97 protein-coding genes and 4 tRNA genes are annotated in these 92,996 nt (G+C 63.8%); 67 read left to right on the top strand and 34 right to left on the bottom strand.

Annotation, left to right across the window (positions count from 1 at the left end):
- Window position 1: 1 nt before the first annotated feature.
- A tRNA-Phe gene (locus VIM95_RS17585) sits at window positions 2-77 on the bottom strand.
- 33 nt (window positions 78-110) lie between these two features.
- On the opposite strand from VIM95_RS17585, the gene VIM95_RS17580 reads away from it, so the two are divergent.
- From VIM95_RS17580 to tatC, 25 genes are all read left to right on the top strand, one after another.
- Window positions 111-353 (top strand): hypothetical protein, encoded by a 243-nt coding sequence (locus VIM95_RS17580; protein ID WP_331988318.1) that lies wholly within the window; start codon window positions 111-113, stop codon window positions 351-353.
- A gap of 193 nt (window positions 354-546) precedes the next feature.
- Entirely contained in the window at window positions 547-1,356 is an 810-nt protein-coding gene (locus VIM95_RS17575; RefSeq protein WP_331988313.1) for an ABC transporter ATP-binding protein, read from the top strand.
- 4 nt (window positions 1,357-1,360) lie between these two features.
- Window positions 1,361-2,143, top strand: coding sequence for a lipid asymmetry maintenance ABC transporter permease subunit MlaE (mlaE, locus tag VIM95_RS17570; RefSeq protein WP_331988320.1), 783 nt, complete (start codon window positions 1,361-1,363; stop codon window positions 2,141-2,143).
- On the top strand, window positions 2,143-2,625 hold the full coding sequence (gene mlaD, locus VIM95_RS17565; RefSeq protein ID WP_331988311.1) for an outer membrane lipid asymmetry maintenance protein MlaD: 483 nt from the start codon (window positions 2,143-2,145) through the stop codon (window positions 2,623-2,625). Before mlaE ends, mlaD begins: the two co-directional genes overlap by 1 nt.
- Before the next feature lie 12 nt (window positions 2,626-2,637).
- Window positions 2,638-3,249 carry an ABC transporter substrate-binding protein gene (locus tag VIM95_RS17560; protein WP_331988309.1) on the top strand — a complete coding sequence of 204 codons (612 nt, stop codon included), beginning with the start codon at window positions 2,638-2,640 and terminating at the stop codon, window positions 3,247-3,249.
- A 3-nt stretch (window positions 3,250-3,252) separates the two neighbouring features.
- Window positions 3,253-3,528 (top strand): STAS domain-containing protein, encoded by a 276-nt coding sequence (locus VIM95_RS17555; RefSeq protein WP_331988307.1) that lies wholly within the window; start codon window positions 3,253-3,255, stop codon window positions 3,526-3,528.
- Window positions 3,529-3,576: 48 nt separating this feature from the next.
- Window positions 3,577-4,482, top strand: coding sequence for a VacJ family lipoprotein (locus VIM95_RS17550; protein ID WP_331988305.1), 906 nt, complete (start codon window positions 3,577-3,579; stop codon window positions 4,480-4,482).
- Window positions 4,483-4,583: 101 nt separating this feature from the next.
- Entirely contained in the window at window positions 4,584-5,492 is a 909-nt protein-coding gene (locus VIM95_RS17545) for an ABC transporter ATP-binding protein (RefSeq protein WP_331988303.1), read from the top strand.
- Between the two features lie 50 nt (window positions 5,493-5,542).
- Complete coding sequence (locus tag VIM95_RS17540) at window positions 5,543-6,298, top strand: ABC transporter permease (RefSeq protein ID WP_331988301.1); 756 nt, start codon at window positions 5,543-5,545, stop codon at window positions 6,296-6,298.
- A 53-nt stretch (window positions 6,299-6,351) separates the two neighbouring features.
- Window positions 6,352-6,591, top strand: a complete 240-nt coding sequence (locus VIM95_RS17535; protein ID WP_331988299.1) for a BolA family protein — start codon at window positions 6,352-6,354, stop codon at window positions 6,589-6,591.
- Between the two features lie 164 nt (window positions 6,592-6,755).
- Complete coding sequence (gene murA / locus VIM95_RS17530; RefSeq protein WP_331988297.1) at window positions 6,756-8,009, top strand: UDP-N-acetylglucosamine 1-carboxyvinyltransferase; 1,254 nt, start codon at window positions 6,756-6,758, stop codon at window positions 8,007-8,009.
- Window positions 8,010-8,164: 155 nt separating this feature from the next.
- Complete coding sequence (locus tag VIM95_RS17525) at window positions 8,165-8,650, top strand: nuclear transport factor 2 family protein (RefSeq protein ID WP_331988295.1); 486 nt, start codon at window positions 8,165-8,167, stop codon at window positions 8,648-8,650.
- A 158-nt stretch (window positions 8,651-8,808) separates the two neighbouring features.
- On the top strand, window positions 8,809-9,456 hold the full coding sequence (hisG, locus tag VIM95_RS17520) for an ATP phosphoribosyltransferase (protein ID WP_331988293.1): 648 nt from the start codon (window positions 8,809-8,811) through the stop codon (window positions 9,454-9,456).
- A gap of 74 nt (window positions 9,457-9,530) precedes the next feature.
- Window positions 9,531-10,832: a histidinol dehydrogenase gene (gene hisD, locus VIM95_RS17515; RefSeq protein WP_331988291.1), complete on the top strand. Its 1,302-nt coding sequence runs from the start codon at window positions 9,531-9,533 to the stop codon at window positions 10,830-10,832.
- Window positions 10,829-11,893: a histidinol-phosphate transaminase gene (gene hisC, locus VIM95_RS17510; RefSeq protein ID WP_331988289.1), complete on the top strand. Its 1,065-nt coding sequence runs from the start codon at window positions 10,829-10,831 to the stop codon at window positions 11,891-11,893. Before hisD ends, hisC begins: the two co-directional genes overlap by 4 nt.
- Window positions 11,894-11,902: 9 nt before the next feature.
- Complete coding sequence (hisB, locus tag VIM95_RS17505) at window positions 11,903-12,496, top strand: imidazoleglycerol-phosphate dehydratase HisB (protein ID WP_331988287.1); 594 nt, start codon at window positions 11,903-11,905, stop codon at window positions 12,494-12,496.
- Between the two features lie 26 nt (window positions 12,497-12,522).
- Window positions 12,523-13,167, top strand: a complete 645-nt coding sequence (gene hisH, locus VIM95_RS17500; protein ID WP_331988285.1) for an imidazole glycerol phosphate synthase subunit HisH — start codon at window positions 12,523-12,525, stop codon at window positions 13,165-13,167.
- Window positions 13,168-13,193: 26 nt separating this feature from the next.
- Complete coding sequence (gene hisA / locus VIM95_RS17495; protein WP_331988283.1) at window positions 13,194-13,931, top strand: 1-(5-phosphoribosyl)-5-[(5-phosphoribosylamino)methylideneamino]imidazole-4-carboxamide isomerase; 738 nt, start codon at window positions 13,194-13,196, stop codon at window positions 13,929-13,931.
- Between the two features lie 84 nt (window positions 13,932-14,015).
- Window positions 14,016-14,789: an imidazole glycerol phosphate synthase subunit HisF gene (gene hisF / locus VIM95_RS17490; RefSeq protein ID WP_331988281.1), complete on the top strand. Its 774-nt coding sequence runs from the start codon at window positions 14,016-14,018 to the stop codon at window positions 14,787-14,789.
- Window positions 14,786-15,184: a phosphoribosyl-AMP cyclohydrolase gene (gene hisI, locus VIM95_RS17485; protein WP_331988279.1), complete on the top strand. Its 399-nt coding sequence runs from the start codon at window positions 14,786-14,788 to the stop codon at window positions 15,182-15,184. The genes hisF and hisI overlap by 4 nt, the downstream gene beginning before the upstream one ends.
- Window positions 15,185-15,251: 67 nt before the next feature.
- Entirely contained in the window at window positions 15,252-15,581 is a 330-nt protein-coding gene (locus VIM95_RS17480; RefSeq protein WP_331988277.1) for a phosphoribosyl-ATP diphosphatase, read from the top strand.
- A complete protein-coding gene (locus VIM95_RS17475; RefSeq protein WP_331988275.1) occupies window positions 15,578-15,937 on the top strand; it encodes a histidine triad nucleotide-binding protein in 360 nt (119 codons plus the stop codon). The genes VIM95_RS17480 and VIM95_RS17475 overlap by 4 nt, the downstream gene beginning before the upstream one ends.
- Window positions 15,938-16,031: 94 nt before the next feature.
- Window positions 16,032-16,250 carry a Sec-independent protein translocase subunit TatA gene (tatA, locus tag VIM95_RS17470; protein WP_331988273.1) on the top strand — a complete coding sequence of 73 codons (219 nt, stop codon included), beginning with the start codon at window positions 16,032-16,034 and terminating at the stop codon, window positions 16,248-16,250.
- Between the two features lie 3 nt (window positions 16,251-16,253).
- Window positions 16,254-16,664 (top strand): Sec-independent protein translocase protein TatB, encoded by a 411-nt coding sequence (tatB, locus tag VIM95_RS17465; RefSeq protein ID WP_331988271.1) that lies wholly within the window; start codon window positions 16,254-16,256, stop codon window positions 16,662-16,664.
- A gap of 17 nt (window positions 16,665-16,681) precedes the next feature.
- Window positions 16,682-17,437, top strand: a complete 756-nt coding sequence (tatC, locus tag VIM95_RS17460; RefSeq protein WP_331988269.1) for a twin-arginine translocase subunit TatC — start codon at window positions 16,682-16,684, stop codon at window positions 17,435-17,437.
- Window positions 17,438-17,521: 84 nt separating this feature from the next.
- Here the strand turns inward: tatC and VIM95_RS17455 are convergent, their stop codons facing one another.
- Window positions 17,522-18,697 (bottom strand): Do family serine endopeptidase, encoded by a 1,176-nt coding sequence (locus tag VIM95_RS17455; protein ID WP_331988267.1) that lies wholly within the window; start codon window positions 18,695-18,697, stop codon window positions 17,522-17,524.
- Window positions 18,698-18,788: 91 nt separating this feature from the next.
- On the opposite strand from VIM95_RS17455, the gene VIM95_RS17450 reads away from it, so the two are divergent.
- The 7 genes from VIM95_RS17450 (at window position 18,789) to VIM95_RS17420 (ending at window position 24,366) form a co-directional block, all read left to right on the top strand.
- Window positions 18,789-19,535, top strand: a complete 747-nt coding sequence (locus VIM95_RS17450) for a Nif3-like dinuclear metal center hexameric protein (RefSeq protein WP_414648540.1) — start codon at window positions 18,789-18,791, stop codon at window positions 19,533-19,535.
- 209 nt (window positions 19,536-19,744) lie between these two features.
- Window positions 19,745-20,332, top strand: coding sequence for a ubiquinol-cytochrome c reductase iron-sulfur subunit (petA, locus tag VIM95_RS17445; protein WP_331988263.1), 588 nt, complete (start codon window positions 19,745-19,747; stop codon window positions 20,330-20,332).
- A 14-nt stretch (window positions 20,333-20,346) separates the two neighbouring features.
- Window positions 20,347-21,702 carry a cytochrome bc complex cytochrome b subunit gene (locus tag VIM95_RS17440; RefSeq protein WP_331988261.1) on the top strand — a complete coding sequence of 452 codons (1,356 nt, stop codon included), beginning with the start codon at window positions 20,347-20,349 and terminating at the stop codon, window positions 21,700-21,702.
- An 18-nt stretch (window positions 21,703-21,720) separates the two neighbouring features.
- Window positions 21,721-22,536, top strand: a complete 816-nt coding sequence (locus VIM95_RS17435; protein ID WP_331988259.1) for a cytochrome c1 — start codon at window positions 21,721-21,723, stop codon at window positions 22,534-22,536.
- A gap of 334 nt (window positions 22,537-22,870) precedes the next feature.
- Window positions 22,871-23,476 (top strand): glutathione S-transferase N-terminal domain-containing protein, encoded by a 606-nt coding sequence (locus VIM95_RS17430; RefSeq protein WP_331988257.1) that lies wholly within the window; start codon window positions 22,871-22,873, stop codon window positions 23,474-23,476.
- 58 nt (window positions 23,477-23,534) lie between these two features.
- Window positions 23,535-24,029 (top strand): ClpXP protease specificity-enhancing factor, encoded by a 495-nt coding sequence (locus VIM95_RS17425; protein ID WP_331988255.1) that lies wholly within the window; start codon window positions 23,535-23,537, stop codon window positions 24,027-24,029.
- 7 nt (window positions 24,030-24,036) lie between these two features.
- The gene (locus VIM95_RS17420) at window positions 24,037-24,366 is read left to right on the top strand and encodes a multidrug efflux SMR transporter (protein ID WP_331988253.1); all 330 of its coding nucleotides are present in this window, start codon (window positions 24,037-24,039) and stop codon (window positions 24,364-24,366) included.
- A 265-nt stretch (window positions 24,367-24,631) separates the two neighbouring features.
- Here VIM95_RS17420 and VIM95_RS17415 read toward each other — a convergent pair whose 3' ends face one another.
- The 5 genes from VIM95_RS17415 to purM form a co-directional block, all read right to left on the bottom strand.
- Window positions 24,632-25,888, bottom strand: coding sequence for an RsmB/NOP family class I SAM-dependent RNA methyltransferase (locus tag VIM95_RS17415; RefSeq protein WP_414648541.1), 1,257 nt, complete (start codon window positions 25,886-25,888; stop codon window positions 24,632-24,634).
- A 19-nt stretch (window positions 25,889-25,907) separates the two neighbouring features.
- Window positions 25,908-26,591 carry a DUF3108 domain-containing protein gene (locus VIM95_RS17410; RefSeq protein WP_331988249.1) on the bottom strand — a complete coding sequence of 228 codons (684 nt, stop codon included), beginning with the start codon at window positions 26,589-26,591 and terminating at the stop codon, window positions 25,908-25,910.
- Between the two features lie 65 nt (window positions 26,592-26,656).
- Window positions 26,657-27,856: a DUF3108 domain-containing protein gene (locus tag VIM95_RS17405; protein ID WP_331988247.1), complete on the bottom strand. Its 1,200-nt coding sequence runs from the start codon at window positions 27,854-27,856 to the stop codon at window positions 26,657-26,659.
- A gap of 4 nt (window positions 27,857-27,860) precedes the next feature.
- A complete protein-coding gene (gene purN / locus VIM95_RS17400) occupies window positions 27,861-28,457 on the bottom strand; it encodes a phosphoribosylglycinamide formyltransferase (RefSeq protein ID WP_331988245.1) in 597 nt (198 codons plus the stop codon).
- Between the two features lie 81 nt (window positions 28,458-28,538).
- Window positions 28,539-29,573 carry a phosphoribosylformylglycinamidine cyclo-ligase gene (gene purM / locus VIM95_RS17395; protein ID WP_331988243.1) on the bottom strand — a complete coding sequence of 345 codons (1,035 nt, stop codon included), beginning with the start codon at window positions 29,571-29,573 and terminating at the stop codon, window positions 28,539-28,541.
- Window positions 29,574-29,696: 123 nt separating this feature from the next.
- Here purM and VIM95_RS17390 point away from each other — a divergent pair, with 123 nt between their 5' ends.
- Complete coding sequence (locus VIM95_RS17390) at window positions 29,697-30,767, top strand: AI-2E family transporter (protein WP_331988241.1); 1,071 nt, start codon at window positions 29,697-29,699, stop codon at window positions 30,765-30,767.
- Window positions 30,764-31,453: a DnaA regulatory inactivator Hda gene (hda, locus tag VIM95_RS17385; RefSeq protein ID WP_331988239.1), complete on the top strand. Its 690-nt coding sequence runs from the start codon at window positions 30,764-30,766 to the stop codon at window positions 31,451-31,453. Before VIM95_RS17390 ends, hda begins: the two co-directional genes overlap by 4 nt.
- A 265-nt stretch (window positions 31,454-31,718) precedes the next feature.
- Here the strand turns inward: hda and VIM95_RS17380 are convergent, their stop codons facing one another.
- From VIM95_RS17380 to VIM95_RS17355, 6 genes are all read right to left on the bottom strand, one after another.
- Window positions 31,719-33,353, bottom strand: a complete 1,635-nt coding sequence (locus VIM95_RS17380) for a hypothetical protein (RefSeq protein ID WP_331988237.1) — start codon at window positions 33,351-33,353, stop codon at window positions 31,719-31,721.
- Window positions 33,354-33,362: 9 nt separating this feature from the next.
- The gene (locus VIM95_RS17375; protein ID WP_331988235.1) at window positions 33,363-33,791 is read right to left on the bottom strand and encodes an HIT family protein; all 429 of its coding nucleotides are present in this window, start codon (window positions 33,789-33,791) and stop codon (window positions 33,363-33,365) included.
- Window positions 33,792-33,924: 133 nt separating this feature from the next.
- Window positions 33,925-34,512, bottom strand: coding sequence for a ubiquinone biosynthesis accessory factor UbiJ (locus VIM95_RS17370; protein WP_331988233.1), 588 nt, complete (start codon window positions 34,510-34,512; stop codon window positions 33,925-33,927).
- A gap of 8 nt (window positions 34,513-34,520) precedes the next feature.
- The gene (locus tag VIM95_RS17365; protein WP_331988231.1) at window positions 34,521-35,141 is read right to left on the bottom strand and encodes an NYN domain-containing protein; all 621 of its coding nucleotides are present in this window, start codon (window positions 35,139-35,141) and stop codon (window positions 34,521-34,523) included.
- A gap of 172 nt (window positions 35,142-35,313) precedes the next feature.
- Window positions 35,314-36,051 carry a bifunctional demethylmenaquinone methyltransferase/2-methoxy-6-polyprenyl-1,4-benzoquinol methylase UbiE gene (gene ubiE / locus VIM95_RS17360; RefSeq protein WP_331988229.1) on the bottom strand — a complete coding sequence of 246 codons (738 nt, stop codon included), beginning with the start codon at window positions 36,049-36,051 and terminating at the stop codon, window positions 35,314-35,316.
- Window positions 36,048-36,419 carry a DUF971 domain-containing protein gene (locus tag VIM95_RS17355; RefSeq protein ID WP_331988227.1) on the bottom strand — a complete coding sequence of 124 codons (372 nt, stop codon included), beginning with the start codon at window positions 36,417-36,419 and terminating at the stop codon, window positions 36,048-36,050. The genes ubiE and VIM95_RS17355 overlap by 4 nt, the downstream gene beginning before the upstream one ends.
- 169 nt (window positions 36,420-36,588) lie before the next feature.
- Between VIM95_RS17355 and phoB the strand changes: the two genes are divergently transcribed.
- The 3 genes from phoB to tal all read left to right on the top strand — a co-directional run bounded on the left by phoB (window position 36,589) and on the right by tal (window position 40,074).
- Window positions 36,589-37,275 (top strand): phosphate regulon transcriptional regulator PhoB, encoded by a 687-nt coding sequence (phoB, locus tag VIM95_RS17350; RefSeq protein ID WP_331988225.1) that lies wholly within the window; start codon window positions 36,589-36,591, stop codon window positions 37,273-37,275.
- Window positions 37,276-37,343: 68 nt separating this feature from the next.
- Complete coding sequence (gene phoR, locus VIM95_RS17345) at window positions 37,344-38,657, top strand: phosphate regulon sensor histidine kinase PhoR (RefSeq protein ID WP_331988223.1); 1,314 nt, start codon at window positions 37,344-37,346, stop codon at window positions 38,655-38,657.
- 343 nt (window positions 38,658-39,000) lie between these two features.
- Complete coding sequence (tal, locus tag VIM95_RS17340; protein ID WP_331988221.1) at window positions 39,001-40,074, top strand: transaldolase; 1,074 nt, start codon at window positions 39,001-39,003, stop codon at window positions 40,072-40,074.
- Window positions 40,075-40,135: 61 nt separating this feature from the next.
- Here tal and VIM95_RS17335 read toward each other — a convergent pair whose 3' ends face one another.
- The 11 genes from VIM95_RS17335 to folD form a co-directional block, all read right to left on the bottom strand.
- On the bottom strand, window positions 40,136-41,449 hold the full coding sequence (locus tag VIM95_RS17335; RefSeq protein ID WP_331988219.1) for a nitrate/sulfonate/bicarbonate ABC transporter ATP-binding protein: 1,314 nt from the start codon (window positions 41,447-41,449) through the stop codon (window positions 40,136-40,138).
- A gap of 3 nt (window positions 41,450-41,452) precedes the next feature.
- Complete coding sequence (locus VIM95_RS17330; protein WP_331988217.1) at window positions 41,453-43,189, bottom strand: ABC transporter permease; 1,737 nt, start codon at window positions 43,187-43,189, stop codon at window positions 41,453-41,455.
- 126 nt (window positions 43,190-43,315) lie between these two features.
- On the bottom strand, window positions 43,316-45,220 hold the full coding sequence (locus VIM95_RS17325; RefSeq protein ID WP_331988215.1) for a potassium transporter Kup: 1,905 nt from the start codon (window positions 45,218-45,220) through the stop codon (window positions 43,316-43,318).
- A gap of 140 nt (window positions 45,221-45,360) precedes the next feature.
- Window positions 45,361-45,906, bottom strand: a complete 546-nt coding sequence (ampD, locus tag VIM95_RS17320; RefSeq protein ID WP_331988213.1) for a 1,6-anhydro-N-acetylmuramyl-L-alanine amidase AmpD — start codon at window positions 45,904-45,906, stop codon at window positions 45,361-45,363.
- Complete coding sequence (nth, locus tag VIM95_RS17315; protein WP_331988211.1) at window positions 45,903-46,535, bottom strand: endonuclease III; 633 nt, start codon at window positions 46,533-46,535, stop codon at window positions 45,903-45,905. The genes ampD and nth overlap by 4 nt, the downstream gene beginning before the upstream one ends.
- A gap of 25 nt (window positions 46,536-46,560) precedes the next feature.
- Entirely contained in the window at window positions 46,561-46,911 is a 351-nt protein-coding gene (locus VIM95_RS17310; protein WP_331988209.1) for a PilZ domain-containing protein, read from the bottom strand.
- Entirely contained in the window at window positions 46,908-47,132 is a 225-nt protein-coding gene (locus tag VIM95_RS17305; RefSeq protein ID WP_331988207.1) for a hypothetical protein, read from the bottom strand. The genes VIM95_RS17310 and VIM95_RS17305 overlap by 4 nt, the downstream gene beginning before the upstream one ends.
- A gap of 10 nt (window positions 47,133-47,142) precedes the next feature.
- On the bottom strand, window positions 47,143-47,859 hold the full coding sequence (rsxB, locus tag VIM95_RS17300) for an electron transport complex subunit RsxB (protein ID WP_331988205.1): 717 nt from the start codon (window positions 47,857-47,859) through the stop codon (window positions 47,143-47,145).
- Window positions 47,856-48,428 carry a GNAT family protein gene (locus VIM95_RS17295; RefSeq protein WP_331988203.1) on the bottom strand — a complete coding sequence of 191 codons (573 nt, stop codon included), beginning with the start codon at window positions 48,426-48,428 and terminating at the stop codon, window positions 47,856-47,858. Before VIM95_RS17295 ends, rsxB begins: the two co-directional genes overlap by 4 nt.
- A gap of 3 nt (window positions 48,429-48,431) precedes the next feature.
- The gene (locus VIM95_RS17290; RefSeq protein ID WP_331988201.1) at window positions 48,432-49,457 is read right to left on the bottom strand and encodes a quinone-dependent dihydroorotate dehydrogenase; all 1,026 of its coding nucleotides are present in this window, start codon (window positions 49,455-49,457) and stop codon (window positions 48,432-48,434) included.
- Window positions 49,458-49,469: 12 nt separating this feature from the next.
- The gene (gene folD, locus VIM95_RS17285) at window positions 49,470-50,324 is read right to left on the bottom strand and encodes a bifunctional methylenetetrahydrofolate dehydrogenase/methenyltetrahydrofolate cyclohydrolase FolD (RefSeq protein WP_331988199.1); all 855 of its coding nucleotides are present in this window, start codon (window positions 50,322-50,324) and stop codon (window positions 49,470-49,472) included.
- Between the two features lie 108 nt (window positions 50,325-50,432).
- On the opposite strand from folD, the gene VIM95_RS17280 reads away from it, so the two are divergent.
- The 6 genes from VIM95_RS17280 (at window position 50,433) to VIM95_RS17255 (ending at window position 53,559) form a co-directional block, all read left to right on the top strand.
- Window positions 50,433-50,509, top strand: a tRNA-Pro gene (locus VIM95_RS17280).
- Window positions 50,510-50,571: 62 nt separating this feature from the next.
- Window positions 50,572-50,648, top strand: a tRNA-Arg gene (locus VIM95_RS17275).
- Window positions 50,649-50,684: 36 nt separating this feature from the next.
- Window positions 50,685-50,760: transfer RNA gene (locus VIM95_RS17270), tRNA-His, on the top strand.
- A gap of 96 nt (window positions 50,761-50,856) precedes the next feature.
- Entirely contained in the window at window positions 50,857-51,234 is a 378-nt protein-coding gene (locus tag VIM95_RS17265; protein ID WP_331988197.1) for a DUF2237 domain-containing protein, read from the top strand.
- A 59-nt stretch (window positions 51,235-51,293) separates the two neighbouring features.
- The gene (can, locus tag VIM95_RS17260) at window positions 51,294-51,941 is read left to right on the top strand and encodes a carbonate dehydratase (protein WP_331988195.1); all 648 of its coding nucleotides are present in this window, start codon (window positions 51,294-51,296) and stop codon (window positions 51,939-51,941) included.
- Between the two features lie 343 nt (window positions 51,942-52,284).
- Window positions 52,285-53,559, top strand: a complete 1,275-nt coding sequence (locus VIM95_RS17255) for an Hsp70 family protein (RefSeq protein WP_331988193.1) — start codon at window positions 52,285-52,287, stop codon at window positions 53,557-53,559.
- Window positions 53,560-53,628: 69 nt separating this feature from the next.
- Here VIM95_RS17255 and VIM95_RS17250 read toward each other — a convergent pair whose 3' ends face one another.
- Complete coding sequence (locus tag VIM95_RS17250; RefSeq protein ID WP_331988191.1) at window positions 53,629-54,984, bottom strand: sigma-54 dependent transcriptional regulator; 1,356 nt, start codon at window positions 54,982-54,984, stop codon at window positions 53,629-53,631.
- Between the two features lie 87 nt (window positions 54,985-55,071).
- Complete coding sequence (locus VIM95_RS17245; RefSeq protein WP_331988189.1) at window positions 55,072-56,658, bottom strand: two-component system sensor histidine kinase NtrB; 1,587 nt, start codon at window positions 56,656-56,658, stop codon at window positions 55,072-55,074.
- 78 nt (window positions 56,659-56,736) lie between these two features.
- On the opposite strand from VIM95_RS17245, the gene yedA reads away from it, so the two are divergent.
- The 10 genes from yedA to VIM95_RS17195 all read left to right on the top strand — a co-directional run bounded on the left by yedA (window position 56,737) and on the right by VIM95_RS17195 (window position 71,563).
- Window positions 56,737-57,618, top strand: coding sequence for a drug/metabolite exporter YedA (gene yedA, locus VIM95_RS17240; protein WP_331988187.1), 882 nt, complete (start codon window positions 56,737-56,739; stop codon window positions 57,616-57,618).
- Between the two features lie 76 nt (window positions 57,619-57,694).
- On the top strand, window positions 57,695-59,209 hold the full coding sequence (ilvA, locus tag VIM95_RS17235) for a threonine ammonia-lyase, biosynthetic (protein ID WP_331988185.1): 1,515 nt from the start codon (window positions 57,695-57,697) through the stop codon (window positions 59,207-59,209).
- Window positions 59,210-59,331: 122 nt separating this feature from the next.
- Window positions 59,332-59,835 (top strand): hypothetical protein, encoded by a 504-nt coding sequence (locus VIM95_RS17230; RefSeq protein WP_331988183.1) that lies wholly within the window; start codon window positions 59,332-59,334, stop codon window positions 59,833-59,835.
- Between the two features lie 152 nt (window positions 59,836-59,987).
- Window positions 59,988-63,821: an FAD/FMN-binding oxidoreductase gene (locus VIM95_RS17225; RefSeq protein WP_331988181.1), complete on the top strand. Its 3,834-nt coding sequence runs from the start codon at window positions 59,988-59,990 to the stop codon at window positions 63,819-63,821.
- A gap of 52 nt (window positions 63,822-63,873) precedes the next feature.
- Window positions 63,874-64,851 (top strand): alanyl-tRNA editing protein, encoded by a 978-nt coding sequence (locus VIM95_RS17220; protein ID WP_331988179.1) that lies wholly within the window; start codon window positions 63,874-63,876, stop codon window positions 64,849-64,851.
- A gap of 30 nt (window positions 64,852-64,881) precedes the next feature.
- On the top strand, window positions 64,882-66,402 hold the full coding sequence (gene ubiB, locus VIM95_RS17215) for a ubiquinone biosynthesis regulatory protein kinase UbiB (RefSeq protein ID WP_331988177.1): 1,521 nt from the start codon (window positions 64,882-64,884) through the stop codon (window positions 66,400-66,402).
- Window positions 66,403-66,496: 94 nt separating this feature from the next.
- The gene (locus VIM95_RS17210; RefSeq protein ID WP_331988175.1) at window positions 66,497-67,699 is read left to right on the top strand and encodes a porin; all 1,203 of its coding nucleotides are present in this window, start codon (window positions 66,497-66,499) and stop codon (window positions 67,697-67,699) included.
- Between the two features lie 10 nt (window positions 67,700-67,709).
- Complete coding sequence (locus VIM95_RS17205; RefSeq protein ID WP_331988173.1) at window positions 67,710-68,120, top strand: hypothetical protein; 411 nt, start codon at window positions 67,710-67,712, stop codon at window positions 68,118-68,120.
- A 175-nt stretch (window positions 68,121-68,295) separates the two neighbouring features.
- The gene (ppc, locus tag VIM95_RS17200) at window positions 68,296-71,055 is read left to right on the top strand and encodes a phosphoenolpyruvate carboxylase (RefSeq protein WP_331988171.1); all 2,760 of its coding nucleotides are present in this window, start codon (window positions 68,296-68,298) and stop codon (window positions 71,053-71,055) included.
- 28 nt (window positions 71,056-71,083) lie between these two features.
- On the top strand, window positions 71,084-71,563 hold the full coding sequence (locus VIM95_RS17195; protein ID WP_331988169.1) for a hypothetical protein: 480 nt from the start codon (window positions 71,084-71,086) through the stop codon (window positions 71,561-71,563).
- Between the two features lie 41 nt (window positions 71,564-71,604).
- Here the strand turns inward: VIM95_RS17195 and VIM95_RS17190 are convergent, their stop codons facing one another.
- From VIM95_RS17190 to VIM95_RS17175, 4 genes are read right to left on the bottom strand one after another with little or no spacing between them, the layout of a single operon-like run.
- On the bottom strand, window positions 71,605-72,078 hold the full coding sequence (locus VIM95_RS17190; RefSeq protein ID WP_331988168.1) for a DoxX family protein: 474 nt from the start codon (window positions 72,076-72,078) through the stop codon (window positions 71,605-71,607).
- On the bottom strand, window positions 72,075-72,845 hold the full coding sequence (locus VIM95_RS17185; RefSeq protein WP_331988166.1) for a DNA-binding domain-containing protein: 771 nt from the start codon (window positions 72,843-72,845) through the stop codon (window positions 72,075-72,077). The genes VIM95_RS17190 and VIM95_RS17185 overlap by 4 nt, the downstream gene beginning before the upstream one ends.
- On the bottom strand, window positions 72,842-73,672 hold the full coding sequence (locus VIM95_RS17180) for a DUF692 domain-containing protein (RefSeq protein WP_331988164.1): 831 nt from the start codon (window positions 73,670-73,672) through the stop codon (window positions 72,842-72,844). The genes VIM95_RS17185 and VIM95_RS17180 overlap by 4 nt, the downstream gene beginning before the upstream one ends.
- Before the next feature lie 59 nt (window positions 73,673-73,731).
- Window positions 73,732-74,001, bottom strand: a complete 270-nt coding sequence (locus tag VIM95_RS17175; RefSeq protein ID WP_331988162.1) for a DUF2282 domain-containing protein — start codon at window positions 73,999-74,001, stop codon at window positions 73,732-73,734.
- Between the two features lie 229 nt (window positions 74,002-74,230).
- On the opposite strand from VIM95_RS17175, the gene murB reads away from it, so the two are divergent.
- From murB to VIM95_RS17150, 5 genes are all read left to right on the top strand, one after another.
- Complete coding sequence (gene murB, locus VIM95_RS17170; protein ID WP_331988160.1) at window positions 74,231-75,244, top strand: UDP-N-acetylmuramate dehydrogenase; 1,014 nt, start codon at window positions 74,231-74,233, stop codon at window positions 75,242-75,244.
- Window positions 75,245-75,417: 173 nt separating this feature from the next.
- On the top strand, window positions 75,418-76,428 hold the full coding sequence (locus VIM95_RS17165) for an ABC transporter permease subunit (RefSeq protein ID WP_331988158.1): 1,011 nt from the start codon (window positions 75,418-75,420) through the stop codon (window positions 76,426-76,428).
- 7 nt (window positions 76,429-76,435) lie between these two features.
- The gene (locus VIM95_RS17160; RefSeq protein ID WP_331988156.1) at window positions 76,436-77,341 is read left to right on the top strand and encodes an ABC transporter permease subunit; all 906 of its coding nucleotides are present in this window, start codon (window positions 76,436-76,438) and stop codon (window positions 77,339-77,341) included.
- A 9-nt stretch (window positions 77,342-77,350) separates the two neighbouring features.
- Window positions 77,351-78,322, top strand: coding sequence for an oligopeptide/dipeptide ABC transporter ATP-binding protein (locus VIM95_RS17155; RefSeq protein WP_331988154.1), 972 nt, complete (start codon window positions 77,351-77,353; stop codon window positions 78,320-78,322).
- Complete coding sequence (locus tag VIM95_RS17150; protein WP_331988152.1) at window positions 78,315-79,289, top strand: peptide ABC transporter ATP-binding protein; 975 nt, start codon at window positions 78,315-78,317, stop codon at window positions 79,287-79,289. Before VIM95_RS17155 ends, VIM95_RS17150 begins: the two co-directional genes overlap by 8 nt.
- Window positions 79,290-79,361: 72 nt before the next feature.
- Here the strand turns inward: VIM95_RS17150 and VIM95_RS17145 are convergent, their stop codons facing one another.
- Complete coding sequence (locus tag VIM95_RS17145) at window positions 79,362-80,486, bottom strand: ABC transporter substrate-binding protein (RefSeq protein ID WP_331988150.1); 1,125 nt, start codon at window positions 80,484-80,486, stop codon at window positions 79,362-79,364.
- Between the two features lie 264 nt (window positions 80,487-80,750).
- On the opposite strand from VIM95_RS17145, the gene coaD reads away from it, so the two are divergent.
- The 9 genes from coaD to VIM95_RS17100 all read left to right on the top strand — a co-directional run bounded on the left by coaD (window position 80,751) and on the right by VIM95_RS17100 (window position 88,742).
- Window positions 80,751-81,245, top strand: a complete 495-nt coding sequence (gene coaD / locus VIM95_RS17140; RefSeq protein ID WP_331988148.1) for a pantetheine-phosphate adenylyltransferase — start codon at window positions 80,751-80,753, stop codon at window positions 81,243-81,245.
- Between the two features lie 6 nt (window positions 81,246-81,251).
- On the top strand, window positions 81,252-82,187 hold the full coding sequence (locus VIM95_RS17135; protein ID WP_331988146.1) for a class I SAM-dependent methyltransferase: 936 nt from the start codon (window positions 81,252-81,254) through the stop codon (window positions 82,185-82,187).
- 128 nt (window positions 82,188-82,315) lie between these two features.
- On the top strand, window positions 82,316-83,644 hold the full coding sequence (locus VIM95_RS17130; protein ID WP_331988144.1) for an aminopeptidase P N-terminal domain-containing protein: 1,329 nt from the start codon (window positions 82,316-82,318) through the stop codon (window positions 83,642-83,644).
- 26 nt (window positions 83,645-83,670) lie between these two features.
- Complete coding sequence (gene nudK, locus VIM95_RS17125; RefSeq protein WP_331988142.1) at window positions 83,671-84,261, top strand: GDP-mannose pyrophosphatase NudK; 591 nt, start codon at window positions 83,671-83,673, stop codon at window positions 84,259-84,261.
- On the top strand, window positions 84,254-85,426 hold the full coding sequence (locus VIM95_RS17120) for an FAD-dependent monooxygenase (RefSeq protein ID WP_331988140.1): 1,173 nt from the start codon (window positions 84,254-84,256) through the stop codon (window positions 85,424-85,426). The genes nudK and VIM95_RS17120 overlap by 8 nt, the downstream gene beginning before the upstream one ends.
- The gene (locus VIM95_RS17115) at window positions 85,426-86,589 is read left to right on the top strand and encodes a UbiH/UbiF family hydroxylase (protein WP_331988137.1); all 1,164 of its coding nucleotides are present in this window, start codon (window positions 85,426-85,428) and stop codon (window positions 86,587-86,589) included. The genes VIM95_RS17120 and VIM95_RS17115 overlap by 1 nt, the downstream gene beginning before the upstream one ends.
- 35 nt (window positions 86,590-86,624) lie before the next feature.
- A complete protein-coding gene (locus tag VIM95_RS17110) occupies window positions 86,625-87,362 on the top strand; it encodes a DsbC family protein (protein WP_331988135.1) in 738 nt (245 codons plus the stop codon).
- 16 nt (window positions 87,363-87,378) lie between these two features.
- Window positions 87,379-88,017, top strand: a complete 639-nt coding sequence (locus VIM95_RS17105; protein ID WP_331988133.1) for a hypothetical protein — start codon at window positions 87,379-87,381, stop codon at window positions 88,015-88,017.
- Complete coding sequence (locus tag VIM95_RS17100; protein WP_331988131.1) at window positions 88,014-88,742, top strand: substrate-binding periplasmic protein; 729 nt, start codon at window positions 88,014-88,016, stop codon at window positions 88,740-88,742. The genes VIM95_RS17105 and VIM95_RS17100 overlap by 4 nt, the downstream gene beginning before the upstream one ends.
- Window positions 88,743-89,055: 313 nt before the next feature.
- On the opposite strand, the gene VIM95_RS17095 is transcribed toward VIM95_RS17100, so the two are convergent.
- The 3 genes from VIM95_RS17095 to ppa all read right to left on the bottom strand — a co-directional run bounded on the left by VIM95_RS17095 (window position 89,056) and on the right by ppa (window position 92,936).
- Window positions 89,056-90,090: an NADP(H)-dependent aldo-keto reductase gene (locus tag VIM95_RS17095; RefSeq protein ID WP_331988129.1), complete on the bottom strand. Its 1,035-nt coding sequence runs from the start codon at window positions 90,088-90,090 to the stop codon at window positions 89,056-89,058.
- 102 nt (window positions 90,091-90,192) lie between these two features.
- Entirely contained in the window at window positions 90,193-92,202 is a 2,010-nt protein-coding gene (locus VIM95_RS17090) for a M13 family metallopeptidase (RefSeq protein ID WP_331988127.1), read from the bottom strand.
- A gap of 209 nt (window positions 92,203-92,411) precedes the next feature.
- Window positions 92,412-92,936, bottom strand: coding sequence for an inorganic diphosphatase (gene ppa, locus VIM95_RS17085; RefSeq protein ID WP_331988319.1), 525 nt, complete (start codon window positions 92,934-92,936; stop codon window positions 92,412-92,414).
- Window positions 92,937-92,996 lie beyond the last annotated feature (60 nt).

Here is a 92,996-nt window from a genome sequence, read left to right as displayed (position 1 = left end):
CTGGTGGCCAGTCGCGGAATCGAACCACGGACACGCGGATTTTCAATCCGCTGCTCTACCAACTGAGCTAACTGGCCTCGTGAGGAGGGCGCATTAAACAGGAATCCCGAGTGAGCGTCAAGCGCCCTTGCGGCAAGTTTTTCGAGATTATCGGCGAGCTGGGTCTAACTGATTGTTTGCTATGGGATGTGGGGGCGAAAATTTTTTCGCGGCGCTATGCAAACTGCCTGGCGTTCATGAGTGACGACGGTCATGAAAGCCCGGTGGGGTGTTGCGTTATCGGCAAGGGCAAGGGGATTTGTCGCCTTTCTGCAGGCAAGGACTTTAACTATCTTGGGGCTGGCCCTATATAGGAGGGACGGGAGGCTGCCTTGGTGTGACTCCCGTCAGCATTTCTTCATGACATAAACATATTCTTGCGCGCAGAATCAGGCGTAGTGCGGCTTTTGACGTTGTTGCACTGCAACCTGAACTTGGCACGAAAATTGTTGTCAGACCCCGCTTACATTAGAATTACGACCCCACATGCACTCGAGTGCCCCACCTGTGTCTGCCGAACCGCTTGTCGCCATCGACAACGTCTCCTTTTCCTATGATCGTCGTCCCATCCTCAAGGGGATCAGCCTGACCATTCCCAAGGGCAAGGTTGTTGCCATCATGGGCGGCTCGGGTTGCGGCAAGACCACCCTGATGCGCCTGATCAATGGCCAGATCAAACCCAGCAAGGGGACGGTCAAGGTGGCAGGGCAGATAGTGCCCGAGCTCGATTCGGAAGGGCTCTACCTCCTGCGCCGCAAGATGGGCATGTTGTTCCAGTTCGGCGCGTTGTTTACCGATATGTCGGTGTACGACAATGTTGCCTTCCAGATGCGTGAACATACCGAGTTGCCGGAATCCATGATCCGCGACCTGGTGCTCATGAAGCTTAATGCAGTTGGCCTGCGTGGCGCCGCCAAGCTCATGCCGTCCGAGCTGTCCGGCGGCATGGCCCGCCGCGTGGCGCTGGCCCGCGCCATCGCGCTCGACCCGACCCTGATCATGTACGACGAGCCCTTTGCCGGCCTCGATCCGATCTCGCTGGGCGTGATCGGCAAGCTGATCCGTGAGCTCAACGATGCCTTGGGCGCGACCTCTATCATGGTGACCCATTCGGTGTCGGAATCGCTGGCCATCGTCGACTATGTCTACTTCGTATCCGAGGGCAAGGTAGTGGCCGAGGGAACCCCGGACGAGATACGGGCTTCAGAGGAGCCTTTCGTACACCAGTTCGTCGGCGGCCTGCCTGACGGCCCGGTGCCATTCCAATACCCGGCCAAGTCGTATGCCGAAGAGCTGATGGGAGTGCGTAGTGCTTGATTGGATGGATAGACGGGTGCGCGCGATCGGCGCTCCGGTCGTCGATGCGCTGGAGAAGTTGGGCTTCGGCTTTCGCTTCTTCATGGCGGTGTTGTGGCATTCGTTGGGGGTATTCCGCCGCTTCAGCCTGATCACCCGCGAGATCTATTTCACCGGCGTGCTGTCGCTGGTGATCATCATGGTGTCCGGCCTCTTCGTCGGCATGGTGTTGGGTCTGCAGGGCTACGACACGCTGCAGCGCTTTGGTGCCTCCGAGGCGCTGGGCGTGCTGGTGTCGCTGAGCCTCTTGCGCGAGCTGGGCCCGGTCGTGGCCGGCCTCTTGTTCGCCAGCCGTGCCGGTTCCGCCATCACAGCCGAGATCGGGCTGATGAAGGCCACCGAACAACTGTCCGCCATGGAGGTCATGGCGGTCAACCCGGTCGCTCGGGTGATCGCGCCGCGCTTCTGGGGCGGTGTCATCTCCATGCCGCTCTTGGCCACCTTGTTCTCGGCCGCCGGCATCATCGGCGGCTACCTAGTCGGCGTGGTGCTGATCGGGGTGGATTCCGGTTCCTTCTGGGCGCAGATGCAGGCCCAGGTCGATCTGTACAACGATGTGGCCAACGGCATCATCAAGAGCGTGGTGTTCGGCATCGCTGTGTCGATCATCGCGGTATTCGAGGGCTTCGACGCCCCCGAGACGGCCGAAGGCGTGTCGGGTGCCACTACCCGCACCGTGGTGACGTCGTCTCTGGTTATTCTGGGTCTGGACGTGGTCCTGACCGCCTTCATGTTTAGAGGTGTTTGATGAATCGGCGCTTATACGACTTCTGGGTCGGCTTGTTCGTGGTACTGGGCCTGGCGGCCCTGGTCTTTCTGGCGCTGCGCGTCAGCAATGTATCGAGCGGCGGTGCCAAGCCGACCTACCGCGTGACTGCGGCCTTCGACAATATCGGCGGTCTCAAAGTGCGCGCACCGATCAAGAGCGCAGGCGTGCTGGTTGGTCGTGTGTCCAACATCCACCTCGACCCGCAGACCTACCGTGCCCTGGTGACCCTGGATATCGAGCAGGACTATCACTTCAGCCGTGATTCCTCGGCCGAGATCCTGACCTCGGGCGTGCTGGGTGACCAATATGTGGGTATCGACCCGGGCGCGGATGAAACCATGCTCAAGGGTGGCGATCGTATCAACCTGACCTCCTCGGCCATCGTGCTGGAGAAGTTGATCAGTCAGTTCATGTTCAGTAAGGCCGCGGAGAATGCTCCGCAGGCGAAACCCGCCCAATAACAGGAAGACATCATGCGTAAATTCTTTGCCTTTATCATGCTGGTGGCTGGCCTTGCCGTATCGGCTGCCGATGCACCGGCCCCCGAAACGCTGGTCCGCAACACCAGCAAGGAAGTGCTGGACGCGATCAAGAAGGACAATCTGCAGCCGTCCGACAAGCGCTTCCTGGCGCTGGTCGAGAGCAAGGTGATCCCCAGCTTCGACTTCAACCGCTTGACCGCATCGGCCGTGGGCAAGTCCTGGCGCGAGGCGACGCCTGACCAGAAGACTGCGCTGATCCGCGAGTTCAAGACCCTCTTGATCCGTACCTACTCCAACGCCGTGGGTGCCAACAAGCTGCAAGGTATTGAAGTCAAGCCGGTTCGCATGGGCGAAGCCGATACCGACGTCACCGTCCGTACCGAGGTTTCCATCACTGGCGGCCAGCCCTTTCCGATCGACTACCGCCTGGCCAAGACCGGCGCAGACTGGAAGGTCTACGATGTGGCCGTGGAGGGCGTGAGCCTGGTGACCAACTACCGCACCAACTTCACCCAGACGGTGCAGAAGGATGGCATCGATGGCCTGATCAAGGCGCTGGCTGACCGCAATGCCACCCAGCCCACCAAGGCCCCGGCCAAGTAAGCCATGAGCGAAGTCGTCAAACTCAGCGGCGCGCTGACGCTCGATTCGATCTGCCGGGTGGCTGGCGAGGTATCGCCGCGCCTGGCGCAGCAGGAGCTGGTGCTCGATCTCTCCGAGGTCAGCGAGATTGATTCGACCGCGCTCAGCATGCTGCTGCACTGGCAACGGGATGCGGTGGCCGCGGGTCGCCGCATCAGCCTGGTCCGCCCGCCGGCCAACCTCACCAGCCTCGCTGCCCTCTATGGGGTTGAGGATTTCCTGCCCAAGGCTGAGGCCTGAACCCTTTTCCGACCCTGCCGGCAGGATGGCCTGCCCCGGAGCCACGCTATGCGTCCCTCGTATTCCCTGTTGCTGAGTCCACTGCTGTTGGCTGCGTGTGCTACGCCTGCCAACCACTATGACCCGGCCGAATCGGTCAACCGCAAGATCTACGCCTTCAACCGGGTGATCGACAAGGCGGTCTTGAAGCCGGTGGCCAAGGGGTACGAAACCGTTACGCCACCGCCGATACGCAAGGGTGTGTCGAACTTCTTCGCCAACCTGGAAGACGTCTACATCGGTGTCTCCAACCTCTTGCAGGGCAAGGTCAAGGACGCGGCCAGCGATACCGGCCGGGTGCTGGCCAACTCCACCTTCGGCCTCCTCGGCCTCGTTGATGTGGCGACCCCCATGGGGCTGCAGAAGCATGACGAGGACTTCGGCCAGGTGCTGGGTGCCTGGGGCGTCTCCTCTGGCCCCTACCTGGTGCTGCCTTTCATGGGGCCCAAGACGCTGCGCGACACGGCCGACACGGTAGGCAGCTATTACCTTGATCCGCTCAATGCCATCCAGGACCAGGGCGCCGAAAATGCGCTGCGCATCCTCAAGCTGGTCGATACCCGCACCAAGTTGTTCGCTGCCGAGTCGCTGATCGAATCGGCCAGCTTTGGTGACGAGTACGCCTTTGTCCGCGACAGCTATCTGCAGCGCCGCTACAACCTGGTCTGGGACGGTGCGCCGCCCAAGCCATTGCCGCTGGGCGATGAGAGCGACGATTTCGATCCGGCCGCACCCGATCCGGCACCGGCAAGCGGCGAGCCGGCCAGCAAGCCGGCGCCGACGAGCGAGGCACCCGCTGCGCCCACGCCAGCCTCCGGCGCTACGTCCCAGGCAGAGACGGCTGCCCCGCTGGCCACGCTGGCAGCCGTGGAAGTCAAGCCAGAGGCCGATCCACAGCCGCAGGCCGGCCAGTAGGCATCCCAGCAAAGCGGCCTTTGGGCCGCTTTTCCTTTTTCCACCCATGCCTTGGCCTGGGCCAAGTCAGGTAGAATCGGCGTTTTCCGCCGCCCGCCACCATGTCTGTAGCCATCCGTTTCTCTGCCGTCAAAAAGCGCTTCGGCGAGCTCGAGGCCCTCAAGGGTGTCGACCTCGAGGTGCGCGAGGGCGAATTCTTTGCCCTGCTCGGCCCCAATGGCGCCGGCAAGACCACCTTGATCTCCGTGCTGGGCGGCCTGACCCGCGCCGACAGTGGCAGTGCCGAGGTGCTGGGCAGCGACGTACTGCGCGACTACCGCGCGGCGCGCCGCAAGGTCGGCATCGTGCCGCAGGAGCTGACCTTCGATCCCTTCTTCACGGTGCGTGAGACCTTGCAGTTCCAGTCCGGTTACTTCGGCCTGCGCAAGAACGACGCCTGGATCGACGAACTGCTGGAGCACCTGGGGCTGACCGGCAAGGCCAATGCCAATATGCGTGCCCTCTCGGGTGGTATGAAGCGACGGGTGATGGTGGCGCAGGCGCTGGTGCACAAGCCGCCGGTCATCGTGCTGGACGAGCCCACCGCCGGCGTAGACGTGGAGCTGCGGCAGACGCTGTGGGAATTCATCCAGCGCCTGAACCGTGACGGCCACACCATCGTGCTGACCACGCACTATCTGGAAGAAGCGGAAACGCTGTGCAACCGCATCGCCATGCTCAAGCAAGGTGAGCTGGTGGCGCTGGACGACAAGTCGGCGCTGATGGCCAGCCACTCTGCCCGTACCCTGGCGCTCAAGCTGTTCCCGGACGTGCTGCCGGCGGCCTTGCAGCCGCTACTGGTGGCCGAGCGTGACGGTTACTACCATCTGCGGCTGGATGACGGCGCCACGCTGGAGGCCATCTTGGCCGGCCTGCGCGAGGCCGGCATCACGGTCCGCGATATTGAAATCCTCAAGCCCGATCTCGAATCGGTCTTCCTCGACGTGATGGGAAGGAAGCGCAGCACCTGAGGCAGGGGAGGCGGCCAGCCGCTACCCCGCCAAGGTGACGCCGAACAACGATGCAAGGCTTCATTACCCTCTTCTACAAAGAGATCCTGCGCTTCTGGAAGGTAAGCTTCCAGACCGTGGCCGCGCCGGTATTGACGGCGGTGCTCTATCTGATGATCTTCTCGCACGTGCTGGAGTCGCACGTCGAGGCCTACCCGGGGGTGCGCTACACCGCCTTCCTGATCCCGGGTCTTGCCATGATGTCCATGCTGCAGAATGCCTTTGCCAACAGCTCCAGCAGCCTGATCCAGTCCAAGATCACCGGCAATATCGTCTTTATCCTGCTGCCGCCCCTGTCGCACCTCGAGTTCTTCTCCGCCTACGTGCTGGCGGCCGTGGTGCGGGGCGTGGTGGTTGGGGCCGGGGTCATGCTGGTGACCCTGCTGTTTGCACTGCCCGACTTCAAATACCCGCTATGGGTGCTGCTGTTTGCGCTGCTGGGCTCCGGCCTGATGGCCGTACTGGGCCTGATCGCCGGTATCTGGGCCGAGAAATTCGACCAACTGGCCGCCTTCCAGAACTTCATCATCGTGCCGCTCACCTTCCTGAGCGGCGTGTTCTATTCCATCCACTCCCTGCCGTCGTTCTGGCTGGGGGTCTCCCACCTCAATCCGGTCTTTTACGCGATCGACGGTTTCCGCTATGGTTTCTTTGGCGCCAGCGATGTTTCGCCCTGGCTCAGCCTGACCGTGGTGGGCGGGACTTTCCTCTTGCTGGCCAGCTTTACGCTGCACTTGCTGCGTACCGGTTACCGGCTCAAACACTGACGCTGGGCGGCGATCCCGCCTGGCTATGCGCAACGAAACAGAATCGACACGCCATGGTCACTCCTGAACAAGTCAAACAGTACATTGCCGCCGGGCTCGCTTGCGAGGTCCTGGAAGTCAGCGGCGACGGCCACCATTTCGAGGCGGTGATCGTCGCCCGCGCCTTTGACGGCCTGCCGCGCGTGCGCCAGCACCAACTGGTCTACCAGGCGCTGGGCGAGCGCATGCGCGAGGAGATCCACGCGCTGTCGATGAAGACCTATAGCCCGCACGAATGGAAGAACCGCGCCTGAAGCCGGCGCCGGGCAAGCGCAGCGGCGACCGCATCGGTCTCTTGCTGATCAACTTGCCCTGGCTCTTCGTGCTGCTGGTGCTGTGGTGGTTGGCGTCCTGAACGCCGCCCCCAGTACCTCCCTCTATCCTCGGCCCGCCGCCGACCCATACAGATCGATACGACATGGACAAACTCAAGATCACCGGCAACGGCCCGCTCAGTGGCGAGATCGTCATCTCCGGCGCCAAGAATGCCGCACTGCCCATCCTCTGTGCCTCGTTGCTCACGCCCGATACCCTGCGGCTGACCAATGTGCCGCAGCTGCGTGACGTGATGACCACCCAGAAGCTGCTGCAAGGCATGGGCATGCGGGTGATGACCGACAATGTGCACGAGTTCGAACTGACCGGCGCCAGTATCGACAAGCTGGAAGCCCCCTACGAGCTGGTCAAGACCATGCGTGCCTCCATCCTGGTGCTGGGCCCCATGCTGGCCCGCTTTGGTGAGGCGCGTGTCTCCCTGCCTGGCGGCTGCGCCATCGGTAGCCGGCCGGTCGACCAACACATCAAGGGCCTGCAGGCCATGGGTGCCGAGATCAATATCGAACACGGCTATATCCATGCCCGCGCCAAGCGCCTCAAGGGTGCCCGCTTCGGTTCCGACATGGTGACCGTGACCGGTACCGAGAACCTGCTGATGGCCGCCACCCTGGCCGAAGGCGTGACCGTGCTGGAAAACGCCGCCCGCGAACCCGAGGTGGTGGACCTGGCCGAATGCCTGATCAAGATGGGCGCCAAGATCAGCGGCCATGGCACCGATACCATCACGATCGAGGGTGTGGACCGCCTGCACGGCGCCGACCATGCCGTGATGCCGGACCGGATCGAGACCGGTACCTTCCTCTGCGCCGTCATGCTGGCGCGTGGCAAGGTGCTGCTGCGCAATACACGCGCCAATATCCTGGAAAGCGTGCTCGACAAGCTGCGTGAGGCGGGTGCCTATATCGAAGCCGGTGACGGCTGGATCGCCATCGAGATGCGCGAGCGCCCCAAGGCCGTGGACATTCGTACCTTGCCCTACCCGGCCTTCCCGACCGATATGCAGGCTCAGTTCATGGCAGTGAATGCGCTGGCCAGCGGTGCCGGCGTGATCACCGAGACCATCTTCGAGAACCGCTTCATGCATGTCTCCGAGCTGGCCCGCATGGGCGCCGACATCCATGTCGACGGCCACACCGCCGTGGTGCGCGGGGTGCAGAAGCTCTCCGGTGCCACCGTGATGGCCACCGACCTCCGCGCCTCTGCCTCGCTGGTGATCGCCGGCCTCGCGGCCGAGGGGGAGACCATCGTCGACCGTATCTACCATCTGGATCGTGGTTACGAGCATATCGAGGCCAAACTGGGTGGCGTAGGCGCGCATATCGAACGTATTCAATAACCACTGCGCTACCAGCAGAAGCCAGCACGGCGTTTCTGTTGGCGGCAGTGCGTAATAGCAACGGGCCGGGTCAGTAAGCTGACTGCGGCCCGTTTTCTTTGCGGCGTTGGGGCGCTTTATGGTTTATGCAGGTATTGCTTAGTGGATACCGCACCATGTCGACCGAAACCGCGCTGATCGAACGCTTCTACACCGCCTTTCAGCAAAAGGACTGGGCCACCATGGCCGCCTGCTACCACCCGGAGGCGCAGTTCAGCGACCCGGCCTTCCCGGACCTGCGCGGGCCGGAGCCGGGCGCCATGTGGCGCATGCTGCTGGAGACTGCCACCTCGCTGGAGATCAGCTACCGCGACGTGGTAGGCGAGGGTGGTCGAGGCCGCTGCCACTGGGAGGCGCGCTACCCCTTCTCGCAGACCGGCCGGCAGGTGCTCAACCGCATCGACGCGAGTTTCGAGTTTAAGGACGGCCTGATCTACCGCCACCGCGACGTCTTCGACTTCTGGGCCTGGAGCCGCATGGCGCTTGGCCTGCCCGGCCTCTTGCTGGGTTGGAGCCCCTTTCTGCGTGGCAAGGTACAGAAGACGGCGGGCGGCAAGCTGCAGCGCTTTATCGACAAGCACCCGGAATATCGACGCGCTTGAGTGATTTTCTATCTTGTTTGCCTAGACAAGTTGTGGATGAGCTTGTCTAAGCAACTGATGAGTAAATAACATTTGCTTCTTTATTCGGTAGACAACTAAAGCTCGCCAGCCCGTCTGAGGCTGGGCATAATCCGCCTTCTGCCGTTCGTCGTCTTGCCATGATCACCATTGCCCTGTCCAAGGGACGCATCTTCGAAGAGACCGTCCCCTTGCTCGCCGCCGCGGGCATCATCCCGCTGGAGGACCCGGAGTCCTCGCGCAAGCTCATCCTCGCCACCAATCGCGAGGATGTGCGGCTGGTGATCGTGCGCGCCACCGATGTCCCCACCTATGTGCAATACGGCGCGGCCGACCTCGGCATTGCCGGCTATGACGTGTTGCTGGAACACGGCGGCGCGGGTCTCTACCAGCCCCTGGACCTGGGCATTGCCGCCTGCCGCCTGATGGTGGCGGTGCGTGAGGGCTACGACTACGCCGCCGCGGTACAGCAGGGCGCCCGCCTGCGCGTGGCTACCAAGTATGTTGAATCCGCCCGAGAGCACTTTGCCCGCAAGGGTGTCCATGTGGACCTGATCAAGCTGTACGGCTCCATGGAGTTGGCGCCCTTGGTGGGCCTGGCCGACGCCATCGTCGACCTGGTCAGCACCGGCGGTACGCTCAAGGCCAACCAGCTGGTGGCGGTCGAGCATGTGCAGGAGATCAGCTCCCGCCTGGTGGTCAACCAGGCCTCGCTCAAGCTCAAGCGCAACCGGGTCCAGCCGATTATCGATGCGTTCGCCTCGGCGAGCGCCCACCACCACGCCTGAACGGGTCCGCTTTCGCCGACCCGCCCGTGTTCCATGACACGTCGGGGCAGCCCCGACGAACAGTGAGCCCCGCGATGAAACGTCTCAATACCCGCTCTGAAGACTTCCTGCCGCAGCTGGATGCGTTGCTGGCCTTCGAGACCGCCCAGAACCCAGCGATCGATGCCGCCGTGGCCGGCATCCTGGCCGAGGTGCGGCTGCGCGGCGATGCCGCGGTGCTGGAATACACCCGCCGTTTCGACGGCATAGACGCGCCCGATATGGCGGCGCTGACGCTGACGCCGGCCGAGCTGGAAGCAGCCTACCGGCGCCTACCCGATGTCCAGCGCGAGGCGCTGGAAGCGGCTGCCGAGCGGGTACGCCGCTACCACCAGAAGCAGTTGCAGCCCAGTTGGCAGTATGAAGAGGCGGACGGCACCATCCTGGGCCAGGCGGTCACACCTTTGGACAGGGTCGGCCTCTACGTGCCCGGTGGCAAGGCCAGCTACCCGAGCTCGGTGCTGATGAATGCCATCCCGGCCAAGGTGGCCGGCGTAGGCGAGATCATCATGGTAGTGCCCACACCGCGGGGCGAGCGCAACGACCTGGTGCTGGCCGCCGCCCATATCGCCGGCGTGGACCGCGTCTACACCATAGGCGGCGCGCAGGCCGTCGCAGCATTGGCCTATGGCACCGCCACCCTGCCGCAGGTGGACAAGATCACCGGCCCGGGCAACCAGTATGTGGCCGCCGCCAAGCGGGCGGTGTTCGGCGTGGTCGGCATTGATATGGTGGCCGGCCCCTCCGAGATCCTGGTGATCGCCGATGGCGGCACCGATCCGGACTGGATCGCGATGGACCTGTTCAGCCAGGCCGAGCACGACGAGATTGCCCAGTCCATCCTGCTCTGCCCGGATGAGGCCTATATCGCACGGGTTGCCGCCAGCATAGAAAAACTGCTGCCCGGCATGCCGCGCCGCGACATCATCGCCGCCAGCCTGGCCAACCGCGGGGCCTTGATCACGGTGCGTGACCTCGAGGAGGCCGCCGAGATTGCCAATCGCATCGCGCCCGAGCACCTGGAATTGTCGGTGGCCGACCCCTGGGCGCTGCAGGCGCGCATCCGCCACGCCGGCGCCATCTTCCTAGGCCGCTTTGCTTCCGAGGCGCTGGGTGACTACTGTGCTGGCCCCAACCATGTGCTGCCCACCTCGCGTACCGCGCGTTACGCCAGCCCGCTGGGGGTCTACGACTTCCAGAAACGTTCCAGCCTGATCTATGTCTCGGCCGAAGGCGCCCAGAGCCTGGGCCGTATCGCCAGCACCCTGGCCCATGGCGAGGGCCTGCCTGCCCATGCCCGCTCGGCCGAGTACCGGCTGGGGGAGGGCGACGCATGAGTCTGGCACAGCAATACGTCCGTCCCGAGATCAGCGCGTTGTCGGCCTATCATGTGGCCGACGCGAGCGGCCTGCTCAAGCTCGATGCGATGGAGAACCCCTTTCCCTTGCCACCCGAGCTGCAGCAGGCGCTGGCTGAGCGGCTGGCGCACGTTGCGCTCAATCGCTACCCGGACCCGCACGGCGGAGGCCTCAAGGAGCGGCTGCGTGAGGCCTTCGATATCCCGGCCGAGGCGGCGCTGATACTCGGTAATGGCTCGGACGAACTGATCACCCTGGTCTGCCAGGCGCTCGCGCGGCAGGGGGCGGTGCTGCTGGCGGCCGAGCCCTCCTTTGTGATGTATCGCATGAACGCGGTGTTCAGCCAGCTGCGCTATGTGGGCGTGTCGCTGCGCGAGGACTTCTCGCTTGATCTTGAGGCTATGCTGGCGGCCATTGCCGAGCATGCGCCGGCAGTGGTCTTCCTGGCCTACCCCAACAACCCCACCGGGCCGCGCTACGCCCGCGCCGAGGTTGAGGCCATCCTGGCGGCGGCACCGGGCCTGGTGGTGGTGGACGAGGCCTATGCCGCCTTTGCCGACGACAGCTTCATGAATCTGGCTGGCCAGCACCCCAAGCTGCTGGTCATGCGTACCGTCTCCAAGCTCGGCTTGGCGGGCATACGGCTGGGCTATGCAGCCGGCCCTGCTGATTGGATTGCCGAGCTCGACAAGGTGCGGCCACCCTACAACATCAATGTGCTGAGCCAGGCGGCCTGCCATGTGGCGCTGGAACACCTGGCGGTGTTCGAGACCCAGGCTGCCATACTGCGCCAGGAGCGAGGCCGCCTGGCGGCTGCGCTGGCGACCATGCCGGGCGTGACGGTATTTCCGTCCGAGGCCAACTTCGTGCTGGCGCGGGTGCCGGATGCGCCGCGCAGCTTTGCCGCGCTCAAGGCGGGCGGCATCCTGATCAAGAGCTTGCACGGTGGCCACCCGCTGCTGAATCATTGTTTACGCTTTACCGTAGGCACGCCGGCCGAGAACGACCGTGTGCTGGCTGCGCTTCCCAACTGTCTCTGAGCCGAGCCCATGCGCCAAGTCACCGTCACCCGCAACACGCTGGAAACCCAGATCACCGTCACGCTCAACCTCGACGGCAGCGGCCAGGGCCGCTTCGATACCGGCGTGCCCTTTCTGGAACACATGCTGGACCAGGTGGCCCGCCATGGCCTGGTGGACCTCGACATCGTCGCGAAGGGCGATCTGCATATCGACGCCCACCACACCGTAGAGGATATCGGCATCACCCTGGGCCAGGCGCTGGCCAAGGCCCTGGGCGACAAGAAGGGCATACGCCGCTACGGGCACGCCTACGTCCCGCTCGACGAGGCGCTCAGCCGGGTGGTGATCGACCTCTCCGGCCGGCCCGGTCTGAGCTATGGTGTGAGCTATACCCGCGCCAGCATCGGCCAGTTCGATGTGGACCTGTTCAGCGAGTTCTTCCATGGTTTTGTGAACCACGGCATGGTCACCTTGCATATCGACAACCTCAAGGGCGTGAACGCCCACCACCAGGCCGAGACCATCTTCAAGGCCTTTGGCCGTGCCTTGCGCATGGCGGTGGAGCTCGATGAGCGCGCCGCCGGCAGCATGCCCTCCACCAAGGGCACGCTGACTGCCTGAGCCGAACGGGAAGCGAGAACCAAACCATGAAAATCGCCGTCATCGACTACGGCATGGGCAATCTGCGCTCGGTCACGCATGCGCTGGAACACGTGGCCGAGGGCCATGAGGTCGTGCTCAGCAGCGACCCGGCGGTGATCGCCGCCGCCGACAAGGTGGTCTTCCCCGGCCAGGGGGCCATGCGCGATTGCATGCGCGAGGTGGATGAGCGTGGCCTGCGCCCGGTAGTGGAAGCCTGCGCGGCCGAGAAGCCCTTTCTGGGCATCTGCGTCGGAGCCCAGCTCTTGTTCGAGCGCAGCGAAGAGGGCGGCAACACGCCGGCCATCGGTGTGTTCGGCGGGGAGGTTCGCCGCTTTCCGGCCAGCGAGATGCACGATGCTGCCGGCAACAAGCTCAAGGTGCCACATATGGGTTGGAACGAGGTCTGGCAAAGCCGGCCCCATCCGCTCTGGCAGGGCATCGCCGATGGCGAGCGCTTCTACTTCGTGCACAGCTACTACTTGAACCCGGCCGACGCCACGCTGGAGGTGGGGCGCAGCGACTATCCCTTCCCCTTCACCGTGGCGGTGGCCCGCGCTAATATCTTCGCCACCCAGTTCCATCCAGAGAAAAGCCACGCCGCCGGCCTGCAATTGCTCAGGAATTTCGTCACCTGGGACGGCACGGTCTAACCCGTAACGCTAAGCAAACATCCATCATGCTCATCATTCCTGCCATCGACCTCAAGGATGGTCAGTGCGTACGCCTCCGTCAGGGCGAAATGGACTCCGCCGACGTGTTCGGCGACCCGGCCGAAATGGCCCGGCGCTGGCTCGACGCCGGTGCTCGCCGACTACACCTGGTGGACCTCAACGGTGCCTTTGCCGGCAAGCCGCGCAACCTCGATGCCGTTCGCGCCATCCTCGAGGTGGTGGGTAGCGAGATCCCCGTCCAGCTCGGCGGCGGCATACGCGACCTCGAAACCATAGAACAGTACCTCGAGGCCGGCCTGCGCTACGTCATCATCGGTACCGCCGCGGTCAAGACGCCAGGCTTTCTGCACGAGGCCTGCGACGCCTTCCCTGGCTCGGTCATCGTCGGCCTCGATGCCAAGGATGGCAAGGTGGCCATCGACGGCTGGAGCAAGATCACCGGCCACGATGTGGTCGATCTGGCCAAGCGCTTCGAGGACTACGGCGTGGAGTCGGTCATCTACACCGACATCGGCCGTGACGGCATGCTGAGCGGCGTAAATATCGAGGCCACCGTCAAACTGGCCCAGCAACTCACCGTGCCGGTGATTGCCTCCGGCGGTCTGACCAACCTTGATGACGTACAGCGCCTGTGTGCAGTCGAAAGCGAGGGCGTGGCGGGCGTGATTGCCGGGCGTTCGATCTACGAAGGCACGCTGGATTTTGCCCGCGCCCAGGCACTGGCGGACGAGCTCAACGGTTAAGCCGTCCGTTTCGCTTGGGACTTGAGAGGCCGGCGAAGGTGTTCCGCCGGCTGTTTGTACGATTTCTTGGATTGCCCTCTCGCCATGCCGCTCGCCAAACGCATCATCCCCTGTCTCGACGTGACCGACGGCCGCGTGGTCAAGGGCGTCAACTTTGTCGGCCTGCGCGATGCCGGTGATCCGGTGGAGATCGCCCGCCGCTATGACCAGCAGGGCGCCGATGAGCTGACCTTTCTGGACATTACCGCCAGTTCGGATAACCGCGACCTGATCCTGCACATCATCGAAGCCGTGGCTGAGCAGGTATTTATCCCGCTCACCGTCGGCGGTGGCGTGCGCAAGGTCGAGGATGTGCGGCGTCTGCTCAACGCCGGCGCAGACAAGGTAGGGATCAATACCACCGCCGTGACCAACCCGCAGGTGGTCGAGGACGCTGCCGGCTACTTTGGCTCGCAGGCCATCGTGGTGGCGATCGATGCCAAACGTGTGAGCGCCGCCGGTGAGCCCGCCCGCTGGGAGGTCTATACCCACGGCGGCCGCAATGCGACCGGGCTTGATGCCGTGCAATGGGCTTGCGAGATGCAGCGCCGCGGCGCCGGCGAGATCCTGCTGACCAGCATGGACCGTGACGGCACCCGTTCGGGCTTTGACCTTGCCTTGACCCGTGCGGTCAGTGACGCGGTGGATATTCCGGTGATTGCCTCGGGCGGCGTGGGCAAGCTGCAGGACCTGGCTGATGGCATACGCGAAGGCCATGCCGATGCGGTGTTGGCGGCCAGTATCTTCCACTTTGGGGACCATACCGTCGGGGAGGCCAAGGCATTGATGCGGGCGCAAGGCATAGAGGTGCGGCTATGAGCGGCTGGCTGGATGAAGTGCACTGGGATGCGCAGGGTCTGGTGACGGCCATCGCGCAGGATGCCGTGAGCCAGCGTGTGCTGATGGTGGCCTATATGAATCGCGAATCGCTGACCTTGACTGCCGAGACCGGCATCGCCCACTACTGGTCGCGCTCGCGCCAGAAGCTATGGAAGAAGGGCGAGGAGTCCGGTCACCTGCAGACAGTGCGTGAACTGCGGCTCGATTGCGATGGCGACGTGATCGTCATGCAGATCGAGCAGGCCGGCGGCATTGCCTGCCATACCGGCCGTGAGAGCTGCCTCTATCGGCGGCTGGAGGCCGGTCAGTGGGTGGTGACCGACCCGGTGCTGAAGGACCCGGCCCATATCTATACCCCGGGTGCTGGCGGCTAGGCCGCCAGACTTGTCACCCAACTGTCTTTTTCCGCGCCTATAATCGCCCGTCCTTTCGAGGCCCATCATGGTCAACCCCGACATCCTCTACCGTCTGGCCCAAACACTGGAAGCCCGCAAGGGCGCCGATCCGGAGAGCTCCTATACCGCCCGGCTGATGCACAAAGGTCGTGACGCCATCCTCAAGAAGGTGGGGGAGGAGGCGGTCGAGACCATCATGGCAGCCAAGGATGGCGACAGGCGGCACCTGGTCTATGAGGTGGCAGACCTGTGGTTTCACACCCTGGTGCTCTTGGCGCATGAGGGCCTGGGGCCGGACGACGTGCTGGCGGAACTGGCCAGGCGTGAAGGCATCTCAGGTATAGACGAGAAAAACGCACGCGGAGCAGCGACATGAGTGACAACTGCATCTTTTGCAAGATTGCGGCCGGACAGATTCCCTCGAACAAGGTCTACGAGGACGAGGAAGTGATTGCCTTTCACGACATCAACCCGATCGCCAACGTGCACTTCCTGATCGTGCCCAAGCTGCATGTTGAATCGCTGCTGAGTGCCGAGCCGCAACACCTGCCCATGCTGGGCAAGTTGCTGGCGCTGGCGCCCAAGCTCGCGCGCGAGCAGGGCTTGGGCGAGGGTTTCCGTACCATGATCAATACCGGCGCCAAGGGCGGCCAGTCGGTCTTCCACCTGCACCTGCACGTGTTTGGCGGCGGCGGCAAGGCCGAGAGCATGATGGCGCAGTTGATTCACTAACCGTTTTGGGGGATGCAGCCACCAGCGCTTGGTGGTACCGTCGCTCCCGTTTTTGCCTGACCGGCAAGCTATATCGCAGATTTGAGAGGGTTACATGGGTTCGTTCAGCATTTGGCACTGGCTGATTGTGTTGGTCATCGTGGTGCTGGTCTTCGGCACCAAGAAGCTGGGTAACGTCGGCAAGGACCTGGGTTCGGCCGTGAAGGGTTTCAAGGACGGCATGAAGGGCGAGGAAGAGCAGCCCAAGGCCGCCGAGAAGCAGGTCGAAGGCACCCGTGTTTTCGACAACGACGCGTCCAAGGACAAGCACTAAGCCGTGTTTGACTTCAGTTTCGGCGAATTGGCGGTCATCGGCGCCGTCGCGCTGGTAGTCATCGGCCCGGAGCGCCTGCCCGCGGTCGCGCGGACGGCTGGCGCCATGGTGGCGCGTCTCAAGCGTTACGTGGCCGGTGTGAAGGCAGATATCCAGCGCGAAGTGGAGCTGGAGAACCTGCGCCAGATCGAGGCTGAGATGAACGAAGCCGGGCGCTCGCTCAAACAGGACATTGTCGAGGGTATGGCACCGGTGGAAGAAAGCCTGCACGCGGCAGTCAGCGATACCCAGGCGGCCTTGAGCGAACCACCTACGCACAGCGTCTCGGTGGCCCAGCCCGCCAGCGACCAGCAGTTCGACCTGTTCGCGCCGCCGCCCGCACCGCAACCGCGGCCTGAACGAGACCGGCGCTAGCGCGCCGATAGGCTGACATGCAAGAAGACCTGCAACCCCTGATCGAACATTTGATCGAGCTGCGGTCCCGCCTGGTGCGGGCTTCGGCCGTTCTGCTGGTGGTGTTCCTGGCGCTGTTTCCCTGGTCCAAGGACCTCTATCACATCCTCGCGCTGCCCATGCTGCAGGCCATGAAGGCCGGCAGCCAGATGATCGCGACCGATGTGACCGCCACTTTCTTCGTGCCGCTCAAGGTCACGGCCATGGCGGCCTTTCTGATCACCTTGCCGCACACGCTCTACCAGGCCTGGGCCTTTGTGGCGCCGGGCTTGTACCAGCATGAAAAGCGGCTGGTGCTGCCCCTGATCGCGTCCAGCTTTTGCTTGTTCGCCATCGGCATGGCCTTCGCTTACTTCCTGGTCTTTCCGGTGGTATTCGGCTTTATGAATGCCGCGACCCCGGAGGGTGTGGCCATGATGACCGATATCGAGAAATACCTGGGCTTTGTGCTCGGCATGTTCCTCGCCTTTGGCGTGACCTTCGAGACGCCGGTGGTGGTGGTAGTGCTGGTGCGTATGGGCATCGTCTCGGTCGCCAAGCTGCGCGAGGCGCGTCCCTATGTGATCGTTGGCGCTTTCGTGATCGCCGCCATCGTCACGCCGCCCGACGTGCTGTCGCAGACCATGCTGGCCGTGCCCCTGTGGCTCTTGTATGAGCTGGGTGTGCTGGTCGCTGCCTGGATGACGTCGGGCAAGGCTGCGGCCGATGCCGAACCGAGCAGCACCGAGCAGTAAGCCTGGCCGGTCTGACCTGTAGATGTAAAAACGCCACCTCCTGGGTGGCGTTTTTTATCGCAGCCCCGACGGGTCGCGGTTGCGTCATTCCTCTTCCTGCTGCGGGATCTCGAAGCGCGGGCGCTTGCCGATCTTGACCTTGAACTCGATCGCCTTGCCATTGCGCAGCACCTTGATACGGGCCTCCTGGCCGGGCGGCTGGGCGGCGATCAGGTTGAGCATGCCGCTGAAGTCGGCCACCGGCTGGTCGTTCACTCCGACCAGTACATCTCCGGGCTTGACCCCGCCCTTTTCGGCCGGGCCACCGCGCACCACGCCGCTGATCAGCACGCCGTCGGCATTGCGCAGGTTGAAACTGGCGGCAAGCTCGGGGGTGAGATCCTGGGTATCCACGCCTATCCAGCCGCGGGTGACGGCGCCGTCCTTGATGATCTGCTCCATCACGTTCTTGACCATGCTGGCCGGGATGGCGAAGCCGATGCCGACGCTGCCGCTGGTTTGCGAATAGATGGCGCTGTTGATGCCGACCAGGTTGCCGGCGGTATCGACCAGCGCGCCGCCCGAGTTGCCGGGGTTGATGGCGGCGTCGGTCTGGATGAAGTTCTCGAAGGCCGGGTTGTTGATACCCAGGTTGCTGCGCCCCAGGGCCGAGACGATGCCCATGGTGACGGTCTGGCCGACGCCGAAGGGGTTGCCGATGGCGAGCACCACGTCACCCACGTTGAGCTTCTCGACCTGGCCGAAGGTGGCGGCCGGCAGCTTGTCGAGGCCGATCTTGATGACGGCGAGGTCGGTCTCCGGGTCGGTGCCGACCACCGTGGCCTCGGCGCTGCGGCCGTCCGAGAGGGCGACCTGGATCTCGTCGGCCGAGGCGACCACGTGGTTGTTGGTGACGATATAGCCCTGCGCCGAGACGATCACGCCCGAACCCAGGCTGGCGGTGCGCTGGCCTTCGCCATTGTCGATGCGATCACCGAAGAAGCGACGGAACAGGGGGTCATTGAGCAGCGGATGCGCCTTACGCTTGATCTGCTTGCTGGTGTAGATATTGACCACGCTGGGCATGGCGTGGCGCACCGCCTCTCGATAGCTGGTGCTGGCACCGCCTGCTGGGGCGGTGGCGGCGGGAGGTGCCTGGGTCAGCGTGACCACCTCGGCCACCTGCTTGGGTAGCCAGGCTGGTTTGAGCAAGGTCAAGAGGAACCACAGTGCCAGTCCGGCGGTGGTGGTTTGTGCGAAAATCAGCCAGAGTTTTTTCATGTTCCGCCGAAGGGCTATCCGTCGCCCTGGCGTCGTCCGAGCCTTGCCTGGCGGCGGTCCGGCGCATGACAAACGAATCAGGGCTGCTGCTATGTTATTGCGTGAATTGGAAAAGTATACCGGACAACTGCTACAGGTTGACCGCTACAAGGACTACGCCCCCAACGGTGTGCAGGTCGAAGGGCGGGCCGAAGTGGGCAGACTGTTGTGCGGCGTTACCGCCAGCGAGGCCTTGATCGACGTCGCCATCGCCTGGCGGGCCGATGCCATCGTGGTGCACCACGGCTACTTCTGGCGTAACGAGGATGTCCGCGTGGTGGGCGCCAAGCGGCAGCGCCTGGCCAAGCTGCTGGCGCACGATATCAGCCTGCTGGCCTATCACCTGCCGCTGGATGCCCACCCGGAACTGGGTAACAACGCTCAGCTGGCGCAGAGGCTGGAGCTGGTACTGGAGGAGCGGCTGGGCGAACAGCAGTTGCTGTCGGTCGGTCGCCCTGCCACGCCGTGTACCGTCGCCGAGCTCGCCGAGCGGGTAGCGCTGCAGCTGGGGCGGCGGCCGCTGGTGATCGGTGCGCCGGACCAGATCGTGGCGCGGGTAGGCTGGTGTACCGGCGGTGCGCAGGGCTATTTCCAACAGGCACTCGATGCCGGCTGCCAGCTCTATATCACTGGCGAGGCGTCGGAATCCAACTGCCATATGGCAGTGGAGTACGGCGCCGCCTTCATGGCGGCGGGTCACCATGCCACCGAGCGCTATGGCGTGCAGGCTCTGGGCCGGCATCTGGCCGAGCAGTTTGAGCTGGCGTGGCATTACGTTGAGCTGGATAACCCGATCTGATCCGGGCCGGCGCCAAAGCGCGTCAGCCGGTGCCTCGATTGGATTTGGTAACAGGCGCTATCTCCTATTCCGGCAAAGGCTTATCCAAGCTGGGGGAATGCGTTAAAATCGACTAGTTTAGGTTTTGCACGGCATCGGTATCGGCGACGCCGGGCTGAGCCGATGGTAATCACCACAATCTTAAAAAGTCAGAAAGTCAGGGACTGGGTATGACGAATCAAGTGGACAACAGCAAGCGGCGCTTCCTGACGCTCGCGACTGGCGCGGTGGGTGGCGTGGCCGTGGTCGGGGTTGCAACCCCCCTCATCGCCAGCTTCTTCCCCTCCGAGCGCGCCAAGGCTGCGGGCGCACCGGTCGAGGTGGACATCAGCAAGCTCGAGCCCGGTCAGAAGATCGACGTCGAATGGCGCGGCAAGCCGGTATGGCTGGTCAACCGTACCAAGGAGATGGTCGACAATATGGCCAAGATCGAGGGCAAGCTGGTCGATCCGACCTCGGACGCCAGCGATCAGCCCGACTACGCGCACAACAAGCTGCGTTCGCGCGCCGAGCACGCCAATCTGTGGATCGCCCTGGGCGTTTGTACCCACCTGGGTTGTTCGCCGACCTACCGTCCTGACCTCGCCCCGGCCGACCTGGGCCCGGAATGGGTGGGTGGCTTCTACTGCCCCTGCCACGGTTCCAAGTTCGACCTGGCCGGCCGCGTCTACTCGGGCGTACCTGCGCCCAAGAACCTGGTCATCCCGCCCTATAAATACCTCAGCGCCACCTCGGTGCTGATCGGCGAAGACAAATAAGAGGGAAGACAGACATGAGCAAGCTGCAAGCCCTGACGAAGTCGGTATTGGGTTGGGTCGATGACCGCTTCCCGGTCACTTCGACCTACAAAGAGCATTTGTCCGAGTACTACGCACCGAAGAACTTCAACTTCTGGTACTACTTCGGCTCGCTGGCCCTCTTGGTGCTGGTGATACAGATCGTCACCGGCATCTTCCTGACGATGAACTACAAGCCGGACGGTTCGCTGATCCCCGGCACCAACGTCTCGGTCGCCTTCACCTCGGTCGAATACATCATGCGTGATGTGGCCGGTGGCTGGATCATCCGCTACATGCACTCGACCGGCGCCTCGATGTTCTTCGTGGTGGTCTATCTGCACATGTTCCGCGGTCTCGTCTACGGCTCCTACAAGCAGCCGCGCGAGCTGATCTGGATCTTCGGCATGCTGATCTTCCTGTGCCTGATGGCCGAAGCCTTCCTGGGCTATCTGCTGCCTTGGGGCCAGATGTCCTTCTGGGGCGCACAGGTGATCGTGAACCTGTTCAGCTCGATCCCGGTGATCGGTCCTGACCTGTCGGTATGGATCCGTGGTGACTTCGTGGTGTCCGACGCGACCCTGAACCGCTTCTTTGCCCTGCACGTGATCGCCGTGCCGCTGGTGCTGCTGGCCCTGGTGGTCGCTCACCTGGTGGCGCTGCACGAAGTCGGTTCCAACAACCCCGACGGCGTCGAGATCAAGAAGCACAAGGATCCGAAGACCGGCTTCCCGATCGATGGCATCCCCTTCCACCCCTACTACACCGTCAAGGATATCTTCGGTGTGGCCGTGTTCCTGGCCGTGTTCAGCTATGTGCTGTTCTTCGTGCCGGAAATGGGCGGCTTCTTCCTGGAGCACCCGAACTTTGACCCGGCTGATCCGCTGAAGACCCCGCCGCACATTGCACCGGTCTGGTACTTCACCCCCTTCTACGCCATCCTGCGCGCGATCCCGTCCTTCTTGGGTACCCAGGTCTGGGGTGTGATCGGCATGGGTGCCGCAGTGGTGATCATCGCCTTCCTGCCTTGGCTCGACCGTAGCCCGATCAAGTCGATCCGCTACCGCGGCACCAAGTTCAAGGTTGCGCTGGTGCTGTTCCTGATCGCCTTCATCGGTCTGGGTATCCTGGGCGCCAAGCCCTCGACCAACACCCGTACCGTGTTTGCGCAGATCTTCAGCTTCATCTACTTCGGCTTCTTCATCGCCATGCCGTTCTATACCAAGAACGATGCCGGTAGCGTGCCGGTTCCGGAGCGCACCACCGAGACCAACACCCAGCGTCAGCTGGCCTTCCTGGCCTACGTCGGCATTGCGGTTGTAGGTGCCTTCGTGTTTGGCAAGCTGGTCTGATCAAGGGAGAAGAACAAGATGAAAAACAAGATCGCTCAGATTCTCGCTGCCTGCTCCTTGCTGCTGCCGCTGGCAGCCCAGGCCAATACCGAGGTTGCACTCGACAAGGCGCCGCTGGACGTGCGCAATGCCGAGTCGGTACAGCGTGGCGCCAAGCTGTTCGTGAACTACTGTCTGTCCTGCCACGGCGCGAGCTCCTTGCGCTTTAACCGGCTGCAGGACCTCGGTCTGTCCGAGCAGCAGATCAAAGATAACCTGATGTTCACCACCGAGAAGATCGGCGAACCGATGCGCGTGGCCATGCAGGCCAAGGACGGCAAGGTGTGGTTTGGCGCTACCCCGCCCGACCTGACCCTGGTGGCCCGCTCGCGCGGTGCGGATTGGCTCTACACCTATCTGCGTAGCTTCTACCGTGACCCGAGCCGTCCGACCGGCTGGAACAATGCCGTGTTCGACAAGGTTGGCATGCCGCACGTGCTGTGGCAGCTGCAGGGTGACCAGGAGCTGCAAGTGGTCGAAGGCAAGGTCGAAGCCAAGGGCGCCGTGACCCGCTCCTGGGAAACCGAAGAGCATGTGGATGGCAAGACCAAGGTCGAGACCCATCAGCTGGTGCTGGCCAAGCCAGGTCAGCTGACCCGTCTGGCCGATGGCAAGGCCAACACCTTCGACTACGACAACAAGGTGGCCGACCTGACCAACTTCCTGGTCTGGATGGGCGAACCGGCCCAGGTCACCCGCGAGCGTATCGGCTACGGTGTGATGCTGTTCCTGTTGTTCCTGCTGGTGCCCATGACCTACTTCCTGAAGAAGGAATACTGGAGCGATGTGCATTAACAGGCCCAGCGCGTGAGGAGGGCCGGGGCGTCTGCGCTCCGCCCGGCAGAGCCGGGCGCTTGGGTGCGGTGGCGAATCAACGATTGTTTCGCTGATTTATTCCTGCTCCCCCCGCCCTCGCCGCCGCGAGGGAGCCTCGCTGGAGCTCGTCAGCGTGGTTTGTGACGGCGGTGAATTGCGCTGAATTTGCTTGGTTTGTAAGAAAAACGGAAGGCGTTGCCTTCCGTTTTTCTTTTCATAATCATGCACTTATGCTGCTTTTCTGGCTTTTGTCCTAGTCAAAATGCTAAAATTGCGCATTTAGACGATAGTCGTTGATGGAGATCCCCGCCTTATGATGACCCTGTACTCCGGCACTTCCTGCCCCTTCAGCCACCGCTGCCGTATTGTTCTGTTCGAAAAGGGCATGGACTTCCAGATCGTTGACGTGGATATCCACAACAAGCCGGAAGACCTGGCCGTGATGAACCCGTACAACGAAGTGCCGGTGCTGGTTGAGCGTGACCTGTGCCTGTACGAATCGAACATCATCAATGAGTACATCGATGAGCGCTTCCCGCATCCGCAGCTGATGCCGGCTGACCCCATCATGCGCGGCCGTGCCCGCCTGATGCTGTTCAACTTCGAGCGCGAGCTGTTCGTGCACGTGCGTACCCTGGAGAACAGCGCCTCCAGCAAGAAGGATCTGGAAAAGGCCCGTACCACCATCCGTGACAATCTGGGCCAGATCGCCCCGCTGTTCGCCAAGCAGAAGTACATGCTGGGTGAAGAATTCTCCATGCTGGACGTGGCCATCGCACCGCTGCTGTGGCGCCTCGAGCACTACGGCGTGGAAGTCTCCAAGCCCATGGCGCCTATCCTGAAGTACGCCGAACGTCTGTTCGGTCGTCAGGCTTTCATCGATTCGATGACGCCGAACGAAAAGGCCATGCGCAAGTAAGCAGCAAGCAAGTGGGGCGGCCTGTGCCGCCCCTGGTTCCCCTGTCAGCCCGAGCCCGATGAAACCTGTCCCGATCAAGCCCTACCTGATGCGCGCCATCCACGAATGGTGTTCCGACCACGGCTATACCCCTTATCTGGTGGTCGCGGTACGCGACAAGATGCAGGTGCCGATGGAGTTCGTGAAGAATGGCGAGATCACGCTCAATGTGAGCTACAACGCCACCCGCAACCTGCAGCTGCGGGACGACTATGTGCACTTCTCGGCCCGCTTCAACGGCGTTTCGCGCGATATTGTGGTGCCGGTCGGCGCCGTGGTGTCACTGTTCGCTCGCGAGACTGGCGAAGGCATGGCCTGGGAGCCGGACTTCACTGAACCGGAACAGGGCGAGGACGAGTCGGTCGTGTCGCTACGTCCTGTCTCGGCGCCGGCCGAGCTGGTCGAGGTCAAGCCGCTGGAATCGACCGAAAGTCCGGCCAGCGAGCCGGGCGACGATGAGAAGCCGCCCACTCCACCGGCCGGCGGTCGCAGCCATTTGCGGGTGGTGAAGTAAGCGCGGCATGCCGTGGCTCTATCTGCTCATTGCCATCCTGGCCGAGGTCGCCGCTACCTCGGCGCTCAAGCTGTCTGAAGGCTTTTCCCGCCCTTGGCCGTCACTGGTGGTGGTCGCGGGCTACGGCGTGGCCTTCTACTTCCTGTCGCTGACCCTGCGCAGCATTCCGGTAGGTATTGCCTACGCGGTCTGGTCTGGTGTGGGGGTGGTGCTGATCGCCAGCATCGGTTGGCTTTGGTTTGGTCAGAAGCTGGATCTGCCAGCCATCCTGGGTATGGGGTTGATTGTGGCCGGGGTACTGGTACTCAATCTTTGCTCGCGGACATCCGGGCACTGAGTCTTTTCGCATGAGCAACAAAAAAGCGCGTCAACGACGCGCTTTTTTGTTGCCCGAGCCCCGGTGGTGTAAAGAGCGCAACCTGGTGAGCGTGGCGAGGTTCGCCGCCGGCGAAGTGGCTGCCAGAGTTCTTGGCGCCTGGGCGAGCGAAGTCGTTGCCACCTTCTGGTGGCTTACTACTTCGGCCTCCCCTTTGCGGGGATAGTCCCGGGCGCCTGCGCCAAGGTTGCCTCCCGCTACTGTTTGGAAAGCAAGGTAGGCTCGCTCACGCGTTGCGGGTCAGGACCGCAGCGAAGAAGCCATCGGTGCCATGGATCTGCGGCTGCAACTGCAGATAGGCGCCGGTATCGAGCTCCACCTTCTGCTCAGCCAACACTTCATTGGCCGGTACCAGGCTGAAGTTGGGGTGGCTGGCCAGGAAGGCTTCGACGATGCCCTGGTTCTCGCGTGGCAGGATGCTGCAGGTGGCGTAGACCAGCCGGCCGCCGACCTTCACCAGCCGGGCGGCAGAGGCGAGGATGGCGGTCTGCTTGGCATTAAGCTCGTCCACGCTGGCCGTGCTCTGGCGGAATTTGAGGTCGGGGTTGCGGCGCAGGGTGCCCATGCCGGAGCAGGGGGCATCCACCAGCACCCGGTCCAGCTTGCCGGCCAGGCGTTTGACGCGCGCGTCGTTCTCGCTCTCGATGCGCTGCGGCTGAACGTTGGAAAGACCGGAGCGGGCCAGCCGTGGCTTGAGGTTGGCCAAGCGCTTCTCGGATACATCAAAGGCATAGAGACGGCCGCTGGAGGCCATCAGCATGCCCAGCAGCAGGGTCTTGCCACCGGCGCCGGCACAGAAGTCGGCCACCATCTCGCCGCGACGTGGCGCGACCAAGAGGCCCAGCAACTGGCTGCCCTCGTCCTGTACCTCGACCACGCCCTCGGTGAACAGGGTGTGGCGGTTGATGGCGGGCTTGCCGGCGAGGCGGATGCCGAAGGGCGAGTAGGGCGTGGGGGTGTATTCATAGCCCAGCGCCGCGAGTTCGGTCTGTACGGCGTCGCGCTTCATCTTCTGCAGGTTCACCCGCAGGTCCAGCGGTGCCGGCTGCGAAAGGCCGCGGCCCAGTGCCAGGATGGCTTCGTCGGCCATGCCGCTGGCGGACAGCTCGGCAGCCACCCATTCTGGCAGCTCGGCGCGCTCGGCCAGGGTCAGGGTGTCGAGCTTGAAGGCCTTCACGGTCGAGAGGAACTGGCGCTCATCTTCGCGCGAGACGATGGGCTCGAACTCGCGCAGATTGCGGCCGCCACGGGCCAGCCAGGCCAGCAGCATGCGGCGCGGATTGGTGTCCGGCGCGCAGATACGGTCCAGCATGAACTTCTGCCGCAGCACACCAAACACCGCCTCGGCGATGAAGTGTCGGTTCTGGCTGCCGAGTTTGGGATTCTCGCGGAAATAGCGCGACAACACGGCGTCGGCCGGGGCGCTGAAGGACAGCGCGGCGCGCAGGGCCTCCAAGGCGGCGTGGAATTGTTCCTGGTTCAGTGGCGGCATGGTGTGAATCTTATTCCTGTTGATATTCGATGCTCTTGGCGACCAGCAGCTGCTCGCCCTTGTCGTCGTGGCGCACGATCTTGACCGGCAGGCCACCGTATTCGGGGGCCAGCCAGATCTCAGAGCCTTCCTCCACATCCTGGGTGCGCCAGATGCGGGTCGGCGTGTTCTTACCCATCAGGCTGATGCTACCGGCCTCAGCCTGCACCAGCTTGTCCTGCCTGAGCTTGCGACCGGTGACGATCTGCAGGCTGGCATTGGGCTTCTTGCCCAACCAGGCAAGCTGGAAGGGCAGGGTGTTGTAGTCCTGGGCACCGGCTTCGAGCTTGCCGCTCTGCGGGCTCTCCGGCGCGCCATAGCTGACCTGGTGGCTGCCCCAGTCAAAGCGGGCCTGCTGGCGCGGGCTGTCGCCCTTGCCGCGGAACTCGGCGTAGTCGGCAGGCTTGAGGCCGCCATCGGTGACTTCGCCGTTGCTGAGGTAGCGGATCTTGGGGCCGAAGATAGGGGTGACCTCGGTCTCCAGGCGGTAGTGTTGCTTGTCGAGTACCCACTGTTGTACCGCCTCGCCCACCGGCAGGCCGCTCAGGCTGGCCTGGTAGACGATACGGGCGCGGACGGGCAGGCCGGCGGCTTCCGCGGCAGGCAGGGTGGCGGCCAGCAAGGTGGCAGCGGCAAGAAAGGGTTTGAGGCTCATGGTGTAGGCTCCCGGCTTGATCATAGCTCTCAGGCTAGCGCGTGTTCACTGAAGCGGCCCTGAACTCAGCGGTCGCGGTTGACGCGCTCGGCGCGTTTGAGTGTGGTCTTGCCGTCCAGCGCCACCTGCACGGCCACCAGGTCTATGGTCTGCTCGCCATCCTGGTAGCGGATGCGTACCGGCAGGTTGTGCCAATCCGGCGCCAGGTAGAACTCGAAGCGACGCTTGTCATGCGCACCGGCCAGGACCAGGGTGTTGACCTTCTGGCCGGACAGTACCAATTCCGCCTCGCCCTTGAGCTCGAAGCCGACCTGGTAGCTGTTGCGGCCGGTCACCACCTGCATATTGAAGGTTGGCAGCCGGTTGCCCTGCAGGGCGAACTGGTAGGCGGCCGAGAACAGGTCCTGCGCGCCTTCCTCCAGGGCAAACTCCTTCTGTTGGCCGGGTTCGCCTGCCAGCACCTTGTGCGCATCCCAGTTGAAATCCACCTCGTACTTGGGCTGTAGCTTCTGGTCGCGGTACTCGACAAAGCGGTGCGGCCTGAGCCCGCTGCTGCTGACCTCGCCTTCGGTCTGCATGTCGAAGGCCTTGCCGAACAGGCTGCCCTGGGTGCGGATACGGTACTGCTTGCCCTCCAGCCGCCAGCGGTGCTCGGCCAGAACCAGGCCCTTCACGATGTAGCTGATGTCGATGCTGCGCGGAAAGCTGTTGTCCACCGTGACCTTGGCCGGCCTGGATGTGCTGGGGGCGGGCTCTGCAGCTGTTGCCGTCGTGACGGCTGACGGAGGCTGCACGGGGGCGGCGGGTTCGACCGTCGGCGCTGCCGGCTTGCTACTGTCGGCACTGGCTGGCAATTCGCCGGCTTGTTGCTTGGGGTCCGGTTTGGGCGGAGTGGCCGCTGCTGCTGCCTGGGTCAGGGCGCTAACGTCGGGCGTCGCGCCTGGCTTGGGCTGCGGTGCTGCCGTCGGCTTGATGGTGGGGTGGCTTGCTTGTGCTGGCCGCGAACCGCCAGCGCTGGCAGGTCGACCCAGTCGTACGGTCAGGTGGTCAGCCGGCGTCACCCCTGCCAGACGGCCGGGGCCTTCGGGCTCGGTATCCAGCGCCTGTCCTAGCAGCTTGCGTTTGGCCGGCTGGATCAGCGGGGTCTCATCCATGCCATCGCTTTCCAGCCATAGCAGCAGCGGCTCGCCCAGGGTGGCTGCGAGGTGCAGCAAGAGGGAGAGCAGCAGGGCGAACAGAAGGCGCGGTGAGGCCCAGGCCCGCATGGGGTCAGTCGGCTCCGCGCACGCGCAGGCCGTCTATCTGCAGCCGGTCCTCGACAAAGGCGCGCACGGCAGCGGGATAGAGCTGATGTTCGGCCGCCAGCACCCGCTCGGCGAGCGTGGCCTCGGTATCGTCATCCAGCACCGGTACGGCGGCCTGGGCAACGATAGGACCGTGATCCAGCTCGGCGGTGACGAAGTGGACGGTGCAGCCCGCCAGTTTGCAGCCGGCCTCGATGGCCCGCCGATGGGTGTGCATGCCGGTGAAGGCAGGCAGCAGGGACGGATGGATATTGAACATCCGACCGGCGTAGTGCTCGGTGAAGCCGGCGCTGAGAATGCGCATAAAACCAGCCAGGACCAGCAGGTCGGGGGCGTAGGCATCAATGCGGGCGGCAAGCGCAGCATCGAAGGCTTCGCGACTGTCATAGGCCTTGTGGTCCAACGCCTCGGTGGCAATGCCGCGTTCGGCTGCCCAGGCAAGGCCGGCGGCGTCGGGCCGGTTGGATAATACGGCGGCGATGCGTGCGCCCGGTATGGCGGCCTCTACGATGGCCTGCATATTGGAGCCACGGCCGGAGATCAGGATGACGATATTCTTCATGGTTCTACCAAAGACAAAGGGGGCGGGCCGAGGTTCGGACCCGCAGGCCCGCTCCCCAACCCTCCCCCTGTCGGGCCTTTATCAGGCTACCTGGGTCTGGTGCTCGTCGCCCTGGCGCTCGCGGATGGCGCCGATGCGGTAGACGGTCTCGCCCTCGCCCTTGAGCGAGGCGATGGCCTGCTCGGCGTGCTCGGCGGCAACGATGACCACCATGCCGATACCGCAGTTGAAGGTACGGTACATCTCCTGGGTCTCGACATTGCCCTGGGCCTGCAGCCACTGGAACAGCTTGGGCAGCGCCCAGCTCTTGGCATCGATCTGGGCCACGGTATTGGCCGGCAGTACGCGCGGCACGTTCTCGGTGATGCCGCCGCCAGTGATATGGGCCATGCCCTTGACCGGCAGCTCGGCCATCAGCTTGAGCAGTGGCTTCACATAGAGGCGGGTCGGTGCCATCACCACGTCGGCCAGCGAGCGGCCACCGTCGAACGGCGCGGTGTAGTCGGCTTCGGTGAGATGCAGGATCTTGCGGATCAGCGAGTAACCATTGGAGTGGGCGCCGTTGGAGGCCAGGCCCAGTACCACGTCTCCGGCCTTGATGGTCTCGCCGGTGATGATCTTGCTCTTTTCCACCACGCCGACAGCAAAGCCGGCCAGATCGTATTCACCGACCGGGTACATGCCCGGCATCTCGGCGGTCTCGCCACCGATCAGGGCGCAGCCGGACTGCTCGCAACCGGCGGCGATGCCCTTGATCACTTCGGTGGCGCTGGTCACGTCCAGCTTGCCGCAGGCGAAGTAGTCGAGGAAGAACAGCGGCTCGGCGCCCTGTACCAGAATATCGTTGACGCTCATGGCCACGAGGTCGATGCCGACGGTATCGTGGCGGTTCAGCTCGAAGGCCAGCTTGAGCTTGGTACCCACGCCGTCTGTGCCGGATACCAGTACCGGCTCCTTGTACTTCTTGCTGATCTCGACCAGGCCGCCGAAACCGCCGATGCCACTCAGGACTTCCGGACGCATGGTGCGCTTGGCAAAAGGCTTGATGTTCTCGACCAACTGGTCGCCGGCGTCGATATCGACACCCGCATCGCGGTAGGAAAGGCTCTGGCTCATGATGGCTCGCTAACGAAAACCGGCGCGGTGGCGCCGGCGGTACGGTTACAATGCGGCGCTGTAATGCCCGCAATGTTTGCGGGTACAACGTAAGCACCGGAATTCGTACACATTTTACCCGAAATGAGACGCTCCCGCCCGATCAAACCGCTCTGGCAGCGATATTGGCCCCTGGCTCTGGGCCTGCTGGCCCTGGCCGTGCTCTATCTGCTGACGCCGGTGCTGGCACCGTTCGCGACCGCGGCGGTGCTGGCCTATATCCTGCAACCGCTGGTCGAGTACCTGGTGGTCCGGCGCTGGCCGCGTGCCGCGGCGGTCAGCGTGGTGCTGCTGAGCCTGGTCTTGCTGCTGGGGACTCTGGTGCTGGTGATCGTGCCCCTGTTCGTGCAGCAGTTGCGAGGCCTCCTCGGCTACCTGCCCGAGCTGCTGGGCTGGCTGCGCGACCATGCCGCACCCTGGTTGTCGCAGCGCCTGGGGGTGGACCTGACGCTGGATATGGATCATCTCAAGACCTGGCTGGCCGACCATGGCGACGAGGCAGGGCAGGCGCTCAAGGCGCTGCTGCCCTCGCTGACCTCGGGCGGTCTGGCCATACTCGGCTTTTTGACCAATCTGGTGCTGCTGCCCCTGGTGTTGTTCTATTTCCTGCGTGACTGGCCGCAATTCCTGGCCCGCCTCGACGAGCTGGTGCCGCGCGGCTGGCAGGCCACTACCCGGCAATTGGCTGGCGAGGTCGACGAGGTGCTGGGGCAATTCCTGCGTGGCCAGCTTTCAGTCATCCTGATCATGGCCCTCTTCTACAGCCTCGGCTTGTGGCTGACCGGTCTGAAGTCGGCGCTACCCATCGGCATCGTTGCCGGCATGCTGGTGTTCGTACCCTATCTGGGTGTGATTGTCGGCGTGTTGCTGGCCACCCTGACCGCTGCGCTGCAGTTCCAGAGCCTGGGCGGCATCGTGCCGGTCTGGGGGGTGTTCCTGCTGGGCCAACTGGTGGAAGGCTTCTACGTCACGCCGCGGCTCGTCGGTGAGCGCATCGGCCTGCATCCGGTCGCCGTGGTGTTTGCCCTGCTCGCATTTGGCCAACTATTCGGTTTTGTCGGCGTGCTGCTGGCCTTGCCGCTGTCTGCCGCCCTCCTGGTCGGCCTGCGGCATATGCGCAGTCGTTACTTCGCCAGCAGCCTGTACCGCCGATGAAGCAGCTTGCGCTAGACCTGCAGCTGCCCGAACCGTGCAGCTTCGATGACTATCTGATCGGCCCCAATATGGAGGCCTATCTGGCCTTGCAGGCACTGGCCGATGGCGGCGGCAGCGAGGGCTGCGTCTACCTCTGGGGGGGCGCCGGTGCCGGCAAGACCCATCTGCTCAAGGCCACGGTGCAACGTGCCATGGTCAATGGCCTGTATGCCCATTACTGGGACGCGGCGACCACCCCGCTGGATGAGCTGGCGCACGGTTATGAGCTCTTGGCAGTGGACCATGTGGACGGCCTCGACGAGGAGGGTCAGATACGCCTCTTTGGCCTGATCAATGCCCAACGCGAGGCGGGCAGGATGATACTCACTGCCGGCCGGCTCCCGCCGGCCCGCCAGTTGTTGCGCGAGGACCTCACGACCCGGCTGGGTTGGGGCCTGGTATTCGAGATCGGCGAGGCCGATGACGAGGACAAGGCCGCCCTGCTGCAGCACCGTGCCAGGGCGCGCGGCTGCGTGGTGGACGAGACTGTCTGCCGCTGGCTGGTCACCCACCACAGCCGTGATCTTGGCGCCCTGACGCGCCTCCTGGACCAGCTGGACCACGCCGCCCTCGCCGCCGGCCGCCCCCTGACCCTCCCCTTTGTACGCGAAACCCTGCGCGAACAGACACCACCCTCCGTCGCGTAGTGTTTCGGGCGGAAGCAGGTGTCTTTGCCCATTACCCCAATTCATCGCATGTCTCCCGTTGGCCATGGCGCTATGCCATGACACAAACGGTCATCTGAGAAACTGACGAGCGTCAGCGAGGTTCCCCGCCGACGGGCGGGGCGGAGGGGTAGGGACTAAATCAAGGGTAGGCCCAGCCGTTCGGCTGCCACAAAAGACAAGCGCCCGGGTCTCCCGGGCGCCTGTGCTGATGCATAAGGTGCTGCGACGCAAATTGCCACGGGGCCTACAAATCCCCCTGAAACGCCACCCGCTCATAGTCCTGCCCGCGCTCGAGCAGCTGATCCAGCCTGACCTTCTTGACCTGACCGTCGACATGCACCTCGATGATGCGGCCTGCCTTGTACCAGGTCAGCGGCAGCAAGAGGCTCTGCAACGCCTGCAGCGCCGGCATATTGGGCAGCAGCAGGGCCTGGGTGAAACGGTTGGAAAAGGTATTGAGCCCAGTGGCGCGGACCGAGATCGCACGTGGCATGCCCGGCAGGATGCGGACCCCCATGGCGATCTCGCCCTGGCTGCCCTCCAGCAGCCAGCGCACCATGCCAGCCACATAGGCCTGGCCCTTGCGGGGTTGTACCGCCACTAGTTGGCCATGCATAAAACGGCTGCCCGGTTGGCTGCGTTCCAGGCGGAAGCCCAGCGCGCTTTCATTCTCTACCCGCCACTCTTCCAGCTCTGGCGTCTCGCCACCGGCGTCCTTGCCGGGTGTATTGCCGGCCAAATGGGTGGCCTGACCGCCGAACAGCTGGAAGTCGGCGATGGCACGGCCGCGTACCTCGGTCGGCTCCGCAGGCTGGGCAAAGCGTTCGCCGCCGACGGCATAGTGCACCGCCACCAGCCCTAGGCCCACCTGCACCATATTGTCCGGATCCTTGGCCACGCGTCGCGGCATGCCGCGTTCCACCGGGGTGTCACACCATTCCTGGTAGAGCGCTATCAGGTGGTTCTCTACGCTGGCCGCGGCGTACTCCTCTCCCAGGCCCAGTTGGGCGGGCGATTCGCCGGCGCGCAGGTATTTGATGCGTTTCTTGATGCTCTTGGCGATCGGGTCGATATCCAGGTAGCGCCAGCTGTCGTCTCCGCTGCCGGGCTCATGGCGGCGCAGCTCGCCAGGGGCGGACAGATCCAGCGCCAACAGGCTGCGATCATTCTCCTGCGGCACGTCACCGAGGATATTGGCTTGGTTGGACCAGCGATCCAGCAGTCGGTCGGTCCACAGGATCTGCCGTACCGGCATGGCGCTCGGGTTGGCGGCGGACAGCAGCAGCGCCTGCAGGAAGGCCGCCTGGCAGGAGGACAGCTCGGTCTGCTTGTTGAGGCTGTCCTTGACGATCTTGGTGCCGACGTCCTGTTGCTGGGCGATCTCGTACAAGGCGTACAGGTCAGCCCAGCGTGCATCCGGCACGGCGCGGTAGGCCAGGTGATGCTCGCGGATGGCCAGTGCGGCATAGCGCAGGGCGCGTTGACCGGCCAAGGCCTTATGGTCGGCGACGGTGACGTCGCCGCGGATGGCGGCCTGCCAGCAGTGCCGGTAGCCGACGCTCATGGCCAGCCAGAGCTGCAGGTCGGCCTGCCAGACATTGTCTTCGCTGAGTGCCAGCGGGAAAGGCTTGCCGAAGTAGCGCTTGGCATTCTCCTCCTGCAGCATGGCCACCGGCTCGCGCAGGAGTTCCAACATCTTCAGCCGTTCGATCGGCAACACTGGGCTGACGTTGAGGCGTGCCAGGCTGTCGAGGATCTCGCCGTGCGCCTGGCGCACGTTGATCATCGGCACCAGCTTGAGCCAGTCCTTGAAACCTCGCGCGTCGGCGAATTCCATCGGCAGCGAGGGGTCCATCGGCGGTAGTTCGAGAGCGTGCATGCTGTGGGCCTATTTCAGGGATTCCAGCATCAACAGGCGGGATGCCAGCAGAGCCTTTAGCCGGTTGAGGTCCAGTTCGCGGCGGATCTGCTCGCGCTGCGGCACTGCCCAGATCGGCGCCGGGAAGTGGGGGTCATCGCGCCAGCGCGGAATGACGTGCCAATGTAGGTGCGGCACCACGTTGCCCAGGCTGGCGAGGTTGATCTTGTCTGGCTGCACGGTCTCGCGCAGCACTTCTTCGATTGCCCAGACGGCGTTCATCAGCGCGTTGCGCTCCTCTGGCGGCAGTTCGGTCATTTCAGCCGCATGGCGATTGAGGATGACCCGGCAGAAGCCCGGGTAGCCGGGTTCATCCACCATGACCACGCGGTAGAGGGCGGACTGCCAGAGCAGTTCGCCGCCAGGGCCGGCACACAGGGGGCAGGAAGCAGTCGTCATGTCAGGTGCAAAGCCGATCGGTAAGCATTTTCACGTTCGGCAGCCTCGCCTGCTCCGAGCTAGGGTACGGGTGCGGGGTATGCCAAGTGTATTACGTTGGCATTGTGCGGCCGGGGCGATTTGCTGACAAGGGTCAGGGCGCGCCCGCGCTGCTGCCGTTGCCGGTGGCGAGCTGACGGGCGAGGCGTTTTTCCAGCCGGGCGACGTCGTCGCGCAGCCGGTCCACTTCGTTGACGAACTGGTTCAGCGAGGGGCGTGCTACCAGGAGGTGCGCTTCATCCTGGGCATATTCGGTGGCGGTTTCGGCCAGATTGCGCAAGAACTGGCGTGGGTCGCCCAGCCAGCGACGGGCGGTTCCGGCCAAACGATGGGCGGGGATGTCGCCCAGGAGGCGGGCAAGGTCGGCCTCGACGTCCCAGTCCAGCGCCTGCAGGACCCGGCCCAAGGTGGCGGCCAGTTGGCTGTCGCCGTCTATCTGTAATTCCCGCTCGGCGGTCGGATCGCGCAGCAGCAGCCTGGGCAGCAGCGCGACGGGGATGTGGAGAGTGACGTCCGGTACTTTGCTGCTGGCTGGCTGCAGCAGGCCGTTCTCGCCGATGCTGAACTGCAGGCTGCGTGGCGGCAACTGCAGCTTGGCAGTGCGGCCTGCATGGCGGCGCAGCTCGGCCCGTAGGTCCGAGCGCTGTGCCAGCAGGTGGTTGATGACAGCCCGTCGCAACATGGCGTGGTTCAGACTGCCGGCTCTTCGCCGTAGCGGTCGTTGCCCTCGCGCCAGCGGTCCACAAAGCGCAGCTTGCTCTTCACCGGATCGGTATCGACCTCAATGATGCGCCGCGCATAGGGGCGCAGCACGTCGGCGATGCTGTTGAGCGAGCCGATCAGGTAGAGGTCGACATTCTCATACTCGACCAGGTTTTGCACCGGCTCGTGGAAGTCCCCGTCGCCAGCGAACAGGGCGAGCTTGGTCCACTTGCGCTTATGGAAGGAGCGGGTCATGTGATAGACCAGGCCCACGTCCACTGCCTTCTGGGTGGTGATCTCGTAGTTGATGTGCGGCTGCTCGGGGTGCACTACCGGGCCGCCGCCCAGGTGGTTGGGCCAGAACAGCTGCTTTTTCTGCAGCCAGTAGTTCTTGACCCGCAGGCCCGGGCCCTTGGGATAGGGGAAGGAGAGTGCGTTGTGCAGCTTGGAGGACATGGCCTGGTTGTCGTCGGCATTGAAGAAGTAGCCTTCGTCCACCGTATCGCCCAGTTCTTCCTCGATCAGCTTGCGCAGTTCCAGATAATTGATTTTTTCACGGCCGAACGCCTTGTAGGCGTAGGCACCATCGATGAACAAGCCAATGCTCATTGGAGAACATCCTTAAACCACTGCAATAAACCAGGTTATGTTGATCGGCCTGTATTCCACCTCCGGCCGTTTACCGCCCGCGGATTCAGGTCCGCTTCATTGCTCAGTCTAGGCACAGGCCAGCCCCAGCGCCGCAGCAACCGCCACGCGGCAAGGCCGGGCTGCTGTGCCGCTACAGCTTGTAACCCTTGTGCAGGGCAACTACCCCCGCGGTCAGGTTGAAATAGTCCACCTTGCCAAAGCCGACCTCGCGCATCATCTGCGCCAGCTCTTCCTGGCCGGGGTGCATACGGATCGATTCGGCCAGGTACTGGTAGCTTGCGGCGTCGCCGGCGACCAGTTCGCCCATCTTCGGTAGCAGCTTGAAGGAGTAGAGGTCGTAGAGCGGTGCCAGCGGCTTGGCCACTTTGGAGAATTCCAGTACCAGCAGGCGGCCACCGGGCTTGAGCACGCGGCGCATCTCGGCCAGGGCTCCGTCCTTGTGGGTCATGTTGCGCAGGCCGAAGGCCACGGTCACGCAATCGAAGTAGTTGTCCGGGAAGGGCAGCTTTTCGGCATCGCACTGCGCCACCGGGTTGAGAAAGCCCTTGTCCAGCAGCCGGTCGCGGCCGACGGTCAGCATGGAGCTGTTGATGTCGGTCAGCCAGACCTGGCCGCTCTTGCCCACCCGCTTGAGGAAGGCCAGCGACAAGTCACCGGTACCGCCGGCGATGTCCAGCACGCGGCTACCCTCGCGCACGCCGCTCTGCGCAATGGTGAAGGCCTTCCAGATCCGGTGCAGGCCGCCCGACATCAGGTCGTTCATCACGTCGTACTTCTTGGCGACCGAATGGAAGACCTCGGCGACCTTCTGGGCCTTTTGCGATTCGGCGACGTTCTGGTAGCCAAAGTGGGTGGTGTTTTCGCTCATGAGTCTCTCGACAAGCCGAGTGCGGCCAGCCTTTGCAGGTAGTCGTTCCAGTTGGCCGCCTGGTTGCGGCCCAGTTCATACAGCGTATCCCAGCCATACAGCCCGCTGTTGTGCCCGTCATCAAACACCAGCTTGACCGCGTAGTGCCCCACGGGTTCGATCGCCGTGATGTTCACCGCCTGCTTGCCGGGTACGGTCTGCATGGGTCCGCCGTGGCCCCTGACCTCGGCCGAGGGGCTGTAGACGCGCAGGTATTCGCACGGCAGCTTGAAGCGCGCGCCATCGTCGAAGGCCACTTCGAGCAGGCGGCTGGCCGCGTGCAGGGTCAATTCGGTGGGAATGGGGGAGTCGGGTTGCAGACCAGCCATGGAGGGTGGGGATAGCGTGAATAGCCAATGATACCGCGACCTGACGGCTTGCGGCGAACGTCGACCGGGCGCGCCGCGCCGAGGGATGCATAAACTTGTAATATTTCGGTCATGCTGATTACTTAAGCTCGCAACAAATTTTTAAGCGAAAGCCAGCTGAGTCCCCACCATGCCCGCCAATATCCTGCTTGTAGAAGACGAACCCGCCATCCAGGAGCTGATTGCCTTCAACCTGCAACAGGCAGGCCACCACGTGCTGCGTGCCGACTCGGCCGAGGCCGGTCTCTCGTTGGTCAAGAACGCCCTGCCGGACCTGATCCTGCTCGACTGGATGCTGCCCGGCATGAGCGGCATCGAGTTTGCCAAGAAGATACGCAGCGATGAGCGAACCCGCGCGGTGCCGGTGATCATGCTGACCGCGCGCTCAGAGGAAACCGACAAGATCATGGGTCTGGAGACCGGGGCCGATGACTACATCACCAAGCCCTTCAGCCCGCGTGAGTTGCAGGCTCGCATCAAGGCGGTGCTGCGCCGCCGCGCACCGCAGATGACCGACGACCTGGTCGAGGTCAAGGGGCTGTCGCTGGACCCCTCGACCCACCGGGTGGCGGGTAACGGTTCCGGCATAGACCTCGGGCCGACCGAGTTCCGTCTGCTACATTTCTTCATGACGCACCCCGAGCGGGTCCACTCGCGGGCCCAACTGCTCGATCACGTCTGGGGTGACCATGTGTTCGTCGAAGAGCGGACAGTGGACGTACATATCCGCCGTCTGCGCTCGGCGCTGGAACCGACCGGCCATGACGCGCTGATCCAGACTGTGCGCGGCACCGGCTACCGGCTTTCGGCGCTGTAACAGCGGCGCAATCGGGCTGGGCGAGCATCAGGCGTCGCCTCGCTGGCTAAACCAACTTGGATTTCCACATGTTCTGGTGGCGGACTATCGCGCTGCTTCTCGGCTTCGCCCTGCTTGCTCTGGTGCTGCAACCCTTTCTTGGCTGGTCCGCTACCCTGCTCGCCTTCCTCGCGGCGGTGGTATGGCTGCTAGCCTTCCATCTGCGTAATCTGGACCGGCTGGGCCGCTGGCTGGCTGACCCCGCTCCGGGCACCGTGCCGCACAGCTTTGGCAGTTGGGAGGTCATCTACGACCGGCTGTACCGCATGGTGCGCGCCCAGGGTAAGAGCCAGCGTAAGTTGTCGGCTGCGCTGGACCGCTTCGTGGCGGCGGGCGAGGCCATGCCTGAAGGCGTGGTGGTGCTCGATACCAATGACCGCATCGAGTGGTGCAATCCCAAGTCCATGCAACACCTGGGGTTGGACCGCAAGAAGGACCTGGGCCAGCACATCGCTTACCTGGTGCGCCTGCCGGCCTTTCAGCACTATCTGACCACCCAGGATTACAGTCAGCCGGTGGTGTTGCGCAACCTCGCGGGTGGCGACACCATCTTGAGCGTGCAACTGGTACCGTTCGACAGCACTCGCAAGCTCCTCCTGACCCGCGATATCACCCAGCTGGAGCGGGTGCAGACGGTGCATCGCGACTTTGTCGCCAACGTCTCGCACGAATTGCGGACTCCGCTGACCGTGGTGGGCGGCTTTCTCGAGACACTGATCGACCTGCCGGAGATGGATGCCGCCACTCGTGAGTCGCAGCTCAGGATGATGTACGAGCAGACCGGGCGCATGCAGCGCCTGGTGGAAGACCTGCTGACCCTGTCGCGGCTGGAAAATGGCGTGGAAGCACGCGAAGACCGGGTTGACGCCACCGCCCTGGCCAGCCTTTTGGCCGGCGAGGCCGAGGGACTGTCCAAGGGGCGACACCGGGTCGAGGTGGAAGTAGCCAGCGAGGCCGGCCTGCGTGGCAACTACGATGAGCTGCACAGCGCCTTTGGCAATCTGGTCAGCAACGCGGTGCGCTACACCCCGGAAGGTGGCGAGATCCGCCTCAAGTGGCGGGTGGAGGATGGCTGCGGCGTATTCTCGGTGCAGGACACCGGCCTCGGCATCGAAGCCCAGCACATCCCGCGCCTGACCGAACGCTTCTACCGCGTGGATCGCGGCCGCTCCCGCTCCACCGGCGGCACCGGACTGGGCCTCGCCATCGTCAAACACATCGCCCAACGCCACCAGGCCCGCCTGGAAGTCACCAGCGAACTCGGCCGCGGCAGCTGCTTCTCCATCCGTTTTCCCGCCAACCGCATGCTGGAACCACAGGAACTGATTACCCAGGGCAAATAATTGCGCACCCATCAGTAAGCCGTGGGCCGAATGCTGAAGGTGGTTCCAGGGCGATGGCGATGGCAGTTGGTGCGTATTCCGTGCTCCCTCGAGCGTAGCGAGGTTCCCCCGCCGACGGGCGGGGGCGGAGGGGGTAGGGACTAAAACAGGGAAGAGCCTCTGCCTCAGTCCTCGCGAATCGTAAGCGCACGGGTTCCCCGGGCGCCTGCGCTGATGGCTCAGCCTGCGCCGCTGGCCTACCCAGAATAGGCTCTTAGGGTTTACCACTAGGTTATGTAGTTGATTCACCCAACTACCTCACCTAACATGGTTTTCCCCTCTCTTTAGCCGTGTGAAGCCTGCCATGAATCCCCTGCTGCAAGCCAAATCCCTGGGCCAGCGCCTGTGGCTCGACAATCTGTCGCGTGAGCTGCTGGCCGGCCCGCTGCAAAAACTGATCAACGAAGACGGCCTGGCAGGGGTGACTTCCAACCCGGCTATCTTCCAGAAATCCATCTCCGCCGGTGCCGGCTATGCCGACGATCTGGCCAAGCTCAAGCAACAGTCGCTGACGACCGAGCAACGCTTCGAAGCGTTGGCCGTACCGGACGTGCAAGCTGCTTGCGACCTGTTCGCCGAGGTCTACCGGCGCTCGGAAGGCCTGGACGGTTACGTCAGCCTCGAGGTTTCGCCCTATCTGGCGCGCGATACCGCCGGTACCGAAGCGGCCGCCAAGCGGCTGTGGGCTGCGATCCAGCGCCCCAACGCCATGATCAAGATCCCGGCCACGCCCGAGAGCCTGCCGGCCTTCACGGCCGCCATTGCCGCCGGCATCAACGTCAACGTGACCCTGATGTTCGGTGCCCGCCATTGCGACGCGGTGTTCGACGCCTATGTGGCCGGTCTGCGCCAGCGTCTGGCGCAGGGCGGCGATGTACGTAGCATCCGCTCGGTTGCCAGTCTCTTCCTGTCGCGGGTCGATACCCTGATCGACGGCAAGCTCGACGCCCGTGGCGGTGAAGCCATTGCCTTCAAGGGCAAGGCCGCCATTGCCATGGTGCGTACATCCTACGCGCGCTGGATGGCCCGTTGGGCCAGCGAGGAATGCGCCGACCTGCGCGCTGCCGGCGCCAATATCCAGCGCCTGCTGTGGGCCAGTACCGGCACCAAGAACCCGGCCTATCCGGATACCCTGTACGTGGACGAGCTGATCGGCCCGGATACCGTCAACACCCTGCCGGACGCTACCCTGGCCGCCTTCCGCGACCATGGTAGCGCTACGCCACGCCTGACCCAGGGCGTGGACGAGGCGGCGGTCACGCTGCAGCGCCTGGCCGCAGTTGGAGTCGATATGGATGCCGTGGCCGAGCAACTGCAGGTTGATGGTCTCAAGCTGTTTGACGAGGCCTTCGACAAGCTGCTGGCGCTGTTGGCTTAAGGTCAGGCTTCGCCAAACAAAACGGCCTCCCTAGGGAGGCCGTTTTGCATTGAGGCTCGGTTCAATCCTGCGTGGGCTCGTCCGGCCCTTCCGGCAGGTGCAGCCGACCGGTGTGGTAGTCGTACTCGTAGACTTCGCCATAGCGGCCCCATTCCACCGCCACCTTGAGTACCTGCTCGGCCACTTCGGCCTCGACGAACTCATGCAGCAGTTCGATAAAGCGCTTTTCCGGCAGCCCACCGCTGGGTTCCTGCTCCAGGCTGTGGCGGATATGGGCCGCCAAAGGTACGTGGGTGAGCAGCTGCTGGCCAAAGATTTCCTGCTTGAGCGTCTGCTCGGCGGCTACATAGCGCTGCCCAAGCGGGGTCAGGGCGATATCGCCTTTGTCCACCTGGGCAAGGCCGAGCTGGCCGAGCGCCTCGTAGGCCGGGAACAGCTCCTCGTCGGGCAGCTCGGACTCCTCGGCCAGCTGCGGCAGGTCGGCGCGGCCATGGAAGGGGGCGTCCGCCAGCAGGTCGAGAATGGCCTCCATTCGGCCGATATCGGTCAGCGGCAGGCGGTAATCCAGCGGCGTGCTGACCACGGCGCCAGCGGCAGCCTGCTGGACCGGACGCATGGTCATCAAGGCGTAGACCTCATCGATCAGGGTGCGGACCTCTTGCGAATCGACATTGCGCGGGCGCGGCAGGTCGATCTTGATCTGGCAGCGCACCTGGCCGGGGTCGCTGGCCATGATCAGGATGCGGTCGGCCATCATCACCGCCTCCTCGATATTGTGCGACACGATCACGATGCCCTTGGTGGGGATGCGGCTTTCGTCCCACAGCTCCAGCATATCGTTGCGCAGGGTCTCGCCGGTCAGCACGTCCAGGGCTGAGAAGGCCTCGTCCATCAGGAGCACGTCCGGGTTGGTGACCAGGGCGCGGGCAATGCCGACGCGTTGGCGCATGCCGCCGGAGAGTTCGCGCGGCAGGGCACCGCCAAAGCCGGACAGGCCAATCAGCTCCAGCACCTCGTCGGCACGGCGTTCGCGTTCATCCTTGGGCACGCCTTGCGCCTCCAGGCCCAGCTCGACGTTCTGTTGTACCGTCAGCCAGGGGAAGAGGGCAAAGGACTGGAACACCATGGCGATACCGGCGGCCGGCCCATAGATGGGCTGGCTGCGGTAGGTCACCCGGCCGCCATCGGCCGGGATCAGCCCGGCGATGATGCGCAGCAGGGTGGACTTGCCCGAACCGGACTTGCCCAGGAGGGCGACGATCTCGCCCTCATGCAGGGTGAAGTCGACCCCGGCCAGCACATTGCGGGCCACGCCGTCGGTACTGCGGAAGGACTTGCCGACCTCGGACAGCGAGATCAGGACGTTCTGGTCCATGCCTTACTCCTCGTTGCTGCGGTCTTCGGCCAGCACATAGAGCCGGCGCCAGAAGAAGCGGTTCAAACACATCACGAATATGCACATCACGCCGATACCGAGCCCGATGCGCGGGAAATCACCGGCATCGGTCATCTGCTTGATGTAGCTGCCCAGGCCGCTGGCAACCAATTTGGTATCACCCCAGCTGACGTACTCGCAGACGATGCTGGCGTTCCAGGAGCCGCCGCTGGCGGTTACCGCGCCGGTCACAAAGCTCGGAAAGACCGCCGGCAGATAGAAGCGCTTCCACTTGAGCCAGCCCTTGAGGCCGAGGTTGTTGGCGGCCAGGCGCAGCTCGGTGGGGATGGTGGAGGCGCCGGCCACCACGTTGAAGAGGATGTACCACTGGGTGCCGAACACCATCAGCGGGCTCAGCCACCAGTTGGGGTTGAGCTGCAGGGCCACCATGACGAAGACCACCAGCGGGAACAACAGATTGACTGGAAAGGCGGCCAGGAACTGTGCTACCGCCTGTACCCGTTGCGAGTAGCGCGGACGCAGACCTATCCAGACAGCGATCGGCACCCACACGATGGAGGCCAGGAGGATCAGCAGCAGCACGCGCAGCAGGGTCAGAAAGCCCAGGCCGAAGACATGGCCGACCTCGGCCCAGCCCACCTCGCTGTGCACGAATACGAACAGCCGATAGAAGCCGAACATGGCACCGGCAGCCAGGGCGGCATCCCAGGCGCGTGCCCAGGCCGGGTCCAGCGTCCGGCGGCGGGCGCGGATGGAGGTGCCGTCATGGTGGTGGCGGAACCAGCCCAGCGCGCGGCTGAGCTGAAACCAGAAGCGGTCGGTCAGCGCCCGCACCCAGTTGCTGCGGCGCATCCAATCTAGCAACCACGATTGCTGGGCGGTCTCACTTTGCGATTCCTCGAAGCGGAACTTGTCGGCCCAGGCCAGCAAGGGGCGGAAGAACAGCTGGTCGTAGAGCAGGATGCCGGCCAGCATGGCGCCGATAGCCCAGCCGATGGCGCCCAGGTCGCGCTGGTCGATGGCCACGGCGATATAGGAGCCGATACCGGGTAGCTTGATGTCCTGATTGGCCACCGTGATTGCTTCGGCCGCGACCAGGAAGAACCAGCCGCCGGACATGGACATCATCATGTTCCAGAGCAGGGCCGGCATGGCGAAGGGCAGCTCCAGCCGCCAGAAACGCTGCCAGCCGGAGAGGCGGAAGATGCGGGCTGCCTCGGCCAGCTCGGGCGGTACGGTACGGAAGGACTGGTACAGGCTGAAGGCCATGTTCCAGGCTTGTGAGCTGAACAGGGCGAACACCGCCGCACACTCGACGCCGACCAGATTGCCGGGAAAGAGGGCGATGAAGGGGGCGATGGCGATGGCCTGAAACCCCAGGATGGGTACCGATTGCAGGATGTCCAGCGCCGGCAGCATGGCCTTTTCGGCGGCGCGGTACTTGGCTGCGATGGCGGCGAACAGCACGCTAAAGAGCAGCGAGAAACCGAGCGCGATAAACATGCGCAATATGGTGCGCAGGAGGTAGTAGGGCAGGTAGAGCGGATCGAGCGAGATCGGCAGCTCCTGGCCGACTGCGAAGGGCCGGCTCATTTGCATGGCACCGAAGGTGACCGCAGCCAGGATGCCGAGCAGGATGGGCAGCACAGCCCAATCCCAGCGATTGGGGCGCGTACCGATCTGGCTGCTCGAAGAGCGATAAGGAGACAGTTGGAACATGGGGGCCTCTCGGCAGACCAAGGGAGCGGCACGCCGGCGTGCCCCTGCCAGAACGGCAGAAGCCGCATTGTGCGGCTTCTGTCTTACGGGTTTCTTAAACGATAGCTTTGGGCCTCGCCCAGGCCATTACATTTCGACCTGGGTACCCATTTCGACCACCCGGTTGGGCGGGATCTTGAAGAAGTCGGTCGGGCGCTGGGCATTGCGCTGCATCCAGGTGAAGACCTTGAGCTGCAGCCAGGGCATGTCATAGCGCTTGGCCGGCTGACGATCGCAGATGATGGTCTCACGCGACAGGAAGTAGGAGGTGGTCATCTCCTCGGCCACGAGGCCATGGTCGCGCTCGGCCAGGGCCAGGATCTCCGGCACCGAGGGGTCCTCTATGAAGCCGTAGGTGGCCACGATCTGCCAGAAGGAGGGCGACAAGCGGGTGACCTTGAGTTTGTCCTTGTCGGCCACCACGGGCACGTCGGTGGAGCTGATGGTCAGGAAGATGACCTGTTCGTGCAGCACCTTGTTGTGCTTGAGGTTATGCAAGAGGGCGTGCGGGGTGCTGTCCACGCTGCCGGTCATGAAGATGGCCGTGCCTTCCACCCGGTGCGGCGGGTTGGCCTCGATGCTTTCCACAAACAGATCCAGCGGCAGCTCGCCATCATGGATGCGATGGAACAGCTGCCGGCGACCGCGTTTCCAGGTGAACATCATGCCCAGCATGATCAGGCCAACCATCATGGGGAACCAGCCGCCCTCGGGGATCTTGGGGATATTGGCGGCCAAGAGAGCCACATCGACCAGCACGAAGAAGGCTAACAGGGCGCGGATGGCGCGGGTACGGCCGGGTTTGCTGCTCTGCTTGAGGGCAACAAAGGCGGTGGTGGTGGTCATGATCATGATGCCGCAGATGGCAAAGCCATAGGCGGCGGCCAGGTTGCCCGAGCTCTTGAACGTCAGTACCAGGAGCAGCACAGCCACGCACATGGCCCAGTTCACCCCGGGAATATAGATCTGGCCGATCTCCTTCTCCGAGGTGTGGTGGATGTCCATGCGCGGCATATAACCAAGCTGGATGGCCTGACGGGTGATCGAGAACACGCCCGAGATCAGGGCCTGCGAGGCGATCACGGTGGCGGCGGCGGATAGAATCACCAGGGGCAATACCAGCGCTTCCGGTGCCAGCAGGAAGAAGGGGTGCTCGGCCGCCTTGGGGTCATGCAGGATCAGGGCGCCCTGGCCGTAGTAGTTCAGCAAGAGGCCGGGCAAGGCCAGCGAGAACCAGCCCACCTGGATGGGTTTGCGGCCAAAGTGACCCATATCGGCATAGATGGCCTCGGCACCGGTCACCGCCAGTACCACGGCACCCAGCGACAGAAAGGCGAGGCCGGGTTGGAGCAGGAAGAAACTGACCGCGTAGCTGGGCGATAGCGCCTTGAGCACGCTGGGGTCATGCGCGATGCCGCCTATGCCCAGCAGGCCCAAGGAAACGAACCACAGCACCATGATGGGCCCGAAGAACTTGCCCACGCCGCCAGTGCCGTGGCGCTGTACGGCAAACAGGGCAACGATGATGACCATGGTCAGCGGGATGACCCAGTGCTCGAAGCGGGGGTCGATCAGCTGCAGACCTTCGACCGCAGACAGCACCGACACGGCCGGGGTGATCACCCCGTCGCCGTAGAACAGCGCCGCTCCGGCAATGCCGAGCAGGATGAAGATGGAGAACTGGCCGCGCCGCCGCTTGGTGTTGCGCAGCGCCAGCGCCATCAGGGCCAGGATGCCGCCCTCGCCGTTGTTGTCGGCGCGCAGCATGAAGAAGACATACTTGAACGAGACGACGATCAACAGTGCCCAGGTGATTAGCGACAAGATGCCTAGCACGTTGGCCGGGTTGGCGATCAGGCCGTGCTTGGCGTCGAAGCATTCGGCGATGGTGTAGAGCGGGCTGGTGCCGATGTCACCGTAGACCACCCCCAGGGCGGCGAGGGTGGTGGCAGCAAGTTTCTTGGGGTCGTGCTGGTCTTGGGGGGCGCTCATAACAACGCTTTCTGGAAACCAGAGGGGAGTGGCGGCGGATTATAGACCTGCCGCGCTGCGATGGTGCACCGCAATAAATAACTGCCACGGGATGGTGCATTTCCCGCCACAGTGAGTTTTTGCTCGGTTCTGCCCTGGCGTCAGGCAGGGGGCGACGGCGGGCCGCCGTAGCGGCCCCAATCAAAGTAGGGGCCGGGATCGGTTTTGCGCTCGGGTGCGATATGGCAATGGCCGACCAGATGGCGGATGGGGTAGTGCGCGCGCAGCGCTGCCAGCAGCGCATCCAGCGTTGCGTATTGGGCCGCCTCGTAGGGCCAGTCGTCGCCACCCTCCAGCTCGATGCCGATGGCGAAGTCATTGCAGCGCTCGCGGCCCTGCCAGCGCGAGACGCCGGCATGCCAGGCGCGTTTATCGCAAGGCACAAACTGGATCAATTCGCCATCGCGGCGCAGGAAGAAGTGGGCGGACACGCGCAGATGCTGCAATTCCTCATAGCAGGGATGCGCCGCCGGGTCGCAGCGATTGGTAAACAGCCGTTCCACCCCGTCGCCACCAAACTGGCCGGGCGGCAGGTTGATCGAGTGGATCACCACCATGTCGATCGCCATGCCTTGGGGGCGCTCGTCCTGGTTGGGGGAGGCAATCTGGCGGGTGCCCATGACATAACCCTGGCTGTCGAGCTTCATATGGTCTTGGCCTTGTAGTCGCACAGGTCCCGCACCACGCAGATACCGCAGTCGGGCTTGCGCGCCTTGCAGACATAGCGGCCGTGCAGGATCAGCCAGTGGTGGGCATCCAGCATGAATTCACGCGGGATCACCTTGACCAGTTTGTCCTCGACCGCACGCACGTCCTTGCCCGGCGCGAGCCCGGTGCGGTTGGCGACCCGGAAGATATGGGTGTCGACCGCCATGGTCGGCTGGCCAAAAGCGGTGTTGAGCACCACGTTGGCGGTCTTGCGGCCGACGCCAGGCAGGGCCTCCAGGGCCTCGCGGGTCTGCGGTACTTCGCCGTCGTGCAGCTCCATCAGCATGCGACAGAGTTCGATCACATGCTTGGCCTTGCTGCGGTAGAGCCCGATGGTTTGGATATAGGACTCCAGCCCGGCTTGTCCCAGTGCATAGATGGCGGCGGGGGTGTTGGCTATCGGGTAGAGCTTGCGGGTGGCCTTGTTGACCCCCACGTCCGTGGCCTGGGCAGACAGCACCACGGCAATCAGTAATTCGAATGGCGTGCTGTATTCCAGCTCGGTACGGGGCTCGGGGTTCTGTGCGCGCAGACGCTCAAAGAATTCGCGGCGGCTGTCTTTGTTCAAGATGGCGATCCGTGGCGGATGGAACTCATAGGCCGTGCTGGCGGATGAAGTCGGCGATCAGGTCTGCAGCCGCACTGTCCTGGAAGGACAGGAAGGCGAGCTCGATATGGTATTGGCCTTCGGCCTCGGCCGGTTGGCAGGCAGTGATGCGGGCGCTGGCTTCGATCAAGCGTTCGCGGCCTTGCCAGGGCAGGCCGAAATACACCTCACACGCCTGGCCGCAAGGGAGAGCGGTGGCATGCCGCAGGCCCAGGCCGGCCGGCGAGATATCCTCGATATGACCCAACAGGTGAGGCTTGCCCTCGGCCATCAGCTTGACCCAGGTGCGCAGCCGCACGCGCTCATGCAGGCGGTTGGGCCGACTGCCGGCGCTCATCGGTCGCCCTGCTTGTCGCGGCGCGGCAGTTGCAGGGTGAAGTCGGACTGCCATTGACGGGCCTCCCGCTCGCGCGATTCGACGATGACTCGCCAGATGCGCCAGGCACCCCAGACCATGCCGGCGCCTACGAGCAGCAGGGCGAGGGTGAAGTGGCCGCGCTGTACCAGCAGCAGTATGGCGATGGCGCCAAAGAACAGGGCTATTTTGGCAAGGTGCATAAAAGCTCCTTCAGGAAGATTTGTCGCCCGTGGGACTGGCCAATCGGGCGGCCGCTTTCGCCATGATGCTGTCGAGCTTGGCGCGTTTCAACTGGGCTGCGTCGTCTGCTTCGCGCCGCTCGGCGGCACGGGCCAGGGCAGCGTTGATGCGAAGCTGCTTTTCGGGGGCCGCAAAATGTGGGTCCTGCAGCTTGGCCAGCGCCTTGGCGGCGAGCCGCTCATTGCGTTCGCGTAGCTCGCGCTGCAAGCGGATCTGCCGGAACTGGTGGCGTTGTCGCCAGTGATGGGCCTGGCTCAGTCGTTCGGCTTCCGCGGCAGGACGCTCGGCCGGCGCCATGCTGATGCAATCCACCGGGCAGGGGGCGATGCATAGCTCGCAGCCGGTGCACTCGTCGCTGAGCACGGTGTGCATCTGCTTGGTGGCACCGAGGATGGCGTCGACCGGACAGGCCTGGATGCACAGGGTACAGCCTATGCAGTGGGTTTCGTCGATCAGTGCCACCGCAAAGGGCTTGGGGCTGCCGTGCACAGGGTTGAGTGGAATAACCGGCCTGCCGGTCAGTGCGGCCAGCTTGGCCAGGCCCTCGTCCTCGCCGGGCGGGCACTGGTCTATGCCGGCCTCGCCAGCGGCAATAGCCTCGGCATAGCCCCGGCAGTCCGGATAGCCGCACTGCGTGCATTGGGTCTGCGGCAGTACTGCATCGATGGCGGCGGCAAGCGGGCTCATGGGGCCACCAGATCGCTGGGGATCAGCGAATAAAGCACCGAGTCGCAAGCGCGCCCCTGGTGCTGCAGGCCATTGCGTAGCAAGGCCTCATAGCGGTAACCGGCCTTCTCGGCCACCCGTCGGCTGGCATGGTTGTCGACCAGGGCACCAATTTCGAGCCGGCTTAGCTGCAGCGTATCGAAGCCGAATCGGCTGGCCATACGTACCGCCGTGGTGACGGCGCCGCGACCTGCGGCCGAGCTGCGTACCCAGTAACCGACATTGGCCTGGTTGAGATAGAGATCCTGGATGACGCCGAGACCCACGCTGCCTAGCAGGCGGCCGTCATGGGCGTCCTCGATCACGAAGCTATAGCCGCGACCTTCCTGCCAGGCAGTGACCCGACCGGCCACCCAGAGCTCGGCCTCCTGCTCGCTATAGCCGGCATGGCACCAGGGCAGCCAGGGTGAGACGGTGGCGATGGATTCGCGTACCGCCTCGAAGAAGGCTGGCGTATCACTGGTGCGGAAAGGGCGGATGCGGATGCCGCCCTGTTCGGCCACATGCGGCGGACGGGGTTCGCTGCGCATGGTTCAGGCCTTGCGGTTGGCGACCGCACGGATGCATTCGCCAACAAGGCCTGGCCCGCGATAGATCAGACCGCTGTAGACCTGAACCAGCGAGGCGCCGGCATCGAGTTTCTCCAGCGCGTGCGCACCTTCCAGAATGCCGCCGACACCGATGATGGGCACCTGGCCCTTGAGTGCGGAGGCCAGGGCATGGATCACCGCAGTGGACTTGGCGCGTACCGGCGTGCCAGACAGGCCGCCGGTCTCGTCGCCATGCGGCAGGTGCTCGACACCATTGCGTGCCAGGGTGGTGTTGGTGGCGATCACGCCATCGAAGCGGTAGGCCACTAAGAGGCGGGCGATCTCGATGATCTGCTCGCTATCGAGGTCGGGGGCGATCTTCAGGGCCAGCGGCACATAGCGGCCATGCCGTACGGTGAGGCGGGCCTGCTCGTCCTTGAGTGCCGCCAAGAGCCGCTCCAGCTCGCTGCTTTGCTGCAGCTGGCGCAGGTTTTTGGTGTTGGGCGAGGAGATATTGACCGTGACATAGCTCGCGTACGGATAGACGCGGGTCAGACAGGTCAGGTAATCCTCGTTGGCGCGTTCGATCGGGGTGTCGAAGTTCTTGCCGATATTGATGCCCAGGATGCCGCGGTACTGCGAGGCCTCGACATTCTTGATCAGGTTGTCGAGCCCGCCATTGTTGAAGCCCAGGCGGTTGATGATGCCCTCCGCACCGGGCAGGCGGAACATCCGTGGCTGCGGGTTGCCAGGCTGCGGCCGCGGCGTGACGGTACCGATTTCGATAAAGCCGAAGCCAAGATCGGCCAGGGCATCGATATGGTCACCGTTCTTGTCCAGGCCAGCCGCGAGGCCGACTGCATTGGGAAAGGTCAGTCCCATTACCTCGACCGGTCTGCCGCGTTCGCGGCTGCCGAGTACGGTGGCAAAGCCCAGCGCATGCAGCGCTTCTAGGCCGGCAAAGGTGACCTTATGGGCGGTTTCCGGCTCCAAGGCGAACAGGAAGGGGCGCAGCAGGGGATAGGGCATCGGCTACTCGGCTCAGGGATTCAGGTTGTTGCAGGCGTCGAGGGTGTTCTGCATCAGCGTGGCGACAGTCATCAGTCCCACACCGCCCGGTACCGGGGTGATCCAGCTGGCGCACTCGAGGGCTGCATCGAAATCCACGTCGCCGCACAGCTTGCCGTCCGGCAGGCGGTTCATGCCGATGTCGATCACGATAGCGCCGGGCTTGATCCAGTCGCCCTGGACGAATTTGGGCTTGCCGATGGCGGCAACGACAATATCGGCACCACGGACCTTGGCCGCCAGGTCGCGCGTCTGGCTATGGCAGATGGTGACGGTGGCGCGTGCCATCATCAGTTCCAGCGCCATGGGCCGACCAACGTTATTGGAGGCGCCGACGACCACGGCGTCCTGGCCGAGGATGGGCATGCCGGTCTTTTCCAGCAGCGTCATCACACCGCGCGGGGTGCAAGGACGCAATAGCGGCATCTTGAGGACCAGCCGGCCGACGTTGTCCGGATGGAAGCCGTCGACGTCCTTGGCCGGGTCGATCAGGTCGAGGATCTTGTTGGCATCCATATGCGGGGGCAGTGGCAGCTGCACCAGGATGCCGTCGATGGCCGGGTCGGCATTGAGCTCGGCTACCAGGGTCAAGAGCTCCTGCTCCGGCGTTTCGGCCGGCAGATCATAAGAGACCGAGCGGATGCCGGCGTTGACGCACTGTTTCTTCTTGTTGCCGACGTAGACATGGGAGGCCGGGTCGTCACCGACCAGCACGACCGCCAGGGCCGGTGCGCGCTTGCCTTGGGCGAGGCGAGCCTCGACCCCCGCGCGCACTTCGGCGATCAATTCCTGCGAAATCTTCTTACCGTCGAGTAGCTGGGCGGTCATGGCGGGGCTCCGGGTGCTATGCAAAGGGCTGAATTCTCTCATCATTTGTGAAAGTGCCCAAGCATCGCTTGACAGGGGGCGGTTGGCCCCTTAGTATCCTGCCCTCTTCGGGGCGTAGCGCAGCCTGGTAGCGCACCTGGTTTGGGACCAGGTGGTCGTGAGTTCGAATCCCACCGCCCCGACCAGTGCCTTACACTGGAAATGTTTTACCCGGCAGTAAAGTAGAATCAAGACCGTCAGAGGCCCGGTGCCCGTAGCTCAACTGGATAGAGCAACGGCCTTCTAAGCCGTAGGTTACAGGTTCGATTCCTGTCGGGCGCGCCAAGCGTACAGTGCCGATGTGGCAAGGTTTCAACGGCGGTGGATGTAGCTCAGTTGGTAGAGTCCAGGATTGTGATTCCTGTCGTCGTGGGTTCGAGTCCCATCATCCACCCCAAGCATCAAGCAGAAAGCCGCTCCCCCAGGGAGCGGCTTTTTTGTTATCTGGCGCCGTCGCGGCGATAATGGCGCATCTTTATGCGACGGAATGCCTATGGACGATGCGCTCAATGTGCTCGGCTTGCCGCTGGAAGCCTGCAGTTTCCGGCCGGTCACCGGTTTTTTCCGCGATGGCTGCTGCAGCAGCAGCCCGGAGGATGTCGGTCGGCATGTGGTCTGCGCGGTCATGAATCCGGATTTCCTGACCTTTTCCCGTCTGCGTGGCAACGATCTCAGCACGCCCAGGCCGGAGTTCGAGTTCCCTGGGCTCAAGCCGGGTGACCGCTGGTGCCTGTGCGCTGCCCGCTGGGTGGAGGCCTTGATGGCCGGCAGTGCCCCCAAGGTCGTGCTGGAGTCCACCCACGAAGACGTGCTGGAGTTGGTTTCCTTGGAGACCCTGGTCGAGCATGCACTGCAACTTCCCGAGCATTGAGCGGTCCCTTGGGGCCGCCGGATTCCGTACTAATTGCAACCCTAGTTTTGAGGCACCGTATGAGCGCACCGCTGGATAACCTCTTTGCCAACAACCGCCGCTGGGCCGACAAGGTCAAGGCGGGCCAGCCCGACTTCTTCGAGCAACTGGCCAAGCAGCAGACCCCGGAATACATGTGGATAGGTTGCGCCGACAGCCGGGTGCCGGCCAACGAGTTGATCGGGCTCTTGCCGGGTGAGGTGTTCGTGCATCGCAATGTGGCCAACCTGATCGTCCACTCCGACCTCAACTGCCTCTCCACCGTGCAGTTCGCGGTGGACGTACTCAAGGTCAAGCACATCATCGTCTGCGGCCACTACGGCTGCGGCGGCGTGCGGGCGGCGCTGGAGGACCAGCGGGTAGGTCTGGCCGACAACTGGTTGCGCCACGTGCACGATATCAAGCGGGTGCATGCGCGCTGGCTGGACAAGTTCCCGCCCGAGATGCGCGCCGACAAGCTGTGCGAATTGAACGTGGTGGAGCAGGTGGTCAACGCCGCGCAGACCACGGTACTGCAGGATGCCTGGAGCCGTGGCCAGAGCGTGACGGTGCATGGCTGGGCCTATCGGATCTCGGACGGGCTCCTGCACGACTTGACCATGTCGGTCGGCGGCGCGGACGAATTGCTCGAGTACTACAACGCCTTCTTCAAGCGTGACCTCCCCTGAGGACACTCTGCGGAAAGAGTAGGTCGGAAACAATCGTTCTCCGCCCCGGCGAAGCGGGGCGCATTCGGTCAGCAGAAAATCAACCGATCTTCGCTGATTTTTCCCTACCCCCGTCCTCGCCGCCGCGACTGCGTGGTTGTCGCCCCTTCAGGGGCTTACAAACACGGCGTCCTCCTTGCGGGGATGGGCCTCGCTGGCGCGAGTGCGCGGACTTTCGGGACTTTCCGAATCCTGTGGCCAGGCCGTCTGGTGGCGGCCTAAGCCAATGATATTGCGGGGAAACTGGACATGTCGGCGCGACTTGCGTAGCATCGCGCGCCCTTTTGCCTGACGGAGGGCGCGCATGTCGTCCTACTCTTCTGCCGTTGCCCGCGCCTGCGGCATCGATTTCGGCACTTCCAACTCCACGGCCGGCTGGTTGCGGCCGGGCGCCCCCACCCTGCTGGCGCTCGAAGACGGCAAGCTCACCTTGCCCTCGGTGGTGTTCTTCAATGCCGAGGAAGACAGCGTGGCCTATGGTCGCCAGGGTCTGGCCGAATACCTCGATGGCTACGAGGGCCGCTTGATGCGTTCGCTCAAGAGCCTGCTCGGCTCCAGCCTGATCGATGGCCAGACCGAGGTCATGGGCAAGGCCCTGCCTTTCCGGGAGCTGCTGGCCAAATTCATCGGCGAGCTCAAGTTGCGTGCCGAACGTTCCGCCGGTCGTGACTTCGACACAGCCGTGTTCGGCCGGCCGGTGCACTTCGTTGACGATAACGAGCAGGCCGACAAGCAGGCTGAGCGCACCCTGGAAGAAACCGCACGGCGTGTGGGTTTCAAGGAGGTCAGCTTCCAGTTCGAGCCGATTGCTGCCGCGTTCCACTACGAACAGAGCATCTCCCGCGAGGAGCTGGTGCTGATCGCCGACATCGGCGGCGGCACCTCGGACTTCTCCCTGGTGCGATTGTCGCCCGAGCGGGCTGCCCTGGTGGAGCGCCGTGACGACCTGTTGGCCAATGGTGGTGTGCATATCGGTGGTACCGACTTTGACAAATACCTGAGCCTCGCCGGCGTGATGCCGCTGCTGGGCTACCGCAGCAAGCTCAAGAACAATGCCGACGTGCCGTCCAGCTACTACTTCAACCTGGCGACCTGGCACACCATCAACTTCACCTATACCCGCAAGATCTGGATGGAGTTGCAGGAGGTCTACCGCGATGCGGCCGATAAGGAAAAGCTGGACCGCCTGCTGAGCCTGATCGAGCAGCGTGCCGGCCACTGGTTGGCACTGCGGGTGGAAGAGGCCAAGATCGCGCTGTCCGATGCCGACAAGGCGACCTTGCAGCTCGACCGTATCCGCCAGGGACTGGTGCACGATATTGACCGGGCAACCTTCGAGACGGCGACCGGTGGCCTCGTGGATGACGTTGAGCGTACCGTCGCCGCCCTGCTGCGTGACGCGGGCGTGGCCGCCGAGCGCATTGACACCGTGTTCTTCACGGGCGGTTCCAGCGGGATTCCGCTGCTGCGCCAGCGTATCGCGGCGCTGTTGCCGGCGGCCCGGGCGGTCGAGGGCGACCTGTTTGGCAGTATCGGTGCCGGTCTGGCCGTGGAGGCCATGCGCCGTTACGGCAGTTGAGCCTTGAGCGGACAGGCATGAAAAAAGCGCCATCAACTGGCGCTTTTTTTTTCATGTCTGCCTGCGCCATCAATTGATGCCCAGGCGCTCCATGCGGTAACGCAGCGAACGGAAGGTGACGCCCAGGATCTTGGCTGCCTGGGTGCGGTTGAAGCGGGTCTTGTCGAGCGCTTCGAGGATGGCTTCCTTCTCCACCCGGTCGAGGTATTCCTGCAGCGGGTATTTCTCGCCGATGGCCGAGGGGATCACCTCCTCGTCGTCACTGCGGCTCAGTTGCAGGTCTTCGGGGTGGATTTCCTTGCCATCGCACAGTGCCAGTGCCCGCTCGAGGATGTTCTCGAGTTCCCGTACATTGCCGGGGAAGTCATAGTGGCTGAGCGCTTGCAGCGCCTCGCTGGTCAGGCGCGGCTCGGCCATGCCGTTCTGTGCCGATAGCCTGGCCAGCACGCCTTGGGTGATGGCCGGAATATCTTCACGCATATCGCGCAGCGCAGGCATGCGCAGTTCGATCACATTCAGGCGATAGTAGAGATCCTGCCGGAAGCGCCCTTCCTCGACGCACTTGGCGAGGTTCTGGTGGGTGGCGCAGACGATGCGCACATCGATCGGGGTTTCCTTGGTATCGCCGAGCTTGCGCACGCGCTTTTCCTGGATGACGCGCAAGAGTTTGACCTGCATGGCCAAAGGCAGGTCGGCGACTTCGTCGAGGAAGAGGGTGCCGCCGTGGGCGGCCTGGAAGAAGCCGTCACGTTCGGCGTCGGCGCCGGTGAAGGCCCCTTTGCGAGTGCCGAAGAACTCACTCTCCATCAGGTTTTCAGGGATTGCGCCGCAGTTGACCGGTACAAAGGGCTGGGCGGCGCGGCTCGATTGGGCGTGGATCAGGCGGGCGGCCCGCTCCTTGCCGCTGCCCGATTCGCCGGTCAGGTAGACCGGTGCCTGGCTGCGGGCCAGCCGGTCGATCAGCTGCAGGGCCTGCTGGATGGCAGGCGACTCACCGATAAAGGGCCGCTCGCCGGTGGGGCGGGGGCGCTGTGTCTCCTGCTTTTCGAGCTCCAGCGCCGAACGCACCAAGGTGCGCAGCTGATCGAGCGAGACCGGCTTGGCCAGATAATCGAAGGCGCCGGCCTTGAGGGCCTCGACCGCATTGTCCAGGCTGCCGTAGGCCGTGATCACCGCCACCGGCACGTCGTAACCGCGCGCCTCGATATGGCGTACCACGTCGAGGCCGGAGCCGTCCCCCATGCGCATGTCGGTCAGGCACAGGTCGATGCCGCCGGCATCCAGTCGCGTCTTGGCGGCAGCGACGCCGTCCGCCATCTCGACATCGAGACCCATCTTGAGCAGGGTCAGTTCGACCAGCTCGCGCAGGTCGGGCTCGTCATCCACGACCAGGATGCGCGGGTTGCGGTTGCTACGCTTGCTCAAGACGACACTCCCGGGACCGTCGGACTGCCAGGGCCGCGGTTCCCTATTCTGTTTGTTGCGCCGATCCTGGCTTATCCACAGCGTGGATCAGGCCGGTCGGGCTGGAAAAATGATGCGGAAACAGGCGCCTTGCGGGCTGCTGCTGTTACGCCGAGACACGTATTCCAGCACGCTGTCATTGCCGGCGCAAATCTCTCGTGCAATATAGAGCCCCAGACCGGTGCCCTTGGCCTCCGTGGTAAAGAAGGGCTCGAACAGCTTGTTGACGTCCTCGTCGGCCACGCCCGGCCCGTCGTCGCGTACCTCCAATACCCAGGCATCGTCACGGCGGGCCACAACCAGCTGCAAAGACCGATCGCGTCGGCTGCTGTAGCGCCAGCCATTGCGGCACAGATTCCACAGCACCTGATGCAGCTGCCCTTCATCGAAGCGCGCCACCGCGCCCTGCGGGCATTCCAGCCCGACCGTAGCGGCAATGCCCTCGACCTCGCAGAATTCCTGCACGAAGCTGCCCAGCCAGTCATGCAACCGCAGGTCCACGGGCTCCGCCCGGTCGCGTTTATTCAGCTCCAGGATGGCGCGCACCATATGGTCCAGCCGGCGGCTGTTTTCGACCATGATGCGGGTCAAGCGCAGTGCGGCCGGGTCGTCCGCCTCCTCGGCCAGTAATTGGGCGGCATGGCTGATGGCCGAGAGCGGGTTGCGGATCTCGTGCGCAATGCTGGCGGTCAGCCGCCCCAGCGCAGCCAGCTTGAGTTGCTGCGCCTCGCGCCGCAGCCGTTCGATATCCTCGAGGAAGACCACCACCCCGCTGGCCGAGCCGCCCACCTTGACCGGCATAAAGCGTGGCCGCACGCTCTGGCGGGTGATGTCCACGTCCACCGGCATCATGCTGTGGCCGGCTTGCCAGTTGTGCAGCGCGCGCTCCAGCATGGGGCTGGTGTCGGCCAGCAGGGTCTTGCCGGCGATCATGCCCGACCCGAGCAGGCGTTCAGCCTGCTGGTTGTATTGCCTGATCACGCCGGCTTCGTCGAGTACCAGCACGCCGTCCGATACATCCTGGATCACCAGCCGGTTGATCTGCGCCATATTGGCCAGCTCGCTGCTGCGGCGCTCCGCCAGCTTTTCCGACTCGGTGGCGTAGCTCGCCAGCCGGTGTGCGAGCCAGGCGGTGGCGAAGCAGGCGATGCAGAGCATAGCGGCCTGGAAGAAGTCGGCGGGAGTGCCGCCTTCGCTGTTCAAGTATTGCGCACCCTGCTGCAGCAGTAGCGCAATGGTGGCCAATGCCGCATGAAAGAGTGTCGTGCGGCCGCGGCTGACCAGGCCGGCGCCGGCCAGGTAGGGCAGCAACATCAGGCCAATGCCACTTCTGAGACCGCCGGCGATATGCATGATGGCGACGATAAAGGCGATGTCGCCGGCGACCTGTATGCTCAAAAGAAATCGAAAAGCGGGCCAGCGCTGCTGCAGGCAGAAGGCGTAGGCCACCGAGAGCGCGAGGTAGCAGGCCGACAGCCAGTCCAGCGCCAGGCGGTCGTAGACGTCGGGGAACAGTTTGCTCTGCAGCCACCAGCTGGCACCGACCAGCGACAGCGCGATGATGGCGCGAAACAGGTTGAAGATCTTGGCGGAGCGCCAGAGATCATTGGAGACTTGAGTACGGATATCGGTCATGGCGCCCAGTTTATAAGTTGCGCTCGACGAAAGCAGCGCCTACCGCAACAGTAAGGTCGCAATGGTAAGCTCGGGCCCATGTCCACGCGCCACCCTGTTTTGCTGCCGTTCTGCCTGTTTGCGACCTGGGTCATCTGGGGTTCCACCTATCTCGGCATCAAGTTCGCGCTGCATGATTTTCCGCCCTATATCCTTTCCGGCACCCGCTATCTGTTGGCTGGCAGCCTGTTGCTGGCCTTTGTGCGCTGGCGCGGCGAGGTTTGGCCCAGCCGCAGGCAGGTTGCCAACGCAGCCTTGATCGGGCTTTTGATGCTGACCCTGGGTAATGGCCTGACCTGCGTGGCGGTACAGAGCTTGCCTTCCGGGGCGACCGCGCTGATCGTGGCGGTTACCCCGTTGTTGACCGTATTGCTCGGGCTGGGGCTCGGCAACAAGGTGCAACCCTTGGAGTGGGGCGGGATTGCGCTGGGCTTGGCCGGTATCGTGCTGATGAACCGGGATGCCAGCCTGGCAGGGCACCCCGCCGGCGTGCTGCTGGTGCTGGGGGCTTGCGTAGCATGGGCCACAGCCTCGGTGCTGATCCCGCGGCTGGACCTGCCCTCTGGCGCCATGTCCTCGGCGGTACAGATGCTGGCCGGGGGCATGGTTTCACTGCCTGCTGCCCTGCTGATGGGCGAGCGTATGCATGTCTGGCCGAGCCCTTCGGCGCTCATGGCCTTGCTCTACCTGGTACTGTTCGGCTCCATCGTCGCCTACTCGGCTTTTGTCTGGTTGCTGCGGCACGTGCGACCGGCGCTGGCCACCAGCTCCAGCTATGTCAACCCGGTGGTAGCGCTGGCCCTGGGCTGGCTGGTGCTGGCCGAACCCTTGAGCCCACCGCTGTTGGCTGCCGCCGCCGTGATTTTGGCCGGCGTAGCCCTGATAGGCTGGGCCTCGGCCCGCAGGCAGCAGGCGGATTGACGCGCGCGGCAACTCGCCGCTGGCCTGGAATCCTGCTAGCTTCGGTCTCTCCCTCTTTATCGCCTGAACGCTTGCCATGTCCGCGCCCGACTACCTTGAACGCATCCTGACCGCCCGCGTCTATGACGTAGCCGTCGAAACCGCGCTGGACCCCATGCCCAATCTGGCCGCTCGCATTGGCAACCGGATACTGATCAAGCGTGAGGACATGCAGCCGGTGTTCAGCTACAAGCTGCGAGGGGCTTACAACAAGATGTGGCGGCTCAGTGCCGAGCAGCTGGCCCGTGGCGTGATCACTGCCTCGGCCGGCAATCACGCCCAGGGTGTGGCGCTGTGCGCGCAGAAGCTGGGCTGCGCTGCGGTGATCGTGATGCCGGCCACCACGCCGCGCATCAAGATCGACGGGGTGACGCGGCGCGGCGCGCAGGTGGTGCTGCATGGCGACTCCTTCAGCGAGGCCTACCAGCATGCCTTGCAGTTGGCGGCCGAAACCGGCAAGACCTATGTGCCGCCCTTCGATGACCCGGACGTGATCGCCGGCCAGGGCACGGTGGGCATGGAAATCCTGCGTCAGCACCCGGACCCTATCCATGCGGTCTTTCTGCCTATTGGTGGCGGTGGTCTCGCCGCCGGCGTGGGAGCCTATCTGCGGCGCTTGCGGCCGGAGATCCGCCTCGTTGGCGTGGAACCGGTCGATGCCGACGCCATGAAGCGCTCGATCGAGGCGGGCGAGCGCGTGGTGCTGGACCATGTGGGTCTGTTTGCCGATGGTGTGGCGGTCAAGCAAGTCGGAGAGGAGACCTTCCGGGTCTGCCGCGAGGTGCTGGACGAGATCATCCTGGTTGATACCGATGCCATGTGCGCGGCGATCAAGGATGTGTTCGAAGATACCCGCTCCATCCTGGAGCCCTCCGGTGCGCTGGCGCTGGCCGGGCTCAAGGCCTGGGCCGCGCGCGAGGGCGTGCAGGACAAGACCCTGGTCGCCATCGCCAGCGGCGCCAATATGAATTTCGACCGCCTGCGTCATGTCAGCGAACGGGCCGAGATCGGTGAGGCGCGCGAGGCCGTGCTGGCGGTCACCATCCCCGAGCAGCCGGGCAGCTTCCGCGCTTTCTGCGAGCTGCTGGGTAACCGTGCGATCACTGAATTCAACTACCGCGCCGCCGACCCGCGCGAGGCGCATATCTTTGTCGGCCTCAAGATCAATGCCCGCTCTGAGGCAGCGGAGCTGGTTGCACTGCTCAATGCACGTGGCCTCAAGGCGCTGGACCTGACCGACAATGAGATGGCCAAGCTGCATATCCGCCATCTGGTAGGGGGGCGGGCACCGCAGATCGAGCACGAGCTGGTCTATCGTTTTGAATTCCCCGAGCGCCCGGGCGCGCTGCTCAACTTTCTGACCCATATGGGGCGCGGTTGGAATATCAGCCTGTTCCACTACCGTAACCACGGGGCGGACTTTGGCCGGGTACTGGTGGGTATGGAGGTGCCGCCCGAGGATGAGGCTGGCTTCCAGCGCTTCCTGGCTGAGCTCGGTTATCGCTATACCGACGAGCGGGCCAATCCGGCATACGCACTGTTTCTTGGCTAGGCTGCGCCGGCAGCAAGTTGGCAGCTGGCAGCTAAGCTCCATTGACCGTCAGGGGCCCAGTTGGCAAAGCAGGACTCTCGCCCTATAGTCTCGGCCACCGAGTTTCTGGGTAGGTTTTTGCAATGCGGGGTATCAGCTGCTGCCTGATCAGCATGGTTGCCAGCGTCTTGGGCTGGGCAGGACCGGATGAACGGGTTCGCGTGTCGCCTGGTCTATCCAGCGCGCCACTCAAGCTGAGCCTGGGCGAACCGCACGACGCGGACGAGCGTACGCCCGCAGCGGTGGTGTCGCCCATCTTCCGTACGGTGGTCGAGCCCATGGCCAGCGTCCGCCCCTCAACCAGCTACCGCAGCGACCCCGACGAGACCGCCAGCGAGCAGATGGTGCGGACCATGGAGCAGCAGGCCATGGCAGCCAGTGGCAATACCGGGGCCTGCTTTCACAGCTCGGGCAATGAATCGAGCGGCGGTGGCATCAGCTGGTCCTTGAACGAGGGCTTTGGCTTCTACGTTCAGGGCAAGGGCGTGAGCCGGCAGCTGAGCCGCTATCTGCGGCGCAACGAGGTCTGCCCGCCGGGTGACCCCAGCCCCATGTGCAAGACCCTGCCCAGGTCGGGCTGCGACTGACGTTAACGTCAATGTAATATTGCTAAAACCCTGTTTTTGTTCGGGTTTTTCTGTGATTCCGGCGCAACGGCGGCATTCGGTAGTGTTCGATGCGGCGCAACATTTCGGCTAGAATAATTGACCCCGATCCCCCGCCGAAATGGTTTTTACCAATGGCCGCCGACGCCCCCCGCCTGCGCGAAATTCCCTATAACTACACCTCGTTCTCCGACCGTGAAATCGTGATTCGCCTGCTCGGCGAATCGAGCTGGCAAGTGCTGGATGCCCTGCGCGGCGAGCGCCGTACCGGCCGCTCTGCCCGCATGCTGTTCGAGGTGCTGGGCGATATCTGGGTGGTGCAGCGCAACCCCTACCTGCAGGACGACCTGCTGGACAATCCCAAGCGGCTGGCCGCCCTGACGGAGGCCATGCGCCATCGGCTGCGGGCGGTGGAGGAGCGGCGCGCCGACAACCCCCAGGTCGGCGAATTGCTGGCCAAGGCGGCCGCGGCAGTCGATGCCTTTGAACGCTTCTTTCCCGAGACGGCCGAACTGCGCCGCAAGGTCTACAAGCGCCTGGCCGGCATTACCCGCAAGGACAATATCTGTTTTGACGGCCTGGCCCGGGTCAGCCATGTGACCGACGCCACCGACTGGCGGGTGGAATATCCCTTCGTGGTGCTGAATCCGGACCACGAAGATGAGATGGCCGGCCTCGTGAAGGCTTGTATCGAGCTCGGTCTGACCATCATCCCGCGTGGCGGCGGTACTGGTTATACCGGTGGTGCGGTGCCGCTGACCCCCATGTCTGCGGTGATCAATACCGAAAAGCTGGACCGCCACAACGGCGTGGAATACTTGGACCTGCCCGGCGTGGAGGGCAAGGTAGCCACCATCAACTGTGGCGCTGGCGTGGTGACCAAGCGGGTGATGGAAGCCGCTGAGGCCGAAGGGCTGGTGTTCGCGGTCGACCCGACCTCGGCCGAGGCAAGCTGCGTGGGCGGCAATGTAGCCATGAACGCCGGCGGCAAGAAGGCCGTGCTGTGGGGCACTGCGCTGGACAACCTCGCCAGCTGGAAAATGGTGGACCCGGACGGCAACTGGCTGTTCGTCGAGCGCATCAACCATAACCGCAGCAAGATCCACGATGCCGAGATGGCCACCTTCAAGCTGCGCCGGCTGCAACCGGACGGCAAGACGCTGATCTCGGAAGAAACCCTCAACATCCCCGGCCCGCAGTTCCGCAAGGTGGGCCTGGGCAAGGACGTCACCGATAAATTCCTGGCCGGACTGCCGGGTGTGCAGAAGGAGGGGACCGACGGCATCATCACCTCGGCCCGCTTTATCCTGCACCGCATGCCCAAGCATGTCCGTACCGTCTGCCTGGAGTTCTTCGGCACGGTGGCGCAGGCCACGCCGGCCATCGTCGAGATCAAGAACTATCTGGATGCGCACCCGCACGCCATCCTGGCGGGCCTTGAGCACCTCGACTGGCGCTATGTGCGCGCCGTGGGCTACGCCACCAAGGCCAAGTCCAAGGGCCGGCCCAAGATGGTGCTCTTGGCCGATATTGTGTCGGACGACGAGAACGCGGTCGGCGAGGCCTCCTCCCAGGTGGTTCGACTGGCCAACGCCCGTCATGGCGAGGGTTTTATCGCGGTGACCTCCGAGGCGCGCAAGAAATTCTGGCTGGATCGCAGCCGCACCGCCGCCATCGCCCGCCATACCAACGCCTTCAAGATCAACGAGGACGTGGTGATCCCGCTGCCGCGCCTGGGTGACTACTCGGACGGTATCGAGCGCATCAATATCGAGCTCAGCATCCAGAACAAGCTGCAACTGCTGACCAGGTTGGATGCCTTCTTCAGCGAAGGGCGGCTGCTGGTGGATGCCGGCGAGGCCGCGGTCAGCCATGAGGAGCTGATCGCCGAACGGCGCGAGGCTGCGCTGGCGACGGTGCGCGGCGTGCAGGCCCGCTGGGCCTGGGTGCTGGCGCATCTGGACGATGCCTTCGAGCAGTACACCGCGCACTACCCCCATGCACCGCTGGAACCGGCGACCGACATCGACCCGCCGCAAAGCGTGTTCCATGCCCTGCGCGACTTTGCCCTGCGTATCTCCTGGAAACGCGAGCTGCTGGCCGAGCTGGACGCCATGTTCTCGGGCGAGCGCGACGCGCCCATTCGCGAGGCCATCCGCGCCATCCACAAGAAGACCCTGCACGGCCGGGTCTTCGTGGCGCTGCATATGCACGCCGGTGACGGCAATGTACACACCAACCTGCCGGTCAACTCGGATGACTACGAGATGCTGCAGACCGCGCACAAGGCGGTGGCCCGCATCATGGTGCTGGCGCGCGACCTGAATGGCGTGATCTCGGGTGAGCACGGCATCGGCATCACCAAGCTGGAATTTTTGACCGAAGAAGAGATCGGCCCCTTCCGCAGCTACAAGCAGCGGGTCGACCCGCAAGGCCGCTTCAACAAAGGCAAGCTCCTGGCCGGCGCCGACCTGCGCAATGCCTATACGCCGTCCTTTGGCCTCCTGGGTGCCGAATCGCTGATCCTCGAGCAATCGGACCTCGGTCAGATATCGGACATGGTCAAGGACTGCCTGCGCTGCGGTAAGTGCAAACCGGTCTGCGCTACCCATGTGCCGCGCGCCAACCTGCTGTACTCGCCGCGTAACAAGATCCTGGGCGTGGGCCTGTTGACCGAGGCCTTCCTCTACGAAGAGCAGACCCGCCGCGGCGTGAGCTTCAAGCACTTCGAAGAGCTGGGAGACGTGGCCGACCACTGCACCGTCTGCCACAAGTGTGTGAACCCCTGCCCAGTGAAGATCGACTTCGGCGACGTGACCATCGCCATGCGCAACTTCCTGCGCAAGACCGGCCACCGCAAGTTCAACCCTGGTACCGCCGCGGCCATGGCCTTTTTGACCGCCAAGGACCCGGCCACCATCAAGACCCTGCGCGCCGGCATGATGGGCTTGGGCTACAAGCTGCAGCGGCTGGGCCACGACGTGCTCAAGGTCGCGGCCAAGGCGCAGACCGCGGCGCCGCCGGCCACCGTCGGTAAGTCGACGGTCAAGACCCAGGTGATCCACTTCATCAACAAGAAGATGCCGGGCAATCTGCCCAAGAAGACCGCTCGCGCGCTCTTGGATGTCGAGGACGCCGAGGTCATCCCGGTCATTCGCAATCCCAAGCTGTCGGCTGACGACAGCGAGGCGGTGTTTTACTTCCCGGGTTGTGGCTCGGAGCGCTTGTTCTCGCAGGTGGGCCTCGCCACTCAGGCCATGCTCTGGCACGTAGGCGCTACCACGGTGCTGCCGCCGGGCTATCTGTGCTGCGGCTATCCGCAGACCTCCTCGGGCTTTGCCGACAAGGGCGAACAGATCACCACCGAGAACCGGGTGCTGTTCCATCGCCTGGCCAATACCCTCAACTACCTCGACATCAAGACCGTGATCGTGTCCTGCGGTACCTGCATGGATCAGCTGCAGAAGTACCAGTTCGAGCAGATATTCCCTGGCTGCCGCCTGCTCGACATCCACGAGTACCTGCTCGAGAAGGGCGTCAAGCTGCAGGGCGTGGCCGGTACCCGCTACATGTACCACGACCCTTGCCACACGCCCATCAAGACCATGTCGCCGATCAAGCTCGCAAACGAGCTGATGGGCCAGCAGGTGGACCTGAACGAGCGTTGCTGTGGCGAGAGCGGTACCCTGGCCGCCACCCGCCCGGATATCTCGACCCAGGTGCGCTTCCGCAAGGAAGAGGAGATGCGCAAGGGTGCCGAGGCGCTACGTGCCGGCGGCGAGGACCAGGTCAAGATCCTGACCTCCTGCCCGAGCTGTCTTCAGGGCCTGAGCCGTTACAACGACGATGCGGGCACCCAGGCCGACTACATCGTGGTCGAGATTGCCAAGCATGTGCTGGGCGAGAACTGGATGCCGGACTATGTCGAAACGGCGCGCAATGGCGGGATCGAGCGCGTACTGCTGTAATCCCGGGGGGCGGCCAGTTGGCCGCCCTTTTTCATGCCGGTGGAGGATGACGATGACCGAGCTGCTGTTCCGCCACGATGCCTATCTGCGCGAATGCGAGGCCGTGGTCGTGGCACTTGCCGATGGTGCGGTGGAGCTGGACCGTACCGTCTGCTACCCCATGGGTGGCGGCCAGCCGGGTGATAGCGGCGTGCTCTTGTGCGAAGGTGGCCGTGAACTACGGGTGGTCGATACCCGCAAGGGTGAGGCGCCCGACCAGGTCTGGCACCGCTTGGCCGAAGGCAGCGCACTGCCCGCCGTCGGCGAGCGGGTCACCCTCAGGCTCGACTGGGACCGCCGCTATGCCCATATGCGTTACCACACCGCGCTACACCTGCTGTGCGCAGTGGTGGCGGCGCCGGTGACCGGCGGCCAAGTGGCCGGGGACAAAGCCAGGTTGGACTTCGCGGTAGAGATGGACGCACTCGACAAGGACAGGATCGAGGCCGGCCTCAATGCCCTGGTCGCGGCCGGCCATGTGGTGAGTGCGCGCTGGGTGGAGGAGAGCGCGCTCGACGCCAACCCGGGTCGGGAGCCTGTTCACCCTATTTTCGCATTGGCGTTCGCCCTCTTGCCGGATGAAGGGCAAGGCGCAAGCCGCGCCGCGGTACGAGTACCGCAAGCGGCTTGTAACGCAGCAGTTCGCCGGCGAGATGGCGAACCCGTAGGGCCGGGCTGGCAAAGGGGCATCCGCTTCGTTATGTGCCTTGGCAATAGCCCCGCTATTGCCAGCGGCCCATGCCTTGCGCCTGCCCCTTTGCCAGTCCGGCGCCGATGTGAAAATAGGGTGAACAGGCTCCACAAGACCATGTCGGTGGCGCCACCACGCGGCGCCGGTATGGTACGGCTGATCGAAGTGGCCGGTGCCGATCTGCAGCCCTGCGGTGGTACCCATGTGCGCAATACCGCCGAGATCGGGCCGCTCCTGGTGCAGAAGATTCGTAGCGAAGGCAAACAGAACAAGCGCGTGATCATCGCTTTCGCGGGATAATCGCGCTTTCGCGTCGCTACGACTGGTCACATGTTCCTGTTCCGCCTCTTCAAGATACTCCGCGTCGTCTATGTCTACGGCCTTGATGAGCTCATCCTCGGGCACGAGCGGGTGCGGGGGCTGGCGGCGCTGGTACGGCGGCTCTTCTTCTGGCGTCGCATTGATGCACCGCGGGCAGTACGGCTGCGGCGTGCACTGGAGCGCTTGGGTCCCATCTTCGTCAAATTCGGCCAGGTACTCTCCACCCGCCGCGACCTGGTGCCCTTGGACCTCGCCGACGAGCTGGCCCGCTTGCAGGACAAGGTCAAACCTTTTGACGGCAAGATCGCCGCCGCCGTGATCGAGCAGGCCCTGGGCCAGCCGCCGGAGCGCCTGTTCAAGCGCTTCGAGGCGGTGCCGGTGGCCTCGGCCTCGGTCGCCCAGGTACACGTGGCCGAGTTGCCCAACGGCCGCAAGGTGGCGGTCAAGGTGCTGCGCCCCGGCATACTGGCAGTGATCGAATCGGACCTGGCGCTGCTCCGCATCATGGCCTGGCTGGTGGAGAAGCTGTTCTCCGACGGCAAACGGCTCAAGCCGCGCGAGGTGGTGGCCGAATTCGACCGCTACCTGCACGATGAACTGGACCTGCAGCGCGAGGCCGCCAACGCCAGCCAGCTGCGGCGCAACTTCCAGGGCTCGGACATGCTGATCGTGCCCGAGGTGTTCTGGGACTACACCCGCCGCGAGGTGATGGTGCTGGAGTGGATGGACGGCATCCCGATCTCGCAGATCGACACCCTGCGAGAGCAGGGTATCGACCTCAAGAAGCTCAGTCGCTTCGGGGTGGAGATCTTCTTCACCCAAGTGTTCCGCGACGGCTTTTTCCACGCCGACATGCACCCGGGCAATATCTTCGTGGCCGCCGACAACCGTTATATCGCGCTCGACTTCGGCATCGTCGGCAGTCTCTCGGACTACGACAAGCGCTACCTGGCGATCAACTTCCTGGCCTTTTTCAATCGCGACTACAAGCGGGTGGCCAGTGCGCATATCGAATCGGGCTGGGTGCCGGCGAATACCCGGTTGGAGGAATTGGAATCGGCCATCCGTGCTGTCTGCGAGCCTATCTTCGACAAGCCGCTTGCGGAAATCTCGCTCGGCCAGATCCTCTTGCAGCTCTTTGAGACTTCGCGCCGCTTCAATGTAGAGATCCAGCCGCAGCTGGTGTTGTTGCAAAAAACCCTACTCAATATCGAGGGCCTGGGCCGCCAGCTCGACCCCGGGCTCGACCTCTGGGATACCGCCAAACCCTTTCTGCAACGCTGGATGAACGAGCAGATGGGCTGGCGGGCGTTGTGGCGGCACCTCAAGCAGGAGGCGCCGTACTGGGCCGAAGTGCTGCCGGCCTTGCCGCGCGCCGTGGCCACGCTTGCCGACCCGGAAAGGCAGGCTAAGCTGGTAAAGGCAACGGAGCAGATGCTCGAAGCGCAAAAACAGCGCAATGAATGGCTTGCCACCATCGCCGGCCTCCTGGCTGCCCTGCTGGTGATCCTGGCACTGATGCTGCGCTGAGTGTGTGCCGCGTTGCCCGAGCCTGACCGGCAAGGTGCGTCGATCAGGTCGGGTCTTATAAGCACCGTCTCCTTCTCATCAACGGAGCGTACAAGTGCGAACACTCAAACCCCTCACCCTGGCCACGCTGGCAGCGCTCTCCGTGGGCGCCTGGGCCGACGACTCGCCGATCAGCTTTTCCGGCTTCGGCACCGTGGGCGTCGTCCAGACCAATAACGACAATGCGCAGTACCGTATCAGCGCTCGCCCGCCCAGTGGCGCTGACAAATCTGCTTCCTTCGACGTTGACAGCAAGCTGGGCCTGCAGGTTAGTGGCAAGATCAACCCTCAGTTTTCCCTGACTGCCCAGGTGATCGTCGAGCAGGACGATGAAAACCGCTACCGGCCCGAGCCGGAGTGGGTATTCGCCAAGTACGACGTGACCGATGCCGTGTCGATCCGGGCCGGCCGTGTGGGCTTGCCAGCTTTTCTGATCTCGGACTTCCGCAAGGTCGGTTATGCCAATGTCTGGGTACGTCCACCCACCGAGGTCTACGGCCAGGTGCCGCTCTCCACCTTGGATGGCGCCGACGTGATCTGGCGCCTGCCCATGGGCGACAATACTCTGACCTTCCAGCCCTATGCCGGCCGCTCCAAGTTCGACCTGGCGGGCGGAACCGAGGGCAAGGGCAAGAATCTGTATGGGCTCAATGTCTCCTACGAGGTGGGCTCCCTGCTGCTGCGGGCCGGTTACCTGCGCACCAAGCTGTCCTTGCAGAACAACGACACCCGCGCGCTGTTTGCGGCCATGCGTTCCGTGCCGCTGCCTGGCTGGGCGGCGGCGGCGGGCGAGTTGGAGGGCATAGACAAACGTGCCAGCTTTTCCGGCGTGGGTGCGACCTGGGACGATGGCAAGCTTTTGCTGCAAGGGGAATACACCCAGCGCCGCACCAAGAGCTTTGTTGAGGATACCGATGGCTGGTACACCACTGCCGGCTACCACTTTGGCGACTTCACGCCCTATGTCAGCTACGCCAAGGTCAAAACCAAGCACCGCGCGGTGGTGGAAGGCCTCTTGGCGCCCACGCCGCAGTTGGCCGGCCTGCGCGCTGCCGCGCTGAGCGGCCAGGCAGGGGCGGACCAGAAGGCGGCGACCTTGGGGGTGCGCTGGAACGTGTACAAGAACATTGACCTCAAGGCGCAGTACGACCGTGTGAAGACCGAGGTCGGCAAGGACAACTTCTTTGCCCACCAGACCGCCAATTTCCCCGGCCAGACGGTCAACGTCTACAGCCTTGCTGCGGACTTCATCTTTTAAGGAGGCGGCCATGAAACTATCCAGTCTCGTATTGGCAGCTTCCTTGATGGGAGCGGTGCAGGCCGCAGACATTGCGGTAGTGGTCAATCCCAAGTCCGGTGTCGACAGCCTGTCGGCTGAGCAGATTGCCAACCTTTTCCTAGGTAAGGCGACCAGCTTCCCCAGTGGAGGTGCTGCCACGCCGGTGGACCAGAATGATGGTGCAACCCGCGAGGAATTCAGCAGCAAGGTGCTCAAGAAGGACTCCGCCGGGGTCAAGGCGCACTGGGCCAAGATGCAGTTCACCGGCAAGGGCACGCCGCCCAAGGAGGTCGGGGGGAGTGGTGACGTGAAGAAGTTCGTTGCCGGCAATCCCGCGGGCATCGGCTACATCGAGAAAGGCGCAGTCGACGGCAGCGTCAAGGTCGTGGGTTCGTTCTGAGCACCGCGTCTTCACCCCGAAAACCGCGCTACGGCGCGGTTTTTTATTGCTCCTTGTGGTGTGGATGTTGCGACTGCGGGAAAACCGCTATTGTGTAGTTATACTACATTTCCCTACGAGCTTAGCCTTCGCTACGCTTGGTGTTGCACTGCACACTTCCCACGCGAGATACACCATGGCCCTCTACGATAACGCTGCCGCCAAAGACCTGCCGCTTGAGCAGGACCTCGACCTGCTGGCCCGCCTGCTGGCCGATACCATCCGTACCGAGACGGGCGAGGACACACTCAAGCAGATCGAGGCCATACGCGAGCTGGCGGTGCGCTTTGTGTGGGAAGCCGATACCGGTGCGGCAGACGAGTTGGCCAGTACCCTGGCCAATCTGAGCCATGACAACACGGTGGCCTTGGCACGGGCCTTCAGCTATTTCTCCCATCTCTCGAATATTGCCGAGGATCTACACCACAACCGCCGTCGTCGCTATCACCGCATCCAGGGTAGCAAGCCGCAGCGCGGCAGCCTGGGCCATGCGCTGGAAGAGCTGACCGGCCGTGGCGTGTCGGCCGAGGCAATCAAGAACCTGGTAGCGGCCACCCTGATCGCGCCGGTGCTGACCGCCCACCCGACCGAAGTGCAGCGCAAGACCCAGCTCGATTGCGAACATACCATCGCCCGCACGCTGACCATGCGCGACCGGCAGGCACTGACGCCTGAGGAATTGGAGGAAAACGACATCGCGCTCAAGCGCGTGGTGCTGACGCTCTGGCAGACCCGCGAGATCCGTGCCTTCAAGCTTTCGGTCAAGGATGAGATCGAGAATGGCCTGAGCTATTTCCGCTCCACCTTCCTCAAGCAGCTGCCACGCATCTATATCGAGCTGGAGGACCGCTTGGCTGCGCTCCTGGGTGAGCCGGTGGCGCTACCGCCCTTCATGCATGTGGGGTGCTGGATAGGCGGTGACCGCGATGGCAATCCCTTTGTCACGCCCGAGGTCACCCTGCATGCGGTAGCGCGGCAGGCGGCAGTGGCCTTTGATTTCTATTTTGAGGAAGCTACCAAGCTGGAGGGCGAGTTGAGCCTTTCGTCCCGCCTGGTCGAGGTCAGCGAGGCTGTGCAGCAACTCGCCGCCGGCTCGCCTGACCAGCCGGTCAGCCGCGCCGAGGAGCCCTACCGGCAGGCCATGGCTGCCATCCGCCAGCGTATCCTGGCTACCGCCCACCTCTTGGGCAAGTTCCGTGGTGGCATCCTGTCCGATGCTGGTGCCCAGGCCTACGGCCACTCCAGCGAGCTCGCCGCCGATCTGCGCGCCATCGCCGCCTCGCTGCAGGCGCATGGCTCGGCCATCCTGGCCAGCGGCCGGCTGCGCCGCTTGATCCGCGCTGTCGAGGTCTTTGGTTTTCACCTGGCCCCGCTCGATATGCGCCAGCACAGCGGGGTGCATGAGAAGGTGGTGGCCGAGCTGTTTGCCGGCGCCGGGCTGGAGGATTATCTGGCGCTCGATGAAGCCGGCCGCCAGAGCGTATTGCTGCGCGAGCTGGCCAGCGCACGCCTGCTGGTCACCCCTTACGCCAATTACAGCGAGGACACCGCCAAGGAGCTGGCCATCGCCCGTACGGCGGCCGAGATCCACGCTCGCTACGGCGCGGCGGCCCTGCCCAACTACATCATCTCCAATGCCCAGAGCGTCTCCGACCTGCTGGAAGTGGCGGTGCTGCTCAAGGAAGTGGGCCTGATCGCGCTCTCGCCTTCCCCGCGCGCAGCCGTCAACATCATCCCCTTGTTCGAGACCATCCCCGACCTGCGTGGTAGTGACGCTATTGTCCGTGACCTGTTCGCGCTGCCGCAGTGGATGTGCCTGGTGGCCGAGCGGCACGGCGTGCAGGAGATCATGCTGGGCTATTCGGACAGCAACAAGGACGGCGGCTACCTGACCTCCAACTGGGAGCTGTACAAGGCCGAGGTCAAGCTGGTCGAAGTGTTCAAGGCCGCCGGCGTGCAGATGCGCCTGTTCCATGGCCGGGGCGGTTCGGTCGGGCGTGGTGGCGGTCCCAGCTACGAGGCCATTCTGGCCCAGCCGGCTGGCTCGGTCGCCGGGCAGATCCGCATCACCGAACAGGGTGAGATCATCGCCGCCAAGTATGCCGATGCCGAGGTGGGCCGACGCAATCTGGAAACCTTGCTGGCGGCGACCCTGAGCGCCAGCTTCCCTGCCCCCAAGGCCCTGGAGGCCGATACCGCGGAACGCTTGGCGTTGATGGAGCAGCTCTCGGGCTTTGCCTACCGCGAGTACCGCGACCTGGTCTACGCCACGCCTGAGTTCATCACCTACTTCCGCGAGGCGACGCCGATCTCCGAGATCGCCAAGCTCAACATCGGCAGCCGTCCCTCGGCCCGCAAGGCCACCAACCATATCGGCGACTTGCGCGCCATTCCCTGGGTATTTTCCTGGGCCCAGAGCCGGCTCATGTTGCCGGGCTGGTATGGCTTTGGTACCGCCATCGAGCACTACCGCAAGGAGAAGGGCGAGGCAGCCATCGAGGAGTTGGCTGCGCTGTACCAGGACTGGCCCTTCTTCCGCGCCACCATCAGCAATATGGAGATGGTGCTGGCCAAGAGCGATATCCAGATCGCCAGCCGCTACGCCACCCTGGTCAAGGACCCGGAGATCGCCCAGCGTATCTTCGGCCGCATCAAGGCGGAATGGCGGCGGGCGGTGGACGCGGTGCTGGCGATCACCGGCCACAAGAGCCTGCTCGGCGACAACCCATTGCTGGCTCGCAGCCTGAAGAATCGGCTACCCTATCTCGACCCCCTCAACCACCTGCAGGTGGACCTGATCAAACGCTTCCGCGAGGGGGACGAGAGCGAGGACGTGCTGTATGCCATACACCTCACCATCAACGGCATTGCTGCGGGGCTGCGTAACAGCGGCTAGCCGGTGTGCGCCCGGCGGCGGCCTCCTGGTGCTGGCCTTATGGGCCGGCCCCGCCGCTGCACTGCCGACCGACTTCAACGACAAGGTCGAGGCGGCCTTGCTATGCCGCTCGGAATGGAGCACCACCTTCTGGCAGGATTATTTCACCAAGCATTTGCAGGCCAGCGTGCGCGACTGGGGTGAGGCGCGCTGGTGGAACTCGCAGAACGCGCAACTGGGCGGGGTACCCAGCACCGAGGTCTTCCTCAACCTTGATGACAGCCGGGCGCTGATGATCGGTGCGCTCTTGGAGCAGCCGGTGGAATCGGCCAAGAAGACGCTGGAGGAGCGCTACCGGCTACAGTTCAAGCCGATACAGACCGCTGACGGCGTGCGTTATGTCAGCGATACCCTGTCGGTATTGGTCGGCACCACCGACCAGAAGACCAAGTGGTACTGCGCCAAGTGGAATATGGGTAACCGTGAGCGGGTACAGCCGCTGGCCCCCAAATATGGTCCGGGACCATAAAATAAAGACGCCACCGTGAGGTGGCGTTGTTCATTACTGCCTCAGCTCGCGCTGAAGCGCCGCTTGAGCCAATGGTCCACCGACAGCTTGCCCGGCCCGTGGGCCAGCAGCAGCGCCAGCAGGAGGCCCCAGTTCAGGTGGTGGGTCAGTGCGGCCGCCTGTTCAGGTGTGCCCAGCACATGCCAGTAGCTCACCACCGCCATGATATTGACGGCAGTCAGCCCGAGGGCTCCCAGCCGGCCTCCCAGGCCCAGGACCAGCAGCACCGGGAAGAATAGCTCGCCACCGGCACCCATGAAGGCTGCCAGCTGCGGTGGCAGCAGGGGCACGTGGTATTCGTCGGTAAAGAGTGAGACGGTGATGTCCCAATCGTCGATCTTGGTCAGGCCGGAGCTGAAAAAGACCTTGCCCACGTAGAGCCGGGCGGCAAGGTCGGCCAGCGGCGCGAACCAGTTCTCGATCAGGGTGATGGCGCAGCGGCCATAGCGGGCGACTGGCGTGGTCAGGGTGTTCATCGTGGCGCATCTAGGTTGAAGTCGACGATCACTTGGTCGTTTACCCAGCGCTGTAATGACACCCCGAAGTCAAATTCCAGGTCTTCGTCGAGTGCGCGCTCCAGTGCCTCGGCCAGTGGCAGGCCCAGCCGGCAGGCGTCCAGGAAGGCAAACTCGGCCGGCAAGAGCCGTCGTACCTGTACCCGGTTGCGGCCATCACGCCAGGCCAGCGCCAGCTCGCCGCCCTGGTCGGGGGAGGGAAAGGCATTGGCGGCATCATGCTCCAGTGGTTGATGCGCCCGCCATAGGCTCGCCACCGGCCAGCGCGAGCGCAAGAGACCGACCGCACGCGCCAGTTGCAGGCAGAGGCCCGCTTGCTGCTCGGGCGGCACGGCAGCCAATGCCTCAAAGGAGAAGTTGTTCTCGTCTTCGGCGTAGTAGGCCAGGTGGCAGAGCCAATCCAGCCGGGCGCAGTCGGCCAGATACGGCAGCTCCTGGGCTGGCGGGAATTGCGCGATAAAGTCGGCGAATGCTGCACCATAGCGGTTCAGGTCGCCCGAGTGCGAGGGGGTGAGCTTGGCGTGGGCGCGCGCCATGCCGCCGAAGAATTCATCGCCCACCAGTTGCCGTACGATGGGATAGGCCTCCGCCAGCGCATCAGCACGGTTGAAGAGCGCATTGTTGGCGTAGGCGCTGGCGCCGCGAGCATGCTCGCCAAAGAGGCGGGACGCCTCCTCGGGGTCGTGCATGGCGCGGGCAAAGCGGCGCTGCAGATCGTCCAGGCTCATGTGCTACTTACCTCCTGCAAGAGGGCCTTGGCCCGCCCGAGCTCGCTCAGCAGCTCGTCCAGGCTGGGCAGGTTATTGTCGCGTTCGAGCAATACGGGCACGGGGCCGAAGCGCATCAGTGCCTGCGCTAGCAGTGCCCAGACCGCTTCGCGTACCGGCGTGCCGTGGCTATCCAGCCACAGGCCGTCGTCACGTTCCTCGAAGCCGGCGACGTGGATCTCGCCGATCGCGTCGCGGGGCAGGGCTGCCAGCGCCATCTGGGTACTGCGGCCCAGGTTGTGCTCATTCACATATAGATTGTTCAGGTCGAGCAAGAGGCCGCAACCGCTGCGCCGGCTCAGTTCGGCCAGGAATTCGCCCTCGGGGATGGCATCCTCGGCATAGCTGACATAGGCCGACAGATTCTCGATCAGCAGCCGGCGGCCCAGTACATCCTGCGCCTCACCGACGCGCGCCACCATCAGCTCCAGCGCGGCCTCGCTATAGGGCAGCGGCAGCAGGTCGTTGTAGCACTCCTCGGGTGTGCGGTTCCAGCTCAGGTGTTCGGAGACGCTGGCTGGTGCCAGCCTGTCGATCAACTGGCGGAACTGCATCAGGTGGCCGCGATCGAGCGGGCTGGCCGAGCCCAGGCCCATGCCCACGCCATGCAGGCTCAGGGGGTAGTGCTCGCGTACGGCGGTCAGGGCAGCGAGATTGGCGCCGCCGCCAAAGTAGTTCTCCGGGTGGACTTCAAACCAGGCGACATCAGGCTGGCGAGCCAGCACCTCGCGGATATGCGGCAGGCGCAGGCCCAGTCCGGCGGCCAGTGGCAGGGTAGGGGACATCATGGTGCTCGAATGTAAAACGGGCGGCCCATGCCGCCCGCTGCTACGCCTTGGTCGCGCGTTTACTTCTTCTCGCCGGCCTTGGTGCTGCCGCCGAGCTTGTCGCAGGTGCCCTTGGCGACATACTTCCAATCGTTGGGGTCGTTGTCGGCCTTGGTCTGGCCGGCGCAGCTGTGGCTGCCGTTGGCCGAGGCACAGTCGTTCTTGCCGGCCTTGGCGACGCCGTAGCACTTCTCCTTGGCGGCCTTGTCGTCGGCCAGTGCGCCGGTCGACAGACCCATGGCGATAAGGCCGGTCAGGGCACCGGTGATAAGCGCTTGTTTCTTGTCCATGTCTGCAACTCCTAGATAAGGGTAAGGGTGAGCGGGTCTTGCCGCCTGCCTTCGTCGATCATAGTGCCGGAAATCTTACACGCAAACCAACACGACTTCGTCCGTGCAGCCACCTTAGGGCCGGACGACTGAATTGCAGATGAATGGTCTGGCCCGCCGGATTGGTAGGATTGCACGTAGCAACAAGGCCGATGGGTATAATGGCCGCGCTTTCCAACCCGGTACCACCATGTCCTCGCTTCCCGCCTCCTGTGCTGCATCGGTCGACCTGACCGGCATGCATACCCTGGCCCTGGCCGCTCGCGCTGCCTGGCTCTGCCGTCTTGACGACGTGGCGCAACTGGCTGATGTACTCGCGAGCGCGCCGCGCCCCTTGCGGGTGCTGGGGGGCGGTAGCAACTTGGTGCCTGCTGCAAGCGTGGATGGCACCGTGCTCAAGGTCGAACTCAAGGGCCGCGCCCTTCTGGGTGAAGACGAATACGCCTGGTACGTCGCTGCTGCCGCTGGCGAGAACTGGCACGACTTTGTGCAATGGACCCTGGCACAGGGGTGGCCCGGCTTGGAAAACCTGTCGCTGATTCCCGGTACCGTCGGTGCCGCGCCCATCCAGAATATCGGAGCCTATGGGGTGGAACTCAAAGACTCCTTCCATGCGCTCTCCGCACTCAGTCTGGAGGATGGCTCCTTGTGCGTCTTCACGCCTGAACAGTGTGCCTTTGGCTACCGCGATAGCGTCTTCAAGCGCGCCGAGGCCGGCCGCTGGTTGATCACCGAGGTGCTGTTCCGCCTGCCCAAGACTTGGCAGGCCAGGCTGGACTACGGTGATCTGCGTGCCCGGCTGGGCGAGCAAACGCCTACACCGCAGGCGGTAGCCGAGGCGGTCATGGCTACCCGCCGCAGCAAGTTGCCCGACCCGGCCGAGATCGGCAATGCGGGCAGTTTTTTCCACAACCCCGTGGTGAGTGCCGAGCAGGCCGCCGATCTCAAGGCGGGCCATCCCGGGCTGCCGGTTTATCCGCAACCCGACGGGCGCGCCAAGCTCGCGGCCGGCTGGCTGATCGAGCAGGCCGGCTGGAAGGGCCGCCGGCTTGGTCCGGTCGGCATGTATGAAAAGCAGGCTCTGGTGCTGGTCAACCATGGCGCTGCCGATGCCAGCGATGTAGCGGCCTTGATGCACGCCGTACAGGCGGACGTGGCCGAACGCTTCGGCATCGCGCTGCAGCCGGAGCCGGTCTGGTGGTAAATCTGCAGCACCCGCTTGCCAGTGGCCAGCAGCCTGGTCTGCCGCTGCGCCACATACCACAACCACTTGTCGCCACCGACGGCGGCAATTGCTGCCCCACTGACACGCGCGTAACATCGCGCGCTTTTCCACCCCCCGATCCAGGTCTACGCTGACCACCCGGAGGTAAGTACATGTTTTCCTTCTTCCTCAGGAAACTGGCGACCGTCATACCGACCTTCATCGGCATCACGCTGGTTGCTTTCGCCCTGATCCGTCTGATTCCCGGCGACCCGATCGAGGTCATGGTCGGCGAGCGCAAGCTCGACCCGGTCATGCACGCCGCCGCCATGCACCGCCTGGGCCTGGACCAGCCGCTACACGTACAGTATTTCCGCTATCTGAGTGACCTGGCGCATGGCGACCTGGGCATCTCCCTGGTGACCCGCGAGCCGGTGACCAAGGAATTCCTGACCCTGTTCCCGGCTACCATCGAGCTGGCGCTCTGTGCGCTCCTGTTCGCGGTGCTGGTGGGTCTGCCGGCCGGCATGATCGCCGGCCTCAAGCGGGGTTCGGTGTTCGACCACACGGTGATGGGGGCGGCCATGACGGGTTTCTCGATGCCCATCTTCTGGTGGGGCCTGATCCTGATCATGTTCTTCTCGGTCAAGCTCGGCTGGACGCCGGTGTCGGGCCGTATCGATATCGAATTCGACATTGCCCAGAAGACCGGCTTCCTCTTGATCGACAGCTGGCTGTCGGGTGAGGAGGGCGCGTTCAGGTCGGCTGTCATGCACTTGATCCTGCCCGCTATCGTGCTGGGCACCATCCCCATGGCGGTGATCGCCCGTATGACCCGCTCCTCCATGCTGGAAGTGCTGCGTGAGGACTATATCCGTACCGCCCGTGCCAAGGGCCTGGCACCCATGCGGGTGGTGGTGGTACATGCGCTGCGCAATGCCTTGATCCCGGTGATCACCGTGATCGGCCTGCAGATCGGTACCCTCCTGGGTGGTGCGGTGCTGACCGAGACCATCTATTCCTGGCCGGGCATAGGCAAATGGATCGTCGATTCGATTTCGCGCCGTGACTATCCGGTGGTGCAGGCCGGCATCCTGATCTCGGCCACCATCTTTATCGTGGTTAACCTGCTCGTGGACCTGCTCTACGGCGTGGTCAACCCGCGTATCCGTTCGGCGAAGTGAGGCCAGCATGACGACCCAGACCCAAGCCCTCGAAACCGTCCCGAGCTACCCGTCGCCTTTGAAGGAGTTCTGGCAGAGCTTCTCGCACAACAAGGGCGCGGTGGTGGCGCTGAGCCTCTTCCTGGTCACCGTTTGCTGCGCGCTGTTCGCCGGCTGGTTGGCCCCGCACGACCCGATCGAGCAGTACCGCGAGCATATGCTGACCCCGCCGTCCTGGGCCGATGGCGGCATGTCCACCTATCTGCTCGGTACTGACGAGCTGGGCCGCGACATCCTGTCGCGCCTGATCTACGGTGCCCGCATCTCGCTGTTCATCGCCTTTATGTCGGTGATCATGTCCTTCATTCCCGGCGTGGTGCTGGGCCTGTTGGCCGCCTTCTACCAAAAGCACCTGAGCCCGGTGATCATGCGCCTGATGGACATCATGCTGGCCCTGCCCAGTATTCTCCTGGCCATCTGCATCATCACCATCCTCGGCCCTGGCCTCGTGAACACCATGATCGCCATCGCCATCGGCACCCTGCCCAGCTATACCCGGCTGACCCGTGCCGCCGCCATGGCCGAGATCAACAAGGAATACGTCACCGCTAGCCGTGTGGCCGGTGCCGGCACCCTGCGGCTGATGTTCCTGACCGTGCTGCCCAACTGCATGGCGCCGCTGATCGTGAACGCGACGCTGGGCTTCTCCTCGGCCATTCTGGAAGTGGCCGCACTGGGCTTCCTGGGCCTGGGCGTGCAGCCGCCAACCGCCGAGTGGGGCACCATGTTGTCGGCCGCGCGTGACTACATCGAGCGGGCACCCTGGGTGGTGACCATGCCCGGCCTGACTATCCTGGTCACCGTGCTGTCGATCAACCTGATGGGCGACGGCCTGCGCGATGCGCTCGATCCCAAACTCAAGCGTGCAGCCTAAGGAGCGGTCATGAGTCTGTTGAAAATCCGCAATCTGCGCGTCGAGTTCGGTTCCAAAGCCCACCCCTTCCCAGCCGTCGACGGCCTCGACTTCGAGATCGACCGTGGTGAGCTGGTCGGTATCGTCGGTGAGTCCGGCTCTGGCAAGTCGGTCACCATGATGGCCCTGATGGGATTGATCGACGCCCCCGGCCGGGTGACCGCCGACGAACTGGTATTCGATGGACACGATCTGCTCAAGCTGAGCCCCAATCAGCGTCGCAAGATCGTTGGCAAAGATATCTCGATGATTTTCCAGGACGCGCTGACCAGCCTCAACCCGTCCTATACCGTGGGTTTCCAGATCAAGGAATCGCTCAAGGTCCACCTGGGCCTGCGCGGTGCCGAACTGGAGAAGCGCGCGCTGGAGTTGCTTGAGCTGGTCGAGATCCCGGCAGCCAAGAGCCGGCTCGATGCCTACCCGCACCAACTCTCGGGTGGCATGAACCAGCGGGTCATGATCGCCGTGGCGATCGCCTGCAACCCCAAGCTCTTGATCGCCGACGAACCCACCACGGCACTCGACGTGACCATCCAGGCCCAGATCATGGACCTGCTGGGCCGCTTGCAGCAGGAACACAATATGGGCCTGATCATGATTACCCATGATCTGGCGGTGATCGCCGAGATGGCTTCGCGCATCTGCGTGATGTACGCCGGCCAAGTGGTGGAGCAGGCGCCGGTCGCCGGGCTCTTCGACGCGCCGCGCCATCCCTACACCCAGGCCTTGCTGGCCGCCATCCCTGAGCACAGCAAGGGTGCCAACCGCTTGTCTGCCCTGCCGGGCATCGTGCCGGGCCACTACGACCGCCCCAAGGGTTGTCTGCTGTCGCCGCGCTGCCGCTACGCACAGGACCGCTGCCGTAGCGAGCGCCCCGCGCTGCTCGACGGCGTGCGTTGCTTTACCCCCCTGAATGCCGAAGGAAACCCGACCCATGGCTAATGATCTGCTGGTCGCCCGCGACCTGACCCGTCACTACGAGGTCAGCCGCGGCTTTCTCAAGGGCCATGCGGTGGTCAAGGCGCTGAACGGCGTGTCTTTCACGCTGCGTGCCAAACAGACGCTGGCGGTGGTGGGCGAGTCGGGCTGTGGCAAATCCACCCTGGCGCGCCAGCTCACCATGATCGAGCCGGCTACCGCCGGTGTGCTGAATATCGAGGGCGTGGACGTGGCGCGCGCCGATGCGGCCACCGTCAAGGCTATGCGCGCCAAGGTGCAGATGGTGTTCCAAAACCCCTACGCCTCGCTCAACCCGCGCAAGACCATCCAGTCCACCCTGGATGAGCCGCTGTATATCAACACCGCGCTGAGCGCCGGCGAGCGGCGCGACAAGATCGACGCCATCGTTGCCAAGGTGGGCCTGCGCCCCGAGCATGTGCGCCGTTACCCGCATATGTTCTCGGGTGGCCAGCGACAGCGCATTGCCATTGCTCGCGCCATGATCTTGAACCCGCGCATCGTGGTGGCGGATGAACCGGTATCGGCGCTGGACGTCTCCATCCAGGCGCAGATCCTGAACCTGTTCATGGATCTGCAGGACGAGTTCGAAACCGGCTATGTGTTCATCTCGCACAATCTGAGCGTGGTGGAACACGTCGCCGACGACCTTCTGGTAATGTATCTGGGCGCCGCAGTCGAGTACGGCGAGAAGTCCACCATCTATGCGCGACCGCTGCACCCCTACACCCAGGCCCTGATGAGCGCGACCCCGGCCATCCGTGAGGAGGACCGCCGCATCAAGATCAAGATCACCGGCGAATTGCCCAGCCCGCTCAACCCACCCTCGGGTTGCAGTTTCCACAAGCGCTGCCCGTATGCGGTGGAGCGCTGCAAGCAGGAAGTGCCGCAGCTGCGCGAGATCGACGGCCGCCAGGTGGCTTGCCACCGGGTCGAGGAGATCAATGCCTAAGTGTTGGTCTTGCAGGGAAGTAAAAAAGCCGCTCCTTGGAGCGGCTTTTTCATTGACCCGGCAGTGTCAGGTTCAACGCGACAGCTCGCCTTTTTGATTGACGATGGTCAGCTCAACGAAGTGCGAACCACCACGCTGGCCCGGGCCGTAGGCCAGGCGGAAGCCGCTGTAGTTGATCTCGCTCATGCTCTCGAGGATCTCATACACCTTGCTGCGGCTGGGGTTGGCGCCGGCCTTGCTGATTGCGTCAGTCAGCACCTTGGCGGTGATAAAACCCTCCAGTGCGGCGTAGCCCAGTGGCGTGGGGCTGGAGGCGTAGCTGCCAACGACGGTCTGGAACTCCTTGATCAGTTTGTTCTGGTTGTCCCAGGGATAGGGATAGACCTGGGCGATGGCGAGGCCATGGACCATATTGGGCCCGATGTCCTTGACCAGTTCATCGAAGTCCACCGTCGAGACATGGTAGAGGCCGGCGTTGGTGTTGAGCTTACGGAATTCCTTGATAAAGGCACCGGACGGCTTGGTGATGGAGACCATCAGCACGGCCGAAACGTTGGAATCGGCCAGCTTCTGTGCGGCCGGCTGGACCTTGACGGTATTGGCCGGGTAGCTGGCGCTGGCGGCAATACTGATGCCGGCGGCCTTGGCTTCATCCTGGGCGGCACGCAGGCCATCCTGTCCGAACAGGTCGTCCTGGTAGAAGACGCCGATGCGGTTGATGCCCAGGCGCTTCATCTGGGCCAGGAGCTTGCTGATTTCCTCGCGCTGGCTGGCGCGGGTGTTGAACAGGTAGCGCGAACCGGGTTCACGCACCGTGGCAGAGCTGCTGGTCAGGCCTACCAGAGGGATGCCGCCACCATCCAGCCAGCGTCGGCTGATCACCGAGGCGGTGGCATCGGCACTGAAGTAGCCCATCAGCGCCAAGGCGTTGTCTTCATTGATCAGCTTCTTGGAGTTGGCCAGCGCCCGACCGAACTCGAAGCCGTCATCGTAGAGCACGTATTTGACCTGCTCGCCGTTGATGCCACCCTGCTTATTGAGCCAGTTGAAATAGGCTTGCGCCCCTTGCGTCATATTGCGGCCATATTCGCTGGCCACGCCGGACAAGGGGGCGGTCTGGCCAATGACGATGGCTGCCTGCGCCCAGCTTGCCAAGAGGCAAAGCGCCAGCGTGAGGGCCCGCGTGATCCCGTGCATGATTCGTATACTCCCTGTACTTGCTTGTTGTTTATTAGTGTCTGCTGCAATGGGATCGAGTGTGCCTTGCCAAAATAGGGCTTTCAATATAACCGTGTGCTGATGGGTGAACGGTGTTGCTGATTTGCCCATGCCAATGGCAAGGTATTGTTTTTAATTGCTAATTTGGCCTTTTCCCTTCGGGCTGACAGACGGCAAAAGGGGCATGCTTTGTTGGGTGCGGTGCACTAAAATGGGCGGCCCAAGGTAAAGGAATGCCCCACAATGAAACGTGCGGTCTACGCAGGCAGTTTCGATCCGGTCACCAATGGTCACCTCTGGATGATCGAACAGGGCTATGAACTGTTCGACGAGATGACGGTGGCGATCGGCGTGAACCCGGAAAAGCGCAGCACCTTCAGCGTGGAGGAGCGCGAGGACATGCTGCGTGAGTGCACCCAGCACCTGCCGCGGCTCAAGGTGGCGCACTTTGAGAACCAGTTCCTGGTCAACTATGCCCAGTCGGTTGGCGCCAACTTCATCCTGCGGGGCATCCGTACCGCCAGCGACTACGAATTCGAGCGCACCATGCGCTATGTCAATGCCGACCTGGTGCCGGAGATCGACACTATCTTCCTGATGCCACCGCGCGAGATTGCCGAGGTGAGCTCCACCATGATCAAAGGCCTGGTCGGCCCGGATGGCTGGGAGCAGGTGCTGCGCCAGTATGTGCCGCCGCCCGTCCATCGCCGCTTTATCGAAATGACCCTGAAGGCCTGACCCAGCGTGTCCGCACTGCAAGATTTCCAGAACCGCCTGAGCAAGAACCACAAGCACTACGCCAAATGGGCCCGCCGGGTAGGTACCGAGGCCTATCGTATCTACGACCGCGACATCCCACAGTACCCGGTCGCGGTCGATATCTATGGCGACCGCGCCCACGTCGCCGAGTACGACACCGGTTGGCAACAGACCGATGAGGAGCACGCCGCCTGGGTGGCCGAAGTAAAAAGCGCGGTGGCCGAGGTAGTGGGCGTCGCGGTGGACAAGCTTGCCTTCAAGCTGCGCCGTCGCCAGAAGGGCGAGTTCCAGTACAGCCGCACCGGGCACCATAGCGCCGACTTCACGGTCAGCGAGCAGGGCCGTCGCTTCTGGGTCAATCTGGACGAATACCTCGATACCGGCCTCTTTCTCGATCACCGGCCTACCCGCAAGCGGGTGGGTGAGGAGGCGGCGGGCAAGCGCTTTCTCAATCTGTTCGCCTATACCGGCAGCTTCACGGTCTACGCGGCGACCGGGGGCGCACCGGAGTCGGTCACGGTTGATCTGTCCAATACCTACCTGGACTGGGCCAAGCGCAATTTCGAGCTCAATGGCCTGGATATGGGGCGGCACAAGCTGGTACGCGCCGACGTGTTCCGTTTTCTTGAGGACGCGGTGGATCAGGGCGAGCTCTTTGACCTGATCGTCATGGACCCTCCGAGCTTTTCCAACTCGGCCAAGATGCTCGACGTGCTGGACGTGCAGCGCGACCACCTGAAGCTGGTGCGGCAGTGTCTCAAGCTCCTGATGCCGGGTGGGGTGCTGTACTTCTCGAACAACTTCCGCGGTTTTGAGATCGACGCTTCGCTGGTACCGCTGTGCCGCGATATTTCCGCGAGCTCGGTGCCGGAGGACTTCCGCAATCGCAAGATCCACCAGTGCTTCCGTTTCGAGGCCTGAGCGCCGCCGGTCTGCCCCGGCGCTGCTTCGGTCGCACCCGCCTTGCTGCGCCTTAGCAGCGGCTATAATCGCTCGTCTGTCATCGCGCGCGCCCAACCGCCTGCGCAGCACCTGATTGGAAACCCGTCATGCAAGCCAATATTGAAGCCCACAAGGCACGCCGCGCGCTGCTGAACGAACGTCTGCCGGCCGGTCTGGTGATCCTGCCGACCGCCCGGGTCAAGATGCGCAGCAACGATACCGACTACGCTTTCCGCTTCGACAGCGACTTCTTTTATCTGAGCGGCTACTACGAGCCCGACTCGGTGCTGGTCATGCAGCTCGGTGAGCAGCCGCGCTCGGCCCTCTTCTGCCAGCCCAAGAACGAACTGCGGGAGATATGGGAAGGCTTTCTGTTCGGCCCGGACGCGGCGCGCGAAGCGTTTGGCTTTGACGAGGCCTACCCCATAGGCGAATTGGACGCCAAGCTGATCGAATGGATCGCCGGCCAGCCGCGGCTCTACTTCCCCGTCGGCTTGGACGAGAAGTGGGACCGCCGCATGTTCGACCTGGTGGCCCAGGTCAATGCCCGCGCCCGTACCGGCCAGCCGGCACCGATCGAATTCATCGACGTGCGCGCCGCCATCGCCGAAATGCGCCTGTTCAAGGACGAGAGCGAGGTTGCGTTGATGCGCGAGGCGGGCCGCATCTCCTCCGAGGCGCATATCCGCGCCATGCGTACGGCCCGTGCCGGCCAGTTCGAGTACGAGGTCGAGGCCGAGCTGCTGTACCACTTCTACAAGTCCGGTTCGCGCTACCCGGCCTATGGCTCCATCGTGGCCAGCGGTGCCAATGCGACCTGCCTGCACTATCACGAGAACAACCGTCGCATGGAGCAGGGCGACCTGCTGCTGATCGACGCCGGTTGCGAGCTGCAAGGCTACGCCGCCGATATCACCCGCACCTTCCCCATCGGCGGCAAGTTCAGCGGTCCGCAGAAGGACATCTACGAGCTGGTGCTGGCAGCCATGCTGGCGAGCTTCGACAAGGTCAAGCCGGGTGAGCGGCGTATTGCCTACCACGATGCCTCGGTCCGTACCCTGACCCAGGGCCTTGTTGACCTTGGCATCCTGCAAGGCGAGGTCGATGGTTTGATCGAACGTGAAGCCTACAAGCAGTTCTATATGCACGGCACCGGCCATTGGCTGGGCCTGGATGTGCACGACGTGGGCGAATACAAGCTCAAGGGCGAATCGCGCCTCCTGCAGCCCGGCATGGCGCTGACCGTCGAGCCGGGCCTGTATTTCCGCCCCTTGCTGGCGGATTCGCCAGCTCACTATGTGCCGGTGCCGGAGCAATTCCTGCACATCGGTGTGCGTATCGAGGACGATCTGGTGGTAACTGCCAGCGGCCACGAGAACTTGACCGAGCTGACGCCCAAGACGGTGGCGGACATCGAGAAGACCATGGCCGGTTGAGGCCGGTAAGCCAGGAGGAGGCAGGCATGAGCGAGGTGGAGATCGTCGATACCCAGTTGCTATCGGACAACTGGTATCTGCTGCACAAATACACCTACCGGGTGCGCGGCCGTGACGGCAGCGTGCAGACCCAGAGCCGAGAGGTCTACGACCGTGGCAACGGCGCGACCATCCTGCTCTACAACCGCGAACACGGCACCGTGGTGCTGACCCGGCAGTTCCGCCTGCCTACCTTCGTCAATGGCAATCCGGATGGCATGCTGGTCGAAGCCTGCGCCGGCCTCCTGGACAACGACGCACCGGAAGACTGCATACGCCGCGAGGTGGAGGAGGAGACCGGCTACACGCTGGGCCCGGTGCGCAAGGCCTTCGAGGCCTATATGTCGCCTGGCTCGGTGACCGAGATCCTGCACTTCTTCGTGGCCGAATACGACCGTGCCGCGCGCGTGTCGGACGGTGGCGGCCTGGAAGCCGAGGGCGAGGACATCGCGGTGCTGGAGCTGCCATTCGAGGAGGCGCTGGCGCAGATGGCGCGGGGCGAGATCCGCGACGGCAAGACCATCATGCTGCTGCAGTACGCGGCCCTGCACCGTTTGTTGGAGCCCTCGCATGGCTGAACCGCAAGCCTGGCCCGCCCATGTGGATGTGCTGATCGTCGGCGGCGGCCCGGTAGGTGGTGCGCTGGCCTTGGCCCTGGAGGGCTGCGGCCTTTCCGTGGCGGTGGCCGAAGCGCGTTTGCAACCCGGTAGCGATGCCCGGGCGCTGGCGGTCTCGCATGCCAGCCAGACTGCGCTGGCAGACTGGCAGCTGTGGCCTGCGGCGCAGGCGACCGCGATCAACACGGTACATGTGTCACAGCAAGGCTGCATGGGGCGGGTCAAACTGACCGCGGCAGACCTGGATCTGCCGGCACTGGGCTATGTACTGCCCTATGCAGCGCTGGCACAGCGGGTGCACGCCCGTTTGGCCGCCCTGCCGCGACCCACCCACTACCTGACTGGCGCGCGAGTCAGTGCGCTGCAGACCCTGGAGGGCTATGCGGCGGTACGGATCGCCCATGCTGCTGGCGAGGCGCTGTTGACCGCCCGCCTGGTGGTATTGGCCGAAGGCGGGCAGCTGTTGCAAGCAGCCGGCCTCGCGCAGGCCGAACATGATTATGCCCAGCAGGCACTGGTGGCCGAGGTCCAGGCCGACCGGCCACCGCAGGGCGTGGCCTATGAGCGTTTTGCCAACGATGGTCCTATCGCCCTGCTGCCCAAGGGTAGTGGCTATGCCGTAGTATGGACCCGGCCGGGACCGGACCCGCTGGCGGCGGCCCAGATGACGGACAGCGACTTCCTGGCGGCGCTGCAGGCGCGCCTGGGCGACCGCGCCGGGCGTTTTACAGCCGTGGGTCCTCGCGCCAGCTTTCCCTTGCGGCTCAAATGGGCCAAGGGTCACCATGCCCGCCGTGTAGCGGTGGTCGGCAACGCCGCGCAAACCCTGCACCCGGTGGCGGGTCAGGGCTTCAATCTGGGTTTGCGCGATGCTTTGGCCCTGGCGCGGGTAATACGTGCCACGCCAGCCGAACAACTGGGTGAGGCGGCCATGCTGGCGCGTTATGCCGAGCTGCGCAAAACCGACAGCCTGGTGACCGTGGGCTTTACCGACAGCCTGATCCGGCTCTTTGGCGTCGATGATCCGCTCCTGCGCACCGTCAGGGCGACCGGTTTTATGGCGCTCGACAATCTTCCCCCGCTGCGCCGCGACTTCGCCGCGCGCATGGTTTTCGGTACCCGCTGATGCAAAACACCCAGCCGCAAGAGTTTGACCTGGTCATTGTCGGTGGCGGCCTGGTCGGTGCCAGCCTGGCGCTGGCCCTGGCACCGCACTGGCGCGTTGCCGTGCTGGAGCGTAGCGCGCCGGCAGTACCCAGCCTGGCTGAGGATGATTGGGACCAGCGCATCTATGCCATCAGCCCGGGCAGCCAGGATTTTCTGCACCGCATTCGGGCTTGGCCCCCCAAGCGTCAGGGGCTGATCCGCGAGATGGATGTGCGTGGCGACGCCGGCGGTGCCATCCGCTTCGATGCATTGGAACTGGCCAGCTCGCAGCTGGCCGCCACGGTCGAGAACCGATTGCTGCAACATACCTTGTGGCAGGCCCTGGCAGGCAAGGCGACGCTGCTCGCACCGGCGCAGCTTGAACGGGTGCAGTTCGGTACCGACGCTGTCCGTCTGACCCTGGCTGATGGTCGGGTACTGCAGGCCAGACTGGCGGTGGCCGCAGACGGCGCCAATTCCTGGCTGCGCGGCCAGGCCGGCATAGACTTTCGTCGCCAGCCCTACCAGCAGCAAGGGGTGGTGGCCAACTTCCGCTGTGCGCGGCCGCATGGCGATATCGCTCGGCAGTGGTTCCGCAAGGACGGCATACTGGCCTGGTTGCCGCTGGCAGGCCAGCGCTTGTCCATGGTCTGGTCCGTGGACGACGAGCAGGCCCAGGCGCTGCTGGCCTTGCCCGCCGAGCAGTTGGCGGACCGCGTGTCGGCGGCAGGCGGCCGTTCGCTCGGGGCATTGGAACTTATCGGCCGGCCGGCAGCCTTCCCGCTCAGCCTGGGCAAGGCCGAGCGCACCGTAGGGCTGCGACTGGCCCTGCTGGGTGACGCCGCCCATACCATCCACCCTTTGGCTGGGCAGGGCGTCAACCTCGGCTTTGGTGATGCCCGCGTGCTGGCTGAGCTGCTCAATGCCCGACCGGGTGGCGACCCGGGTGATGCCATGCTGCTGCAGCGTTATGCCCGTGCCCGCGCCGAGGACGTGCTGACCATGCAGACCGTATGCGATGGCCTGCAAAAGCTGTTCGCCAGCCATGATCCCGTGCTCGGGCGTTTGCGTAATCTGGGCTTGCAGCTGACCGACCGTGTCGGTCCGCTCAAACGTGCCATGATGCGACAAGCATTCCGATGACATAATTGACCTGAATCCATCCTAGGACCCTCACTATGAAATCCCTGACCAAACCCTTGCTGGCTGTTGTTGTCGGCATGGCCCTGGCGGCCTGTGCCAATGCAGCTGGCGAGAACCTCGACAACGTCAAGGCGGCGCTGAACAAGAAGTTTCCCGGCCGCAACGTCGAGAGCGTACGGGTGACGCCGATCAAGGGCCTCTACGAGGTGGTCTTTCCTGGCCGGCAGATCGTCTACACCGACGCCAAGGCTGACTACATCCTGGTCGGCGATCTGGTGGACGTTGCTGCCCGCAAGAGCCTGACCGAGGCGCGCGCGCGCGAGCTCTCCAAGACCGACTTTGCCAAGCTGCCTTTCGACAAGGCCATCAAGCTGGTCAAGGGGACCGGTGCCCGCAAGGTGGCCGTCTTTTCCGATCCGGACTGCCCGTTCTGCAAGAAGATCGAGCATGAGACCCTGAGCAAGCTCGATAACGTCACCATCTACACCTTCCTCTACCCGCTAGCCGAGCTGCACCCGGACGCGACCCGCAAATCTGCGCTGATCTGGTGCGCCGCCGACCGTCAACAGGCCTGGGACAACTGGATGTTCAAGGGTCAGTTGCCCGAGGGTAAGGGCGACTGCGCCAATCCGATCGCGGATATCCAGGCCTTGGCGGCGGGCCTCGGCATCAGCGGCACGCCTGCCATGGTGTTCGAGGATGGTCAGATCGTCTCGGGCGCCATTCCACAGCAGGACTTCGAAGCTAAATTGGGCGACAAGCCCAAGGCCTGACCGTCGGTAGGCCAGCATGCAGCGGCTGCTGTTAGCCATACTTGCGTCGCTGCTGCTGCATGCGCTGCTGCTGTTGCCGCGTGGCCGCGTGGAGGGCAAGGCGGTGAAGGCACAGGCCATGACGGTCACCATGCGCCACCTCGAACCCGCAGCGCAGGCACCGCTGTCCGTTGTGGTCCCGGACGAGCGGCCGGAGGACAGCGCGCCGTCGACCGAACCCGTTGCGACGGTGCCGCCGGCGGTCGAAGTTGCCGTGACGCCGTCCTTGCCCAGCGGCATTGCCGCTTACGGTCCAGCACAGGATCCCCAGTGGTACCGTTCGGACGAAGTAACGACCCGGGCATCACCGCTGGGGGTGATCGAATCGTCGCCGTTGGCGCTCTATGGCGGAGAGTTACCCCCGGGCAGGGCGGTACTGGAGGTTTATGTCGACGAGTTTGGCGTAACGGACCATGTCAACCTGCTGCTGGTCAGCCCACCTGGTCGGTTCGACGACAGCGTTACCCACCCATTCCTGTCCGCCCGCTGGAGTCCGGCAGTGCGTAATGGCCGCTTTGTCCGTAGCGTCAAGGTGGTCGAGCTGTGTGCCGGCGTTTGTGACGATCCCTCTTCCATCTATAACGGGATGAAACGGTCAGGAGAGGATGCAAAATGAAGGTACGCAGGCTGGCGATGGCCCTGATCGCATCGCTGGCCCTGTTAGCCCAGGCAGAAATACTGCGGGTGGGCTTTGGTACCCATAAGCCGCCGTATGTCTTCGAGAGCGAAAGGCGGGGCCTGGAATACGAGATCATCGAACAGGCCGCGCAACGGGCCGGTTTTCAGATCTCGCCTTACTTTGCCCCCATGGAGCGGCTGCACCGCATGCAGCAGGTCCACCAGCTTGATGCCATCGCCACCACCAACGAGCAGAGCCGGCTACCGGTCTACTACTCCAAGCCCTATATCGAGTACCACAACTACGCGGTCGCCCTGGCGGCACGACACCTGCCCATCCGCCAGGTGGCCGATCTGGGCCGTTACTCGGTCAGCGCCTTCCAGCGGGCCCGCGATCTGCTCGGGCCGGATTTCCAGGCCATGGCCGCCAACAATCCGCAATACCGCGAGGAAGCCCAGCAGGTGGTGCGTAACCGGTTGCTGCTGTCCGGCAGAGTCGACGTGGTGGTCGGTGACCGGCGCATCATCGAATACTTCAATCGCGAGATCGGCCAGCAGGTCGATATCAGCCAACCTTTGAGCTGGTACGAACTATTTCCGCCCACCCCCTACCAGGTCGGCTTTCGCACCGCCGAGCAGCGCGATCGCTTCGACGTCGGCCTCGAGACCCTGCGCCGTAGCGGCGACTACGCCGCCATCGAACGCAAATACGCCGACTATTGATAACTCGGCGGTGTCTCGTGGTATCGGTTAGTAGCGTCCCCGCCGGTTCTGAGTTGAGCGAGCGCAGCAAGGCTCCCAATATCCTTGAGCAGGTTTTCAGCGGCTATTTCGCGTGCCTTCACCGATGTGAACTGGCGCTATACAAAGTGCTGACGAGCGTCAGCGAGGTACCCCGCCGGAGGGCGGGGCGGAGGGGCAGGGACTCACTCAAGGGTAGGGCCACCGTATCCGGCCTCACAAATGTTAAGCGCCCGGGTTCCCCGGGCGCCCGCGCTGCACTGTCCTATCACGCACCGTTTACTACAAACAGGCCCTACGGCGCCGGGTTCGGATACCGCCGATGGATCGCCTCGATCCCTTCCAGCACTTCGGTAGAGAGCGTGAGCCGGCAACTGGCAATGTTCTGTTGCAGTTGCTCAAGCTTGGTCGCGCCGATGATCACGCTACCCATATACCAACGCTGCTGCGCCCAGGCCAGGGCCATCTGGGCAGGGTTCAAACCGTGCGCTTGCGCAAGGCCCACATAGGCTGCCACGGCGGCGGGCAGATTCTCCTTGCCATAGCGTTGGCCAAAAGCCGGAAAGCGGGTCAGGCGGCCGTCGGCTTGTGGGTCGGTCAGGTATTTGCCGCTCAGATGGCCAAAGGCCAGCGGGCTATAGGCCAGGAGGCTGATGCCTTCGCGGTGGCAGCTTTCCGCCAGGCCCTGCTCATAACTGCGGTTCACCAGGCTGAAGGCGTTCTGCAGGCTGACTACGCGGGGCAGGTTGTGCTGCGCCGCAAGTTGCAGGAACTCGCTCACACCCCAGGGGGTTTCGTTGGAGAGGCCAACGTAACGCACCTTGCCCGCCACCACCAATTTGCCCAGCGCTTCCAGTTGCTCGTGAATGCTGGCGTGGATGGTTTCGGTCGCCGGGTCGTACTGCGTGCCGCCAAACATGGGCACGCTGCGCGCCGGCCAGTGGATCTGGTAGAGATCGACATAGTCGGTACGCAGGCGCTGCAGGCTGCCCTCCAGGGCTTCGGCGATCTGGGCGCCATCGCAGCGCATGGGCTGGCGTATCCAGGGCATCCCACGGCCAGGGCCGGTGACCTTGGTCGCCAGAACGATGCGGTCGCGTGCTTGCCGCGTGAGCCAGCTACCGACATAGCGCTCGGTGCTGCCTTGGGTCTCGGCCCGGGCGGGCACCGGGTACATCTCGGCGGCATCGATAAAGTTGATGCCTTCAGCCAGCGCCAGATCGAGCTGGGCATGCGCCTCGGCCTCGCTGTTCTGCTCGCCAAAGGTCATGGTACCCAGGCACAGGGCGGAGACCTGCAAATCGGTCCGGCCCAGCTTGCGGTATTGCATATGCGACTCCCGGAGAAGGTGGTGGGATGATCTATTCTAGCGCCGGCGGAAAGCACCAGGGCCACCCGGAGGCGGCCCTGGCGGCTAAGGCTCTGGACTGTCCTACCAGATGCGGATGCGTTCGCTTTCAGGTTTGTACATACCGTCGCCCTGCTTGACCCCAAAGGCGGCCATAAAGGCATCGCTGTTCACCGCTGCACCGATGGGACGGTAGCGGCCGGGCGAGTGCGGGTCGGTGGTCAGGAGCTGCAACTGGCGCTCCTCCCGCACCTTGCCGCGCCAGACCTGCGCAAAGCCGATAAAGAAGCGCTGGTCGCCGCTGAAGCCGTCGAGCTTGTCGGCCGGCTTGCCGGCGAGGCTCAGCTGGTAGGCCTTGTAGGCGATCTGCAGGCCGGATAGGTCGGCAATGTTCTCGCCCAAGGTGAGCTTGCCGTTGACGAAGCGGCCGGCGATAGGCTGGTAGAGGTTGTACTGCGCGACCATCTGGTCAGTCAGGCCGGTGAAGGCTTGGCGATCGGTGTCCTGCCACCAGTTGTGCAGATTGCCCACGCCGTCGAACTGGCTACCCTTGTCGTCGAAGCCATGGCTGATCTCGTGCCCGATCACGGCACCGATGCCGCCGTAGTTGACCGCATCGTCCGCCTCGGCATCGAAGAAAGGAGGCTGCAGGATGGCGGCCGGGAAGACGATCTCGTTCTTGCTCGGGTTGTAGTAGGCATTCACCGTCTGCGGCGTCATGCCCCACTCCTCGCGATCGATGGGCTGACCGAGATGTGCCAGGTTGCGGCGGTAGTTGAACTCGGCACCTCGGGTGGCGTTACCGACCAGATCATCCGCCTTCACCACGAGGCCGCTGTAGTCTATCCACTTGCTCGGGTAGCCGATCTTGACCCCATAGTGGGCCAGTTTGTCCTGCGCACGGGCCTTGGTGGCCGGGCTCATCCAGGCCAGCTTGTCGATGCTTTGCGCGTAGGCCTTCATCAGGTTGCCAACCAGAGTCTCCATCTTCTGCTTGGCGGCAGGTGGGAAGTACTGGGCTACGTAGAGTTTGCCGACTGCCTCGCCGAGGTTGGCTTCGATCAGGCCAACACCACGCTTCCAGCGCGGGCGCAGTTCCTGGGTGCCGCTGAGCGCCTGTTCACGGTAGGCGAAGTGGGCCTCGACAAAGGGCTTGGACAGCAGCGGCGCGTATTCATCGAGCAGGTGGGCCTGCAGATAGTCACGCCAAACCGCCAGCGGTTCGCTGGCGAGCAGCGTGCCCAGGGTCTGGACATAATTGGGCTGCGAGACATTGACGTCACTGGCCTTGTCGGCGCCCGCGGCAGTCAGCAGGGCGGCCCAGTCCAGCTGGGGAGCCAGGGTCTTGAGGCCGGCAAGATCGAATTTGTTGTAGGTCTTTTCCGGATCGCGGTTGTCGACCTTGCTCCACTGGGCGCGGGCGAGCTTGGCTTCGAGCGCAATGACGGCGTCGGCCTTGCCGCTTGCCACTTCAGGGCGCTCACCAGCCAGTTTGAACAGGCTGGTCAGATAGCTGCGGTAGGCTTCGCGCGCCTTGCTGAAGCGCGGGTCTTGCTCGCTGTAGTAGTCGCGGTCGGGCAAGCCCAGGCCGGATTGGGAGATGCCCAGCTGGTAGCGGCTGGAGTCCTTGGCATCCTGGCGTACGCCCATGCGTACCGGTACGGCAACGCCGAGCGGCTGCATGGTACCGAAAGCCTTGACCAGGGCGGCGACATCGCGGATTTGGGCGATCTCTGCGAGGTAGGGCTTGAGGGGAGTGATGCCTTGCTTGTCTGCGCGCGCTTCGTCCATGAAGCTGGCGTAGAAGGTGGCGATCTGGCGGGCACTGGCGTCGCTCTGCTTGCTGGCGTTCTCGACGATGTCACGCACGCGTTGCTCGGAGAGGTCGCGCAGCTGGTCGAAGGCGCCCCAGCGGGTGCGGTCGGCCGGGATCTCGGTGCGCTTGTCCCAACCGCCGTTGACGGCCAGGTACAGGTCGTCCTGGATGCGTACGGTGGGATCGAAGTTGCTGGTGTCGATGCCGGACTTGGGTGCGGCGAACGCGCACAGCGGCAAGGCCAGCGCCAAGGCGCAGGCCAGTTTGTTGAGCTGCATGGTAATCCCCTGTTGTTGGCCGCCAGGATCGCCGGCGGATAGCAGGGGTCTTATGCCAGAAAACACTAATATAGACAGGGTGCTGCGACGGGCTGCCGTATGCCGGGATGAACGGAAAGTGATGCCCAAAAGAAAAGGTCACCCCTCTGGGTGACCTTTTCACGCGACAGCAGTACGGCAAGTGCCGTCGACAAAGCCCAGTGCAGCGCTTACTTGTAGCGGGCGACGCCGTCGACCAGCTCCTTTTGGGCGGCTTCGATGCCGTCCCAGCCCAGCACCTTGACCCACTTGCCCTTTTCCAGGTCCTTGTAGTGCTCGAAGAAGTGCTTGATCTGTTCCAGCAGCAGGGCTGGCAGGTCGGCGGTGGACTTCACGTCCTTGTACATCGGGCAGAGTTTTTCCACCGGCACGGCGATCAGCTTGGCGTCGATGCCAGATTCGTCTTCCATCTTCAAGACGCCCAGGGCGCGGCAACGTACCACCACGCTCAGGCTGAGCGGGAAGGGGGTGACGACCAGCACGTCGACCGGGTCACCATCTTCGCTCAGTGTCATGGGCACGTAGCCGTAGTTGCAGGGGTAGAACATGGCCGTACCCATGAAACGGTCCACGAACATGGCGCCAGTTTCCTTATCCACTTCGTACTTGATCGGAGCGGCGTTGGCGGGGATCTCGATGATGACGTTGAACTCGTCGGGCAGCTTTGCGCCGGGGGTGACGTTGTGCAGGCTCATGGCGTGACTCTTGAAGATGGTTGCAGAAACGGGAGGACGCGGCGTGGCAAGGTGCAGGCC

The organism is Chitinimonas sp., from assembly GCF_036568685.1.
Classification (GTDB): Bacteria; Pseudomonadota; Gammaproteobacteria; order Burkholderiales; family Chitinimonadaceae; genus Chitinimonas.
The sequence above is the reverse complement of the archived record's forward strand: the minus strand, read 5'-3'. Positions and strand labels throughout refer to the sequence as shown.

Bases quoted from the DNA above. Each gene is read 5' to 3' on its own strand.
- ilvA (WP_331988185.1), top strand. From the start codon at position 57,695: ATGTCCGCGCCCGACTACCTTGAACGCATCCTGACCGCCCGCGTCTAT.
- VIM95_RS17405 (WP_331988247.1), bottom strand. From the start codon at position 27,856: ATGCGGGCCTGGGCCTCACCGCGCCTTCTGTTCGCCCTGCTGCTCTCC.
- VIM95_RS17105 (WP_331988133.1), top strand. From the start codon at position 87,379: ATGCAGCGGCTGCTGTTAGCCATACTTGCGTCGCTGCTGCTGCATGCG.
- VIM95_RS17205 (WP_331988173.1), top strand. From the start codon at position 67,710: ATGAAACTATCCAGTCTCGTATTGGCAGCTTCCTTGATGGGAGCGGTG.
- purM (WP_331988243.1), bottom strand. From the start codon at position 29,573: ATGAGCCAGAGCCTTTCCTACCGCGATGCGGGTGTCGATATCGACGCC.
- rsxB (WP_331988205.1), bottom strand. From the start codon at position 47,859: ATGAGCCCGCTTGCCGCCGCCATCGATGCAGTACTGCCGCAGACCCAA.
- VIM95_RS17115 (WP_331988137.1), top strand. From the start codon at position 85,426: ATGCAAAACACCCAGCCGCAAGAGTTTGACCTGGTCATTGTCGGTGGC.
- VIM95_RS17305 (WP_331988207.1), bottom strand. From the start codon at position 47,132: ATGCACCTTGCCAAAATAGCCCTGTTCTTTGGCGCCATCGCCATACTG.
- VIM95_RS17440 (WP_331988261.1), top strand. From the start codon at position 20,347: ATGAGCAAGCTGCAAGCCCTGACGAAGTCGGTATTGGGTTGGGTCGAT.
- hisC (WP_331988289.1), top strand. From the start codon at position 10,829: ATGAGTCTGGCACAGCAATACGTCCGTCCCGAGATCAGCGCGTTGTCG.
- VIM95_RS17555 (WP_331988307.1), top strand. From the start codon at position 3,253: ATGAGCGAAGTCGTCAAACTCAGCGGCGCGCTGACGCTCGATTCGATC.
- VIM95_RS17155 (WP_331988154.1), top strand. From the start codon at position 77,351: ATGAGTCTGTTGAAAATCCGCAATCTGCGCGTCGAGTTCGGTTCCAAA.
- VIM95_RS17545 (WP_331988303.1), top strand. From the start codon at position 4,584: ATGTCTGTAGCCATCCGTTTCTCTGCCGTCAAAAAGCGCTTCGGCGAG.
- VIM95_RS17540 (WP_331988301.1), top strand. From the start codon at position 5,543: ATGCAAGGCTTCATTACCCTCTTCTACAAAGAGATCCTGCGCTTCTGG.
- ampD (WP_331988213.1), bottom strand. From the start codon at position 45,906: ATGAAGCTCGACAGCCAGGGTTATGTCATGGGCACCCGCCAGATTGCC.
- murB (WP_331988160.1), top strand. From the start codon at position 74,231: ATGTCCTCGCTTCCCGCCTCCTGTGCTGCATCGGTCGACCTGACCGGC.
- VIM95_RS17225 (WP_331988181.1), top strand. From the start codon at position 59,988: ATGGCCGCCGACGCCCCCCGCCTGCGCGAAATTCCCTATAACTACACC.
- VIM95_RS17185 (WP_331988166.1), bottom strand. From the start codon at position 72,845: ATGAGCCTGGACGATCTGCAGCGCCGCTTTGCCCGCGCCATGCACGAC.
- VIM95_RS17265 (WP_331988197.1), top strand. From the start codon at position 50,857: ATGGACGATGCGCTCAATGTGCTCGGCTTGCCGCTGGAAGCCTGCAGT.
- phoR (WP_331988223.1), top strand. From the start codon at position 37,344: ATGTTCTGGTGGCGGACTATCGCGCTGCTTCTCGGCTTCGCCCTGCTT.
- hda (WP_331988239.1), top strand. From the start codon at position 30,764: ATGAAGCAGCTTGCGCTAGACCTGCAGCTGCCCGAACCGTGCAGCTTC.
- hisA (WP_331988283.1), top strand. From the start codon at position 13,194: ATGCTCATCATTCCTGCCATCGACCTCAAGGATGGTCAGTGCGTACGC.
- VIM95_RS17090 (WP_331988127.1), bottom strand. From the start codon at position 92,202: ATGCAGCTCAACAAACTGGCCTGCGCCTTGGCGCTGGCCTTGCCGCTG.
- hisG (WP_331988293.1), top strand. From the start codon at position 8,809: ATGATCACCATTGCCCTGTCCAAGGGACGCATCTTCGAAGAGACCGTC.
- VIM95_RS17130 (WP_331988144.1), top strand. From the start codon at position 82,316: ATGCAAGCCAATATTGAAGCCCACAAGGCACGCCGCGCGCTGCTGAAC.
- VIM95_RS17110 (WP_331988135.1), top strand. From the start codon at position 86,625: ATGAAATCCCTGACCAAACCCTTGCTGGCTGTTGTTGTCGGCATGGCC.
- mlaE (WP_331988320.1), top strand. From the start codon at position 1,361: ATGGATAGACGGGTGCGCGCGATCGGCGCTCCGGTCGTCGATGCGCTG.
- VIM95_RS17095 (WP_331988129.1), bottom strand. From the start codon at position 90,090: ATGCAATACCGCAAGCTGGGCCGGACCGATTTGCAGGTCTCCGCCCTG.
- ubiB (WP_331988177.1), top strand. From the start codon at position 64,882: ATGTTCCTGTTCCGCCTCTTCAAGATACTCCGCGTCGTCTATGTCTAC.
- hisI (WP_331988279.1), top strand. From the start codon at position 14,786: ATGAGCGGCTGGCTGGATGAAGTGCACTGGGATGCGCAGGGTCTGGTG.
- VIM95_RS17150 (WP_331988152.1), top strand. From the start codon at position 78,315: ATGGCTAATGATCTGCTGGTCGCCCGCGACCTGACCCGTCACTACGAG.
- hisF (WP_331988281.1), top strand. From the start codon at position 14,016: ATGCCGCTCGCCAAACGCATCATCCCCTGTCTCGACGTGACCGACGGC.
- VIM95_RS17220 (WP_331988179.1), top strand. From the start codon at position 63,874: ATGACCGAGCTGCTGTTCCGCCACGATGCCTATCTGCGCGAATGCGAG.
- tatA (WP_331988273.1), top strand. From the start codon at position 16,032: ATGGGTTCGTTCAGCATTTGGCACTGGCTGATTGTGTTGGTCATCGTG.
- VIM95_RS17310 (WP_331988209.1), bottom strand. From the start codon at position 46,911: ATGAGCGCCGGCAGTCGGCCCAACCGCCTGCATGAGCGCGTGCGGCTG.
- VIM95_RS17535 (WP_331988299.1), top strand. From the start codon at position 6,352: ATGGTCACTCCTGAACAAGTCAAACAGTACATTGCCGCCGGGCTCGCT.
- VIM95_RS17425 (WP_331988255.1), top strand. From the start codon at position 23,535: ATGAAACCTGTCCCGATCAAGCCCTACCTGATGCGCGCCATCCACGAA.
- ppc (WP_331988171.1), top strand. From the start codon at position 68,296: ATGGCCCTCTACGATAACGCTGCCGCCAAAGACCTGCCGCTTGAGCAG.
- nudK (WP_331988142.1), top strand. From the start codon at position 83,671: ATGAGCGAGGTGGAGATCGTCGATACCCAGTTGCTATCGGACAACTGG.
- tal (WP_331988221.1), top strand. From the start codon at position 39,001: ATGAATCCCCTGCTGCAAGCCAAATCCCTGGGCCAGCGCCTGTGGCTC.
- VIM95_RS17255 (WP_331988193.1), top strand. From the start codon at position 52,285: ATGTCGTCCTACTCTTCTGCCGTTGCCCGCGCCTGCGGCATCGATTTC.
- VIM95_RS17560 (WP_331988309.1), top strand. From the start codon at position 2,638: ATGCGTAAATTCTTTGCCTTTATCATGCTGGTGGCTGGCCTTGCCGTA.
- ubiE (WP_331988229.1), bottom strand. From the start codon at position 36,051: ATGAGCGAAAACACCACCCACTTTGGCTACCAGAACGTCGCCGAATCG.
- VIM95_RS17295 (WP_331988203.1), bottom strand. From the start codon at position 48,428: ATGCGCAGCGAACCCCGTCCGCCGCATGTGGCCGAACAGGGCGGCATC.
- purN (WP_331988245.1), bottom strand. From the start codon at position 28,457: ATGAAGAATATCGTCATCCTGATCTCCGGCCGTGGCTCCAATATGCAG.
- coaD (WP_331988148.1), top strand. From the start codon at position 80,751: ATGAAACGTGCGGTCTACGCAGGCAGTTTCGATCCGGTCACCAATGGT.
- VIM95_RS17435 (WP_331988259.1), top strand. From the start codon at position 21,721: ATGAAAAACAAGATCGCTCAGATTCTCGCTGCCTGCTCCTTGCTGCTG.
- VIM95_RS17525 (WP_331988295.1), top strand. From the start codon at position 8,165: ATGTCGACCGAAACCGCGCTGATCGAACGCTTCTACACCGCCTTTCAG.
- VIM95_RS17335 (WP_331988219.1), bottom strand. From the start codon at position 41,449: ATGGACCAGAACGTCCTGATCTCGCTGTCCGAGGTCGGCAAGTCCTTC.
- VIM95_RS17430 (WP_331988257.1), top strand. From the start codon at position 22,871: ATGATGACCCTGTACTCCGGCACTTCCTGCCCCTTCAGCCACCGCTGC.
- VIM95_RS17230 (WP_331988183.1), top strand. From the start codon at position 59,332: ATGCGGGGTATCAGCTGCTGCCTGATCAGCATGGTTGCCAGCGTCTTG.
- VIM95_RS17100 (WP_331988131.1), top strand. From the start codon at position 88,014: ATGAAGGTACGCAGGCTGGCGATGGCCCTGATCGCATCGCTGGCCCTG.
- VIM95_RS17410 (WP_331988249.1), bottom strand. From the start codon at position 26,591: ATGAGCCTCAAACCCTTTCTTGCCGCTGCCACCTTGCTGGCCGCCACC.
- VIM95_RS17325 (WP_331988215.1), bottom strand. From the start codon at position 45,220: ATGAGCGCCCCCCAAGACCAGCACGACCCCAAGAAACTTGCTGCCACC.
- VIM95_RS17330 (WP_331988217.1), bottom strand. From the start codon at position 43,189: ATGTTCCAACTGTCTCCTTATCGCTCTTCGAGCAGCCAGATCGGTACG.
- VIM95_RS17145 (WP_331988150.1), bottom strand. From the start codon at position 80,486: ATGCACGGGATCACGCGGGCCCTCACGCTGGCGCTTTGCCTCTTGGCA.
- VIM95_RS17120 (WP_331988140.1), top strand. From the start codon at position 84,254: ATGGCTGAACCGCAAGCCTGGCCCGCCCATGTGGATGTGCTGATCGTC.
- hisB (WP_331988287.1), top strand. From the start codon at position 11,903: ATGCGCCAAGTCACCGTCACCCGCAACACGCTGGAAACCCAGATCACC.
- VIM95_RS17290 (WP_331988201.1), bottom strand. From the start codon at position 49,457: ATGCCCTATCCCCTGCTGCGCCCCTTCCTGTTCGCCTTGGAGCCGGAA.
- VIM95_RS17450 (WP_414648540.1), top strand. From the start codon at position 18,789: ATGTTATTGCGTGAATTGGAAAAGTATACCGGACAACTGCTACAGGTT.
- tatC (WP_331988269.1), top strand. From the start codon at position 16,682: ATGCAAGAAGACCTGCAACCCCTGATCGAACATTTGATCGAGCTGCGG.
- folD (WP_331988199.1), bottom strand. From the start codon at position 50,324: ATGACCGCCCAGCTACTCGACGGTAAGAAGATTTCGCAGGAATTGATC.
- VIM95_RS17480 (WP_331988277.1), top strand. From the start codon at position 15,252: ATGGTCAACCCCGACATCCTCTACCGTCTGGCCCAAACACTGGAAGCC.
- VIM95_RS17180 (WP_331988164.1), bottom strand. From the start codon at position 73,672: ATGATGTCCCCTACCCTGCCACTGGCCGCCGGACTGGGCCTGCGCCTG.
- VIM95_RS17380 (WP_331988237.1), bottom strand. From the start codon at position 33,353: ATGCACGCTCTCGAACTACCGCCGATGGACCCCTCGCTGCCGATGGAA.
- can (WP_331988195.1), top strand. From the start codon at position 51,294: ATGAGCGCACCGCTGGATAACCTCTTTGCCAACAACCGCCGCTGGGCC.
- VIM95_RS17475 (WP_331988275.1), top strand. From the start codon at position 15,578: ATGAGTGACAACTGCATCTTTTGCAAGATTGCGGCCGGACAGATTCCC.
- VIM95_RS17160 (WP_331988156.1), top strand. From the start codon at position 76,436: ATGACGACCCAGACCCAAGCCCTCGAAACCGTCCCGAGCTACCCGTCG.
- ppa (WP_331988319.1), bottom strand. From the start codon at position 92,936: ATGAGCCTGCACAACGTCACCCCCGGCGCAAAGCTGCCCGACGAGTTC.
- VIM95_RS17245 (WP_331988189.1), bottom strand. From the start codon at position 56,658: ATGACCGATATCCGTACTCAAGTCTCCAATGATCTCTGGCGCTCCGCC.
- hisD (WP_331988291.1), top strand. From the start codon at position 9,531: ATGAAACGTCTCAATACCCGCTCTGAAGACTTCCTGCCGCAGCTGGAT.
- hisH (WP_331988285.1), top strand. From the start codon at position 12,523: ATGAAAATCGCCGTCATCGACTACGGCATGGGCAATCTGCGCTCGGTC.
- mlaD (WP_331988311.1), top strand. From the start codon at position 2,143: ATGAATCGGCGCTTATACGACTTCTGGGTCGGCTTGTTCGTGGTACTG.
- yedA (WP_331988187.1), top strand. From the start codon at position 56,737: ATGTCCACGCGCCACCCTGTTTTGCTGCCGTTCTGCCTGTTTGCGACC.
- phoB (WP_331988225.1), top strand. From the start codon at position 36,589: ATGCCCGCCAATATCCTGCTTGTAGAAGACGAACCCGCCATCCAGGAG.
- VIM95_RS17165 (WP_331988158.1), top strand. From the start codon at position 75,418: ATGTTTTCCTTCTTCCTCAGGAAACTGGCGACCGTCATACCGACCTTC.
- VIM95_RS17370 (WP_331988233.1), bottom strand. From the start codon at position 34,512: ATGTTGCGACGGGCTGTCATCAACCACCTGCTGGCACAGCGCTCGGAC.
- murA (WP_331988297.1), top strand. From the start codon at position 6,756: ATGGACAAACTCAAGATCACCGGCAACGGCCCGCTCAGTGGCGAGATC.
- VIM95_RS17455 (WP_331988267.1), bottom strand. From the start codon at position 18,697: ATGAAAAAACTCTGGCTGATTTTCGCACAAACCACCACCGCCGGACTG.
- VIM95_RS17375 (WP_331988235.1), bottom strand. From the start codon at position 33,791: ATGACGACTGCTTCCTGCCCCCTGTGTGCCGGCCCTGGCGGCGAACTG.
- VIM95_RS17550 (WP_331988305.1), top strand. From the start codon at position 3,577: ATGCGTCCCTCGTATTCCCTGTTGCTGAGTCCACTGCTGTTGGCTGCG.
- VIM95_RS17390 (WP_331988241.1), top strand. From the start codon at position 29,697: ATGAGACGCTCCCGCCCGATCAAACCGCTCTGGCAGCGATATTGGCCC.
- VIM95_RS17420 (WP_331988253.1), top strand. From the start codon at position 24,037: ATGCCGTGGCTCTATCTGCTCATTGCCATCCTGGCCGAGGTCGCCGCT.
- petA (WP_331988263.1), top strand. From the start codon at position 19,745: ATGACGAATCAAGTGGACAACAGCAAGCGGCGCTTCCTGACGCTCGCG.
- VIM95_RS17175 (WP_331988162.1), bottom strand. From the start codon at position 74,001: ATGGACAAGAAACAAGCGCTTATCACCGGTGCCCTGACCGGCCTTATC.
- VIM95_RS17365 (WP_331988231.1), bottom strand. From the start codon at position 35,141: ATGAGCATTGGCTTGTTCATCGATGGTGCCTACGCCTACAAGGCGTTC.
- VIM95_RS17190 (WP_331988168.1), bottom strand. From the start codon at position 72,078: ATGAACACCCTGACCACGCCAGTCGCCCGCTATGGCCGCTGCGCCATC.
- VIM95_RS17355 (WP_331988227.1), bottom strand. From the start codon at position 36,419: ATGGCTGGTCTGCAACCCGACTCCCCCATTCCCACCGAATTGACCCTG.